A 91,965-nucleotide genomic window follows, 5' to 3' on the forward strand; every position below is an offset into this window, starting at 1 on the left:
AATGGGACGCCGCCGCCTCGCCTGACACCTGGTTCGACGCAAAAGACGAGGAGAGGCAGTGGAACCGCTTCATCCGCCGCCTGCTGCAGCAACTGGAGGCGGCAGTCAACCGTCCCCGGCCGTCGTGAGACGAGGTCTCGGGCCACATCCGCCCGGGACTCTCCGTCGAAACGGCTATGGGGTTCCCCGGCGACTGTGCTCAGGCCGCCACCGGCATCAAAGGTGAGGCCTGGGGGCGCTACCACTGTTTGCGCAGCGCCTTGATCACGCTCGTGTGCGTGGGGCCCAGGCCGCGCAGTTGCTTCATGGTGCGCCGCAGGTTGTAGGAGTCGGGTTTGACCAGCGGCCGGGTTCGTACGGCGACCAGGTGCGGGTTGAGAAGGTAGTTGGTGGTCAGGACGGTTGCCCCGTGTGCCAGGAGGAATTCAAGTACGCGCAGTTGCTTGTCGCTGTTGCGAGACAACCGGCTGAGTGCTGACAGCGGGACCACCGTGACGTTGCCGTCCTTGACCTGCTGCATCATCGCCAGCAGTGCCTGGTCGAAGCGCGGGTCGATGGCCGAGGCGATGACGCTTTGCCCAGCGGGCAGATTTTTAACACGGGTGGCCTGTTCGGCATGGGTCTTCTCGTGGCTGCCCGGCAGGCTCGGTACAGGCGCCTGGGGCATGGTGTAGGTGCGCTCGGTGTCGTCGGATGCCATCAGGTCGGACAAGGCGGTAAGGCATGCCCAGGCCCGGGGATACTTCGCGTCGACTCCGCCCAGCGTGTTGTTGCTGACCGGCGTGCCGGTTTCTTCAAGCAGTTGAGCGAGCGGTCCGGTGGCGGCCTGGGTGATGGCTGTGATGTCGGGATCACTCAGTGGTCCGCCCAGGGCGTGGAACTCCTCCAGGCGGCTGTTGCGCACTGCTACGACCACGGCAGCCCACAACCAGGCAGGGGCCGACAGCGGCCGATGCTGCGAGACCTCTTCGATGAACGGTGTCACCACTACGTCGAAGTAGTCGACAGGCAGTGCATTCAGCATCCGCGCGCGGCGGATCACATCTACGGTGACGCTGTGGACGTCACCGTCACTCAGTCCTGCACCGGTCAGCAGCTCGGGCAGGGCGCCGCGGCAGAACTCCCGTACGAACACGCTGTTGTTGATGTTTCTGTCGGCTGTCGCTGTCATGCCGACAGCACCCCCTTGTGTTCCATTTTCTCCCCGCGGGCACTCTAGCGGGAGATGATCCGGCGGCACGGGCCAGCGAGAAAAAGCCGGATGCTGCCCCTTCACCAGTCGGGCACCGTGCCGCGCCGGGACTCCCAATCCAATGGCCGCATTGGCCGGTTGCCGTGCTTGTTTCGTCTGGGAGCGGCGGGACGTGGGGGGGCAGCTCACGGTGAGCGCGAGGCCGCGGTGGCGGTTGCCTGGCGCCAGGTGGGTGTGCGTGGGGCGCAGACGGCCCTCGCGGCTGCCAGTGAGGAAAATGTCAGGCGTAGGGACGGGTGGAGTGCTTAGCGTTTGCTCATGACGACGACAACTGCGCGGCGGGAACTGCGGGATGCGCTGGAGCAGGTGGTGCGGCGGTTCCGCAGCATGACGGCGCAGGAGATCAGAGTGTTGTCGCAGCAGTTGGCGGGCGGCACGCGAACACGGCGTTCCAATCCTCTCCTCGACTCGCTGGCGCGTGGTCGGGTGCTGAAGCACCTGGTTGAAGCCGAGTTGCCTGATGCTGCGGCATCAGCGGCCGTGGCGGGCGGCTACGAGGGCAGGACCCCGTGGAGGTCGCGGCTGTCGAATGCGGCGGCGGGCGACAAAAATCTGGCCCTGCAGATCGCGCACGCCTGCCTGAAAATCCTGGCGAGCAGTGAGCAGTTCAGTATCCCCGACGCTGTGGAGCGGGCGGTCGGCTACATGTGCGGTCCGCAGCTTGCAGACTGGGAGTACGTCTGTGTCAACGTCACCCTCGAGGGCGCTCCGTGCGTCGACATCGGTGGGTGGCAGCTCGCCGCGTTCGACTACGCCGGCGATCCGCTGCTGCCGCTGACGGGGGCGCCCGGGGTAGCGGGTGATCTGCTGGCACCGCGTGCTCTGCACGAGATGCACGGCTTCGGTCTGCTGCGCCGCCCGCTCACCGACGACCCGGTCCCGGTGGACGACGACCGCCCACGGGTGCTCGTGTGGCCTGTGCTCGCGCTCAACCTCGCTCTGGCGGTGCCGGTCGTGGCCGGTCCGCGCTACCTAGTGGAACCAGGTCGCCATGTCCTTGACCCGCATCTGGGCTGGCCTCTTCCATCAGAGGTGTCCCGCTGGGGCTACACCCTTGCCCCGCGGCGGCAGTGGCCCTCCTATCTGATCGACCGCCGGCAGGAAACGGACGTCGCCGCGTTCTGCCGCGCATTTCTGGCCGCCGTGGCAGGGCTCGACACCCGGCGCCGGGATCAACTCGCGCGAGCGGCCGACCACTTCCTTTTCGTCAACTGCCACGTCCTGGGCGACTCCCTTGGTGGCGCTGCGGCGTCGCCCCTGCATCTGAGCGAAGGCGCCTTGAAGCTCACCATGGCGCTGGAGAGCCTGCTGGGCGGCGGGGACGGCGGTCACGCTGACCTGAGCCGCAAGATGCAGCAGCGTGCCGCGGTGCTCGTCGGGGCGGACGACGATGACCGGTTGCAGGTCCGCGATACGGTGCGGGTGGGCTACGCGGCCCGTTCGGCCTATGCGCATGGAGGCAAGGACAAGGCGTCGGATCTGCAGGCTTTGCGGGCTGTGGTGTGTCGGGTGCTTGTCCAGTGGGTCGCCCAGGCGGCGCACTGCAGTCGCCTGCTGGGGCGTCACGGCGGTCGGGACGGGCTGGTCAACCTCCTCGACGACGCTCTGCTCTCCCATGGCCTGCGCCAGGAGCACATCGTCGGCCCGCGCGAGGCATTCCATGCCGCCGGCGGCACTGCGCCGCTGCCGCCCGTCGCGGCCTGGGCACCGGACCGGTTCCAGCTGGCCGGCCCCAGCCTTTCCTCCGTCGACCTGGTCTGAGGCCGCGGGAGGCGCGTGGCCCTCCGCCGCCCCGAGCGGGACGGGAAGCGGGTCAGCAGCCTGCGCGGTGGCGGATCCGCATCGGCAGCGGCCGGGGGTGAGTGGGGCGCGGCGTGCGGCTGGCAGCACCACCCGGTAGTCCACGGGGGGGAGAACGTCCAGCGGCTGACGATAGTGGCAAGCGCCAGCGTCACCTCCGTCATGCCGAAGGTGTCGCCGATGCACATATGCACGCCGCCGCCGAACGGCACGTACGCGCCGCCGGGCAGCTCGGCGGCCCGCTCCGGCAGCCAGCGGTCCGGGTCGAAGGTGTCCGCGCGCGAATATGCTGTCCTGCCGGTGCAGCACGTACGGGCTGTAGGCGACGCCGGTTCCCGCGGGGAGCCGCTACGGGCCGAGGTCCGCCTCACGAGTGGTTACCCGGGTGAAGATCCACCCGGCGGGTACAGCCGCAGCGATTCCGTCCGTACCCTCTTGGCCTCCGGCAGCCGGGTCACGTCCTCCCACACGGCCGGCCGCCCAGCACCTCGTCCACCTCCGCGCGTAGCCGCGCGGCGGCTTGCGGGTGTCGGCTCCTCGCCCATGATCTCGCCTATGTACCACTGGGCCGAGGTCGGGAAGCACTGGATGAACCAGCTAAGCATCTTCGCCAGGGGCACCGACAGGATGAGGTCCAGGGCCTTGAGCTGGCCGCCCCGGTGCTCCCTGACGCGCACCGAGGTGGCGAAGTCCTCCAGGACAGCGTGGCGGATGGTCGGCCCGAGGGCGTCGGTCGGGATGATCCGGTCCAGGCTGTCGGCGACCTCGAAGGCCAGTTGGTCGGCGACCTCTCACACGGTCGGCTCGTTGCGGTGGCGCAGCACCCCCCGCGTCTCCGCAGTCGGGACCGAGGCTCCTCCCTCAGCCCACGAGCAGTCCTCGACTCTGGCAGAGTGGGCCACGTGCCCGACTATGACCTGACACGCCTTGGAACTCGCGCCTTTGAGCAGCTCGTGGTTGCTCTGGCTCGTCGGGACATCGGACCGGGGGTGCAGGTTTTCGGCGACGGACGCGACGGCGGCCGTGAGGCCACATTCGAAGGCACGATCAACTGGTCCAGCACCTCGGCCGGAGGCACGGACCGCTTGGACTGCTGGTCGGGATATACCGTCCTGCAGGCCAAGTTCCATGTGAAACCCGGGCCCACCCCACACGACAACGCTCTGTGGTTGCAGGGGCAGATCAAGAACGAGATCGACGGTTGGATCAGGGCTGCGGAAGCGAGCACCCGGACTCGCCTTCCTGAGTATTTGATCTTTGTCACCAACGTCGATCTGTCTGCTGTTGCCAAGGTTGGCGGGATTGACAAAGTGAACCGGGCCGTGAGGACACGGCTGACTGAGATGGAGACCATCCGTAGTGGTCTGCGGGTCAAAGACTTTGCGATCTGGCATGGGGACCAGATCCGCTCGATGCTGGATGCCAATCAGGAAGTTCGCTACGCCTTTCCCGCTCTCCTGACAGCCGGTGACGTTCTGGCGAAACTGGCCCCCGACTGGGTCAGCTTGGGGAGCTTCGATGTACAGGACCCGTTGCGCGAGCAGCTCCTTCATGCGATCAAGGACGATCGCTGGATCCGGCTGAGTCAGTCAGGCGGTCCGGGTGAGGCGAAGCTCTGGCTCGACGACATCGCGATTGACCTGCCCGCCACTCTCGGAAGTCCTGAGGGTGACCTGACCGTCCGAGCCGTGCAGCATGTGCTGGAGCTTGGGGACATGGTGTTGCGTCAGCGCCAGCCAGACCGCGTCAAGCGATCCAACGTTGTGCTCGTTGGCGGCCCGGGACAGGGCAAGTCCACACTCAGCCAACTCATCGCGCAGGCCTACCGGGTGGCACTACTCACGGGCGCCTGTCCGGGGCCTTCAGTCCGGGAAGTGATCGACGGCACCCGCTCGGCTCTCGCCCGGCTCGGGCTGCCGGTGCCCAGCAACCGTCGCTGGCCGACACGTATCGACCTCGCCAAGTATGCCGAGGAGCTGGCCAGCGGCGCCGATGTTTCCTTGCTGCGGTGGATCTCTACACGGCTGTCGGAACGTACTGATCGGGATATCTCTCCCAGCGTGCTCCGTGGGTGGCTCCGAGCATGGCCGTGGGCTCTGATCCTCGATGGCCTTGATGAAGTTCCCTCGGTTGACGCTCGCCGTCTCGTCTACAACAAGATTGACGACCTGCTCACCAGCGCGGAGGACCTCGACGCCGATCTCCTCATCGTGGTCACCACCCGCCCCACCGGCTACGACGAACGCTTTCCCGCAGACCGCTTCGAGCACCTGCAGCTGCAGCGACTCCCTGGGGGTGAGGCGGCAGCCTTCGCTCAGCAGATCACCAACAAGCGCTTCACCGACGATGACGAGATGCGGCTCAAGGTGGCCGCACGCATGCAAGACGCTGCTCACGACCCGGTGACCATCCGCCTGATGGAGACCCCGCTACAGGTGACGATCATGTCGTTCATCGTGGAGAAATTCCCCACGCTGCCCCCTGACCGGTTCACTCTGTTCGACATGTACTACCGGACGATGTTCGATCGGGAAGTCGCCAAAGACATCCCCATCGCGCGGTTCCTGTCCCAGCACCGCACCCAAATCGACCGTCTCCACGAGCGCGTTGGGCTCATCCTCCAAGCCGCCTCCGAAACCGCGGACGGCGCCGAAGCAACGATCAGCCCTCGTGATCTCCACGACGTTGCCCTGCAGCGCCTGTTGGACCGTGGATTCACACCTGCCGATGCTGAAACCCATGCCGGAGCCCTAGTCGAAGCAGCCACCCACCGGCTCGTCCTCCTTGGTCCCCGGGACAACGGAGTCGGCTTCGACATCCGCACCCTCCAAGAGCTGATGGCCGCGCGCGCCGTAGCCGAAGGCGATGACGCTGTCGTGATGTCCCGGCTACGGCTGATCGCCCACCACCCCCACTGGCGCAACACTTGGCTGCTTGCCGCCGGCGAGCTCCTCCTGCGTTCCGAACGCTTCGAAAAGAGGATCCTCGACCTACTCAAACAACTGGACTCCGATCCGCACCGGCTGAATGCCCGTTACCCGGCCGCGCCAGCGCTCGCCGCGGATATCCTCGACGACAACCTCGCCGCCAAACGGCCCCGCTTCGAACGAGGTCTCATCGAACGGCTGCTCAGCGTCCTGGACCGCCCACCGGTCGTTGACCTACATCGCCTCGCCACAACACTCCTGCGCATCGCAAGCACAGGTACCTACCGTCGGCTCGTCTACGAGCGCATCAGCTCTGCTGCGTCAGCCGGAGCCGCACGCCGAGCCGCTTCCGCCCTTGTGCTGGAAGAGATGGCCATGGAGGTTCCCCCTCACGACGCACGGCTCACCAGCATGCTCAATGCCTACCGCGCGCTGGCGATGCCTGAGACTGAGGTGCAGGCAGTTGGCGCCTGGCAGGCTATGTCAACACGCATCATTCCCCTTGAGGGCACCGATGGTACGGAGCTCCATTTCCGTGTGTTGGGCGATGTCGTTCTCTTCTACGATCCGGACGCGAAGACCGTCTCGTTGCCTGCCTATCTCGAGGAACTCGTGGAACCTGTCGGCCTCAGTGGCGAGGATCTAGAAGTCCTGCGAAGCGGCCTCGCGACGCTGTCGACCTCCCGCTTCTGTCTCTCCGGCCCTCCGCCCGGAACTGCCATTCCTGTCGTCCTACTCAGCGGACCGGCGGAACCTCTTGTGCAGGCCCTTCAGAACGAGGATGTAGCAGCATCACTCGACCTTGCCCTTGGCGCCTTGCCATCCACGAAGTGGACTATCGAAGCCATGCTCGGTGCCACCTTCAAACCCAGCCAGAACCGGCAACCTGTCGGACCTGCACTGCTGCTCGCCGTCGCCGAAGACCACACCGCAGACAACTACTACGCGGACTGATCGGCCTGCTGGTGATGGAGGCGGTGCGGGGCCAAGTGGCGGCGGCAGAGACGGAGCTCGGGCTGAGCTGTGCGCCCGTCTCCAGCAGTCCCAGGACCGCTACGACCAGGCCGTCACGGAGGGCGGGGCGGCCTGACTCACTGAGGTCTGCGCGGCCACACGGCCGCTGGGGGCGGATCTGCGTCCTGCCCCCACGGCTGCGGGACCTTGATGGAGGAACGGCAATGGGGCCGCAACAACGAGGGCCAGCCGATCGCGTGGGTGGGCAGCGCACCCGACTTCTGGTAAGCGGCGGAGGGGCCCCGGGCACATGGGCGGCCCGGACACCCGCGGCAAGGCCTCGGTATGTCTGGCTGCTTCAGGTGGCGCCGGGGTTTCCATCAACGGCATCTGCTCGCCTTGCTACTCGGACGCCAGAGTGTGCAGGCTGATGATCTCGCCGCAGATGATGTAAGTATTCAGCGCGCAGAGATTAGCGATCCCGACCGCGACCTCCGCGTGAACTGCCTTGTTCGTCATCTTGTCGATGGCGCTGAACCGCTCGTACAGGCCGGCAACGATGGCGGTGATGAGCACCTTCTCGGAGTCGCTGCTGACCGTCTGCTTGATGAACACGGACAAGCGATTGCGGTGTTTCGAGTCGTCGAGGATCATCCCGTCCGCAGAAGGCTCGTCACGGGCTGGGAACACGTGGTCAACGACAGCTTTCAGGATGCGGCGGCACGTAGTGATCGCCTGGGACAGTTCTTCAGTGACATCGCGCTCGGGTGCGCTGTCGGCTGCCTCCTGGAGGCGCCGGTAGACGGCGCTGAACTGCTGGAGCAGATCCGGCACACCTTCGGCAAGGAGCGCGTCAACCTTGACACGGTAGCCGCCGAAGATGGACTCGTTGATGGTGCCGTAGTCGAGACGACGTTCCCAGGAGCACAGGAGGGCGAACGTCAGGTGCCGGGTCCGGGCAAGGATCTGCTCCCTCCGCACTCGCGTGGCCAGATCCTTCTCGTAGTCGACCTTCTCGCCATTCTCCTTGATCCATTCAAGTTCCTTATCCCAGAACTCCAGCTGAGCAAGCGAGCTACCGTCGATGTTGTCGCTGCCCTCGATCTTGCGGTCATTCATCCACGCGCTGAGGGCTTGCTCTGCGGGCCCCGTCATCGATCCCCAGGTCGATGGGTCCTCCATGAGCATGCGGGAGATTTCACCGTTCGTCTCGCGGTCCCCACCCATGGTTTTGAGGTCGAGCGAAAGCCGGATCGCGTATTTGGTGTCGCCCACCAGGTTCGCGATGCGCACAGCACGACGGACTGACACTTCCAGGTGCGTGTCGTCGAACTCGTCGAGTGCCTTCCGAACGAGACGCAAAATGTGATCGTTTGTTGCCATAGCGGAAGCCTAGACATCCCGATGCTGCGAACCCACCGCATTACGGCAGGATCCGCCCGGGGCCAACGGCCGTACTCCCAGGGCCTGAGCGGCGGTGCTGGTGGCGGCAAACACCATGGCATCCTCGCGCCGAAGTGACGGCAGGCGCCGATGAGACGCGACCGGGCATCCTGCGATCCACGCTGCGCGATTGCGCCTCCTGCGCTTACATTTGCGGCGTCGTTGACTCTGCGCAGGGTGTGCTCAGGCGTGGACCCCTGCGCGGCATCCGACATGAGCTTGGCCGGTGTCACGATCTTCCCAGGTGTGATCACAGCGTTGATCTATGTCACCACGCTGGGAGTGCGACATCAACGTTGCCGCGGTCGCCGCCCTATGCGGCAGCGTCTTTGGCGATGGTCTCCAACTCGCTGATGTCTTCGTCGGAGATCGATTCACGCAGGCGGCTGACCAGTCTCCACTGGTTGGTCAGGTTGGCGTGGCGTCCGGCGACCATCGAGACTCCGATGCCGAGCCGCGCGGCGAGGATGATCATTTCGCGGTGGGTGGTCGCGCGGGCAATCGCGTCGCTGATGTCACCGGGGAAGAGCATCTCGATCGCGAAGTCGTTGGCTTCGGTTTCGGTCTTGTCGGCGGCATCTCCTCCGTCCAGGTCGAGGAAGCTGGTGCGGCGGGGGTGTCGCACGATGTGTCCGATCTCGTGCAAGAGGTTGAACCAGAAGGTGTCATGGCGCCGGTGGCGCTCCGTGATGCCGATGGCCGGCCGATCACCGTTGGTCCACCACGTGGCCGCGCACACGCGTGTGCCTGGGACCTCGCGTACGAACGTGAGGGCGACGCCGGCCTCGGCGAGGGCGGCGCGCGCTGCGACAAATCCGTTGGGCACGGTCATGGTGGTCATGGTCGGGATCGATTTGGCGACGGCGCGCAGTTTTCTGGCGTTGAACGGTTCGACGGAGACGTCGCGTGCGGACCGCTCGACCAGGCGCAGCCATAGTGCGGTGTTGGGCTCGCTGACGGTGAATGCCTGGCTGCGGCGGAAGGACACCGACGGCCGCAGCCAGGTCTGGGTGAAGGCGTCGGGTGTGGCGACCTGGAAGAGCTTGAGGATCTTCTCGGCGCGGGCGATGCCGGTGTCTGCGGCGTCGATGATCCCGTGGAGTCGCAGGGTGGCGGTGTCGAACTGGCTGGCCCAGGTGCCGTATTCGCCGAGGGTTGCTTCGGCGCGGCGTCGGCTTTCGAATGCCTGGTACTGCGTGTCGAGGTCGATCCAGAAGGAGGCCGGAATGTCGAGGGCGCGTTCGAGGAGGATGGAGACGTCGGGACTGATCCCGATGGTCTGCTTGACGATCTGGTTGATGTGTTTGGCCGACAGTCCCGTGCGCTGTGCGAGCTCGACTTGCCGCATCCCGCGTTGGTCGAGGACGCCGCCGAGGATCTCGCCGGGGTGGACTCCCCAGTGGGGCTGGAACTCCTTCGCGGGGGCGCTCATGACTGCACCTGCAGGCCTGAGCGCCCTCCGGCGCGGACATCGTGCACCTCAAGACGGGTGATCTCAGCGAGGTGGGAGTGGGGGGCCTCCACCTTGCTGCCGTCGGTGCGGCAGCCCGTGGCGGTGAGTGCGGCCCGCCGGTGGCTCAGTTCGATGCTGGACATCGCTGTCGGTGCGGCCATGGCGATCAGTCCGATGGCGAGGGCGTCGGCCAGCGTGGGCATCGCCGATTTGAGCAGTTGCAGCAGCACCATGACCTCTCGGGCGGTGTCCGGCCAGGCCTTGAGGAGCAAGGTCTGCGAGGTGAGCAGCTCGCTGAGGTCAGCGTCCGGGATCGTCAGAAACACCGTATCAACATATCTCGTCGCCGGTGTGCCCTCCAAGATGCCCACACCCCACTTTGCCTCAAAAATCTTCACCGTGTTCGCGACTTCTTGGGGGTATGATCTCCTCAAGATGCAGCCCTGATCTTGCTTGGGGACGCCATTTTCTGGAGAGAGGGGCAGGTCATGAGGGTTCACACCTACAGGGACAGCCAGGGCGGGACGGAGACCCGGGAGGTCGAGCCGCAGATCCGGCTCTCCGACGTGGTGAGCGTCGAGGCCGGCGAGAAGGCTTACCGCGTCGGCGATGAGGCGGAGCTCGACGTGGAACTGACGGTGGCCGAGCTGTTCGGTGAGCAGTCCGGCCACGTCGTCGTCCACAAGTGCCACCGGATCGAGGTTACTGTCGCCTACGCAGGCGCGGAGAAGGTCGTGCAGGCGCACCCGGCCACCCGGGTGCGGCAGGTGCGCAAGGAGGCGATCGAGGCCTTCGGGGTCCCCTCCGCAGACGCGGCCGACCTGGTGCTGCGACTGCCGTCGACCACCACGGACCTGCGGCTGGCCGACCCGGTAGGCGCGGTCGTCCCGGCCGGCTCGTGCGCGGTGGCCCTCGACCTGGTCCACGCCGGCAGGTCGCAGGGATGAACAGCGCTGCGGAGCCGGGCGTCGACCCGTGCAAGGCGCGACTGCTGCGTGACCTTCAGGATGTGGCAGTTGATGCCGGGGTCGACGCCGGGCTCTGGCGTATCGTCAGCGTCGCCTGGCCGACGATGACTGTCGCCTTCGCTGTCGGTGGGGGCAGGGAGTGCGGGATGCGTCTCGACCTCCAGGACTATCCGGCCGTCGCGCCCGCCGGCCAGCCGTGGGATCTGGTGGCCGATGCGCCCCTGCCGGTCGAGGGGTGGCCCGTCACCGGTCGCAGCCCCGAGGTCTTCCGCCCGGACTGGTCTCCCGGCAACGGGAACGCTCCCTACCTGCCATGCGACCGGGTCGGCCTGGCGACACACGGCCAATGGGCCACCGAATCGCCGGAGCGGGCCTGGGACCCGAGCAAAACCATTGTGTTCTATCTCGAGGAGATGCACCGCATGCTGTCCGAAGCCCGCATGCCGTCAGGCGGCACCTCGTGACGGACGCGCGTCTGGTCTTCGACGCCTCCTTGTTCCGGGGCATGATCCGCGAGCTGGCACGGCGCGGCGCGGGCCGGCGTGAGTCGGGGGCATTCTTGCTGACCGATCGCGACCACCCTGCGGACTGCCTCCCCCAGCCGGTGACCGCCATCGCCTACTACGACGACCTCGACCCGGGCTGCCTCACCGGCGCGATCACCTTCCGCGCCGACGGGTACACCGCGCTGGCCGCGCGCTGCCGCCGCGACCGCCTGCGCGTCGTCGGCGACATCCACACCCACCCCTTTGACCGGGTGGCCCAGAGCCACACCGACGCCGCCAACCCGATGGTCGCCCTGGACGGACACGTGGCGCTCATCGCCCCCCGTTACGCCAGCGGCGTCACCGACGCCGGGGCGCTGGGCGTGCATGTGCGGGAGAACGGGGGTTGGTCCTCCTCCTTCGGGCCGCAGTCCGCGGCCCTCGTCCGTATCCGCAAGCACCGCCGCCCCCGGCTTCAGTGGGCGCGGCTGCTCGCACGCCATCTGGCCGCAGGCTGGAAGCGCCTTCGGAGGAACGCATGAACGTCCCCAGCAAAGACATGGTCCACCGCACCGCCCTGCTGGGCGTGCACGACGGGACACATCCGACTCTCGAAGCCGCGCTCGACGCCCACGCCGCTACCGGCATCGTGATCGTCGCCGAGCCTCACCCTGGCTGGCATCCCGCGTACCAGGCCGCACTGTGCACTGCGATCGCCACGGCCGTGCGGGCCTTCGGCAACACCAAGGTGGTGGCGGATAGCGACGGCGCGATGACGGCCGGCCCGCACCGAGGGCGCACCGTCGCCGACGTCGTGGCCGACGAAGGCGGCACCCTGGCGACGGGCCTGCAAGACGTTCCATCGCACTGGCCGGTGGTACTCCTGGGCACACCGGCCCCCGCGCTCTCGCAGAACCTGTCCACACGTGCGGTCGTGCTGCGCGTGGACTGGAACAGGTGGACTGCCTCTGTGCGCCCGGCCACGGGACCGGCAGCCAACACGAACGCTGCGGGCGAGGACGTGAGCGACACCGAGAACGTGCTGGCCGCGATCTGCGCGGCCGCCCTCAGCGTCCACGAGGCGTTCGGCGCCGTACAGGCCCGCCCCGGCAGCGACGTCGGTCATCGGTCCATCAGCCTCAACCTGTGGTCCCCGGCCGGAGAGGGTGATGACGGGCCGCCCCTCACCCACACGCCAGCCTCATGGTGGCTGATCGGACTCGGTCATCTCGGGCAGGCCAACGCCTGGGCCCTGTCCTGGCTGCCCTACCCCGATCCCGGTCGGGTCTCCATCGTGCTCCAGGACGTGGACAAGGCCGTCGACGCCAACCACAGCACCGGCATGCTGACCCCCCGCCGGCCCGCCCAGGTCCGCAAGACCCGCATGGTCGCCGCCAGGCTCGATGCACTCGGCTTCGAGACCCGCATCGTCGAGCAGCGTCTCCACCACAACACCCGCGTCCCCCCGGACCACACCCACGTCGCTCTCCTCGGCGTTGATAATCTGCCGACCCGCCGCATGATCAGCGCCGTCGGCTGGGGCCTGGCCATCGATGCCGGACTGGGTGCGGGCCCGGCCGATTTCAACGCCATCCAGCTTCGCCGCTTTCCTGCGGCACGTCCGAGCGATCAGGTGGCCGCCTGGGCGGAGCCGCCGGCCAGCAGCGTCGTGCTGCCGCGCAACCGCGCCTTCGATGACCTGTCCCGCCGTGACGCGTGCGGCGCGGTCCAACTCGCCGGGACCGCAGTCGGCGCCGCCTTCGTCGGCGTGATCGCCGCCTGCCTCGCAATATCCGAGGCGACGCGCCAGTTGCTCGGCGGCAGGAGCCTGGACGTCCTGAGCCTGCACCTGGGCACGGCCGACCTCGACGTGGCGCTGGCCAGCCGCGAGTCCTGCCCCACAGCAGTCCAGCTCACCACCAGCTGAAGCTGTAAAAGGCGTCCTTACACCGGTACCCCTCCCATCGATCAACGCTGCGACCCTCGACATGCACCCTGCTGCTGGAGCACTTCCTGCGGTTCGTACCTGACCGCTTCGAGGCGCAGGCCGATCTGTACGGCGAGCGCACCGCCTATCTGGGGCCTGCCAAACCCACCGACGACGGCTCGCCCGGGGTGTGGCCTGAGAAGGCTGCGCAGGACGACCGCGCCCCCGTCGCCACCCCGTCCTACACAAGCGCCCGCTACGAGACCACCACCGGCAACCTCAACCCGCACCCCGCACTGCGGGCCCCTACCTCTGACCGAGAAGTCTCACTCCGGGGTGGCAATTCCGCTCCTTTCAGGCTCAGTTGGCGCTAGTGTCAGGATGGCCGGGCGGCAGCCCGGTGGCAGTGGACGCCCCTCGGGGCGTTAGCGGTGAGGGCCCATGGTGGACCGTCCGGTGGCGGCCACACATTTGCCTCGCTCCTCCTGCGGAGAGCAACCGTCAGGCCTGCGCAACCCGAAGCGAAGGAACACCCCGTGCTCGGCCCCGGCCTGCAGCCGGAGACACCACCCTGAGTCGCTGCACCGGCGCGATCTCGGTTCGTCACCTGTAGGTGGCCGGACTGAGCGCGCCCGTTCTGTCCGGCCTTGTTGAAAGGACGGGGCGGATGGACGAGGTCACGATCGGTGTGCTGGCACTGTTCGGTTTTCTCAGCATCGCTCTCACTCATGGCGCGAAGCTGGCACGCGACATCGAGGAGTTCATCGAAGCGTGGCGCGGGCCGGCCCGCAGTCTTCGGCGGTGGCGTCGGCGGCAGCACCGCCGACGGTGATGCTGCCGGCGCTCATGCTGCTGCCTGCCTAGACTGGCCGGGTTGCGCGGTTACCAGAACACGGTGCTGTCGGGGCACGCCCGCCCGCGGGTAGCTGCGGCCCGCTGGCACGCCGCTGGAGGGTCTGCTGTCACCGGGCAATCGTCTGCGGAGGCGGGAGTGCCTCGGGGATCAAGGGCCGCTGGGCCCCAACTGTGAGGCTTTCCCGGATCCCGGCCCCTTTTAGCCCCTGACGGCACGCGCCGACTGTCAGCCTCGGCGGTCGGCGCTGGTGGGCTGCGCCCGGCCGGCAGGTCGGATACAGCTGCTGTGGCAGTTCAGGGCAGCACAGCCTGAGCGGTGTGATGGGGTCGAGGTGTATGTTTCGCCCCCAGTTCCAGAACCAGGTGGGACTGGCGGCCGGGCGCCCTGGCAATGTGCCCGCAGGTCACGCACCACACCAGCGGCCCCACCTGGACGGCGACATCGGAGAAGGTGGTGATACCTGCGCCGCAGCCTTGGCACGGCACACCACACTGCGCCCCGCGGTCGGCAGGCATGGCGGAGGACGGCACCAGCCTGGCAAGGGCAGGTGTCAGCAGCAGTTCGGGGGTCTTCGGACCGCTGGCTGAGACACGAGCTTGCCCCTCGGTCGACTCTGGGCTGCGTCCGTCCTGCCGCACGGATCCCGCGGCGGTGTGCCGACGGGCGGCTTCAGCACGCTCCCAGGCATGTGCCCAAGCCTGCAGTGTGACGTTGCCGGTGACACCGCAGGCGCGGGCGAAGGCAAGGACGAAACCCCGGCTTGGTCTGGTCTTACGGGTCAGGACCCGGCAGATGGTGGTGCGCGCCAGATGCCCGTTTCCGCCCGCCTGTTGCTCAAGGGTGCGGTAGGGGCGGCTTCCGTCGCGGCGGTACACCTCCAGGAGATGCGCATGGAGGTCGGCGTAGGTGCTGACGTAGTCCAGGTGGATGAGCTGGGTGGCATCACCAAGCGGGCTGCGCTCTTCGTAACGGGCCTGCTTCCACAGTCGTTCAGCTTCGACCAGGCTGGCGCCGCAGGCCTGCGCGAAGGTTCGCACGACCGACAGGGCAGGGATGCCGTGTCCGGATGCGGCTCGGCTGAGGGTTGCTTTGCTCACGGAGGTGCGCTGCGACATCTGGGCCAGACTCAGCCCTGACTGTGCCCGCTGCAGACGAAGCCAGGAGGCCAGGACGTGCAGAGAGGCCCGGCAGGATGCGACCGGAGCCTCAGGCCGCGCCACAGCATTGTCCCCCTCCAACCGGCCGACGCGACCGGCCAGAGCCGGCAGGCGGACACGGCTGCGAACGCAGCCGCAGCGCCACCTCGGCCAGCACGGCGGACGCGGCTGCGGCCTGGGGTACCAGACCGGGGAACACGATGATCAAGATGACGATGACCGTGAGCGCAGGCCACCAGGACCACGACGGCACGAGTAACAGCAGGGCGGCACTGCGTTGATGCATAGGCATGAGCATTCCCTTCGGAACATCCAACGGACTCTGCAGCCATAACCGTTGGCTATCGGCGGGTGCGTACACCTGATGCTGTCAGCCGCGTTCCTCCGCGCCAACCATCCCACTCCCCCATGTCTCATGGCCGTCCTGCGGACCTGAAGTTGCCCATGCAACCCCGGATGCGCATCTGCTCCTGCCCACTGCCCGGTGACCAACCAGCCAGCAAGGGGGTAGTTGCGCGCACGTCCCAATGCGCCGAACCGGACGCCACTTCAAGAGCCTTGAAGCGGCCTGCTGTCGGCCCTCGACGGGGGTACCGTCAACGAACTCGCATCTGGAGGGGCTGACGCGTCTGGCCGGCGCGACTCGGGGACAAACCGACTGCCTGGACGCCATAGACGTGCGATCGGTCGCAACTGCCGCAGCCACCCTCAAACTTACAGCGCCAGCAGGATGGTCGCGCATGGCCAGCCACCACTACTTCTGGGTCCTCGCCAGGTACGGAGACGCCACACCCCCGCTGCGGGTGCACATTGACGAACGCCCGCTTGCTCCTCACCATCGCCCCCCTGGGAGCGGCTCCCTACCCTCCCCAATCAAGATCAACTTCTCGCTACCCCAAGGACCCCTCTGCCAAGAAATTATCCGTGAAGTTGCGACATTCTTGATAGAGATGCAGCAGTGCAGGTCACAGGCTTGCCATCGAGAGCCTCCGGAACCCTTGCATCTCATCAGAGCAGGTCAGACGTCCAGACAGCTCAACCTAGGCTTCTATAGGCGCAGTTGAGATGTTGCAGGTCACGGCGATGAACGTGTCTCAACTGTACGAATAATCGACACCGCTTATTTGGAGGACCCGACGGCCGACAAGTTCTTGTGCCAGATGGTCCGACCGGTCCTGCCGCTGTGGCTCCATCGGCGCGCCAGGCCGGCATCGGCCGGTTCCTACGTATCGAGGGGCGGACTCCCACGAGTTCCGAGACCTCGGACTACTGTGATGTGGATCACGGGAGGATTCGGGGGATGCGTTGTCGGATCGGGTCCGTGCCGGGACCGAGAGGAGAAGGATTTCCCCCGACAAGGAGACGCCCCATGGCCACCGAAGACCCGACGCCTACGCCCAGTTACACCATGGTCGAGGATGACGACTCTGTCCACACCGACCTGGCGGAGCGGATCAGCCAGTTCAACTGGGACTCGCATACCGGCGCGGCGGTCACAGCCTTGTTCCCGGCCCACTGGAGCGAGAACACCGGCGAAACCGTGACCCTCCGGGAGGACGGAAGCATCGCCCTCGACATGGACGGCACGTTCGACCTTCCGGAGCCGTTCGACCGTGTCGCCCCTCCCACGCTGATCACCACCAGGACCGGTATGGCGGTACTCAGGCCCGACCACCCGGCCAACCAGACCATCGAGTCCGGCTTCCGGGCTCTGAACATCCCGGTCCCCGAGGTGATCCAGGCGCTGAGCGCCCGCGAGGCCGCGCTCGCCGGCGACGGACCCACGGTTCACTCCTTCACATCGGAGGTGCTGAAGAGGTGGAGCGGATGGAATGAGCCGGTCTCCACCGCCCTGCTCGGCAACTGGGCGGACCCTCTCTACGACCAAGGTCACCTGACCCCTGAGGCCTTGGACAAGCTGAGGTCAGAGGCCAGTGTCATCCACCGGCAACTCACCCCGGTCTGGCGCCGCAAGGTCAACCAGTCGCGGCTGCTGCTGCTCGACACCCCGCTCGGCGACGGGCTGACCCTGTACGACCTGGTCTGCGGACAGGCCGCTGTCGACCCCGGGCTCGAGGCCGGCTTCGAGGACTCGCGCCTGATCGAGATTCTGGAGGCCCTCTCCCCGACGGAGCGGGCGGTGACTCTCGCTCTCGGCGCCCGTGGGGTCACCACCTGGGCTGAAGCGGCCATGGCCGCTGGTGCTGCGGATCCGGAGAGGCAGGGTGAGAAGGTTCGCCGGAAGGTGAAGCGGCTTGCTGGGCTCATCACCGGCAGCTCCTCCGCGGCCGAAGAGATTACGGGGAGCGGCCGATGAGCGCCCCCGACCCTGTCGCAGCCCGCCCGGCCCGCCGGGAGGTGGTGTTGCGGATCGTCCTGCCGAGCATTCCGGCCTGCACCGCGGTACTCGGCACGGGCAGCGTCGGCGCGGCCCTGGTCCACGGCGCCATCCCGGCAGCATCCCCGCTCGTGTGGCCGCTCGTGGTCCTCGCCCTCGGCGCAATGGCCTATGACGTCGGGCTCCGTGCCCTGGGCCGCCGCGACGGCTGACCACTCTGCCGCACGGCAACGAGGTCCCTCCCGGGCCAAGATGCGTGCGCCCCCGCCCCGCCCCGCGCCCGACGCACCCTGCACCTGGCGCTCGCGACGCTGGGGCACGTTGTGCTCAGCCGACTCCTGCTTGTGCTGAGTCTTCGTGCCCGCCGCCGAGGCGGCGGGCACCTCGACTTCGGCGAGGCGCGCCCACGCTGCCTTTCCCGGGCGGGCGCTCTGGCTAGGGACCCGGGGGGGCGCTGGGGGCCTCCCGGCTGCGGGCGCTGGCCGGGACCTGGCTTGACGGGTGGTTTTTGGGACAGCTCATGGGCCGGAGTCGGGCCGTCCCCCTGTGAAGCGAGGGCACCCCCACCGGGCCGAGTCGGTCGTGGGAGAGACTGGACCCGCCCGGCGGTGCGCCCTGTGTCCGGCCGATGCTGCCGCCGCCGGGCACCGCCAGCAGCCTGCCGGACCGGCTCATCGGCGCACGAACGGCCGAGCCGCGCGTCCTCGTCCGGTGTATCGCCGTCCCAGCGGGAGGGGATGCTGTCCTTCTCGAGCCACGCGGGAGGGGGCTGATGGGGTACACCGCCGTGCATGCGCGCTGGGGCCGGTTGGATGCGTCGCTGGACGATCTTGGGTGTGGTCGGTCCTGGGCGGACGTCCACCGCGTGAGAGGGCTGGAGCTTGCGTGTCCGGAGTGCCGGGGAAGGGTGTTCGCGCGCGTCTCCCCGCACCGCGCCAGGCACTTCTACCACCAGGTGCGGCCGCGCGACTGCGCGCTGGCGAACGAGTCGGCCGAGCATCACTTGCTGAAGCTGGAGCTGGCCACCGCCGCCCGGGCGGCGGGCTTCAGAGCTGAGCTCGAGGTCGGCAACGAGGCCCGGACCTGGCGTGCCGACGTGCTGGTCTTCGAAGAGCAGGACCGGCCGTTCATGGCGCTGGAGGCGCAGTTGTCGCCCATGACGCCGCAGGACGCGCGGATGCGGACGGACCGCTACGCGGCGGACGGTGTGGCGGTGTGCTGGATCTCGATGGAGAAGCGGCCGTGGGAGCGCGGCGTGCCCTCCCTGCGGGTAGCGCCCCCCAGGAACCGCGGGGACGCATGGACGGTGCGCTACGGCATGGCGCGCTACACCTGGGCAACGCCACACACGGTGAAGACGAAAGCGGCGTGGACGCACATCAGCTGCTCCCTGGACGAGGCGATCCGGTGGATTCTCCAGGGCCGGGTCCATGCCCATACCGGCCCGGACGGCTCGGTGTGGTGGACCGCCCGCTCCTACGTCCAACTGGCCGTCGTCCGGGCCCGGTTGGAGGCCGACGCCGAAGCCGTCCTCCAGGCGGCGGCCGCCGAGCAACGCCGCCAGGCCGCGGACATGCGGGCCGCTTCCGCGGAACGGCGCAGACTGGCCGCCGAGGACCGCCGGCTGGCCGCTGAGGAACAGGCGCGGGAACAGCGGGCGGAGCAGGAGCGGCTGACGGCCTTCTTCGAGCACGCAGGCATGGACGCCGCGCTGTGGCCCGCGTTCATGCACATGGTCCGCTCCACCTCCGGCAAGGCCGTCGAGTGCGGCGCCCAGAGCCCCGCCCACGGCAACGGGCTGCTCCTGTACAGCCGGCCGCGCAAGGACAGCGCGTTCCAATTGGCCGGTGTGGTGTGCCCTGACCCGTCGGCGCTCGCCCGGTGGCCTCCGGACCTGACCATCCTGGTGCCCGGCCGAGCGTGGCTCTCGCGGATCGAGGAGGCCGCACGGAGCCCGCTGAAAGTCGCGGTCTTGAATCCGGTCACCAAGCGCTGCGCGTACGAGCGCGTAGGCCCCGGGCTGCGACGCTGACTTGACACCTTTCGTCGATTTCAAGGAGCGGCGGACCGAGAAGATGCACGGGTGGCATACCGGGAGCGAGGAAAGCGTTGCTCATCTGGTCACACTAGCGGCAGCGTCTGCTGCTACGGGGTGATGCTGGTCCCAGGTACGGAGTGGATTTGCCAGCGTGCCCAGTCGCGCCGGGTGTGCGCGGCCATTTCGGCGGTTGTCAGGGCGGTGGCCTTCGCGGCGGCGAGACGCTGATGCCACGGGTCGGTACGGGGGCCGGTGAGGAGGGCTTCCAGCAGTGGGCCGGCGAGGACGTGGTGGTCGAAGCGGGCAGGGCCGGAGCAGGCGAGCAGCGCCAGTGGCGGCAGGTGGGCAGGGCGCAGCGCGGCCAGTGCACGTCGCACGGTGAGGGCGGCGCCCCAGCAGGTGTCCAGGATGAGGGCCTTGGCGGTCAGCGGGCTGTTCAGGGACGCGAGGTCAGTGTCGAGGAGGCCCTCGGGGTCGGGTCCGGGGTAGGAGTGCGTGCAGATGTAGAAGACGTCCGCGTCGGCGCCGAGCGCGCGGTCCGCAGCACCGGGAGGCACGATCAGGACCGGCTGGGTCGGAGACGGCAGGGGGGTCACGCGGCGCAGGTAGGTCAGGCGGGCGGCGACGCGACGCGCGTCCGCCTGGCAACGCGGGGAGTGGGCGGGCGCGGCCACCAGGACCCGCAGGTTGCGCACGATGCGGATGCGCAGGCGGTCGGAGCGTCGTGGGCGTGGCACTGCGGTGGCCTGGGGCATCGTCAGGTGTTTTCGCGTAGCCGGGCCATGCAGGCGGGGCAGATGTCGAAGTCGTTCGTCTTCGGATCAATCAGGGAACCACAGCCTTTTTTGCACCAGATAAGGGTGTCGAAGACAGCAGCGCAGCCCAGGCACAGGTAGAACGACCAGTCGCGTTCAACATCGATGATGGTCGGGGTGTCACACCTGGGACACCAGTGGACGAGTGCTTCCTCGTTGTCTCGGGGGTCCAGTGCTGCCCGGCGCACCATATCGGCGTAAATGTAGTCAGCGGTGGCTGATTCGGCGTCGCTCCACGTGCGGTAGCAGAACCGGCAAGCAACAGGGGTTCCGGCGACCAGCGCTGGCATACCGCAGTCCGGACAGTCGACCGTTACGTCCGTGTATGGAGCCAATACATCTTTGATCCCGTTCATCCGAGTATGAATCAGCTCGGTGATCGTGCCTAGTCGATGCCGGATGTCATCCATGGCCGTCTCCACCTGAGCCTGTTCAGCCGCGCCCAGGTGTGGCAGGAGGTGTTCGTGCAGGAAGGCGAGCAGGAAGTCCAGCACGGCGGCGGCCTGAGCCTTCACCGCGGGTGCTGACTGCGTCAGCCCGTAGTGCTGCAGGGCATTGCGAGTCTGACCCAGCTTCGCGACGGCGGCAAGGTGCTCGCTGTCCAGGTCCAGTCCCAGCACCTCCCGCAGCCGCTTGAGGGTCTCATCGATGCCGCAGCTGACGAAGTTTCCGCTGGCGAACCGCTCGCTCACCGGAGTCTTCCTGCTCTTGCGAAGCTCGGCGGACAGGTCCTGGAGGACCAGCGTCCAGTGCGCTTGCCGGAGGCGGGCCTTGAGCAGGACCTCGGTGCCGGCCTGGAGGTGCAGCACGGCGTACTTCAGGTCGCGCGGCGTCGCATGGTCGGACAGGTGCTCCACCACGCTGGCGAGGTAGTCCAGTCCGTTGAGGACGGGCGGGAAGTCGACCTGCGGCTCCGAACCGGATGCAGGCGGCCCGGGGCGCTGCCCGGGCATCTCAACGCCGGGCGAGGAGAGCTGATTGCCCGTCACGGCTCGGTCCGTGTTCTGCGGGATCTCCCCCGTCATCCTGCTCCCCCTGCTTGCGGACTGTCCTAACGAAGCTGTTGCGTAAGCCGGTTACCGCACCCGTCTGGTGCCGCGGGCGGCTTCTGATTCGGATTAGGAGAGCCTATTGGGAAGCAGGACCGTTCGGTGACGTGCCTAGGCACAGTTTGCTGGCCTTCTTCCTCTCCTCTCTGGGGCGGGTCAGTCACGGGCGGGAAAGAACCTCGCGGGGCGGCCATGGAAGCGGCACCGGTACAGACCCGTGCGCCGCATCATAAGCCGGTCCTTGCCAGGGAGGGTGACGCCCTTGGGTAACCGAGCATGCCGGTCGGGCGCCTGTGTCACAGTGAGCGACGAGAGCGGATAGGCGACAAGGGGGGGGGCGGGCTGTCGTGCGGCGTGACCGAGGGCTTCCGGTGCTGCGGGAGAAGGAACTGTTGGCGGCCGGGGTGGACGTCGGGCCGCTGCGGCGGATCACCGTGGTCCTGGGGCGTGCGGGCGGCGGGAAGTGGCACGTTCCTGCCAAGGCGGCGGGGTGGCGGAGCGATTGCCGCTACGCGCAGCACCTGACGGGCAGCCCGCTCGCTCTGCTGGACGTCTGTGAGCAGGTGTGCCGCCATTGTGCCCCTGTGGTGCGGGTGGAGCCGGGCGAGGAGGCGCTGTGGCGGGCAGCGGCCGACGCTGTGGCGGCTGGCGGGCGGGTGCGCAGGCTGGAGGAGCAGGAGGCGGGCCCGCGGTCCTGGGAGGGTTATGCGCGGGTGCTGTGGGAAGCGGCACGGCACCGCGATGCGGAGGTTCGCCGCGGGCTCGGGCCGTGGACGGCTGATCCCTCGGTCGGCGCGGGCGCGCGGCAGATGCTTAAGGCGTGGTCGGGAGTGCTGGAACGGTCGGAGGCTGTGCTGGCCAACTGGCGGGCGTCGGCGCCTGCGGCGCGCGAGGTGACGTCGGTCAGCGGGGCGTGCGATGCAGTGGCCGCCGACGGGAACGTGCAGCGCACGGGCGAGGAGTTGGCGGCCGCGGTGCTGCAGTCCCGGTGGGCGCAGCCGTTCGACGTGTGGGCGGCCGTCCGGCGGGCGTGGAGCGGCGTCCGGGACCAGGGCGGCGAGGCGACTGCGGCACGTGCGGCGGCGATGCGGGCGGTGGAAGCCGCCTGGGGCGGGGTGCGGGTGCGTGATGTGACGGCGCTGCCGGAGCCGGCCCTCGTGGCGGGTGCAGGGTTTGCTTCTCCCGCGCAGTGGGCGGATGCGGAGTTCCAGCACCGGTGGCAGCAGTACGTGTTGGACTGCTGCGACCGGCTGGAGGAGGCGCTGGGGGCGGCCACGGGTGACGGCGGCGACGGGCGGCAGCTGGTGCGGGTGAGCGGCTGGCCGCTGACCCGCAAGCAGGATGCGGAACTGGCCTACCTGGCCCAGTACGAGCAGCACGGCCCCACCGTCCCCTTCGGTGGCCGCCGGAACGGCTACGGAATCGAACCCGACCACGCTGTCGTGCTCGCCGTCCCCCGCTTCGCCGCCCGGCACGCCGCCGGCCACACCCGCGACGACCGGCAGCGGGTCATCCTCGGACCGGAGCTTGTCGCGGGCACCGCCGAACCGGACGAGCAAGACGTGCTGGCGCTGCTGCGCGGCGCCTACCCCTACCTGCCGGCGGACGCCGAAGGCGACGGGCCCGGCGCCATGCCCACGGCCATGGTGACGACGGCCCGGGCGGTGCGGCGCGCTGCCCAGCTCGGGCGGCGGGCTACCTACAGCGGGCCCGACTCGATGGAGGTCTACAACGACCTGGTCGTCGGCAAGTACAGCTGGGTCCCCGACGACGAGCACCCCGGCCCCGCAGCCGCCGAGATGGAGCACCTGCCCGTCCACTGGCTCAACGACTGGATGCTGTGTCTGGACGTCGAGTGCGGAACGCGTGACGAGACCGTGCTGCACCGGCTGTACGGCACGGTGACCTCCTACGAGCCCGGCACCGGCCGAGTGGGGTTCTCCCCCACGGGCGGCCACCCGGCCATCTCCGTGCCCGTCAACCGAATCGTCGCGCTCACCGGCGACCGGCAGCGGCGCAGCGACGGACAGGTGCCCGCCCACGAGCCGTACGAAGAGTAGAAGGCCGTCCGCCTCAGCCGCGAGGGAGGCCCGTGGGCGCCGATGCAGGCAACAGGCCGGGTTCTTCACCGAACTCCTCGCCCGGCAGCAGAAGCCGACGCGGCGCTTCACCCGGCCCGCAGGTGCGGCGGTGCCGCCTGGCCGGAGCGGTTCGGCCAGGCATCGGTGCGTGGCGTAGCGCCGGCGGGGGTGCCCGTCCGCTGCTCTCCCAGAGGGGGAGGGGCAACGGCTGCATGCCTACAGGGCGCTGGGAGGCTGCTTCGGTTCGAAGACGCTTCGTGGGGTGCTCGGCTGGGGGGCGGACGTCTGGCGCAGGACCTGGGCCAGGTCGCGGTGTATCCGGTCGGCTTCCCCGCGGACCTGGACGGGGATGTCGCCGCGTTCGGCGACGAGGCGGTCGTAGACGGGGGTCTGCTGGAACACGGTGGGGCGGTTTCCCTTTCAGCGGGCGGTACGCCGGACCGGCGCAGCATACGGGCCCCGGACACGCCCCGCTGGCAGCGGGGCGTTCAGGCCAGGACGGCGGGGACGGCGGCCTCGGTTGTCCAGTCGCCGTCGAAGAGGGCGGCAACCAGACGGACATGGGTCTCGGGGAGCTGGCCGGCGCGGTGCTTGGTGCGGGCTTTGGCGAGCCAGGCGCCGATCTTGACGGTGTCGCCGTCGACGCGGATCGTCTCGCGGGCTGTGGGGGCGCGGCCTTCGCGGTGGAGGAAGAGTTCCAGGAGCTGGACGGTCTGTTCGAAGGTGCGGCGGGTGCGGCGGGCCGGGGCGAGGGTGTTGGTGTCGGGGGTGAGGCCGAGAGCGGTCATCAGGTTCCGCTGGCCGGGGTGGAGAGCGGCCCAGATGGTCAGTTGGCGGTGGAGCCAGGAGCCGATCTTCACCCCGGCCAGGTGGCTGTCGCGGGTGAGGGCGGCCGGGTCGGCACCGGAGGCGAGGTGGGCGCGCAGCAGGTGGTATTTGCGGTGCCAGTCCGCGCCGTGGGGAAGGCGCCAGTCGGAGGCGAGGGCGGTCAGGGCGTCGGCGCGGGCCTGGTCGAGGGTGTTCTTGGTGGCGAGGTGGCGTTGTTCGGCGAGCCAGGCGCCGACGGGGGTGGTGGCGGGGGCGGCGAGGTGGCCGTGGGTGCGCAGGTAGTCGGCTGCGGCGGCGAGGCGGGCGCGCCAGGCGGCGTCGTGCTTGTCCCAGATCATGCCGAGGGCGTCGAGTTCGGCGATCCAGTCGGCTTCGAGGCGGCCGGCGGTGCGGGCGTCGCGCATGGTGGTGATGAAGGTGCCCAGCCGGTAGCCGGTGGGGTCGATGTGGTCGGCGGGGACGTCGAGGTGGCCGTACTGGTCGCGGTAGGAGCGGGCGGCGGCGAGACCGAGGCGGCGGGAGCGGGAGACGGCCGCGTCGCGGGGATCGAAGGAGACCAGGTCCATCGCCTGGGCAATGCGTTCGGGGTGGACGGTGAAGTCGAAGTGCCAGCGACGGGCGATGACGTCGCTGGTCTCCTTTGGGAGGCGGTTGGCCTTGTCCGGGAGGCGTTCGAGGATGCGGTGGTCGTGGCCGGCCAGTGCGCAGGCGATCGCCCAGACGGGTTCGTAGGCGGTGCCGAGGATGTTCTCGCCGTCGGCGCCGGGCGGGACGTAGACGGGGACGATCAGGCTGGCAGTCTTGCCGGAGACGTCCAGGCGCAGGGCGCGGCCCAGGGCCTGGACGCAGCGGATGACGCTACGGGTGGGGTCCGCGAAGACGATCGCGTCCACGCTGGGGATGTCGACGCCTTCGGCGATCAGGCGGGAGTTGGCCAGGATCGCGCAGTCGGCGGCGGCAAAGGCTGTGAAGGTGTCGGCGCGCTGGGCTGGGGTGTGCTCGCCGTGGGCGAAGAACAGCTCGGGGGTGATGTCCGGGACGAGGTCGGGGTCGGTGCGGGCCAGCAGGCGCAAGGTGTGGGGGAGTTCGCGGGCGAAGCGGCGGGCGTCGGAGACGAGGTTGAAGTAGACCAGGACCTTGCTCAGACGGTGTTCGGTCATGGCGCGCAGGACGGACAGGTGTAGGGCGGTGGTGCGCAGCGCACCGTCGTCCCCCTGTTCGCCGGAACCGGCGGCGGTGTTCGCGCTCGTGCCTGGGGCGGGCATGTTCAGGCGGCGGCGCAGGTCGGTGTCGGTCAGGGTGGGCACCACGATGCGGTAGTCCGCGGCCCGGCCGTCCTGGACCGCCTGGGCGAGGGGGTATTCGAAGACCTTCTTGCCGTAGACGGCCTCGTTGTCCATTGAGTTGGCGAACGCATCCACGTCCGCGTCCGGTTCGGCGGTAGGGCGGCGGCGCGGGCGGGTGGTGTCGGCGGACTCCGCCAGCTCCGGGGCGAGGAAGGTGCGGGGGGTGGCGGTCATGTAGAGGCGGCGGTCCGCGCGGATGCGCTGTGCGTCGTTGGCGATGGCCCACTTCTTGTCGGCCCGTCCGGCGATTCGGTGTGCCTCGTCCATGATCGCGAGGTCGAACGGCGGGACCGCGTACCCGGTGCGCTGGGTCTGTTCGATCTTGTCCAAGGAATCGTAGGTGCAGATCACCGTCAACGCACTGATCTGGTCCTCCCCCTCCCCCACCACCGACATCAGCCCGCCCAGCGCGTGGGGGTCGGTGGTCGACATGACGCGGGCCGCGACCAGGTCGTCCCGGCCTGCTGCATCCAGGGAGGAGACGATCACCATGTGCTCACCGTGGCCGTCCCGCCGCCACGCCAGCGCGGTCTGCGCGGCCAGGTCCAGGGTGGGGACGACGAACAGCACCAGCCGCGCGCCGAGTCCGTCCGCTGTGCGGATCGACACCAGCGTCTTGCCGGTGCCCGTCGCCGACACGAACAGCCCCCGCGTCCCCGCGCGCCGCAGATGCCGCACCAGCCGCTCCACTGCCTCGGCCTGGTCAGGGAAGAGCCGCGCGCGCCCGGGGCGCGGTAGTTCCACCACCGTCATGACAGCTCCTTGCCGAGTCAGTGACTCCAGTAGTCGCGGCGGGGCAGTTCGGCCCACACGTCGGGCGGCCCGGTCACCGCGCGCCGGTCGGCAAGGTGCAGGCCTGCGAAGGCGCAGGCGTAGGCGACGGCGTTGTGCTGGTAGAGGTAGGAGGCCTGCACCTGTGCGGAGGTGTCGTCCTCGTCCGGTCCTCCGCCGGGGTGCAGGTCTGAGCCCTCGATGATTCCGTTGCGGGCGATGCTGCCCTGGTTGCCGCTCTTGGGATTGGCGTAGAGGCCGTAGCAGAGGGTGCCGGCGGACAGCCGGGTCAGCACGCCCGGCATGTGAGGCGCGTATCCCCAGGGCTGGGTGACGACGCAGCCGCCCGGCACGGACGTCACGCCGATGATCTGCAGGCTCGCGTCCATGTCGTAGGCGTAGGGGTCCTCCAGTAGCTCGTCGATGAGTTCGCCGTCCACCGGCGTCGCCTGAAGACGGCGCACTGCCTCAGCCGCGTCGATACCGGCCACGCAGGCCAGGCCCGTGCCGTCGTAGTAGAAGTCGCCCAGGGCCGTGGTGAGCCGATGGGCCTCCTGCGCTGCGGCACGCTCGGTGTCGCTCAGGGACACCCCTTCCGGTACCGGGAACAGCTCCGGGGTCGGTCCGGCCAGGCTCAGCCGCCCCGGTGACCAGCCACCGAGCAACAGCCGCCAGGGATCGGCCCCGGCAGCGGCGAGTGCTCGTGCGTTGGCCGGCTTCCTGGACAGGACGGCTTCCCACAGTGCCGTCACCCCGTTCTCCAGCGCGTCCACATCCGCAACCCGGCGGGCCAGTTCCGCAACAGCTTCCGGGGAGCCGAACACCGCTGCCCGATGCAGGGGCCGACTCCTGTTCCAGCTCTCCGGATCAGCTCCATCGTCCAGGCGCCGACGGATGTCGTCGGCATCGGTCCAGTCCCAGCCCATGCCGGCCCAGCCGTCACTTGCTGCTGTCACCGCTCCCCCTTGCTACGTCGTCACGCTCACCCGGGAAAGGGCAACGGCACGAGCGCACGCCCGCTCCCCGCCGCTTGGTGCACAACCCAGGTCAGGTGACCGGACTTTAGCACCCCGAACACTACCCGTACGCGCAAAGTACGTGGTTTGTACGCTGTTTGTACGCGGTAAGAGCGTTTCAGGGTAGGGTCAGGGACGGAGGTGTGTCATGTCCGAGTTGTTCGACGCGGTCGACGCGCTGGTCGCGTCCCGCTCCCCGCTGCCGCCGCCGGCCGAGCGCAGGCGGCTGCGCCAGGCGCACGCACTCACCCTGGACGAGGTGGCCGCTGCCCTGGGCGTGCGGCGGGCGACCGTCGGCGGCTGGGAGTCGGGCAGGACCGAGCCCCGGCCTCCGGAGCGGGAGGCGTACGCGCGCCTGCTGAAGCAGCTCGCCAAGCTCTACCCCGCCCCCGAGAGCACCGGCACCCCGCAGGAGGACACGGACACCGCGGCGGCTCAGACCGTCACCCCCGCAGCACGGCCTGAGCCCACGGGCCGGGCGCCGGAAGCCGCTGCCGCTCCTGTGGCCGAGGAGTCCCCGGCCACGGCCAGGGCGGCGGTCGGCGCACGGGGGGCCGCAGTGTCGCTGCCGCGTGCAGAGCGGGCCGCGGGTTCGCGCCGCCCGGCTGCGAAGAAGGCCGCACCGGCGAACGCTCCCGCCCCCGGCGGGGTGTACGCGCACGGTCCGCTGCTCGTCCTCGACGCCGACTCCGAGCGGAATGTGACCGGCTACGGCGTCGGCGGTCTGATCCTGGACGTGCCCGCCAAGTCGCTGCCCGCGCTGGTGGAGTGGACGCTCACCGAGGCGCAGCTCGGGTCGGAGAGGCTGCACGGTTCGGGCAAGGACGGCGACCCGCTGCTGGTGCTCACCGAGACGGCGTGTGAGCGCTACGGCCTGCCCGCCACCTTGTCCGAGGCCGAGCGGCTTGCCGGGCGGCTCCCGGAGGGACACAAGGTCATCAAGCAGCTTGAGCGCGCCGACTGGCAGCTCACCAAGCGCGGGCTGGGACCGTGGGCGCGGATCTACCGCCCCGTCCAGGGCGGCCGCAGGCAGTGCGTACAGCTGTGCATCCCCTCCTGGCGCGCCCTGGACGACCGCTCCTGGGGCCATGCCGCTCAGCTGCCGCCGCCAGAACTGGCCCGGGTGCTGGGGGTGTACGCGGCCCGGGTGATGACGCCGGTGGGCTCCACCGCCGTCACGGGGCTGCAGCTGATGAGCGCGCTCAACCCGCCGACCCGCGCGAGCGAGCCGGACGCCGACGGCAGGCGCCACCGCGAGCACCGGCCCGGTTCGCTGGGAACCGAGCCGCTTGACCCGGCGCCGTGCGAGGCGACCGACGGACATCCCGTCCTGGCCCATCTGCCCCGCTTCCACGTGCGCGGACCAGGCGAGAGGCTGTTCGAGGAGGCCTACGACTGGGCGCGGGATCTGACCGATGCCGAGTGCATGAAGCGCTGCCTGGTCGGCCTGGATGTGAACCTCGCCTTCGGCGCGGCCGCCAACGGCGCCGTCGTCGGCCTGGCCACGCCGCCCGTCCACGTCACCGGTCCGGTCTTCGATGCGGCGGTGCCCGGTTCCTGGCTGGTCGATCTCTCCCACGTCGACTTGTCCCGGGTGAAGGTCGGCAAGCAGTGGCGTGACCTCGACGGCGCGCTGCTGCCCAGCCCGTTCACGCCGAGCGGCGAACGCCCGACCGGTCCGGCCTGGTACGCCACGCCGACGGTCGCCTACGCCGTCGAACTCGGCTACGACGTCACGCCGCTCGAGGCGTGGGTGCGCCGCGAGAGCGGCCGGTTCCTGGACGGCTGGTACAAGCGGCTGCGCGACGCCTACGTCACCACCATGGCGGACCTCGGCGTCGCGGAGAAGCTCTCCGCGCACCAGTTCCTGGAGGCGATGGACGGCTACAAGAGCCGTGATCCGGAGCTGGGAATCGTGGTGGACGCGGTCAAGATGACCGTCAAGGGCGGCATCGGCAAGCTTCAGGAGAAGGCGCGCGGCGGCGGCTGGAAGCCGGGACAGGCCTGGCCCGCCCTGGCCCGGCCGACGTGGCGGCCAGACATCCGCGCCACCGTCATCTCCCGGGCCCGGATCAACATGCACCGCAAGATGCTGAATCTGGCAGCGGCCACCGGACAGTATCCGGTCGCGGTCCTCTCGGACTGCGCCGTGTACGCCGCCGACGGCCCCAGCCCCCTGGACGTCCTGCCCTACGACGCCGACGGCAAGACCGTGCCGGGCAGCTTCCGGCTGGGTGTGTCGCCCGGGATGGTCAAGCACGAGGGCACCCAGAGCGTGCTGTGGGGCGCGGACGTGCTCGAGCAGCTCGGCGCCGACGGCAAGGTCGCCAACCTCGCCCGCTACATCAAGACAGGCGAGGCCACCGCCAAGGACACCGGAGAATAAGGAGCGTTACGGCGATGGTCACGGTCGGGGAGGAACTCGACAAGGCGGTGCAGGGCGCATTCACACGCCCGATCCCGAAGTCCGCCGGGGCGCAGATGCGATACCTGGTCCAGCAGCACCAGCGCAGTACCCTGCGCGTAGCCGAGCTGCTCGGCATCAGCCAGCGCACCGTCGAACGCTACGTGAAGAACCAGATCAAAAAGCCCCGGCCGGAGCTCGCTGAGCGCCTCGAACGCGAAGTGCGCACGCGCTGGCAGCCGCAGATCAGGGCCAAGGCGAAGGCGGCGGCGGCCACCACGAGCGGCATCATGATCGATGTGCAGGCAAGGTTCGGCTACACCGCCGCCGTCGGCAGCACCGACCAGGCCCGCGTGCGTCACCTCACCCTCGCCCTGCCGCCCCGTCACGCCGCCCGCCTCCTGCAAGCCCAGGAAGCAGGCGTCGACGAGGACGACCTCCGCGAACTCGCTGCCGAGGCGTTGGGTGAGGTGTACTTCCGCGACGGCGGCCGCCGTGCCCACGGCCTCGAAGTGGAACTCAAGGACATCGTCGACCTGCAGTTCGAGCTGTAGGCGGTCAGCGCGCTGGAGCCGGAAGCAGGACAGGGCGTCGGGGAGAGCTGTGAGAGCAGGAGCGTTACGGACCGTGCCGCTGGCCGGGGAGCTGACCTCGTCGCTGATCAGCCGGGCCGCGGACCGCTATGGCCTGCCAGCTGCCGGTGTGCTGCGGCTGTGGACGTGCCGCAACTCCCCCGCCCGGTTGGACAGCGGCGGTATGCGGGCCGATGCGGAGATCGTGCTCAACGAAGCCGGGCGGGCCGTGCTCGCCGAACTGTGCAGAGTCGAACCGGCGGTGCTGGCGCGCGCTCTGCCCGCTTTCACCGTGGATGATCCCAAGATCAGCACCGGCCGGGAGGCCGCCCTCCCGCAGGCCCGGTGGCGGGCGGCGAGCGCGGTGGCGGAAGAAGCGGCGTTCGCCTGCCGGTCGTGCACCGCGCGGCGCACCGGGCGGGCACAGCGGGCGGTGCGGTATCTGCCGCGCTGGCAGCGGGTGTGCGTCCGGCACGGGCGGTGGCTGCTGGACGCGGACGCCGACCAGCCGCTGGAACACCTCGACCTGCGCGGCGTCCCGGAGGTGGCTGCGGCACAGCGGCAGTGGGCGGGGGTGGCGCGGCGTGCGGTGCGGGCCGGGGTGGCGGCGGAGCAGGCGTTCACGGTGGCGCACGCGGTCGTGGCCCGCTGGTGGGATGAGGCTCTGCACTGGGAGCAGGAGGAGATCTGGCCGCACAGGCTCCACCGGGTGGCGGGCGGCAACGCGGGACCGCGACTTGGGTGGTGGCGGATCGCGGGCCGGGATCCGGTCATCTTCCCGGAGGTGGTGGCCGTGGCCGACGCGCTGCTGGACCCGGCCATGACCGAGCTGGTGTGGAGGGACAGCGGCGCCGGGCGGCCGCGGCCGCTGCCCGCCGACGGGGCGTTCTGCCGCCGGCTGGGTGAGCGGGTGGGACGGGGCTGGCTGGGCCCGCTGTCGGCGGTGGACTACGGCGGGCCGCTGCTCACCTGGATGGGCGCTGTCATCCGCCAGCGGCGCGGCGAAGGCGGGCCGCCCGGGTGGAGGGACGATCCATGGCGGCTGAAGCGGGAACAGCAGCCCGCCACGATGGCCGGCCAGCTGCGCGTCATGGCGGCCGAACAGCAGGCAGGCGGCTCGCGCACCCGGTGGCGAGCCACAGTGAGCGCCGAACACCGTTTCCAGATCGAGCAGATGATCGGCGAAGCCCAGGAGCAGCTGGTGCAGCTGCGGGGCGTACACAGCGGCACCACCGCCGAGGTGGCCCGCACACTGCTGGAGCACCTCAGCCGCAGTGCCGCCCTGATCGACCAGGCCTTGGTGGACACCGCCGCCGCAGCCGTCGCCGCGGGAGTGGCGGCGGAGGAGGTGTCGGCGTGGTCCCGCTTGCCCGTCCAGGAGCTGGCGGAGCTCGTGTCAGAGGGCCCGGACCAGGACTGACTCACGCAGCGGCCGGTGTGCCGTCTCTCAGCCGCTGCACGCCGCAGCCCGGTCGCAGGGCGGATCCGGCCGGGTTCCCCCTGGGGGTGCGCGGTGCCCGCTTCGCGAAAAGCGAAGGCGTGCGGCCACTACGCTGAGGCGGGGCCGCGGGTAGGCGGCGGCCTGGGGACCGGCGCCGAGGGAGCACGTTGAGCACTCAAACGGGTCCGGCGGCAGCGGGGGCGGACCTTGCCCAGCTGGCGCTCGACTTCCACCACACCCACCAGTTGCTGGACCCTGCCGCGCAGGGAGTGCAGGAGTGGCAGGTGCGCATCACCGCGGCCGGCACACCAGTGGGAAGCCTGACGGCCGTCAGGGGTCTGTACTGGAAGTCCGACAATCTGCGCGAGCGGATGGCCGACGAGCAGTCCTTCCCCGCCCTGGTGGCCGCCCAGCTCCTGGACGAGGACGGCCGGTTCACCTACGAGTTCGAGGAGTTCATCGAGTCGGCCTCCAGCGTTCTCGTCGTCGACCGGCTGCACGTGGAGGAAGCCTTCGCCGACCCTGTGGTCGTCGCGGGCGTGGTGGCCTCTGTCATCGACCGGCTGACGGACAACTACTTCGCCGTGGTCCTGCCCACCAAGAACGCCTGCACGGACGCGGGTTCCGCCCTGCTCGCCGAGGCCGGCACGCTGCTGAGCGCCCAGGAGTTCTCCGACGAACTGCAGATCATCGACAACGCCCTGGCCGCCCCCGAAGAGGCCGCGCAGCGCGTGCGCAGCCGTCTGCGCTCCCTCGCCCGCCACGGCCAGCCGGCGGCGTGGAACGAAGACGACGATGAGAACGACGGCTGGTACGAGGACGGCGAGGAGGACGAGCTCACCGCGCGGACGGCTGCGGTGCTGCGGGTGGCGCTCGAGGAGCTGTCCGAGCAGATCTGGCAGGACGTCGCCGCCGTAGGGGACGCGCCTGTTGGGCGCGGCCAGGGCCGCGTCCTTGGCTCGCTGCCGCCGATCACCTTTCATCAGGACCAGCAGTGGCGGCGGCAGATGGCCCGATGCTTCGATGACCTGGCCGCCGACCTCGCCAAGACGCACGCCGTGCGCCCGCTGTGCACCGGCGAGGAGATGGCCCTGCACCTGGGTATCGACCGGGCCAAGTCGCTGACGCGGAACCGGCCGCGCCTGGTGGCGGAAACAGTGGAGGGTCTGGGTGAGGAGCGCCGCGACTTCGACTGGGACTGGTGCTCGGATGTCCTGTTCGAGGACCACGACGTGCTGATGCTGTTCGACGCCTCCCTGGACGGGATCGAGGACAGCGGCAACGAGATCAACCAGGCCCTCGGACTTGCCAATCTGGGCGCTGCGGACTGGTTCGTGCCCTTCCGCCCCAGTCAGGCCCGCGACCCCGACCGCGGCTTCCGACACTCCTGACCCCGACCGCCGCCAGGCCCCGGGCTGCAAGGGGTCAGCATGAAAGCCGCAGACTGAGTCTTTCCTTGGCGGGCCGACTCTTAAGCCAGAGGCGGGCCCGAGACGGCTACGCTCAGGCTGCTGATGCGGCCGGGCGGGGGAAGTGGGGGGCAGTGGCCAAACGCGATGTGTGGGTACGCGTCGGGGACGATCTGGTGCGCGGTGACACCGTCGTGGGCGTCACCGTGAGCGATCCGCACTACCACCACGAGACGTTCAAGATCATGCTGAAGGTCACGGGGCACCGCGACCACCTGTGGCTCGACTCCGGTGTCCTCGACGACGACCAGGGGGCGGGGCGCGAGCAGGTCAACGCGTTCGCAGACGCCTTCGTCGACACGCTCGCGCGCGGTGCGGCGATGCCGTCCGGCGCCCTGATCAAGTTCGGTTCCGGCGAAGACGACTCGGGATGGGTGCTGTCCTCTCTCGGATAGCGGCGAAGCCGATCCGGCGTCTGCCCATCTGGCGGCCCGGGCGGGAAAGTGCAGAGATGCGCACTGACACCGGCGCGCCCCAGGCGGCATCCTGGCCCCCGCACAGGACAACCGGTGTTTGTGGCAAGGCAGTTGGAGTTACCGGCCGGTTCGGCTGCGCGCCGTGGCCGGTATGACGTTGTGTGGAGCACGTGATCATCGACAGCAGCCAAGACGGCTTACCTGCCGTCGCGGCAGGGCCTGCCGGGTGCCGCAACCGGGTGCGGTGGAGGCAGAGTTCACGGGGCCGGACGGCACTCTCGTGCAACGCCGCTGGGTCGAGGCCGCGGTGGCTGTTCGGTTCGAGCAGCTCCAGCCGGTGGCGGCGTTCCCGGTGGTGCCCGGGCGGCGATGGGGGCCGGGCTGGTGGTGGTCGGCCACCACCGGCGGGCACGTACCGCACGGGTCGCAGGCGATGTGCATGCAGCTGATGGTTTTGGACCGTGATCCGCAGGTGGTGGGGTTGTCGGCGCGGCCGGTGCGGCTGATCTGGCGGGACCCCGGCAGCGGGCGGGGCCTGACGTGGGTGCCGCAGGTGTTCGCCCGCTACGCCGACGGGCGTGCTCTGCTGGCTGACTGCCCCGCGAGCACGGAGCCTGCCGGGGATCGTGCCGCGCGCGCGGCCGCGGTGCTGGGGGCGGCGTGTGCGGCGGTGGGGTTCACCTACCGGCGGCTGCTGGCGCCGGATGCGGTGGTGGCGGCGAACGTGCGGTGGCTGGCCGGCTACCGCCATCCCCGCTACCGCGACGCTGGCGGGCTCGAGCAGGCGGTGCTGGAGGCGTTCGCCGCCCCGCGGGCTTTGATGGCCGGGGCCGCGGCGGCGGGCGAGGTCCTGAGTGCGCTGCCGGCGCTCTATCACGCGCTGTGGAGCGGGCGGCTGACCGCGGACCTGACCCGGCCGCTGGGCGAGCACACCCTCGTCTGCCCCGGCCCGTCCAATCCGGCTGCGGACGGCAGCGAGCGGGAGCAGCAGGCACGTTGAGCAGGCACGAATCAACCGCCCCTGGCGGGCGGGGTGTTGGGGTGGGGGCGCGGGTCGAGTTCGAGGGCCGCACCTGGCAGGTGAGCGGTCTCGTCGACGGGCGGGTGTATCTGGCCGCCGATGACGGGGCCACGGGGTGTGTGCTGGCCGCCGCTCTGGTGACCGCCTCCGGCTTCAGGGTCGTCGGGCGGGCCGAGCCACGGTTTCCGGCGGCCGAGGAGTGGGCGGCGCTGCCGGCGGCGGCCCGCGAGCGGGCTCTGGCGTGGCAGCGGCACATCCGCGAGATCGAGACCGGGCTGCCCGGCGGGCCCGGCAGTACCGGGGTGCCCAGGCAGGGGTACGACCCGCAGCGGTTCACGCTCGCCGAGCGCGAGCACGCCAAAGCGGCAGAGTTGGCCGCGCTGGGCTGGACGAGGGTCAGCAGGGCGACCGTGCAGCGGATGCGGCTGGCCTACCGCCGCCAGGGGCTGCTCGCTCTGGTGGACCGGCGGTCCCTGCGCCGCCGGTCGGGCACGGGGCGCGCCGACGAGCGGGTGGTGGCCGCCGTTTTGGAGGCGTTGCGCCTGTGTCGTGGCCGTAAGGCGACCACGGTGAGGCAGATCATCGAGCTGGCGGAACAGATCGTGGCGGACCGGCACGGTCCGGGGCGGGTGAAGCTGCCCGCGAGGGCGTCGCTGTACCGGCTGGTAAAGGCCCTGTCGGATCCGGCCGAGCCGCCGGGCAGCCCGGCGCGGACCGCCACCGGCCGGGACCGGGTGGGCGGTGCGCCGCCTGCGTTGCGGCCTGCGGAGCGGGTCCATGTCGCCACCGCTGCCCTGGGTGTGCCGGTGGTGGGCGAGGACGGCCGTGCGGTGGCGGTGTCGGTGACCGCGGCGGTGGACGGGGCCACGGGCTGCGTGCTGGCCGCCGTGGTGCACAGCCGGCAGGCGGTACCGGTGCAGTTGCCGGTGCTGCTGGCCGAGATGGCCGTGCCCCGCGTCGTGCGGCCCGGCTGGCGGGAGATGCTGCGCACAGCGCACGAGTCGCTTCCGGGGCGGCTGATGAGTGTGGAGGCGCGCCTGGAGGCGGCGGCGGTGCGGCCGGTGGCCGTCCCCGAGACGCTGGTCTTCGACCCGGCGACAGCCGCCGCCGGGTCCTGGTTGCTCAGCGTGTGCGAAAGCCTCGGTGTCAGCCTGGAAGCCGTCTCGGCGCGGCAGGAGGGCCGGGCGGTTGCGGAAACCGTCCGGGTGCTCGCCGGGCTGTTCACCCGGCATGCCGCCGCAGTGGCCGCCGCCGCCCGGCCGGCCGGGCCCGGCGATGACGGCTCGGGGCAGCCGCCGCAGAGCGTGCTGAGCATGCTGCACCTGCAGGATGTGCTGGATGAGTGGATCACCGCCGTGTGGCATACCCGCCCCCAGGAGGCGTTGCGGCACCCGCTGATGCCCCGGGCGGTGCTGAGCCCGCAGGAGATGTGGCAGGTGTTGCTGGGTGCCGCCGGAGTGGTGCCGCTGCCGCTGGGGGCCCGGCACTTCGCCGAGCTGCTGCCCGCGGGGCGGCATGCGGTCACCGAGGCGGGCATCCGGCTGGGGCGGCGCCGCTACGACGCCACCTGTCTGGATGAGCACCGTGGGCGGTCCTGCCCCACCACGGACGACGGCCGGTGGGAGGTGCACCACCACCCCTACGACGTGCGGCAGGTGCACATCCGGCTGCCCGACGGAGAGCTGCACCCGCTGGCCTGGACGGACAGCGCCCACAGCCTGCGGCCCTTCGACGCCACCGTGCACCAGCGCACCGCGCAGACGGTCACCGCCCGCACCCGCCGGCCCGCAAACCAGCCGACGTCACCGGGCGAGGGCTCCGGCACAGCCGAGCAGCGCGCAGAGACCGAAGCGGCCACGCAGGCCTGGTCCTTGACGGAGGGCCCGGGCGTGGCGGAGGGGTCCGTGCAGGGACGCCGGGCGAGCGAAAAGGGGCCGGGCTGGTCGGTGTGGGACGCGCAGGCGGAGGCCGGGCAGTGGTGAGCGCGCCCGCCCGCCCGGGCCGCCCCGTGGCCGCCGCCGACGGCAGCAGGCACGTGAAGCTGGGCGCGTATGTGACTTTCCAGAGCCGGCCCTGGCAGGTGGTCGCCCTGATGGGGGCGTCGGTGACGCTGGTCGACGAGCAGGGGCAGACCGCGTCGATGCTGGCCTCGTTCCTCTTCGCCGACCCCACGTTCACCGTGGCGGGCTCCCCGGCCGCCGCCGTGCCGCCGTGGGGGCTGCTGGAGACGGTGCCCGAGCGGGAGCGAGAGCGGGCCCTGGCCTGGCAGCGGCACATCCGCGAGATCGAGACCGGCCTGCCCGACGGCCCGGCAAGCAGCGGGATGCCGCGGCCCGAGTACGACCCGATGAAGCGGTCGATGGCCGAGCGGGAGCAGGCCAAGGCGGAAGAACTCGCCCGGCTGGGCTGGCCGCAGGTCAGCCGGGCCACCGTGCGCCGCATGCGCGCCCGCTACCACGCCCAGGGCCTCATGGGGCTGATCCCCCGGCGCAGGCCGGCCCGTGCGACGGGGCGGACCGATGAGCGGGTGGTGGCCGCCGTGCTGGAGGCGCTGCGCCGCCAGCGCGGCCGTTCCAAGGGCACGCTGAAGGGGCTGCGACAGCTGACCGGGCAGATCCTGGCCGACACCCACGGGCCGGGCGCCGTAGCGCTGCCTGCGCCGTCGACGTTCAACCGGCTGGTGCGGGTACTGGCCGACCCGCTGGAGCATCCCGGCCGCCCCGCCCGCACCGCCACCACCGTCCCGGTGCGGCCGTTCACGCCGACGGTGGCGCTGCGGCCGGGCGAACTGGTGCAGGTCGACACCACCCTCCTGGATGTGATGGCCGTGGGCGAGGACGGCCGTCCGGTACGCCCGGAGCTGACCATCGCCCTGGACGTGGCGACACGGTCGGTGGTGGCGGCCGTGCTGCGCGAGGAGAGCACCCAGGCCGTCGACGCGGCCCTGCTGCTGGCGGAGATGGCCGTGCCCCACCCAGCGCGGCCCGGCTGGCCCGGCCAGCTGCGCCTGGCCCACGCCGCCGTCCCCTACGACCGGCTGCTCGCCCTTGATGCGCGCCTGGAGCAGGCAGCGGCGCGGCCGGTGGTGGTGCCCGAGACGATCGTCATCGACCGCGGGCGGGTGTTCGTCTCCGCCGCGTTCCTGGCCGCCTGCGAGACCCTGGGGGTGAGCGTGCAGCCCGCCCCGCCGCGCTCGCCGGCCGCCAAGGGCGCCGTCGAGCGGACGTTCGGAAGTATCAACACCCTTTTCGCGCAGCACGTCGCCGGTTACACCGGCTCCCACATTCTCGAGCGCGGCCACGCCGTGGAGGACGAAGCGCACTTCACCGTGGCTCAGCTGCAGGAGCTGCTGGATGAGTGGGTCACCGCGTGCTGGCAGCACCGCCCCCACGACGGGCTGCGCCACCCGGTCCTGCCGAAGAAGGCACTGGCCCCCAACGAGATGTGGACCGCGCTGCTGGGCAGCTGCGGGTACGTGCCGCTGCCGCTGACCGGCGCCGACTACCTGGAACTGCTGCCCGTGCGCTTCCATCCCGTCACCGGCCGCGGCATCCGCATCAACTACCGCACCTACGACCACGCCGTCCTCAACGAGCACCGCGGCCGCTCCTGCCCCACCCATCCCGGGGGCAAGTGGGAAGTCCACCTCAACCCGCACGACGTGCGGCAGGTCTACATCCGCCTGCCCGACGGGCACCTGCACGAGATCCCCTGGATCCACCGCGACCACGTCCACGCCCCGATGAGCGAGACCGCCTGGCGCCACATCCGCACCGCCCTTCACCGGCGCGCAGACCGCGAGCGGCACGAGGCCGACCTGGCCGAAGCAGCCGACCAGGTCCTGCGCCGGGCCCGCCCCCAGCCTGGCCCCGGCGCACCCGCCGCAGCAGCGGCGGGCCACGCGGCAGCGACAACCACGGCAGGCCCGCAGACGGCAGACGGCGACACGCAGCCCGAGGACAGTCTCGACGCCATCGAAGCCCACATGCCTGACACTGACGGCCACCCCGACGACGGTGAGGAACTCTCCCCGCCGGTGGGCCGCTACACGCTGTATGACGCCTTCGAGGAGGCCGAACGCTGGTGACCAGCCCCCACACCCCACCCGCCGCCGAGGACGCCTCCCCCGGGACGGTCACCACGTTCGACGCGTTCGCCCGGTTCGCCCACACCGCCCCGCCCGCTCCCCCGCAGCCGGGCCAGCCGGGCCAGCCGGCACGCTCGCTCGAGGAACGCCTGGCCTACCACTCGCAGTTCGTCACCGTGCGCACCCCGGCCATCGAGAGCCTCTCGCGCAGCGTGCGCACGCTGATGATCCTCGGCCGCAGCCAGAGCGTCACCGCCCGACCGTCCCTGATCGTCACCGGGCCGGCCACCACCGGCAAGACCACCGCCCTGCTCGAGGTCGGCCGGACCTGCCACCTGGCCCACACCCGCCGCGCCGCCCCGGACGACACCAGCGTGCCCGTGGCGTATGTCCTGGTTCCGCCCGGCGCCACCGCCAAAACCCTGGCCTGCGAGTTCGCCCGCTACCTCGGCATCCCCGTCACCACCCGCATGACCACCGCGCAGATCACGACCGCCGTCTGCCACACCTACACCGTGGCCGGAGTGAAACTGGTGCTGATCGACGAGATCCACCGGCTCAACCCCCGCAGCTCCAGCGGAGCGGAGGCCGCCGACTGGCTCAAGGACCTCACCGAGCGCGTCGGCGCCACGTTCGTGTACGCGGGGATCGACGTCACCGCCAGCACGGTGTTCAGCGGGGTCCGCGGCGCGCAGCTGGCCGGACGCGCCTCACTCATCGACTGCGGGGCCCTGCCCGCCCGTGCCGGCGAGCGGGAACCGTTCCGTGAGCTCATCGCCGCCATGGAAGCGGCCCTCGACCTCCATTCCCACCGCACCGGCAGCCTGCCCAGGCTCGCCCCCTACCTGCATGAACGGACCGCCGGCCGCATCGGCAGCCTGGCCCGCCTCATCCGCCAGGCCGCCATCGAAGCCATCCTCGACGGCCAGGAACGCATCACCAAAACGCTGCTGGACTCCATCGCGCTGGACCACCTCGCCGAGGAGCACTACCGGCCCCGAACCCCGGCAAGCCGCCGTACCCGACCCAGCAGCCGGTGACCGCGCACGCATGGAGCAGCCCTGTGGTGCGGGCACGCACGATGTGGCCGTCCCAGCCCGGCGCCCTGCGGATCAGGCCCCTGCCCCGCGAGTCAGCAGCCTCCTACCTCACCCGCCTCGCCGCCACCTACCAACTGACCGCCGCCCAGCTCCTTGACGGCCTGCACATCGCCACCACCGGCACCTTCGCGGCCCCGCCCGCCACCGACATCCACCTCAGCGCCGAAGCCGCTCACCGCCTGTCCGCCTTCACCCGCATCCCGCCCGCACACCTCGCCCGCGCGCTGGCCCGTCAGCTCCCGCCCGCCTCCATCGGCACGGCCCACGCCGCCATCGCCCGCTGGCAGCCCGTCCCGCCCGCCGTGCAGCCGCTACCGGCGTGCACCGCCTGCACCATCCGCCGCAGCCCGCACCAAGCCGCCCCCGCGTGGATCCACCCAGCGCCCAGCTCACCCCGCATCATGATCTGCACCCGCCACCAGCAGGCTTCCAGCGACTCCCGGCAGCCCGCCCCGCTCGACATCCGCCCTGTCCCCGAGCTCACCCGGCCCCGCCCCACAGCCCGCCGCGCGACGACGGCCTCCCTGAGCTGGGCATCGACGATCACGACACGCTGGTATGACCACCAACAGCACCTGCACCAGCGGTGGCTCACACGCCTTGACCGCCTCACCAACGCCAACCCCCACATCCCTCCAGGCCCGGCCTCCCCAGCTCTGACCTGCCGGAGCCTGGTCATCCACCCCGAGACCCTCATCCTCGCCGCTGCCCTTGACCGCCTGCCCTCGCACCCCCTGACACGCGCGCAGCAGACCGCATTCCTCCACCGCCTGGCCGACCGCCTCCGGCTGCCCCGCCTCGCACCCGCCGACCACGACCTGCTCTGGCAACGCCTGCACGCCCGCTGAACAACCCGCTCCCACCAGCCAGGAACAGCCGCCAACTCCCCCTGCCTACAGGCGCGCCAACCACACTGCGCAAAAACCGGCATGCCACTCAGCTCACTGCGCAGAGCAACACGGCCAGCTCAACCCACGTATCGCCCATCACCAACGCCTCGGCCCGGGCGTAAGCCTCCCGTGGAATACAGACGTACCACTCAGTACAGCTGAGCAACAGCAGGTCACAACCAAGATCAATTAGCCTGCACGACAGGTACGCCACAGCATCCACCCCAGATAGAACCGACAACACCACCACTGTCAGACCCATACGGAACAATCCCGCCATGGGAGATTCCCTCGCGACACAGTTCCTGAGCGCGGACCTCGAAACGGCCTGCCCCGCCTGCGACTACCTGATGTGGGTCCGCTACTCAGAGATCGTGGCCCAGACCGCCGTGACCTGCCCCTGCTGCTACACCCACATCTGGCTGGTCGACGAGACCGGCAGCGCGCAGAACGCGGGCGACGCCGTCCAGCAGCAGATCGCACAAGCTCTGAAAGGCCTCTTCCGGTGAAGTACCAGCAGCGCCTCCAGGTCGCCGTACGCGAACGCCTGCGCAAACTCATGACCGCGCCCTACTCCAGCGCCAGCCACGAAGTCCGCCTCGCCGTCACCTGGATCAACAGCCAACCAGCCCTCAAAGGCCTCCTCGAAGAGGCGTCCCGGGCAGAGCCAGGTGTAGACCGGGAGCGATTCCGCACCGGACTGACCCGCAGCGGCCGGTTCGTCTGGCCCAGCCGAACCGAACAAGGGCGAGCCGCTCTCATCTGGGAGCTGATGCAGGACATCGCTTCCAAGGAAGCGAGCAACCCCGACGTCGGGCTGCGGACCGCGATCGGTTACAGCATGCAAAAACGCCATCAGGACAGTTGGCGAGAGTTCGCCGAGGACATCCTGCAGCCCCTGTTCGACTTCCTCAGCGAACGCGTCGGCGCCGAAAGCAGCATCCTGCACACCCTCGAGCGCTACCGCACCCGCATCGAGTGGTTCGACCGCGAAGAGCTCTACACCCGCTTCGACGCCGACCGCACCAACGGCGAAGAGGTCTACAACCTCGACCTGCAGCGCTTCCTCTTCCTCGAAGGCGACCACATCACCCACGCCAAGCCCCGCTCAGCTTCTGGCGAAGCCGACCTCATCGGCGACCTCGACGGCCGCGACCCCCTCGTCTGCGACGGCAAGATCTTCGACGGCAAGAGCCGGAGCAAGAGCTACCTCGCCAAAGGCGTGCACCAAGTCATCAAGTACGCCCATGACTATGGGCAGCACACCGCCTACCTCGTCATCTACAACATCACCGACAAGCTCCTCGAACTCCCCACTGACGGCACCCCCGGAGCTTGGCCCCCCTACACCGAAATCTCCGGCGTCCGCGTCTACTTCATCCACGTCCGCGTCCTGCCACCCACCACCACCGCCAGCAAAGCCGGCAAAGCCACCCGCGTCACCCTCACCAAGGAGAGCCTCACCAACCCGGACGCCGCCTGACGTCCGACTCAGCAGGTACAGAATCCATGCCTCAGCCATTTCGACGGGGAGCATTGTGAACAGCCGGGACCGCATCCCGTACTTCCGCTGGCAGCGCCACTTGCCGCGCCTCATACAGGACCGGAGCGCAGGCCTGATGATGGCCGCGGCGGCGGTCATCGCCCTCTCGTTCAGCGTCATCGGCGGTCTCGCTGAGCTGTCCAGCCCATCATCAGACCCGTGCCAGCGGGCCCGCGACATCGCCGATGACGCCCGCCCCGCCGACGGAAGGGTCGACTCCGGCATCGAGCGCGAGCAAGCCATCGAACCAGCAGGCGACTGGCTCGACGCCGCGACCGAATGCCGACAGCGCGGCGGTGACCCGGGCCCCGGGTTTTAGCCCGACACCACAAACGATCACCTGACGCCGCACCACACGACACCTCAAGTAGCCGCCCAGAGAAACTGCACTGCGCTCGATCAACCTGTGTACAAGCAGGTCAGACAGTCGCTGTCCTCCGCCCAACCCCACACTCCGAGCACCCCAGCCACCACAAGACCACCCAGAAAAAATGAGAAACCGCAGTGCACACGCACAACAACAGCGCAGAAAGACCGGGCGACGACAGGTCGGCGAAGACGACGGCGTCGACGGCCGGCAGGTCGACCCCTTCGCCGAGGATCTTGGCGTTGGCCAGCACGCCGCGGCGTGCGGTGGCGAAGCTGGAGAGGATGTCGGCGCGCTGGTGGGGGCTGTGGGTGCCGTCGATGGATGCAATGCTCAGGTGGTCGGCCCAGTCGGGGCGCTGGTCGTCGGGCAGGGAGCGCAGGGTGTGGCGGAGCTGGCGGGCGAAGTCGGCTGCGTCGGCGATCTGCTGGAAGTACACGAACACGTGCTTCAGGTCCTGCTCTTGCATGGCCTTGAGGATGGCCAGGTGCAGGGCTGTGGTGCGGCGCGCGGTGGGCCCGGCTTCCGGATCGGTGAGCGCGGTGCGCAGTTGGGTGTCGGTGACAGTGGGTACGACGAGTTGGTAGTCGGCCAGGACGCCGTCGTCGATGGCGTCGGCGTGGGAGTAGGTGTGCAGGCGAGGGCCGAAGATCTTCGGCTGGTCCATGGTGGCCAGCAGCGTGGGGTCGTCCCAGTGCGGGGCGGTCGCGGTCGTGCGTTTGGGGGTCGGGCCGGTGGTGGGCGGCTCGGCCAGGCGCGGTGCCTCCCACACGTAGGGGGTTGCGGTGAGGTAGAGACGGCGGTCGGCCGGGATACGGCTGTTGTCGTGCAGCGCGGTCCAGTTCTTGGTCCAGGTGCCGGCTGTTGCGTGGGCCTCGTCGACGACCAGGAGGTCGAAGACGGGTGCGGGGAAGACGGCGGAGTGCTGGGCTTCCTCGATTTTGGACAGGGAGTCGAAGGTGAGGAACACCGTCGCTCGGGGGTGGCGGGCCAGCCAGTAGGCCAGGTACTCCCCCGCGTTGGTGGAATCGGCCTGGGCTGCGGCCAGTACCGGATGAGAGGCGGCGCGCAGCGACGAGACGGTGATCATCGGCTCGCGGCGTAGGTCGGCGCGGGCGGCGGCCGCCCACTGGGCGACCAGGTCCAGGCTCGGCACTGCCACCGCCAGATGCCGCACTCCCAGTTCTTCGGCGGCACGCAGCGCGAGGAGGGTCTTGCCGGTGCCGCAGGCCGAGACGACGTGGCCGCGGGTGTGCGGGCGGCGCAGGTGCCGGACCGTGCTGGCGATGCCCTCCTGCTGGTCGGTACGCAGGGCCAGGCGGGCGGGGTGCTGGGCGTTTGCGGGGCTGGAGGGCGTCACCTGGGGGGGTCCTCGGCGTACGGCGCAGGCAGGGCAGGTAGCCATTCTGGCCCGAGGGAGTGATTCCATGCGGGTGATTCCCGCGCTTGCGGATGGATCCAGGCAGCTTCACCGGATACTGCAGCGCCGCCAGGGTCAGAAACCGCGTCAGCGTTTCTGGCCCGCCTTTGTTTCCCCTGCTGTTATCCGGCAGTGCATGAACTCCGTACAATTTGGGCCCGAACGATGCCCATGGTTTCCCGTGACCGCATACAGCCTGAAGGAGTGTGCCCGTGCCCGGCCAACGATCCATCACGGAAGCCGAGAAGCTGGCAGCGGCCAAGCTCGGCGGTAGTCGCATCCGGCATGACCAGATGGCCGTCGTCGCCAACATCTATCGCGCCGCCTCGGCGGTGCGGCAGCACCTGGAGAACTCCGTGCTGCGCGGAGTCGACCTGACCTGGACCGCCTTCGTGGTGCTCTGGGTCATCTGGATCTGGGGCGAGTCCGAGACGCGGCACGTGGCCGAAGAAGCCGGGATTTCCAAGGGCACGCTCACGGGGGTTGCCCGGACGTTGGAAGGACGAGGGCTTGTGCGGCGAGCGGACCATCCCACCGACGGCAGGCTGGTGCTGCTGAGCCTGACCGACGAAGGGCAGGAGTTGATGCAGCGCGTCTTTCCGGCGTTCAACGAGGAGGAATCCTTCGTCACCGGGCGGCTCAGCGACGCGGACTGCCGGACCGTCGCCGACGGACTGCGCCGGGTGGTGCTGCAGGTGGAGGAGAACGGCGAGAAGCGCCGTCAGGATCTGTTGGGCGGTGCCGCCCCCGCGCCACGCCGCAGCGGCCGTCGTAAGGCCTGAGCCGCGACAGTCCCGGACGGGGAGCCCGGATCGCTACAGGTCGAATTCCTCGCCTGCGAAGGTTCCTGGTATCTGGGCTGGAACCGGCGACACCTCGGTCCAGATGGTCTTGCCCGTTGGCGTGTACCGGGTTCCCCACCGCTGCGTGAGCTGCGCGACCAGGAACAGACCTCGGCCGCCCTCGTCCTCCATCGCGGCCCGCCGCAGGTGGGGCGAGGTGTGGCCGCCGTCGGAGACCTCGACGATGAGGCCACGTTCCCGGATGAGCCGTAGACACACCGGAGCGCCGCCGTAGCGGATCGCGTTGGTGACCAGTTCGCTGACGACGAGCTCGACGACGAACGACGCGGCTTCGTCGACTCCCCACGCGGCCAGCTGGTTGCAGGCCAGCGATCGCGCTCGTGCGACTTCTCCTGGGTCGGAGGCCACGTCCCACGTCGCCACCAGATTCTCGGCCAGGGCGTGGACTCGGAGCAGCAGCAGTGCGGCGTCGTCCTCGGGGGGCTGGGGCAGGAGGGTGGTGATGACCTTGTCGCATGTCTTGTCCAGTTGGCCGTCCTCGGGCCCGGCGAGTGCGGTGCAAAGAGAGCTGACTCCCGCGTAGATGTCCGTGTGACGGTTTTCGACGAGTCCGTCGGTGTAGAGGGCGAGCACGGCGCCTTCCGGCAGCTCGATGTCGGCGCATTCGAAGGGCAGGCCGCCCAGGCCGAGGGGCGGTCCGGCGGGAAGGTCCACGAGCTCGGCGTGTCCGTCGGGGGTGAGGAGCACGGGCGGCAGGTGGCCCGCGCGCGCCATGACGCAGTGCCGGGAGACGGGATCGTAGATCGCGTACAGGCAGGTGACGCCCAGTGCCTGGTCCTCGGCCTCGGCGGGCCCGGGAGGCGGGGCGCCGGTGCGTGCCACGAGGTCGTCGAGACGGGCGAGCAGTTCGTCCGGCGCGAGGTCGAGTGCCGCGAGCGCCGCGACGGTGGTGCGCACCCGGCCCATGGTGGCGGCCGCGCTCGTACCGTGTCCGGCGACGTCCCCCACCACCAGCCCGACGCGTGCCCCGGACAGGGGGATGACGTCGTACCAGTCCCCTCCGACGCCGGCGGGCCCGGCCGCGGGCAGATAGCGGTGAGCGACCTCCACACCCGGCTGCTGAGGCAGAGTGCGCGGGAGCAGATCACGCTGGAGCGTGAGCGCGGTCGCATGTTCTCGGGTGTAGCGGCGGGCGTTGTCCAGGCAGACCGCGGTGCGGGAGACGAGCTCTTCCGCGAGCTGTATCTCCTCGTGCTCGAAGGGGTCGGCATGTCGGGAGCGTGCGAAGACCACCGCGCCCAGGGTGGCGCCACGGGCTTTGAGGGGAAGGGCGAGCGCATGGGCGGCCGCGTCGGTGGCCGGCGCGTTCTCGGCCAGGCACCGCAGGCGGACGGTGTCCAGTGCGTCGTACGCGGTGTCCTCGGCCGCGGCGTGATCGGTGCGGTGAGCCACCTGGCACAGGGTGGGGCGGGTGGCGAAGTGTTGTGGTTCCTGCCCGCCCAGGACGGCTTCGACGATGTCCACGGTGACGGCGCCGGCGAACTCGGGAACCACGAGTTCCGCCAGATCCTGGGCCGTGCGCCGGATGTCCAGGGTCCTTCCGATACTGCCGCTCGCCCGGCTGAGCAAGGCGAGACGCCGGCGCGCCACATAGCGGTCGGTGATGTCGAGGCCGGCCTCACAGACTCCGATCGGTCGGCCGTGCTCGTCCCGAAGTCGGAAGTAGGAACACGACCAGACACGTTCGTGATGGGGGTCGAGGTAAGTGGAGCTGCGGTAGCGGACGTCGATCGCGGGTGCGCCGGTGCGGGCCACGCGCTGGACGATCTCTTCGATGCTCGTGGCTGTCCCGTCGTCCTCCCCCAGCACCTCGCCCTGCGGCAGGATGTCCTTCAGGAACCTGTCGGCAGCGCCCTCCAGCGGGATTCCGAACTGTTTTTCGATCGCGGTGTTGATCCAGCGCACGCGGGCGTCCGTGTCGTAGACCGCCAACTGGACGGGCGCTTCCCGGTCGAGTCCGTCAAGCATGGCCCGGCCGACGGCCTCCCGGTACGCCAGCTCGGCGTCCATGGCCGTCAGCAGCCACCCGGTCGCGCCCGCCCCCAGGGCGAGCGGGGTGAGAGACAAGGAGACGGACACCGGGCGGCCGTCACCACCGCGGACCGGTCGAGGGCCGAGCGACCATGCCTCACCACCGTCACCAGCGGCTGAGGAGACGCCGACACCCGTCTCGGCATCGGCCAGAACGGCGTCGGCGGACCGGCCGAGGACCTCTTCGGACGCCAGGCCGAACAGCACCTCGGCTTCCCCACTCCACCCGGTGAACCGCAGGTGCTGGTCCAGCACCGCGGTCGCGCCCAGGGGCGTCGGTATGGCCGGGGAAGACCTGCCGTGCGGCCGGACCGGCTGGTCACGCCCTTGGAAAATGCTCGTCATCGCCGCTCCCGAAGTGGGTGCCGGAGAGATTCGGCCCATTCAATGTACCGCCGGTCGCCCTCGGTGACGCCTGCGCGCGATGGGCCGCGAGAAGCCGGCGCAAGGCCTCGACACCCTCCTCGGTGCGCTCCGGTGCGCCGGACGTGACCTGGTGGAAGACCAGGCCGTCCAGACACGTCGGCTTCCGCAGGCCCCCTCGCGCGACGACCTTGACGGCCGCGGCCATCAAAGCTTCCCGTCCCTGACCGTATCCGGGCCGGTTGTCCCAGCCGCCGGCCCCCTCCTCGACCACCGTCTCGGTCATGCACCCACACTCCTGAGGCGGCGGAGCCGGTACAGACACCCCGGTGCGCCGTCTGCGGGTCCGGACCGACCTGCGCTGGGTCGCTCGCGTCGTTCGGTGTGGCCCGACTGGACTCCCCACCTCGCGCGTGCCACCGGCCCCAGAAAGCGCCTCCTTCACCCGAAGAACGATGCGTGGGGTCGTCACGAACCGCCCGAGTGGCCAAAAGCGGCACGCTCCGCGCCGATGGTGGTGTCCTCGCCGTGTCCGGTGTGTACGACCGTGTCGTCGGGGAGGGGGAACAGCTTGGTCCGTACAGAGTCCTCGAGCGTGGGTCGGTCGCTGTAGGACCGGCCGGTCGCGCCGGGGCCGCCCTTGAAGAGAGTGTCTCCGGTGAAGACGCAGCCGAGCTCCGGGGCGTGGAGGCAGACGGCTCCCGGAGCGTGGCCGGGGGTGTGGAGGACGGTCAGGGCCACTCCGCCCACCTCGACCGTCGCGCCGTCGGCGAGGTCGAGGTCCCAGAGATGATCGGTGTGCGTGAGCTCCCACAGCGGCTGGTCGTCGGGGTGCAGCATGATCGGCGCACCCGACCCTCCGTTCACTCGCTCCCGTAGCGCGGGCGCGACGCGGACGTGGTCGTCGTGGGCATGGGTGCACACGATCGCCTTGACCGTCCGGTCGCCCACCACGGAGAGGATGGCCTCGACGGAGTGCGGGGCGTCGATGACCACGCACTCGGTGTCATCGCCGACGACCCAGACGTTGTTCTCGACGTCGTAGGTCTTCCCGTCGAGGCTGAACTTCCCCCTGCTGACGGCATGGTCCACTCGCACCCGGCCCGTCGACGGCCGGGCCATCAGAGGACCACCACCGAGCGCAGCACGTCGCCGTGGTGCATCCGCTCGAAGGCGGCCTCCACGTCGGCGATCCCGATCTCCTCGGTCACGAACGCGTCGAGGTCAAGCCGGCCCTGTTGGTAGAGGTCGACCAGCATGGGGAAGTCCCGGCTTGGCAGGCAATCGCCGTACCAGCTCGACTTCAGTGCGCCGCCCCGGCCGAACACGTCGATGAGGGGCAGGTCGGGCAGCTTCATGTCCGGGGTGGGCACTCCGACCAGGACGAGGGTGCCGGCGAGGTCGCGGGCGTAGAACGCCTGCTTCCAGGTCTCCGGACGGCCGACGGCCTCGATCACCACGTCGGCGCCCTCCGCGCCCTCGTAGGTCTCCGCGCAGATCCGTTTGACTTCCGCCGCCACATCCACCGCCGTGGAGTCGACCGCGTGCGTGGCTCCCATGCGCTTGGCGGTCTCCAGCTTCTTCCCGTCGATGTCCACGGCGATGATCGGGCCGGCACCCGCCAGCGCCGAGGCCGCGACCGCTGCCATCCCGACGCCGCCACAGCCGATCACAGCGACCGACTTCCCGCGGGTGACGGCACCGGTGTTGATCGCCGCGCCGATGCCGGCCATCACCCCGCAGCCCAGCAGACCGACGGCGGCCGGCCGGGCCTCGGGGTCCACCTTGGTGCACTGGCCGGCGGCGACCAGCGTCTTCTCCGCGAACGCCCCGATGCCCAGCGCGGGCGACAGCTCCGTGCCGTCCTCCAGTGACATCTTCTGGGTCGCGTTGTGAGTGCTGAAGCAGTAGTGCGGGTCGCCCCGCCTGCACGCACGACACTCACCGCACACCGACCGCCAGTTGAGCACCACGAAGTCACCTGGCGCGACGCCGGTGACGCCGGGTCCGATTTCCTCCACAATCCCCGAGGCCTCATGGCCCAGCAGGAACGGAAAGCCGTCGTTGATGCCTCCCTCCCGGTAGTGCAGGTCGGTGTGGCACACCCCGCACGCCAGGATCTTCACCACCGCCTCACCGGGGCCCGGGGTCGGCACGTTGATCGTCACCACCTCCACCGGCTTCCCCTTCGTGCGGGCGACGACGGCCTTGACCTGCTGCGCCATGCTGCGTACTCCTCTACGGTCTCGTTTGGGCCAGGTGACAAGTCAGTGGAGTGTGGATTCACCAACCGTACGAAGTCAAGACGATGGAGACGGAAATTGTACGGTCCGTTCGAGTTTCACGTTCGGTCAGGTGTGCGGACGATGCGGCGACGCACCTGTCGGTCAGCGACGGCCGACCTGCGTCGCCTGCTGGACGGCTCGTCGCGCGGTATCGATCAACGGCCCAGACACATCACGAAGGTCGCGGTCGGTGGCCTGGGTGCATTCGTCGACGCGGTCCATCCAGTCCGCACTCCCGCGCGAGACAGATCAGTTGATCGACTGCCGGCCTATGCGTGCGTACACCGCAGGACGAACCGATCGGTACACCAGTGCCAGGACGATTCCTGCGAGGAAGACGCCCCAGATGACGAACTGAAGCGTGATGGCAGTGCCGCGGTCGCCGCCCGTCAGGAGCACGAAGTTGCTCAGCGAGAGGTAGAGGGCCACACCCAGGCCCAGGCACGCCAGGGCCGGAGCGACAAGCGTGTGCCAGTACGTCGAGTCGTTGATCTCGCTACGTGCCTTGCGGAAGAAGACCAGGACGGCAACGCCGGTCAGGAACATCAGCACCAGAAGGGGGAAGCCGCCCGCTCCCGCCAGCCATGCGTAGGAGGAGGCCGGGTCACTGCGGGAGAACAGCAGCACGCCGGCACCGAGGATGGCGCTGAGGACCAGTGAGCTGACGTACGGCGACCCGTGGCGTGGGTGCACTCGCCCGAGCACGGCCGGCAGGGCCCCGTCGGCACCCAGCAGGTATCCGTACCGCGCGATGATGTTCTGGCACGAGACCACTGCGGCGAAGGCGGAGGTCACCACCAGCATGGACACCGCGTCCCGGGCCCACGTGCCGACAAAACCCTTCATGGCGTCCGTGAACATGCCCGGTGCGTTGCTGCCGGCGATGCCCGGGGCCGCCGTGGGGCCGTAGGCGATGACCAGCAGCCACGTCGTGAGGGTGTAGAAGACGCCGATGAGCGCGACCGCAAGGTACGTGGCCCGGGGTATCGTGCGCCGCGGGTCTCTCGTCTCCTCCCGGAAAATGGCGGTGGCCTCGAAACCGATGAACGTGATCACGGCAAACAGCACCGCGACTCCCACCGCTCCTCCGTTGAGGGAACTCCAGGCGAACGGGGTGAGCGTACGGCCTTCAGGACCGCCCTCCCCCGCCACGGCCACATCGAATACCAGGACGATCGCGAGTTCGAGCAGCATCACTGCGGACAGCATCCTCGCCGACAGGTCGATCCTGAAATACCCGAAGACACCGACGATCGCCACCAGGGCAAGCGAGTACAGCCACCACGGCACCTCGGGGCCGTGGAAGGTACTGACCACCAGGTCTTGGGCGACGATCCCGAAGAAGAACGTGACACCGAGCCCGATCATCAGGTACCCCAGGATGGCGAGGAAGCTCGCGGCGAGCCCCACCACCTTGCTCAGACCGGCGCTGATGTAGGCGTAGAAGGCGCCGGGGTTGGGCAGGAAGCGGCTCATGGTGGTGTAGCCGACGGAGAAGAGCAGCAGCACCGCGGTCGCGGCGGCAAAGGCCAGAGGGGCCCCCGCCCCCGCGAACCCGATGACCAGCGGCAGCACGCCCACCACACTCGCCAGCGGAGCGGCGAACGCCAGGACGGTGAAGGCGAGTTCGATCACGCCCATCCGGCCGCGGAGGCGGTTCTCGGTGCCGTCGCTCTCCCCGGAAACCCGCGCTGTGTCGGCGGCCCTCGGTTGAGTTCTCTTGCTCATGTTGGGTCCTGTCTCGCGAATCTGAAAGCTGAAGGGTTGTCGGTCAGGGGAATGGCTCGGCGGACTCAGATGGCGAGAGCGTGTACCGTGCACCCTTCGAAGACCGTGCGGACGGCTTTCGTGTCCCCGATGCCGTCGGCCAGCACCTCGTAGAGGTTGCGGCGATCGAAGACCATGAAGTCGGCGTACTTGCCCGGTTCCAGGGAGCCCGGCCCCTCGGCGCGTTCGACCGCTCGGACTCCCTCATTCGTCGGCGCGCGCAGGGCGTACACCAGGTCGACGGAGAGTTCACGTCCAGTCGGATCCGATGGTCATTACGGGCGTCGGCCTTGTGCGGTGAGGCGAACCGGTAGCCGTCGCCCAGTACGGCTCGTACTCCATAATCTGCCAGATCGCCGGCGCCAGATCGGCGGCGATGACGTTGAGCTCACGGAATCGCTCCACGTCCGCTCCGTCGATGTAGGTGCGGAGCGCGACCTCACGCGCCGGGCCGTCCGGGCCGTTGACCCGTGAAGCCTCGGCGAACACGTCCAGGGCCATCTGGATGGTTCTCTGTCCTGCGCGGCCCTGCAGCCTCGGACCGGAGCAGAGCGGGCCGCGGTTCGTCGCCCAGCGCGAGGATCTCGTCCTGTACCGCGCTTCCGCCTTCGACCAGGCCGGCGTTGGTGGTGGAGCGGCATCGGAACGTCGGCGGTACGTGTCAGGCGACAGGCCTTTTGTCGAACTGCCCGAGGTAGTTCTCAGCGAGCTCGCAGGTCCGCCGGGGGAACTCGGCCAGCCACTCCCGTGTCACCTCGATGCCAGAGTTGTTGCCGAGGAAGGCGAGAGTCAGCAGCCGCCTCAGCATCAGGAACGTCGGGATCTCCCTCTCGTCCTCGTCGGACAGGGGGCGGACCTCACGGTACGCCTGCACCCACGAGGCGATCATCTCATCGGACTGCGGGTGGTCCTCGTAGAACGTCAGGGCCGTGGCCAGGTCGTAGAGCCACCAGCCGAAGCCGGCATCGTCGAAGTCGATGAGATGGCAGACATCGCCGTCGACGAGGAGGTTGGAGCTGCGCAGATCAGCATGGACTAGTCCAAAGCGGCTTCGATCGGTTCCGAATCGGTTGAGGCGGTCGGTCACGACCTGTTCGAGACGCTCCAGCATCTGTCGTTGCCCCCTGTCGTCGACGCCCGCCTGCCAACGCCCCCAGCGGGGTTGCTTCCCGAAGGCGGCCTCGGTGTCCCAGCGGCCACGGCGGAACCAGGCGGGCCGTTTCCAGTCGACGGCATGCTGGTGCAGCTGAGCGGAGATATGCCCCAAGCGAGGCATTATCGCGGCGAGTTCACCGTCCTGCGGTTCCTTGCCGGTGACGTGTTCGAAGACGACGAGGCTGGCCATGGTTCCGGTGACGGGATCGGCGACACGGATCGCCGACTCCCCCGAGTCGCTGACGAGTGCGCTCACCACCGGCACGTCCGACTCCTTCTTCAGCGCCGCAAGCCAGGCGAGCTCAGAACACACCTCCTCGTGGGCACGCTGACCGGGCGGGCTGATGCGAACCACGACCGGCGGACGGTCGGCGGGACGGGCGCGCAACGCGACGTTCTCCGACAGCGGTAGCAGCTCGATCGGAACATCGGCGTCGATCCCGAACCGCGGTAGGGCCTCGGCGGCGATACGCAGCCCTGCAGCAATGCGGCAGTTTTCAGACGTCTCTTCCTGGCCGCTCTTGGCCATGATGGATCCTCCTGGCGGGTCTGGCACGAAGTACGCAGGATCGATGGCGGCACCCTCCCGGCGTCAACCGATGGCTGACAGCGGCCCCCGGGCCGTACCGGTGGCGAGAACAGTAGGGTGGCGGAAAGACGGGGACAATACCGAGGGCCCAATTACTTTACGAAGCGTTCAAAATTTATGGCACCGAAACCTGGCGCACCCCGTGGCGGGACCCTGGCCGGCCACCCCCGAACCCGGACCGGCTGGCCAAGTATTTACGTTGACCACTAGTTCAAAGTCTGGACGGGTCGTACAGTAATCGCCGTCAAGGTGGCGCCTCGACCGTCCGCCGCCGGTGCCGCTTCGAGACCCTCTCCCCTCTCATCAGCCACAGGTGACACAGCAGTCCTCTGTTTTCGAACACATGCGCCTAGGAGGCCTCTCATGCATGAACGAAACGATTACGACGTGATCGTCGCCGGACTCGGCCCCTGGGGAGCCGCCAGTAGCTGGCATCTCGCCAGGAGAGGACTGAAGGTGCTGGGCCTCGACCGCCACACTCCTCCGCACGGCTACGGGAGCCACGGTGGAGCGACACGGCTGGCCCGCCAGTCCAACAGCACCGGAACCGAGTACCTCCCCCTCACCCACCGCACTTTCGCCCTTTGGCGCGAACTCTCCGCCGAGGCCGGCCACGACCTGCTCGTCGAATCCGGCACCGTCTTCATCGGCAAGCCTGGCTCCGGCTGGTTCGACAGGACCCTCAAGAGCCTGGAAACTTCCGCGATCAAGCACGAGATCCTCGACGGCCCCACTACGCGATCCCGGTTCCCGGCCTTCGAGGTGGACGCCGACGAAACCGCAGTGTTCGAACCGCACGGCACCGTGGCGCTGGTCGTCGAAGGCATCGAGGCCCTACACGCTCAGGCCCGTCGCCACGGCGCCGAGCTGCGCTTCGAAACACCGGTCGAGGCATACAGCGAGGATGCCGACGGCGTGGAGGTCCGCACCCCGTCGGGCACCTACCGCGCAGACCGGCTCGTAGTGGCCGTGGGCGCCTGGTCCGGACAACTGCTCGGCCTGGACCTGCCCGTGGCCGTGGAACGCCAAGTCCTCTTCAACTTCGCCGCCCCAGAGGGCTCCCGGCCGGAAACCGCGGTCTACTTCTCGGCCCCGCCCGGTGACGACGCCGCCCCGTTCTACGGCTGCCCGGAACCAGACGGCAGCTTCAAGGTCAGCCTCCCATCGCGCGGGAACGAGATCGCCCCGGACCAGCTGAGCGACCACCAGCCCACGGAGAGCGAACTCGCCGTGGTCCGCGAGTACGTACGCAAGCGCATACCGGGAATCGACGGTGACCCCATCCATTCCACCGTCTGCATGTGGAGCGAAGTCGCTGACGGGCACTGGGTCATCGGCGCTCACCCGAAGCACCGACGGATCATCTTCGGCGCGGGCTGCATGGGGCGCGGTTTCCGGTACGCGCCCGTCGTGGGCGAAGCCCTCGCGGACCTGGCGACCGGCATCGAGAGGTCCGACATGGCGATGTTCGCTCCCGAACGGTTCCGAGCGCTCGTGTGAGGGTCCCCGGGCCGCCCCGAGTGACGCCCGCGACTCCCCCGGCAGGGCGTCGCCGCTGTGACCCTTCGGGCAGGGGAACGCCCCGCCTGTGATCGAGGCGGTTCGCCCGACCTTCACGCGGTGCGGAGCGGTACGGCTATCGTCAGGGAAACGAAAATCGGCCGAACAACCGAGCACAAAAGGATGTCTCTCGTGGCGGGCAAGACGACACCGCAGGAACGCCCCCGTCTGACGCTCCGCGAGCGGAACCGGCTGCGTACGCGCCGCGAACTCCTGGACGCGGCCTTGGAGGTCTTCGCGGAGTCCGGCTACGGGTTGGCGTCGGTGGAGAACATCGCGTCACGCGCCGGAGTGTCCAAGGCGACCCTGTACACCTACTTTCCCGAAGGGCGCGAGCAGCTTTTCCGTGAGCTGTACGAGGAGATCAACGACGAGATCATCGAGGCGGCCTCGGCGATCTATACCGCGGAGGGTGACTTCGCCTCCCGGGTGGTCGCTCTCACCGAAGTCGTGCTGGAGATCGGGCTCAGGCCACTGATCGGCCGCTTCTACTCAATCGACGACCCCGGGCTCGACCAGGCACTCGATCCGGTACGGGGGCACGCCTCCCGGGTGTGTGTCGATCTCATCTCCGCGGACCTTGCCGCTGCACAGGAGGCCGGCACCGCGAAGACGCAGGCCCCGGCGCGGGCGATAGCCGATCTCCTGGTGGGTGCCATGCGATCAGGCCTCTCCGAGGTAGGACGTTCCAGAGCCATGCCCACGGAGATCCTGCCCGCGATGCAAGCCCTGGTCAGCGGCTTGTAGGGCCTCAGACTCAGGTACCGCCCGTCAGTCAGGCGATGGTCCGTCGGTGTGACCGACCGACTTCACAGCCCGCCCTCAGCCGCCGGCGCTGTGAACAGCCGCAGGCCCCGATACCTCCTTCGTCGACGGCGGACTCCTCCCCGAAGCGGTGCAAGGTTTCCGCCGTCAGGCCGGGCTGGGACAGAATCGCTTTCCCAGTGAAACCGGGCATCGAGCCTCGGTGGCACCTGCTGCTTGATGCTTTCCTGGAGAGCACTGGTGAACCAGATGAACCGGGAGACGTCGGCGCCCGCGCCCAGCTCGGCGAAGGGCGGCAGGCCGTCGGGGTGAATGAACACCACGCGGGCCATACGGAAGCGGCCCGCGGTCAGACCTCAGCGTTTCGACGAGCCCGGCCACGGACACACCGTCTGGTCATTCAGACTTTCCGGCCGAGACAACTGCGCCCCGGTGGACGAGCATGTCGCTGTCCGCCGGGGCGCGGGCGTTACCGGTTCACAGAATCACGGTGACGACCTTCTCTTCCGTGTTCGCCAGGATGCCGCTCCAGCCGAGTTCGCGGCCGATGCCACTGGCCTTCATCCCGCCCCACGGAAGCGCGGGGTCGATCGCCGCCCAGCCGTTGATCCACACGGAACCGGCGCGGACGCGTCGCGCGAGGGTGTGCGCGAGGCTGACGTCCTTGGTCCAGATCGTGGCGGCGAGGCCGTATTCCGTCTCGTTGGCTATCCGGATCGCCTCGTCGACGTCGTCGAAGGGCATCACCGCGCCGACCGGGCCGAAGATCTCCTCGCGCGCGATCGTCGCGTCCTCGGCGACGTCCGCGAAGATGGTCGGCTCGACGAAGAAGCCGTCCCTTTGGGGACGGCCCCCGCCGGCCACGAGCCGCGCCCCCTCGGCCTTCCCCTTCTCGATATAGGCCAGGACCCGCTCACGGTGATCGCTGCTGATCAGGGCACCCATCGTGGTCTCCGGCGCCAGCGGGTCACCGAGGACCTGGCTCTTCGCGGCGTCGGCCAGCGCCTTCACCACACGGTCGTAGAGCGACCGGTGGACGAGGATGCGGGTGCCGGCGGCGCACACCTCACCCTGGTTGAAGAACAACCCCAGGGCGATGCCCTGGACCGCCGCGTCGACGTCCGCGTCCTCAAGCACGATCTGGGGGCTCTTGCCGCCCAGTTCGAGGGTGACCCGCTTGAAGGTGTCCGCGGCGACCTTCTGGATCTCCCTGCCCACCTCCGGGGAACCGGTGAAGCTGACCTTGTCGACCTCCGGATGCCGGACCAGCGCGGCGCCGGCCACGCTGCCGAGTCCGGGCACGACGTTCACGACCCCGGGCGGGAAGCCGGCCTCCTCGATCAGCTTGGCCAGATGCAGGACCGACAACGGCGCGTCCTCCGCCGGCTTGACGACGACCGTGTTGCCCGCGGCGAGGGCCGGAGCCAGCTTCCAGCCCGTGATCATCAGCGGTGTGTTCCACGGGATGATCGCCGCGATGACACCGACGGGCTCGCGCACCGTGTACGAGTGCGTCGGACGGCCCTGGTAGCCGGCCGTCGGCACCGTGACGCCCTGGACCTTGTCCGCCCAGCCCGCGAAGTGGCGGAAGGTGGCGATGGCGTTCGGTATGTCGAGAACCGCGGGCTGAACGGCGGGCTTGCCGATGTCGAGGGCCTCCAGCCGGGCCAGCTTGTCGGCGTCGCGCTCGATCAGGTCGGCGAGCCGGAGCAGGAGCCGCTGCCGCTCGGCGCCCGAGAGCGCACCCCACGAGCCGTTCAGAGCGCGGCGGGCCGCACGAACCGCGTCGTCCACGTCGGATTCGTCGGCCGCGGCAACCCGCGTGAGGAGCGTGCCGTTGGCTGGGCTCAGGTTGTCGAAGGTGCTCGACGCCGACCGCCACCTGCCATCGATGAACAGTTCGGTCTGGAAGGCGATGTCTGCGGGGATGGTGGTGCGTGCCATGTCCACTCCGTTCTCGGTGATCTGTCTGGCGGGCGGAGTCGCACCACGGCGTGCTTCGGCGGTCTCCAGGTCATCGAGGCTGGCGGCGAGCCGGTCGACCAGCAGATCGAGGTGGTCCTGACCGAAGATCATCGGCGGTCGGATCTTGAGGACGTTCTCGTGCGGCCCGATCTTGCTGATCAGCACGCCCTTGCGCCGCATGTCCTCGACGATCCACTTGGCGGGCCTGGGGTCGGGTCGACTGTCGTCATCGACGAATTCGAGGCCGAAGAAGAGTCCCTGCCCGCGGACGGTCTTCACGCGGGGGTGCCGGCCTGCGAGCTTCTCCAGCAGTTCACGGGCGTACCGGCCGATGCGCAAGGCATTCTCCTGCAGCTCCCGGTCTGCCGTCTCGTGGAGCACCGCCAGGCCCACGGTCGCCGAAACGGGGTTGCCGGCGAAGGTGTTGAAGTAGAGGTTCGCCGCGCCGAACTCGTCCAGAAGTTCCGCGGTAGTCACCACCGCGCCGAGGGGATGCCCGTTCCCCATGGGCTTGCCGAGGGTCACCAGGTCCGGCGCGAAGTCGTACAGCTCGTGCCCCCAGAAGCGGGTGCCGGGCCGTCCCAGACCGGCCTGCACCTCGTCGGCGATGACCAGCCCTCCGGCCTCCGCGACCATCGCCACCACCGACTCGACATAACCGGCCGGGGTGCGCAGCAGCCCCTCCGTCGAGAACAGCGGGTCGAAGAGAATCGCGGACACCCCCGCGCCCGTCGCCCGCAGAGAGGAGATGGCGGCCGCGGCTTCCTTCAGCGCCTCGGCCAGCACGATGTCCTCGGGCCGGGGATCGCCGTCGAGGTCGGGGATGCGCAGGGCGCGGACGTGAGCGCCCAGCTCCTCCCTGACGGGCAGTCCGGTGGTGACAGCGGCGAGACTGGACGTGTTGCCGTGGTAGCTGAAGTCCGTTACCAGGACGCCCGTGTTCCCGGTGTGCTGGCGGGCGATCCGCAGGGCCAACTCGTTCGCCTCGGACCCGCTGTTGGTGAAGAACACCTTGTCCAGCGGTCGGGTGAAGGTGGCCAGTAGCGTCTCGGCGTACTCCACGACCGGCTCGGTCAGATAGCGCGTGTGGATGTTGAGACGGGCCGCCTGGGAAGCGAGAGCCTCGACGACCCTGGGATTGCAGTGCCCTACTTGCGGAACGTTGTTGTAGGCGTCCAGGTATTCGGTCCCGTCCGCCCCCCGGAGCCACACGCCTTCTCCGGACACGAGGTGGAGCGGCTCGTCGTAGAAGGTCGGTGAGTGGGGCCCCAGCGTGGCCCTCCGGCGAGCCATCAGAGCCCGCGATGCCCATGTGCTGGCGGTCGTCATGAAGTCTCCAGTCGGCCTGGCCCCTCCTGCCTAAGGGGTGACCAGAACGATAGGTTGAATGGCCGTTTAAGGTCAATACTGATCGACCAATTTCCATACTGACCGTTCAATTTTTTCGGCGCTCCCTATCACGGAGGCGATCTCGGGGCACTGAGGCCGGCGTTACGGACGTACGGGCCCACAGAGCAGCAGTCGACCGGGACGTCGGGGTGCCGGGCGGGTCCGATCAGTTCGGCGCCGGGCCTGAGAGGCTCGCGGCCGGCCTCCATCACCTGTCGATCGGTCGGCCAGACCGTCGAAAAGTACGGCCGACAGGGCATCTGACAGCACAGCCACAGGCAGCCCGCCCTCCGGTCGCTACCACTCGACCAGGCAGTTGACGGTACCGAACAGCAGTCGACTCACCAGGTGCGGTTCGATGTCGTCACGTACGCCCATTACCTTCTTCGTAGAGCCCGGTTCCTGGGCCCCGCGCTCGACGCCGCTGTTGCCGCGGACGCGCGGCAGCAACGTCACGTATGGCAGCTCGGCGGCGAGTACTTCGACGCCGTGTCGCGCGACGTGCCGCAGACGGGCGATCGCGGTCGTGTCCTCCACGGATCCTCGTCCAGTACGGCAATGAGGGAGTCCATCGCACGGCCGACCGCGAGGCCGAGGCGTTCCTCCTTGCCCGCCACGTGGTGGTAGATGCTCGACTTGCCCAGGCCGAGGCGGCGTGCCAGCTCTTCCATGCTGGTGCCGTCGTGACCGCGCTCGTTGAAGACGACGACCGCGACTTCCAACAGGGGGTCGCGGTCGTAAGAAGGCCGCTCCCGGGGCCGAACGGGCTGTTCTGCGGGCCTGTTGTTCACGCGGTCCTTGTTGCAAGGAATCGGATCATGCTTCGCGCTCGTCCTTCACCCGGCGGAGTTTTCCGAGCGAGCGTTCCAGTGACTCCGGTTCCACGACGGCCACCTCGACGCTGATGCCGACGCCGTCCTTGACGCCCTTGGCGATGGCCCGGCCGGCGCTCTCGCGCTGCTCCGGTCCGGCGTCCGGGCGCGCCTCGACCCGGACGGTCATGTGGTCCATCCTGCCTCGTTTGGTGAGGTGGATCTGGAAGTGCGGGGCGACGCCGGCCGTTTGCAGGACGACCTCCTCGATCTGGGTCGGGAAGACGTTCACCCCGCGCAGGATGATCATGTCGTCGCAGCGGCCAGTGATCTTGTTGATGCGGCGGAAGGCGGTACGTGCCGTGCCAGGCAGCAGGCGGGTCAGGTCCCGGGTGCGGTAGCGGATGACGGGCAGCGCTTCTTTGGTGAGCGAGGTGAAGACGAGTTCGCCGTCCTCACCGTCGGGGAGGACCTCGTCGGTGAGGAGGTCGACGACCTCGGGGAGGAAGTGGTCCTCCCACACATGCAGGCCGTCCTTGGTCTCCACGCACTCCTGGGCGACACCAGGACCCATCACCTCGGAGAGGCCATAGATGTCGACGGCGTGAATGTCCATGCGCTCCTCGATCTCGCGGCGCATCTCCTCCGTCCAGGGCTCGGCGCCGAAGATGCCCACCTTGAGGGAAGTGGTACGAGGGTCGACGCCCTGCCGCTCGAACTCGTCGAGCAGGGTGAGCATGTAGGTCGGCGTGATCATGATGATCTCTGGCTCGAAGTCCTGGATGATCTGCACCTGGCGGGCGGTCATGCCGCCGGAGGCGGGGATCACGGTGCAGCCGGCGCGTTCGGCGCCGTAGTGGGCGCCGAGACCGCCGGTGAACAGGCCGTACCCGTAGCTGATGTGCACCTTGTGACCGGGTCGGCCACCGGCGGCGCGGATCGAGCGGGCGATGAGATCCGCCCAGTTCGACAGGTCGTTCTCCGTGTAGCCGACGACCGTGGGCCGGCCGGTGGTACCGCTGGAGGCGTGGATGCGCCGCACCTCGGACATGGGAACGGCGAACATGCCGAAGGGGTACGTCTCGCGCAGGTCGGCCTTGGTGGTGAACGGGAACCTGGCCAGGTCCTCAAGGGTCCGGCAGTCGTCGGGGGCTACTCCGGCCGCGTCGAACTTCTTGCGGTACAACTCGACATTCTCATAGGCATGCCGCAACGTCTGCCGCAGACGGCGCAGCTGGAGATCGCGCACTTCCTGGCGCGACATCCGCTCGGCGTCGTCCAGCAGATCCGCCGGAAGCGGCTCGCCGCGCCGGGTCGGGGTGTCCACCCGTACTGTCGGTTCGGTGGTCATGGGTGCTCCTTGAAATCCGTGTTCCGGGTGCTGCGACTGCGTCCGCGGAACTCCGCGATCGCCGCGTCGCCATGTCTCACACTCACGTCATAGATGCCGCTGCGTCCGAAGCGGGTGACTTCTCGGGCGGTGGCCACCAGGACGTCGCCCTTCCGCACCGGGGCGACGAAAGTGATCTCCGCGCCGGAGGCAACGGTGACGGGGCCGTGACTGTTGCAGGCACAGGCGAAGGCGGTGTCGGCGAAGAGGAACAGACACCCGCCATGGGCGATCCCGTGGCCGTTAACCATGGACGCCGTCACCGTCATGCGCAACACGGCGGTCCCTTCGCCCTGCTCCAGCAGCTCGATGCCGAGGAGTCGCGAAGCCTGGTCGGCTGCGAACATGCGCGCTGCCGGCCCCGCCGTGGATGGCACTGCTTCCGTCACGGTTTACACCACCTTGTTAACCGACCGAACATTCGGTTAGCGTGCGGCCCGCCAAGTAATTCAAGCTGCGCCACACCCTGTCAAGAGGTGAGCCACATGCACGACACAGCCTCGGTGACGACGGACTTCTTCGCGCGCCACCGCACCCTGCTGGAACAGGCGGTGAAGGCGACCGAGAGTCGGGAGCACTGGACGCCGTACCCCGAATCGCCCAGCAAGACGGCGTACGGCGAAGACGCGCCCAAGCTGGGCGAGGCGGTCTTTCGGGAGCAGATCGGCAGGCCCTTCGACCTGCCCGGACATCCGGGAGAGGGGCGTGTGGCCCCCGGGGAGCAGTCCCCGTACGGCTTTCCGCTGGGGATCAGTTACCCGCGGCTCTCCCCGGAGGCCGCCGTGGCCGCCGCCAAGGGAGCCACGGCCGCCTGGCGCGAAGCCGGTCCGGACACGCGTGCCGCTGTCGCGGCTGAGGTCCTGTCCCGGCTCAATGCGGCAAGCTTCGAAATCGCGCACGCCGTGCAGCACACCACCGGTCAGGCGTTCGTGATGGCGTTCCAGGCCGGCGGCCCGCACGCCCAGGACCGGGGGCTCGAAGCGGTCGCCCACGCCTGGGCCGAGCAGAAGAAACACCCGGGCACGGCCCGCTGGAGCAAGCCACAGCGCAAGGGCGTCCCGCTGGTGATGGACAAGAAATTCACGCCGGTCGGTCGTGGCGTCTCACTGGTCATCGCCTGCAACACCTTCCCCACCTGGAACAGCTATCCGGGCCTGTTCGCCTCGCTCGTCACGGGCAACCCGGTCCTGGTCAAGCCGCACCCCGGTGCCGTGCTGCCGCTGGCGATCACGGTCCGCGTGATCCGCGAGGTGATGGCTGAAGCGGGCTTCGATCCCGATCTCGCGCTCCTGGTGGCCGAAGAGCCCGGCGGCCGGGCCGCAGCCGGACTCGCCCTCGACCCGGACGTACGGATCATCGACTTCACGGGCTCCAGCGAGTTCGGCGACTGGCTGGAGGCCAACGCACGCCAGGCCACCGTGTACACGGAGAAGGCCGGCCTCAACACCGTCGTCCTGGACTCCACCGACGACTACCACGGCCTGCTGGGCAACCTCGCCTTCTCGCTCTCCCTGTACAGCGGACAGATGTGCACCACCCCGCAGAACCTGCTGATCCCGCGCGACGGCATCATCACCGACCAGGGGCCGCGGACGGCCGACGAGTTCGCCGACGACCTGGCGGCCGCCCTGGACCGGCTGCACGCCGATGCGGCCCGGGCCGCCGGCACCCTGGGCGCGATCGTGAACGACGGCGTGCGCGACCGGCTGGCGGAGGCCGCCGGGGTCGGCCGTACGGTGCGTGCGTCGACAGCCGTACAGCACCCGGAGTACGCCGAGGCGGACGTCCGCACGCCGCTCATAGCGCGGCTGGACGCGGAGGCCGACCGTGAGGTCTTCACCCGGGAGTGGTTCGGCCCGGTCTCCTTCGTCGTCGGCACCGACTCCACCCGGCACAGCCTGGACCTGCTTCGCGAGACGGTGCGGGTGCACGGCGCGCTGATCGCCGCCGTCTACTCCACCGATGAAAAGGTGCTGGCCGCGGCCGAGAAAGCCGCGATGGACGCCGGCGTGCACCTGTCCGCGAACCTCACCGGCCAGGTCTTCGTCAACCAGTCCGCCGCCTTCAGCGACTTCCATGGAAGCGCGGCCAACCCGGCGGCCAGCGCCACTCTGTCCGACGCCGCCTTCGTCACCGGCCGTTTCGCCGTCCTGCAGTCCCGTCGACCCGTCACCGCCGAGGAGAGCGCCTAGTGTCCGAGGACATCTACCTGATCGACGGGGCTCGTACCCCGCAGGGCCGCTACGGCGGCGCTCTGGCCTCCGTACGCCCTGACGACCTGGCGGCCCTCGTCATCGGCGAGGCCGTGCGCCGCTCCGGCATCCCGCCCGAGGCCGTGGACGAGGTGATCCTCGGCGCCGCCAACCAGGCCGGCGAGGACAACCGGGACGTGGCCCGCATGGCGGTCCTGCTGGCCGGCCTGCCGCACACCGTGCCCGGTTACACCGTCAACCGGCTGTGCGCCTCGGGCCTGACGGCGGTCGCCTCCGCCGCCCAGGCAATCCGGGCCAAAGAGGCCGACCTGGTCGTGGCGGGCGGCGCGGAGTCGATGACCCGTGCCCCATGGGTGATGGAGAAGCCCGGCACGCCCTGGGCCAAGCCGGGAGAGGTGCAGGACACCTCGCTGGGCTGGCGCTTCACCAACCCCCGCTTCGAGGCTGCCGACCGCGTGGTGCCCGCCGGTGCCGGACCCGAGACGGTGAAGCTCACCCTGACCATGGGCGAGACCGCCGAAGAGGTCGCGGCCCTGGACCGCATCACCCGCGCCGACTCCGACGCCTTCGCCCTGCGCAGCCACCAGCGGGCCCTGGCCGCCCAGGAGGCGGGCCGCTTCGACCGCGAGATTGTGCCCGTCCCCGTGAAGGGGGGCGAGGTAACCCGCGACGAAGGCCCCCGTCCCTCCACCACGCTGGAGAAGCTCGGCGCCCTGCGGACCATCTTCCGCGAGGACGGCATCGTCACCGCCGGCTCCTCCTCACCGCTCTCCGACGGCGCCGCCGCGCTCGTCGTGGCGAGCGCGGCGGCCGTCCGGCGCTACGGCCTCACCCCGCGGGCCCGGATCGTCACCTCCGCCTCGGCCGGCGTCCAGCCCAACATCATGGGCCTCGGCCCGGTCCCCGCCACCGACAAGGCTCTGGCCCGGGCCGGCTGGCAGGTGGCGGACCTGGACGCCATCGAGTTGAACGAGGCGTTCGCCGCGCAGGCCCTGGCCGTGACGCGCCGCCTGAAGCTGGACGAGGACAGGGTCAACGCCGACGGTGGCGCCATCGCCCTGGGGCACCCGCTGGGGTGCTCCGGCGCCCGTATCCTGCTCACCCTGCTGGGCCGCCTGGAGCGCGAGCACGCCACGCGCGGACTCGCCACCCTGTGCGTCGGCGTGGGACAGGGCGTCGCGATGCTGGTGGAGCGGGTATGACCGACACCGCCTACGAGACGCTCCTGGTCGAGGAGCGCGACGACCGGGTGATCGTCACTCTGCACCGTCCCGAGGCCCGCAACGCCATCAGCGGCCGGATGATCGCCGAACTCCACGAGGTCTGCGCCCTGTTGGAGCATGAACCGAGGCTGCTGCTGCTCACCGGTCACGGACAGGTGTTCGCCGGCGGCGCCGACATCGCCGAACTGCTGCGACGAGGCCGCGACGAGGCCCTCCAGGGCATCAACAGCCGCCTGTTCGAGCGGGTGCGCCGACTGCCCATGCCCACCCTCGCCGCCGTCGACGGCTGGGCCCTGGGGGGCGGCGCGGAGCTGGCGTACGCCTGCGACCTGCGCATCGCCGGACCCGACGCCGTCTTCGGCAATCCCGAGCCGGGCCTGGGCATCCTCGCCGCAGCCGGTGCCTGCTGGCGGCTGCCCGAGCTGGTCGGCGAGTCGGTCGCCAAGCAGGTCCTGCTCGCGGGACGCGACCTCGACGCGGCCGCCGCCCTGGCGGTCGGCCTGGTCATCGACGTCGTACCGGCGGACGAACTGCTGAGCGCGGCCCACACGCTGCTCGACCGCATGGCACGCTCCTCGGCCACCGCGCTGCGCCTGACCAAGCTCGTCGTCGACTCCCCCGGCGCCCACCCGGTCGCCGACGACCTGGCCCAGGCCGTGCTGTTCGAGGGCCAGGACAAGAAGGACCGCATGACCCGCTTCCTGGAGAAGAGGAACCGCGCATGACCACAGCAACCGCACCCGCCGTCGTCGGCGTGATCGGCGGCGGCCGCATGGGCGCCGGCATCGCCCAGTCCTATGCGACCGCCGGTTCGGCCGTGACCATCGCCGAGAGCAGCGCCGAAGCCGCCGCCGCCGCGCTGGACCGTGTGGCGACCGGGCTGAAGCGGGCCGCCGAACGCGACCGCCTCGCCGAACCCGCCGAACGCGTCCTCGCCCGGGTCGGCACGGCCGGCTCGGTGGATGCCCTGCCCACCGACGCCGATCTGGTCGTGGAGGCCGTCCCGGAGGACCCCGCGCTCAAGGCCCGGGTCCTCACTGCCGCCGAACGGGCGGTGAGCGCGACAACCCTCCTGGCCAGCAACACCAGCTCGCTGTCGGTCACCGAACTGGCCGCCGCGCTCACCCGGCCGGGCCGCTTCCTGGGCATGCACTTCTTCAACCCGGTGCCGGCCTCGGAGCTGGTCGAGATCGTGGTGGCGCCTGACACCGACGCGGCCACCGTGGAAACCGCCCTGGACTGGACACACTGCCTGGGCAAGAAGGACGTCGTCGTCAAGGACTCGCCCGGCTTCGCCAGCAGCCGTCTCGGCGTCGCCCTGGGACTTGAGGCCATCCGCATGGTCGAGGAGGGCGTGGCCTCACCCGAGGCGATCGACGACGCCATGCGGCTCGGCTACAAGCACCCCTTGGGCCCCCTCCGCCTGACCGACCTGGTCGGCCTGGACGTGCGCCTGGCCATCGCGGAGCACCTGCACGCCACCCTCGGTGAGCGCTTCGCTCCGCCGCGACTGCTCCGCCAGAAGGTCGCCCGCGGCGAACTCGGCCGCAAGACGGGACAGGGGTTCCACTCATGGCGGTGACCGGGACGGCCGAGCACGTTGCCGCCGACGGCGCGGCCACCGTCGGCTACACACTGCGGGACGGCGTCGCCGTCGTCGAACTGCGCCGGCCGTCGGCGGGCAACGCCCTCGACGCGGCCCTGCGCCAGGGGCTGCTGGCCGCCGTACGGCAGGTGCGTGCCGACGGCGAACAGGTGCGCGCGGTGCTGCTGGCCGCCCAGGGCCGGCACTTCTGCGTCGGGCAGGACCTCAAGGAGCACGCCGACGCCCTGGAGACCCGCCCCGAATCGGCCTTCGACATCGTGCGGGCGGAGTACAACCCTCTGATCACGGAGATACGCGCGCTGCCCCAGCCGGTGGTCGTGGCCATCGAGGGCGCCTGTGTCGGCGCCGGTCTCGGGCTGGCCCTCTGCGCGGACCTGCGGGTGGCCGCCCGGGGTGCCCGCTTCGCCACCGCCTTCACCGGCATCGGTCTGGCGGCCGACAGCGGGCTGAGCGCCACACTGGCGCAAGCGGTCGGACCGTCGCGGGCAGCCGCTCTGCTGCTCCTCGGCGACCGCTTCGACGCCGGGGCGGCCGAGCGGTGGGGCCTGGTCCACCACGTCGTGCCGGACGGCACCGCAGCCGACCGGGGGCTCGACCTCGCCCGGCGGCAAGCCGTCGGTCCCACCGCCGCGTACACCGAGGTCAAAGCACTCCTGCGAACCACGGCAGACGGCGACCTGGCCGCGGTTCTGGAGGCGGAGGCCGCCGCACAGGAACGACTCGGCGCGACGGCGGACCACCGCGACGCCGTCCGTGCCTTCCTCGACGGCCGGACACCCGCTTTCACGGGGAACTGACCACGCTCCGGCACTTGCCCGAGCACAGGAACTTCGTCATATCATCCACCGAACGAACGGTCGGTAGGGAGAGAGTGATGCAGATGTCGACACAACAGGCCGCCTCATCAGAGGCAGTGGGCGCGCCGCCGGAGCTCCAGGAGTACTTCGAGGCGACCATCGCGCGGGATCAGCGGGTGGAGCCGCGCGACTGGATGCCCGAGGGCTACCGCAAGACGCTGATCCGGCAGGTGGCGCAGCACGCGCACTCCGAGATCATCGGGATGCAGCCGGAGGGCGAGTGGATCACCCGGGCGCCGTCGCTGCGCCGCAAGGCGATCCTGTTCGCCAAGGTCCAGGACGAGGCCGGCCACGGCCTGTACCTGTACTCGGCCGCCGAGACCCTCGGCGCGGACCGCGCCGACCTCACGGAGCGGCTGATCGAAGGCCGCCAGAAGTACTCCTCGATCTTCAACTACCCCACCCCGACCTTCGCCGACGTCGGTGTCATCGGCTGGTTCGTGGACGGCGCGGCCATCTGCAACCAGGTGCCGCTGTGCCGCAGTTCGTACGGCCCCTATGCCCGCGCGATGGTGCGGATCTGCAAAGAGGAGTCCTTCCACCAGCGGCAGGGCTACGAACTGCTGATGACCATGATGCGCGGCACCGACGCCCAGCGAGAGATGGTCCAGGACGCGGTGAACCGCTGGTGGTGGCCGTCCCTCATGATGTTCGGCCCGCCGGACGACAACTCGCCCAACTCGGCGGCCTCCATGGCGTGGAAGATCAAGCGGCACAGCAACGACGAACTGCGCCAGCGCTTCGTCGACATGACCGTCCCGCAGGCCGAGAAGCTCGGCGTCGCCCTCCCCGACCCGGAACTGCGCTGGAACGCCGACCGCGGCCGCCACGACTTCGCCACCCCCGACTGGGACGAACTGATGCGCGTCATCAAGGGCGACGGACCCTGCAACGCCGAGCGGGTCGAGCGGCGCCGGGCCGCCCATGAGGAAGGCACCTGGGTACGGGAGGCGGCCGCGGCGCACGCGGCGAAGCAGACGGCACGCGCGCGTGAAGGAGCGGCGGCATGAGCGACACGCAGCAGGGGGCGAAGGCCGGCTGGCCGCTGTACGAGGTGTTCGTCCGCGGGAAGCGAGGACTGAACCACGTGCACGTGGGTTCGTTGCACGCCGCCGACGACCGGATGGCCCTGACCCACGCCCGTGACCTGTACACCCGCCGCAACGAGGGTGTGTCCATCTGGGTGGTGCGCTCCCAGCACATCGCGGCCTCCACCCGGGACGAGAAGGACCCCTTCTTCGAGCCCAGCGCCGACAAGGTGTACCGACACCCCACCTTCTACGACATCCCCGACGACGTCCCCCACATCTAGGAGCAGGCATGAGCGACGACCACGTCTACCTGACCCTCGCCGAGGGACACGAGGACGACACCCGCTGGGCCTACGGCACGGGCTTCGAGGATCCGCTGTACGGCGTGGACACCGCTGTGCCCGACGGCGTCGACCGGGAGGGACTCGCCGCGCTCTGCCTGGCACTCGGCGACGACGCCCTGGTCTCGGCCCAGCGCCTGGCCGAGTGGACCACCCGCGCGCCGGAACTGGAGGAGGAGGTGGCCCTCGCCAACATCGGCCTCGACCTGCTCGGCCAGGCCCGCCTGCTGTACGCCCGTTGCGGCCAGGTCGACGGCACCGGACGGAGCGAGGATGTCTACGCCTACTTCCGTGCCCCGGACGACTTCCGCAATGTGGTACTGGCCGAACTGCCCAACGGGGACTTCGCGTTCACCATCGCCCGCCTGTTGATCCTCGCCAGCTGGCGGCTGGCCCACTTCGAGCGGCTCACCGCCTCGCCCGACCCGGTACTCGCCGCCATCGCCGCCAAAGGCGTCAAGGAACTCACGTACCACCGGCAGTACGCGGCCGAGTGGGTCGTCCGGCTCGGCGACGGCACCGAGGAGTCCCGCCGGCGGATGCGGGCCGGGCTCGACGGGCTCGTCCCGTACCTCGGCGAGGTGTTCGACGCCCACGACGCGAAGGCGGACGTCCTTGCCGTCCTGCGGCAGGTCACCGAGGCGGCGGACCTGCCCCTGCCCGAGGTGCCGTCTTCTCAAGGCGGCTCGGGCCGCGGCGGCGCCCACTCCGAACACCTGGCTCCGCTCCTCGCGGAACTGCAGAGCGTGGCCCGTGCCCACCCGGGGGCGACATGGTGAGCGTACTCACGGACGCCCGCCGTGCCCGGCACATCGCCGAGCGGGTCCCGGACCCCGAACTGCCCATGCTCACCCTCGCCGACCTCGGCGTGCTGCGGGAGGTGACGGTCGAGCCGGACGGCACGGTCGTCGCTGTCCTCACCCCGACCTACTCCGGCTGCCCGGCGATGGCCGAGATGCGCGCCGGGGTGGCAGCACGCCTGTCCGCCGCCGGTTACGAGCGGGTCGAGGTGCGCACGGTCCTCGACCCGCCGTGGACCACCGACTGGATCACCGCCGAGGGCCGCCGCAAACTCGCCGAGCACGGCATCGCACCGCCCGGACCGGCGCCCCGGCAGCCGTCCGGCCCCGTGCCGCTTGTCCTGTCCGCGAACCGGCACGTCGTGGCGTGCCCCCGCTGCGGCGCGAGCGACACCGAGGAGACCTCCCGTTTCGGTGCCACCTCCTGCAAGGCGCTGTGGCGCTGCCGCGCCTGCCGCGAACCGTTCGAGTACGTCAAGGAGATCTGATGGAGGACCTGTTGGCCCCCGGTACCGCCGCTCCCGTCCAGGTGCGGCGCGCGCGTCGCCGCCCGTCCTTCCACACACTGCGGGTTGCCGCAGTGGAGCGCTTGTGCGAGGACGCCGCCGCTGTGAGCTTCGACATTCCCGAGGAACTGGAGGGGGAGTTCGCCTTCGCTCCCGGGCAGTCGCTGACACTGCGCCGCGAGGTGGACGCAAGGGACGAGCGGCGCTCGTACTCGATCTGTTCGCCGGTCGGTTCCCGGCCCCGGATCGGGGTGCGGGTGGTGCCGGGAGGGCTGTTCTCGTCGTGGCTGGTACACGAGGTCCGGGCCGGTGACACCATCGAGGTGATGGCCCCGACCGGCGCGTTCACCCCCGACCTGACCGAGTCCGGACACCATGTGCTCATCGCGGCCGGCTCGGGCATCACACCGATGCTGTCCATCGCCGAGTCCGTCCTGGCCTGCGACGACCGATCTCGGGTGACCCTCTTCTACGGCAACCGACGTACCGGCTCGGTGATGTTCGCCGACGAGCTGGCCGACCTCAAGGACCTCTACCCGGCCCGGTTCCAGCTTGCCCACGTCCTCTCCCGCGAACCCCGCGAGGCCGAGCTGCTGACCGGACGCATCGACGCCGACCGGATGGCCGCGCTCATCGACGGGTTGGTCGACGTCTGCGACGCCGACCACTGGTGGCTGTGCGGCCCTCACGGCATGGTCCGCGACGCCCAGAAGGTCCTGGCCGAACTGAGAGTGCCCGACGACCGGATCCACCAGGAGCTCTTCTTCGCCGGAGAGGAACCGGCGGCCCCCGTCAGACGGACCGAGGACCAGGCCGACGGACCGGTCAGCCAGGTCACCGTCGTCCTCGACGGCCGCTCCACCACCTCCGCCCTCTCCCGCGAGGCCACGCTCCTCGACTCCGCCTCCCGGATCCGCTCCGACCTGCCCTTTGCCTGCAAAGGCGGCGTCTGCGGTACCTGCCGTGCCCAGGTCACCGACGGCGAGGCCGACATGCGCCGCAATTACGCGCTGGAGCCCGCCGAGGTCGACGGCGGATATGTGCTGACCTGCCAGACCTTCCCCGTCTCCGACAGCCTGACCGTCGACTTCGACAGCTGAGGGGCAGAGGGTGAACCCCGGCCGGAAGCCCGGCTGGACCGTCCGCCGATGCGATGAACGCGCTTGACACCGCCGCGCAGGAACGGATCAAGGAACTCACCGAGGAGGCCGCACGCCAGACCGACGCGCCGTGGTGCGGTAGGGCGGCGGGAAGGTGTTCGCGGCGGCGCGGGCATCAAAGAGATGCAGGCCATGGACTGCGCGGCGATGGTGTACAGCAGGTGCTGGTCCGGCACCGCGGTCGCGCCCAGGGGCGCCTGGATGGCCGAGGCAGCCTGCCGGGCAGCCGGACCGGCTGGTCATGTCCTTTGAAAGGGCTCGTCATCGCCGCTCCCGAAGTGGGTGCAGGAGAGATTCGGTTCATTCGATGTGCCGCCGGTCGCCCTCGGCGACACCTGCGCGCGATGGGCCGCCAGGAGCCGGCGCAAGGCCTCGACACCCTCCTCGGTACGCTCCGGTGCACCGGACGTGACCTGGTGGAAGACCAGGCCGTCCAGGGCCGCGAAGACGATCTCCGTCATCTCCTGCGACACGTCGAAGCAGGCCAATGCCTCGCAGACGGCATCGTGGTAGGCGTCGTAGAGCAGGTCGACGTGGCGGCGCAGTTCCGGCCGCCGACCGGATTCGAGCTTCAGCTCGTACTGGAACGCCTGCAGATCCGGATCGGCGGCGATGAACGCGGCCAGCGTCGCAGCGAAGTCTTCCAGGCGGCCACTGGCGGGCACCAGAGACGATGTCTCGATGCTGCGCCGCACAGCCCAGCCCAAAGCCTCTTCGAGCAGCGTGTCACGTGATCCGAAGTGGTGGACCACGAGGCCGTGGGTCACCCCGGCCTCGGCAGCCACGGCCCTGTACGTCAGCTTCCGCAGTCCCCCTCGCGCGACGACTTTGACGGCCGCGGCCATCAAGGCTTCCCGTCCTTGACCGTATCCGGGCCGATTGTCCTGGCCACCGGTCCCCTCATCGACCAGCGTCGCGGTCATGTACCCCCCTTTCCTCTCACCCTGCGCACCCTGACAAGCGAAATCTATCCTATTGACAAGTTATCCGAATGGATAGATTCTCGGCGGTGCCTCACTTCCTCCGCCTCACTGGAGTTCCCATGGCCCTGTCCGAAGGACTGCGCAGCACCCCGTTTTCCCCCCGGTACGACGACCGCGTCGAGGAGTGGATCGACGTCTACGGCCATGCCGTGCCCCTGTTCATCACGGACCCGGCCGAGGAGTACGAGGCATTCCGCACCGCCGCCGGCGCGCTGGACTACTCGATGCTCTACAAGTGGCACGTCGAGGGCGAGGACGCGCTCGCCACCGTCGACGCCGTCTTCTCACGGAGCGTCCGCGGGCTCGGCGAGGGCCGCATCGCCTACGGCGTGGTCGTCGACGCGGACGGCTTCATGATCGACGACGTGACCGTGGCCGTCCGCGCGCCCGGCCACGTGGTCGTCACCGGCGGCAACCCCGCCACCCAGCAGTCGCTGACCGCGCACGCCCCCGACGGCACCACGGTCACCGAGCGGCGCGACGAGTCCGCCGTGCTGACCCTGCAGGGACCGCGCAGCCGCGAGGTCCTCCAGCGGCTCACGCACGTCGACGTCTCCAACTCCGCCTTCCCGTACTACACGTTCGTCCGGGACGTCCTGGTCGCCGGCATCGGTGCGCAGGTCAGCCGGATCGGGTTCACCGCCGAACTCGGCTACGAGATCCAGGTGCCGCGCGAGCGTGCGCTGGACCTGTGGGACGCGGTCCTCGACGCGGGGGCCGACCTCGGGGCGAAGGCCGCCGGCGCGCTCGCCCTCCTGACGTGCCGCACCGAGGCCGGAATGATCATGGGTGAGCTGGAGTACGACCACACCGTCACCCCTTTCGAATGCCGGATGGGCTGGGCGATCGACTTCGACAAAGGCCCCTTCCAGGGCCGCGACGCGCTGCTCGCCAAGAAGGGCACCGCACAGGGGCGTGTGGTCAGCGTCGTCCTGGATACCGCGCCCGAGGCGGCCGAGGGCGCGCGGCTGGAGCTGGACGGGCGGGACGTCGGCTACGTGACAATGGCCGTGCCCTCGCCCGTACTCGACGGCTCCACCCTGGGGCTCGCCCGTGTGCACCGCGAAGCGGCGAAGTCGGGGACCGCGCTGACCGCGGTCGCCACCGACGGTTCCACGGCCGACGCCACTGTCCGGCCCACGCCCGTGTACGACCCCGAGCGCACCCGCGTACGGGCCTGAGCCGGAAGGCACCGCAGCCATGCAGCGCTACATCCTGACCGTCACCTGCCCCGACCAGCCCGGCATCGTCCATGCCCTGTCCGGTGGCATCACCGAGGCCAAGGGCAACATTCTGGAGAGCGCCCAGTTCTCCGATCCCGGTACCGGCACTTTCACCATCCGGGTGCTCCTGGAGACCCCCGAGCCCGACGTCGAGAGCCTAAGGGACGAGCTCTCCCTGCGCCTGGCGCGCTTCGACCCCGTGCTGTCCCTGCGGCCGGAGCAGCAGCGGCGCCGGGTGCTGCTGATGGTGTCGAAGTTCGACCACTGCCTGGTCGACCTCCTCTACCGCTGGCGTCTGGGCGAACTGCCCGTCGACATCCCGCTCATCGTCTCCAACCACCCCGACCTGGCGCCCGTCGCGCAGAGCTACGGCATCCCCTTCGTCCACCTCCCGGTCACCCGCGACACCAAGCCGGAGGCGGAGGCCGAGCTGGTGCGGCTGGTCGCCGAACACCACATCGACTTCGTGGTGCTCGCCCGCTACATGCAGGTGCTCTCCGACGACCTGTGCCGCAAGCTGTCGGGGCGGGTCATCAACATCCACCACTCGTTCCTGCCGGGCTTCAAGGGCGCAAAGCCGTACCACCAGGCCCACGACCGGGGCGTCAAACTCATCGGTGCCACCGCCCACTTCGTGACCGCCGACCTGGACGAGGGCCCGATCATCGAGCAGGACGTCGTGCGCGTCGGACACCGGCACACCGCGCCGGAGCTCGTCGCCATCGGCCGGGACGTCGAACGGGTCGTCCTGGCGCGGGCGGTGCGCCTGCACGCCGAGGACCGGGTCGTGCTGACCGGCTCCCGCACCGTCGTGTTCTCCTGACGCGAGAGGTTCGTACGACCATGACCACCGCGACGCTGCTCGACGGCAAGGCCGCGGCAGCCGAGATCAAGGCCGAACTCGCCGTCCGCGCCCAGGCGTTGAAGACAGGGGGCGTCACCCCGGGCCTGGGGACCATCCTGGTCGGCGACGACCCGGCCAGCCATTCCTACGTCGGCGGCAAGCACCGCGACTGCGCCCAGGTCGGCATCGCGTCGATCCGGGTGGAGCTGCCCGCCACCGCCTCCCAGGCCGACGTCGAGGCCGCCGTGCTCCGGCTCAACGCGGACCCGGCCTGCACCGGCTTCATCGTCCAGCTGCCGCTGCCGGCCCACATCGACACCCACGCCGTACTGGAGCTCGTCGATCCCGCCAAGGACGCCGACGGGCTGCACCCGGCGAACCTCGGGCGCCTCGTGCTCGGCATTCCCGGGCCGCTGCCCTGCACGCCCCGCGGCATCATCGACCTGCTGCGCCGCAACCAGGTGGCCATCACCGGCCGACAGTTCTGCGTGATCGGCTGCGGCATCACGGTGGGCCGCCCGCTGGGCCTGATGCTGACCCGCAGCACCGAGCACGCCACAGTGACCCTGTGCCACGAGGCCACCCAGGACACCGCCGCCCACGCCCGGGTCGCCGACGTGGTCGTGGCCGCGGCAGGCGTGGCCCACCTCGTCGGGCCCGACTGGATCAAGCCGGGCGCCACGGTCCTGTCCGTGGGCATCACCCGGACCGTGGAGGGCATCCTCGGGGACGTCCACCCGGACGTCGACCAGGTCGCCGGCTCCCTGGCCCCGCCGGTGGGCGGGGTGGGGCCGATGACCCGGGCCATGCTGCTGACCAACATCGTCGAGGCCGCCGAGCGCGGCCGGCCCTGACGGGGAAGCTGCGGTGCCGAGCCTGTTCGGGCTCGGCCCCGCAAGCCGTGTGCGGGCCAGCGCCGGAAGGCCCCGGCAGCGTCGCCGCCGGGGCCTGGCAGGCAGGACGCGCGCATGCTCGCCGTCTGCCCCAGTCCGCAGGGCCCGGCGCGCCGTACGCACCATCACAGGCGGCCGGCGTAGAAGGTGTAGCGCTCCAGCGGTTCTCCCTCGTGGCCCCATGGCCAGGGCGTCACCAGGCCGTCGATCGCGGTGAACACCGGGCGGGCGTCACCCGTGCGGGCCGGCGCGCACCAGGCAGTAGGCAAGCAGCCCGAGGTCGGCGACGGCGGCGGCCCGGCGCAGGCGTCCGGGGCTCAGCCAGGAGGCCAGCGCCTGATCCACCCATCGCGCGACGTGCGGTTGTACCCAGTAGCGGCTCGCCCCCAGCGCCCGGACTCCTCCGCGGTCCAGGTCGCCGTGGTACTGCCGTACGGCGGCCGCGGGCGGCAGGCATGCCGCCGGAGCGTCCGGCGGCATGACGGCGATGACGTCGTCGAGGAAGTCCCGCAACGCGCTCTGGCTCCCCTGCTCCTCCGGGGAGAGGTAGCCCAGGATCTGCAGATGCGCCTGACGGTGCCAGGGATCACGCGCGCGGATCTCCTCCCAGACCGGTGCGAGCTGGGCACGGGGCCGCCCCAGCGACCGCAGCGCCGCCAGCGCACCCACCCAGGGCGTCGGATCGCCCGGACGCGCCTCGGCGGCGAGGCGGCACAGCGCCAGGGCAGCCCAGGGGTCCGTGGCCCGTTCGGCCCACCCGGCCAGAACCAGCGCGTCCGCATCGCGCGGCCGGCGCTTGTGCCACCCGCGGGCCAGCGCGGGAGCAGCCTGCGCAAGCACGGAGATCCGGTGGCAGCGGCGGTCTCAGTCGGGCCCGGTGTCCTGCAGGAGCTGCTCGATCCGGGCGAGGTCCTGTGGGCCCGGGCCCCGCAAAGAGGCGACACCTCTGAGCACCCGGCCAAGGGCGGCATCGTCGAGTTCCGGGGCCAGCCGGGGCTTTGGCCGCCTGGTGCTGCCGAAGAGTGTCATCGCGGTGTCAGCGTCTGTCGTGGGCGGCTCGGACCAAGGCGTCGAACAGTCCCTGCTGGGCGGGGTCCTCGTGCGCGGTGTCCTCCGGGTGCCACTGGACGGCGGTGAACCATCCGTGGACACCGGGGAGTTCGAGCCCCTCCACGGTGCCGTCGGCCGCGCGTGCGGTGACCGCGAGTCCCACGCCGGCGCGGTGGACGCGCTGGTGGTGATAGCAGGACGCCTCGACCTTCTGTGCCCCGGTGGCCTGCTCCAGCAGGGTGCCGGGCTGGATCGCCACGGGGTGGACGACATGCCGGTGCTCGCGTTCCGGGCCGCCCATGTCCTGCTCCAGGGTGCCGCCGAGGGCGACGTTGACGACCTGGAGTCCTCGGCACACCGCCAGCAGCGGCAGGCCCGAGTCGATGGCCTGGCGGGCGACCTCGATGTCGAAATCGTCCTGGAGGTCGTCGACGTCGTAGACGCTGGCATGGGTGTCGGCTGCGCCGTAGCGGTGCGGGGCGAGGTCTCCGCCGCCGGGGAGCAGGACGCCGTCGAAGCGAGCGAGACGCCCAGCCACGTCTTCGGAGGCGGGGTGGATGCTCGCCGGTTCGCCGCCCGCCCGCCACACCGCCTCGATCAGCGCGCGGGCGCCCACCTCGGCGGCGTAGCGCAGCGCGGAGGTCGTCGCGGAGAAGCGGGCGGGGATCGCGATCAGGGGTCGGGTCACAGCTGGATCCAGGTGGTCTTCAGTTCGGTGTACTTCTCGATGGCGTGGGCGGACTTGTCGCGGCCGTTGCCGGACTGCTTCATGCCGCCGAAGGGGACGGTGAGGTCGCCCTCCTCATAGCAGTTGACCCAGACAGTTCCCGCCCTGAGCGCGCGGGAGACCCGGTGGGCGGTGGACAGGTCGGAGGTCCACAGGCCCGCGGCGAGGCCGTACTCGGTGTCATTGGCGAGTTCAACAGCCTCGTCGAGGTCGTCGAAGGTGAGGACGGACAGGACGGGGCCGAAGATCTCCTCGCGGGCCAGTTGCATGCCGGGGCGCACGTGGTCGAAGACGGTGGGGCGCAGGAAACTGCCTCCGGTCTCGGCCAGGGTGCGGCCGCCTCCGACACGCAGGCGGGCACCTTCCTCGAGGCCGGTCTCGATGTGGCCGAGGACCCGTTCGAGGTGGCTCTCACCGGCCATCGCGCCCATCTCGGTCGCCGGGTCGAGCGGGTCCCCGACGACCAGTTCCCGGGCCCGCGCCACGATCGCGTCGGTCACCTGTTCGGCGATGGAGGAGTGCACCAGGAGCCGGGAGGGGGCGGTGCACATCTCGCCCTGGTTGAAGAAAATGCCCCAGGCGGCGGTGGCGGCGGCCTTCTCCAGGTCGGGCGCGTCCGGGAAGATGATGTTGGGGGACTTGCCGCCGAGTTCGAGCCAGACCCGCTTGAGGTTGGAGTCGGCCGCGTAGTGCAGGAAGTGACGGCCCACGGCACTCGAGCCGGTGAAGGCCAGGACGTCGACGTCGGGGTGGAGACCGAGAGCGCGCCCGGCGACGGGGCCCTTGCCGCCCACCACGTTGAGCACACCCGGTGGCAGGCCGGCCTCGGTGGCGAGCCGGCCGAGCAGCAGGGCGGAGAGCGGGGAGTTCTCCGACGGCTTCAGGACGACGCTGCAGCCCGCCGCGAGTGCCGGGGCCACCTTCCAACCGGCCAGCGTCAGGGGGAAGTTCCACGGCACCACCGCACCCACGACACCGGCCGGTTCCCGGGTGACCAGCGCCAGGGCATCGGGGGCGGTATGGGGCGACTCGCCGGTGAGTTTGTCGGCCAGTTGCCCGTACCAGCGGAACGTGCTGATGACGGCGCGCAGCTCGATCTCGTACGCGTCCGTGATCGGCTTGCCCATCTCCAGGCTGACGGTCAACGCCAGTTCCTCGCGGTGCTCTTCGAGCAGGTCGGCGATGCGCAGCAGGATCCGGCCGCGGTCGGCCGGTGCGAGGCGGGGCCAGGGGCCGCAGTCGAAGGCCCGGCGCGCGGCGGCCACGGCCGCGTCCACCTCCTGCGTGCCACCGTCGGCGATCTGGGTCAGCACCTGGCCGTCGCGGGGGGATACGGCGGCGAAGATCGCCCCTCCCCCGCCCTCGTCGGCACCGTCGATGTGATGCGCCCCGGCCAGGTCCAGTGCCTTGGCCCGGCGCAACCATTCCTCGTGGGTGATGTCCATCATGCGGAACCTCCGGATACTTTATTTGATCCCAAACGATATGGTGTGGGCTCGGCAGTCACAAGAGTTCACGGTCGATCCGACGGATCCGTGAACCCGGGGAGGGAGCCCACCGTGCGCGCACTCGTCATCCAGCACGACCACGTGACCGATCCCGGTCCGGTCGGGGCCCGGCTCGTACAGCGCGGATACGACCTGAGCGTCGTGACCGTCGTACCCGGACACCGCCACCACGCGCCGGACGTCGCCTTCGACTTCCCGGCGGCCGACGGCTGGGACCTGATCGTGTCCCTCGGCGCGCCCTGGTCGGTCTACGACGAGTCGGCCGTGGGTTCCTGGATCGGCGGAGAGCTGGCGCTGTTGCGCAAGGCCCACCACCTCGGTGTCCCGGTGCTCGGGGTCTGTTTCGGCGCGCAGGCGCTGGCCACCGCCCTCGGGGGTTCGGTCGCGGCCTCGCCGCGCCCGGAGATCGGCTGGGTCCGGGTCGACACCGACGATCCCGAACTGATCGGCCCGGGTCCGTGGTTCCAGTGGCACTACGACCGCTGCCTCCTGCCGCCCGGAGCCGAGGAGGTGGCCCGCAACTTTGTGTGCACCCAGGCGTTCCGGCTCGGGCGGAGCCTGGGGGTGCAGTTCCATCCGGAGATCACGCCCACCACGGTGCGCCGGTACATGGAGCTCGGCGGCGCCGAGCAGTGTCTGCAGCACGGCGTGGATCCCGGGGAGTTGTTCACCCGGACAACGGAGCTGGCGGCGACGGCCCGCGCGAATGCCCGCCACCTGGTCGACGGGTTCCTCGACCGGGTGGCGGGCACGGTCGGCTGACCGTCTCCTGCGGGCAGCACCAGCGCGGCGACCTCGTCGACCAGCCTCTTCTGGTGCGGTGCGAGGTCGTGTCCCGTCCTCCCGCCGACCACCGCGAACAGCGCGCCGTCCAGCACCTTCACCCCGGCCGGGGTCTCGATGACGGCGTGCCCGCAGACAGAAGAGGCTGCAGCCGCCCTCCTGCACCATCGCCGATCGACTGGAGCCCGGCGGCCGGTTCGGCGGGCGGCAGCGCGCCGCTGCCGCTGCCGGCCCCGCCGAACAGCTCGTTCCACACGTATCCCGTGCTCAATGCATCCTCCGGGGGCGGGTGGGAGCCGGACGTGGCCGGTCCGGTCCCCGGAGAGCGGGAACGGGACCGGTCACATCGCGAGAAGCAGCCTCCTCAGACCTGGTCCGTCGCCCGGTCACGCGTCACGCGGGCGGTGACGACGCCGAGGACCAGGACCGCCGGGACGGTGAGTTCGAGCCAGGTCGCCGTGGTCGAGTCGCCGCCGATGAGGGTCGTGAAGTTGGCCAGGATCAGCCAGATCGCACCGGCGATGCCGAGCGCGCCCAGGATGGGGGCGATCAGAGTGTTCCAGGGGCGGGAATCCAGCCGCTCGCGCCGGAAGAACACCACCACCGACACGGACGTCAGCAAGTACAGGAGCATGATCCCCAGCACGGCCACCCCGCTGAACCACGAGAAGAGGGTCAGCACCGGGTCCTTGCCCAGCAGTGCGAAGGGCATGACGAGCAGCAGGGAGATCACGGTCTGCACGCTGCCCGCCACCCACGGGGAGTGACGCCGGTTGATCGCGGTCAGCCCATGGGGCAGCAGGCCGTCGCGGCCGAGGGAGAAGAGGTAGCGGTTGGCGGAGTTATGGAAGGCCAGGATGCCGGCGAAGAGGGAGGTCGCCAGCAGGATCGGCAGGACGTCGCCCGCCCAGGCGCCGAACTGTGCGGTGATCGGTGCGAAGACCCATGCCGTGGCGTCACCACTCTCCAGCGCCTTGCCGGCCTCGGCGGTGGCGCGGGAAGCGCCGTGCGCGGAGACCAGCATCCATGAGGTGAAGGCGAAGAAGCCGGTGATCACGGCGACGGAGAGGTACGTGGCCCGGGGCACAGTCCTTCGGGGCTCGCGCGCCTCCTCGCCGTAGATGGCGGTGGCCTCGAAGCCGAACATCGACGCGACGGCGAACATCAGGGCCACACCGGGAGCACCCTGGAGCGCGGCCTGAGGCGAGAAGCTGTCGGCGAAACCCAGCCCCTCGGGGCCGCCGCCCTTGAAAAGGGTGACCAGGGCGAAGACGAGCAGGATGCTGAACTCTGCCAGGACGAACACCGCCAGCACCTTGGCCCCCATCTCAATGCCGGCCGCGCCAAGGACCTGGACGATCACCATGGTGACCAGGGCCCAGACCCACCACGGGGCATTCAGACCGGTGTACGGCTCCACCAGGGCGCTGACGATCGATCCGTACAGCCCGTACATGGCTGCCTGGACCGCACAGTAGGCGAAGAGCGCGACACCGGCGCTGCCGGAGCCGGTCGGACGGCCTAGCCCCCTGCCGATGTATGTGTAGAAGGCGCCGGCGTCCACGACATGGCGTCCCATGGCGACGAAGCCCACGGAGAACAGCAGGATCACGATGCCGGCCCCGGCATAGGTGGCAGGCGTACCCGCGCCGTTGCCGATGGCGACGGCGATGGGCACAGCCCCGGCGATACCGGTCAGGGGGGCCTGTGCGGAGAGGACGAAGAAGAGGATGCCGAGGACACCCAGGGAGTCGGGCTTGAGTCGGCCAGCGATGGGTTCGTCCTGCACGGTCTGGTTTCTCTGGACCGTTTGACTGTCCACGGGGATCACCTGCCAGGGGAGCGGAGCGAAGGAGTTTATTTTGGAGCCAAACGAGTTGCCTCATGGTGAGGCGGAACTATCCACACGACAAGGGGGTGGGCGATGTTTTTCCGCTGCCGCTCCCGCCCGGGGGACATCCCCAGGGAACTGGCGTCGCGGTAGCGGCGCCAGGACAGCAGCGATGTCCGGCTACTCGTGGACGGTGATGGCCTGCAGCGGGCAGACGTCCGCGGCTTCCTGCACCTCGTCGGCGTTCGCCGCGTCCAGCTCCGCCGTGTACAGCTCGGTGGCCTCGTTCCGCAGGGACAGGCGTCCCTGCTCGTCCAGGGCGAAGAGGTCGGGGGCGGCGTAGACGCACTGGCCGTGGTCCTGGCACTTCTTGAGGTCGACTTCGACGCGCATGATGACTCCTGGGTGTGGTGCTGTGCTGTGTGCTGAGAGGGGAACGGCCGGCGTTCTGTCAGCTCAGCCGGATCGGCAGGTGGGCGATGCTGCGCAGGAACTCGGTGTGGGTGAAGGTGGGCTCACCGGCGAGTTCGATCGCGCTGAAGCGGTTGACCAGCGCGGTGAAGACGACGTCGGCCTGCGCGCGGGCGAGCACCTGTCCCGCACAGCCGTGCTGGCCGGAGCCGAAGGCCAGGTGCTGGCTCGCGGCGGCCGGACGGTTGTGGTCGAAACGGCCCGGGTCGCGGAAGGCTTCCGGGTCGCGGTTGGCGGAGCCGAGGAGCAGGACGAGGACCTCGCCGGCGGGCACGGTCGTGTCACCGATGACCGTTTCCTGGGTGGTGAGGCGCGAGGCCATCTGCTCGGGGGTCTCGATGCGCAGCACCTCGTTGATGAAGCCGGGCCGGATGTCGGGCTGGTCGCGGTAGATCCCGATGTACTCGGGGTGTTCGGCCATGTGCCGGACGCCTTGCACGATGAGGTGCTTGATGTCCAGGTGACCGACGGCGAAGAAGAGCAGGATCGAGAAGACGACCTCGTTCTCGCTCATGTTCCCCGCGTCCTGCTCGGCGAGGAAGTGGTCGATCAGTCCACTGCCGGGGTGGGCGCGCTTGTGGGCGATCAGGGCGCGGATGTGCTGCTCGAACCACTCGAAGGCTTCACCGGTGACCCGCCAGTCGCCCTCGTCGGACCCGGGCCCGAGACTGACGCCGATGTCATAGGTGGCCTTCTGGATCTCCAGCATTTTCGTGGGCTCGACACCGAAGATGTGACAGATGGTTTCGAAGGTGGAGCGCAGGGCGAGGTCGTCCACCGCGTCGAGCGTGCCGCCTGCCTCGACCGCCTTGTCGAGTGCGGCATCCACGGACGTCTGCATCACCTTGGACCACTCCTCGACCGCCTTGGGCGTGAACCAGCGGTTGGTGATGCGGCGCAGCCGGGTGTGGTCGGGGGCGTCCTGGCCGAGCACCGTGTCGTGCAGCGGATCGGCCACGCCGAAATCGAGCTTGCGCACACTGAGGGTGGGGTTGCGGATCAGCTTCGCGACGTCCTCGTAGCGGGACACCACGTACACGCCGAACGGATGCCGGTAGACGGGCGCCTCCGCACGGAGCCGGGCGTAGTACGGAGCGGGGTTCGCCCGGTAGCCGGGGTCGCGGAACGGAAGCAGCTCGGCTGCGGGAGCCTCGATGGTCATGGGGATCTCCTAGGGATGCATGGCGGCCGCGGACGGTCCCTGCCATGCAGGCGAGAATTATCCATCTGGAAAGCTGCGTCAATGCTTCCGGCGGCCGTAACCAACTCTTTACTCGTACGGAATCAAACGAGATCATGGCGCCGAACAGCGAAAGGCTCCGGACGCGGAACGTCCGGAGCCTTGGAACAAGCAGGTCAGAAGGGTTGTCAGCCGCCTTCGGCGGTATGGTCGCCGGCAGCGTCACCGCTTGCGTCGAGGAGCCGCAGCAAGGAGCGCAGCTCTTCCAGTGCGGCATCCGTGACCTCGGGCTCACCGAGGACGAGCTGGTGCAGTACGAGGCCGTCGAGCGCTGCGAAGACCAGCCGGGTCAGTGCCTTGTCCGCGCCGGCGGGCAGCATGCGGGTCAGTTCGCGCTGGGTGGCGTCGAAGTACTCGTCGTACAACGCGCGGATCTGGGGCAGCAGCTCCGGGCGGCGGCGCGATTCCAGCAGCAGCTCGTACTGGAACGCCTGGATGTCCGGGTCCGCCGTGACCATCTGCGACAGCCCCGCCGAGAAGTCCGCGACCTTGCCGGTGCCCGGTTCGAGCGCACTGGTGCTCAGCGAGGTGCGGATGGTGTGGGCGAGGGTCTCCTCGATCAGGGCATCGCGCGAACCGAAGTGGTGCACCACGAGGCCGTGGGTGACCCCGGCCTCCTCCGCAACGGCCCGGTAGGTGAGCCGGCGCAGGCCGCCCCGCGCCACCACACGCACGGCGGCGTTCAGCAGGGCTTCCCGCCCCTCGCCGTACTGCAGGCGCTTGCGTGAGGTCCGGCTCTTGGGGGCGTCGGTGGACTCGGTCATGGGGGCGACCCTACCTGGGCAGGCGGCCGCACCGGACGCCTCGGTCGGCAGGCCCGGTGCGGCGCCGTCTCATGGGCGTTTGTCAGCGCCTGGGCGGGCGGATGCCGCGGAACTCCCAGTCGCCGCCGAGCGCAGTGGACAGGACCTCCTCGGACTCGGTGGGCTGGGCGCCGACGTCGGTACGGATGGGGGTCGGGCCGGTGACGATGTGGTTCGTCAGCCGGCCGAGCCCCTCCACCTCCACCTCGACGACGTCGCCGGGCTGGACGGGCCGGGAGTTGGCCGGAGTACCGGAGAGCAGGACGTCACCGGGGTAGAGGGTGATGGTGCGGGCGATGTCGGCGACGAGGTAGTGCATGTCCCACTGCATCTCGTCGGTCGAACCGTCCTGCACCACCTCGCCGTTGACGTAGGTGCGCAGGCTCTTGCCGTGGAAGTCCCAGTCGGTGACCAGGCCAGGGCCGAGGGGGCAGAGGGTGTCGGAGCCCTTGACCCGGAGCATGGAACCGGCGTCGGTGTCACGGAAGTCGTGCAGGCCGTAGTCGTTGGCGACGGTGTAGCCGGCGATGTACTCGCCCGCCTCGGCCGGGGAGATGTTCCGCGCGGTCTTCCCTATGACGATGGCGACCTCGCCCTCGTAGTTGAGCCACTTGCAGCCCTCGGGGCGGACGATGGCGCCCTTGTGGGAGTTGAGCGAGGAGGTCGGCTTGTGGAAGTACGTGGGAGTGTCGGGCAGCTCGATTCCGAACTCGTCGACGCGGCTGCGGTGGTTGAGGTGGACGGCGATCACCTTCGACGGCACGACCGGCGGCAGGTGCTGCGCGTCCTCGGTCTTGACGCGTCGGCCGTCCCCGGCGACGAGCTCATCGCCTTCGACGGTGACCTGGACGGCGGCGCCGTCGAGGAGGATACGGCGGTACTCGGGCATGTTCCGGGCTCCTATATACGACTGTGAGGGGTGCGCGGGGCGGGGGTCGCGGACAGGCCGGTGCCGGTCCAGCCGTCGGCCGGGCGGTCGAACCACAGGTGGACCTGACCGGTGCCGATGGAGTTCTCGTACTCGCCGTACTGGCGGGCCTTGGCGACGCACGCCTGTTCACCGAGGGCGCCGGCCATCATCAGGTAGTGGAAGAACTTCGCCTCGGGCTTGTACTTCCAGAACTCCGGCATGGTGTCGAGGACCTTGTCGTGGCGGCCCTCCTTGAACCAGGCGATCCGCTCGTAGTCGGCCTCGCGCGCTTCCGGCGTGAAGATGTGCACCGGGTCGCTGGATTCGTGGTCGCGCAGCTCGCGCAGCGGCCAGAAGGTGTGCGACAGCGCACCGGAGGCAATGAGCAGGACCCGGCGGCCCGGGGTGGCGGCGATGCCGTCGGCCAGCGCCCGGCCGAGGCGCAGGTGGTCCTCCATGTCGCCGGTCTGGCAGACCCCGATGGTCACCCACCGCTTGTCCGGCAGCCCCTCCCCGAGGAACTTCCACAGGTTGATGGTGGCGTAGTAGATCGGCAGGTACTCGTCCTCGATCGCGGTGATCCAGGTGCCGTGCTTGTCCGCGAACTTCTCGATGTTGTGGGCGAGTTCGGGGTCGCCCGGGAAGTCGTACGGCATCCGGCACATGCCGCGCGGCAGCTCCTCGGAGGTGAACAGCCCGGCCCTGCGCGCTTGGGCGGTGACGACGAACTCGACCGTCGTGGCCCAGTGGGAGTCCAGGACGACGACCGTGTCGTAGTCGTCGCGCTCGAAGACGTCCTCGCGGAGCTGATGCAGGCCGGTGACGAGGGTGATCTCCTTGCCCCCGTTGAGCTCCAGCCGGGTCTCCTGCGGAAGCACGATGGTGGGAACGTGAGCGAGCAGGCCCGCCCCGACGATCTCACCCATGGTTCCTCCAACCGTGCGGCGCGGTCACGGTGTTCTTCACGTCGCAATAGAAGTCGAAGCTCCAGGTGCCGCCCTCGCGTCCGACGCCGGAGTGGCGGGAGCCGCCGAAGGGCGCCTGGAGGTCGCGTACGAAGAAGCAGTTGGTCCAGACCGTGCCGGCGACCAGCTGGGCGGTGACGCGTTCGGCGCGCTCCGGGTCACCCGTGGCGAGCGTGGCGGCCAGCCCGAAGCGGGTGTCATTGGCGAGGCGAACGGCCTCGTCCTCGTCTGTGAAGGTCTGCAGGGTCAGGACCGGTCCGAAGACCTCCTCCTGCACGATCTCCGAGCCCTGGTCGACATCGGTGAGGAGGGTCGGCGCGTAGTACTGACCGTCCCCCCGGTGGCCGCCGATGACCGCGCGGGCCCCGGCCGCGATCGCCCGCTGCACAAACCCGTCGATCTTCTCCAGCTGGCGCGGGTGGATGTTCGGGCCGATGTCGGTGGCCTCGTCCCGCGGGTCGCCCTGGGTGAGCCGCCCGGCCTTCTCGACGAAGCGGCGGGTGAACTCCTCGGCGACCGACTCCTCGACCAGGAAGCGCGTCGCGGCCAGGCACACCTGCCCGGCGTTGTCGTACTGCTCCACCGCCAGGTCGACCGCGAGGTCCAGGTCGGCGTCGGCGAACACCAACAGAGGTGACTTGCCGCCGAGTTCGAGGCTCAGCGGGGTCAGGTTCGCGGCAGCCGAGGCCGAGATCCGCTTCGCCGTCGGCACCGAACCGGTGAAGCTGATCCGCCGTACGTCGGGGTGCGAGGTCAGGGCGTCGCCGATCTCCGAGCCGTACCCCTGCACGACGTTCAGCACCCCGGCGGGCAGCCCGGCCTCGGCGGCGATGTCGGCCAGCAGGGACGCGGTCAGCGGGGTCCACTCGGCGGGCTTGAGGACGACCGTGTTGCCGGCCGCGAGAGCGGGGGCGACCTTCCACGTGGCCAGCATCAGCGGGGCGTTCCACGGGGTGATCAGCACGGAGGGGCCCGCCGGGTCCCAGCTGACGTGGTTGGTGTGCCCGCGCGTCTCGAAGTCCTCGTGCTCCAGCCTCAGCAGCCAGTCCGCGAAGAAGCGGAAGTTGTGCGCCACGCGGGGCATCACGCCCCGGCGGTGGGAGCGGAGCAGGGCGCCGTTGTCGGTGGTCTCGACGATGGCGAGCTCTTCCAGCCGCTTCTCGACGCCGTCGGCGACGGCGTGCAGGATGCGGGCGCGCTCCGCGCGGGGGGTGGCGGCCCAGGCGGGGAAGGCGGCCTTCGCCGCGGCCACCGCGGCCGCCGCCTCCATCGGGGTCCCCCGGGAGATCTCCCCCAGGACGCTGCCGTCGATCGGCGAGACATCGGGAAACGTTTCGGTGGAGGCGACGCGCTCGCCGCCGATCCAGTGCCGGGTGTCGATGGCGACCCCGGCCACCGTGAGGGTGTGCTCGGTCATGTCCGGTCTCCAAGTCCTGTGGTGCGTAAGGGGGTTACTCGGCGCCGGACGTGCCGGACTCCAGCAGCCGGCCACCGTCCCAGACGACGCCGACCTGCCGGTAGTAGGCGGCGATCGGCTCGCGGATCTCCAGGCGTGCCAGTTCCTCGGTGGGCGCCTCGAACAGCTCCAGCTCCGCGTCGCCGCGCCACGGCTGCCCGCCCTCGAAGGAGGCGGCGCCGGACTCGATCAGCTCGTCGAGCGCCAGGCCCTTGCCCTTTTCGATGGAGGGCAGCCAGCGGTGGTGGGCCATGGGGTGGGCGTTGACGAAGCCGTTGGTCTCGGACGGCTCGCGCAGGGTGACCACGGCCTGGGCCAGGCGCCGGTCGGCGGCGGCGAGGGTGGCGCCGAAGCGGGCGCCGGCCTCGATGCGCGGGGCGGGACCGTAGGGGTGCGGGCGGGTCTGGTGGATCGAGCCGAGCTTCTTCGGGTAGCCCTGGTGCAGCCCGCGCGCGATGGCGAAGTCCTTGTCGACCCAGATGTACACGCAGCGCGAGTAGGTCTGCCCCCGGTACTTGCAGCGCACGACCGCGAACGCCTCCTTGTACTGGGCCAGTACCGGGTCCAGCAGTTCCTGGCCAGCACCCGAGCAGGACTGCCAGTCGGCCCAGATCAAAGCGACCGCTCCCGGGTCCTCGTCGGCCAGCTCCAGCGGCTCGGGCAGCAGTTCACGCACGCGTGCCGGATCGGTGCGGTACTCGACGGTCAGCAGATCGCCGGAGTAGCGCCACGGCGGGGACGGGATCAGCGAGGAGGCACCGCTCGCCGTCTTGGGGTGGAAGTAACCACGGACAGTGGACATGAAGGGGTTCCTTACGCGGTGAGGGCGGGCTGCTTGAGCAACTGGGCGCGATAGCGGGCGGCGCCCATCGCGGCGGCCTGGCCGCCGAGCGCGACGACGCCGACCAGTTGACCGGCCGTGTGGTAGCCGACGAGGACATCGCTCTCCGGGTCGCCGTCCAGGATCCGTACGTCGTCCTTGCCAAGGACGGGCGCGCCGAAGGACTGCAGCCGGAACTCGTGCTGGTCACTCCAGAAGGTCGGCAGCGGCGCGAAGGGGTCCGGTTCCGCGCCCGTGCCGGTGAGATGGGCGACGAGGGCCTTCGCGGCGTGCTTGGCGGTGTCGGTCGGGATGGACCAGTGCTCGACCCGGCGGGGCACCCCGTCGTAGCGGGCGTTGGGGAAGCGGGCGACGTCGCCGACCGCGACCACCTCCGGCCGTCCCCCGACCCGCAGGTGCTCGCAGGTGAGGACGCCGTCACCGAGGTCGAGGCCGTTGCCCTCCAGCCACTCGACGTTGGCCACGGAGCCGACCGACTCCACGACCACATCGGCGGGCAGCACAGTGCCGTCGCTCAGCACGACCCCGCTGACCCGGTCCTCGCCCTCGAAGCCGGACACTCCGGTGCCCAGCGCGAAGCTCACCCCGCGCTCCTCGTGCCGCTTCAGCAGCGCGCGACCCAGCAGTTCGCCGAGCGGGCCGACCATGGGCAGAGGGAGCGGATCGACGACAGTCACCTCGCGGACGCCGAGGCCCACGGCGGTGGCGGCGACCTCGCAGCCGATGAAGCCGGCGCCGACCACGACCACGCGGGCATCAGGGCGGGTCAGCTCGTCGCGCAGGCCCTGGGCGTCGGCGAGCGTGCGGACGGTGTGACGGCCGACAAGTGGGCCGGGGCAGCGCAGGCGCCGGGGCCGCATGCCGGTGGCGACGACCAGTCCGTCGTACGAGATCGCCGAGCCGTCGTCGAGTTCGACGACGCGCCGGTCGAGGTCGGCGGCGACGACCCTCGTGCCGAGCCGCCACTCCACGTCGGCGGCGGCTGCCTTCGGCGTGAAGGCGAGCGACTCGAAGGGGGCCTTGCCGGCCAGCACCTCCTTGGACAGCGGGGGCCGGTTGTAGGGCATGTGGGGCTCGTCACCGATGACCGTGATCGTCCCGGTCCAGCCCGCCGCGCGCAGTTGCTCGGCGGCACGCAGGCCGCCCATCGAGCCGCCTGCGACGACGACACGTCCGGTCGTGGGTGCGGTCATGGCGGTCATCCCTCGATCCGGATGGCCTGCAGCGGACACACGTCGGCGGCCTCTTCGACCTCGTCGCGCAGCGCGTCGTCGGGGTCGGCCACGTACACCAGGTGTCCGTCGTCGTTCATCGAGAAGACGTCGGGGGCGGCGAAGACGCACTGGCCGTGGTCCTGGCACTTGTTCATGTCGACGACGACCTTCATGGCGGTCCTCCTGCGGGGTGAGGGCGTCGGAGCAAAGAAAAGGAGAGAAGGAGAGGGGCCCGGCCCGGGTGCGTCCGGCCCCTCGGCCAAAAGGGGGCGAAATCCAGCGGATGCCGCACCCCTCACTCGTTTGGCTTCAAACAAGATAGGAAGCCATCCGGCCCTGGTCAATACCTGTCCAGATGGATAACTTTTATCCACCAGCCCCTTGCGGGGACGCAACCCCCCTCCATATCGTTCGGGATCAAATGACTAGCCCGGGGCGCGCTTCTCCCCCGCCCCGGCCTCCCTCCGCACCCCCTCCCCCAGTGCCCCCGGCACAGGGAGTCCCTTCCTTTTCGCCAAGGAGACACCGGTGAGCGCATCCGACACCCCAGACATCCGCCGGCACATGGAGCGGCTCGCAGCCGCGGGCGTCGACGTGGTCCGCGTGGTCTACCCCGACCTCATCGGCACCGACCGCGCCCGCGAGGTGCTGCTGGACCATCTGCCGTCGGCCTGCGAGCACGGACTGGCCTTCTGCCGCGCCGTCTACCACACCACCCCGCAGGGCGACGTGGTCCCGGTCGCGGGCGGTCTGGACGCCGGTCTGCCGGACGTGACCGTACGCCCCGACCTGTCCACCCTGGCCGTCCTGCCCTGGGAGCCGGGTGTCGCCGCCTGCCTGGGCGAGGTCACCGACCCGGCGACCGGTGCCCCGGCGCCCGAGTCCTCCCGCGACCTGCTGCGCACCGTCCTGGCCCGCTGTGCCGAGCAGGGGCTGCGCCCCGTGGTCGGTCCCGAGCTGGAGTACTTCCTGCTGGAGGCCGCCCCCGGCTCGCCCACGGGCTGGCGCCGCTCACCGGAGGCAGCCGGCGCCGTCTACACCGCGGGCCTGCGCGCCGACCCCGACAACCACCTGCTGCGCACCCTGCGCGCGCTGCGCGACCTGGGGCTGGGTGTCGTCACCGGCAACCACGAGTTCGACGGCGGCCAGTACGAGATCAACCTGACCCACTCCGCCGCCCTCGACGCCGCCGACCGCGCCTTCCGCTTCAAGGCCGCCGTCAAGGAACTGGCCCGCAAGGAGGGCAACGTCGCCACCTTCATGGCCAAGCCCTTCGGCGACGCGGGCGGCTCCGGCTTCCACCTCCACCTGTCCTGCAACGACGCCGATGGCCACAACGTCTTCGACGACCCGGCGGGCTCCTACGGCCTGTCCGCCACGGCCCGGCACGCCATCGCGGGCATTCTCGCCCACGCGCCCGCGCTCGCGGCCCTGGCCAACCCGACCGTGAACTCCTACAAGCGCTTCGGCCCGGACACCCTCGCGCCCTGGCTGATCGACTGGGGGCTCGACAATCGCAGCGCCATGGTCCGCATCCCGCCGGAGCGTGGTGGCGGGGCGCGGCTGGAGCTGCGCCTCGGCGACGCGAGCGCCAACCCGTACCTGCTGATCGCCGGCACGATCGCCGCCGCGCTGCTCGGCGTCCAGGCCGGCGAGGAACCGCCCGCCCCGCTTCAGGGCTACGGCTACGACACCTCCCGTGCCGCCCTGCTGCCCCAGTGTCTGTCGGCCGCGCTCGACGCGCTGGAGGCGGACACCGCCCTGACCGATCTGCTCGGCAAGGACTTCACCACGTCCTTCCTCACCTACAAGCGGGACGAGCTCGAACGCTTCGGGCGGCACGTCACCGACTGGGAGTTCACCGAGTACGCCTACCACCTGTAAGCCCGCCCCGAAACCCTCGCCCGAAGGAACCACCCCATGACCAGCCCCACCGTTCCCGCCGTCCCCACCACCCGGGCCGAGCTGCGCGCAGCCCTCGACGAGCCACTGCCGCTCGACCGGGTCGACCTCGCCGACCTCGACAACTTCGCCGACGGCATCACCCCGTGGCGCATGTTCCACACCCTGCGCCACCAGGACCCGGTCCACTGGCAGCCCGAAGAGGCCCCCAACTCCGGCTTCTGGGCGGTCACCCGCCACGCCGACATCGCCACCGTCGACCGCGACCCGGAGACCTTCACCTCCACAAGGTTCGTCAACCTCGAAGAACTCGACGACGACCAGATCAAGAAGCGCGCCTCCATCCTGGAGATGGACGGCGTCCGCCACCGCGCCCTGCGCAACGTGATCCAGCGGCAGTTCGGCGCGAGCGTCATCAACAGCTACAGCGACTTCCTGCGCGGCCTGACCGCCAAGACGCTGGATGCGGCCCTCGCCAAGGGCACCTTCGACTTCGTCGCCGACGTCTCCGCCGACTTCCCCATCAACGTCCTGGCCCGGCTCCTCGACGTCCCGCCGCAGGACAACCAGCAGCTCATCGACTGGGGCAACCGCATCATCGGCAACACCGACCCCGACTACGCGGACGTCCTACTGCACAGCACGGAGAGCGAGAAATACCGCGACCTGCCATTCCGCTCCCCCGCGTCAATCGAAGTCTTCGAGTACGGCAGGGAGCTGGCGCGGCAGCGGCGCGGCGGCGACGGTACGGACCTGGTGTCGAAGCTGGTCAACACCACGCCGCGCGACGGCGTCCCGCTCTCGGCCGAGGACTTCGACAACTACTTCCTGCTCCTGGTGGTGGCGGGCAACGAGACGACCCGCCACACCATCTCCCACTCCATGCTGGCCCTCCTCCAGCACCCCGAGCAGCTGGCGAGGCTGAAGGACGACCCGTCGCTGATCCCCACGGCGGTCGAGGAGTTCCTGCGCTGGGCCTCCCCCGTCTACCACTTCCGCCGCACCGCCACCCGCGACGTCGAGCTCGGCGGCAAGAAGGTCAAGGAAGGCGACAAGGTCGTCATGTGGTACGCCTCCGGCAACCGCGACGAGGAGGTCTTCGGCAACCCCTACGACTTCGACGTCACCCGGCAGAACAACGACCACGTCACCTTCGGCAAGGGCAGCCCCCACCTGTGCCTGGGCAACCTGCTCGCCCGCACCGAGATCCGCATCATGTTCGAGGAGCTCATCCCGCGCATCGCCGACATCAAGCTCGCCGGCGACGTCCCCCGCGTCCGCTCCAACTTCGTCAACGGCATCAAGCACCTGCCGGTCGAGGTCACCCTCGCCTGACCGCCGGCCGCAGCCGTCCAGACGGCTGCGGCCGCCCCCCACCCCAGCCCACCAACACCCCCCCCATGAGGATCGCCCCCC

At 69.9% G+C, this 91,965-nt stretch carries 80 protein-coding genes and 2 pseudogenes (1 of these 82 only partly in view); 44 read left to right on the forward strand and 38 right to left on the reverse strand.

Annotated elements, in window-relative coordinates; genetic code table 11:
- Positions 1 to 128: the end of a hypothetical protein gene (locus tag ACIBTS_RS24560; RefSeq protein WP_399322143.1), read on the forward strand. It extends 2,113 nt beyond the left edge of the window; the window shows 128 of its 2,241 coding nt (coding positions 2,114–2,241); its start codon lies beyond the left edge, outside the window; the stop codon is at positions 126 to 128.
- A gap of 110 nt (positions 129 to 238) precedes the next feature.
- Here the strand turns inward: ACIBTS_RS24560 and ACIBTS_RS24565 are convergent, their stop codons facing one another.
- Positions 239 to 1,171 carry a recombinase family protein gene (locus tag ACIBTS_RS24565; protein WP_399322144.1) on the reverse strand — a complete coding sequence of 311 codons (933 nt, stop codon included), beginning with the start codon at positions 1,169 to 1,171 and terminating at the stop codon, positions 239 to 241.
- A 339-nt stretch (positions 1,172 to 1,510) separates the two neighbouring features.
- On the opposite strand from ACIBTS_RS24565, the gene ACIBTS_RS24570 reads away from it, so the two are divergent.
- Positions 1,511 to 3,013 carry a hypothetical protein gene (locus ACIBTS_RS24570; RefSeq protein ID WP_399322146.1) on the forward strand — a complete coding sequence of 501 codons (1,503 nt, stop codon included), beginning with the start codon at positions 1,511 to 1,513 and terminating at the stop codon, positions 3,011 to 3,013.
- Positions 3,014 to 3,168: 155 nt separating this feature from the next.
- Here the strand turns inward: ACIBTS_RS24570 and ACIBTS_RS24575 are convergent.
- Positions 3,169 to 3,423 (reverse strand): annotated as a pseudogene (locus ACIBTS_RS24575) (cytochrome P450); the annotation flags it as partial.
- A gap of 531 nt (positions 3,424 to 3,954) precedes the next feature.
- Between ACIBTS_RS24575 and ACIBTS_RS24580 the strand changes: the two are divergent.
- Entirely contained in the window at positions 3,955 to 6,933 is a 2,979-nt protein-coding gene (locus ACIBTS_RS24580) for an NACHT domain-containing protein (RefSeq protein ID WP_399322148.1), read from the forward strand.
- A gap of 402 nt (positions 6,934 to 7,335) precedes the next feature.
- On the opposite strand, the gene ACIBTS_RS24585 is transcribed toward ACIBTS_RS24580, so the two are convergent.
- The 3 genes from ACIBTS_RS24585 to ACIBTS_RS24595 all read right to left on the reverse strand — a co-directional run bounded on the left by ACIBTS_RS24585 (position 7,336) and on the right by ACIBTS_RS24595 (position 10,155).
- Complete coding sequence (locus tag ACIBTS_RS24585) at positions 7,336 to 8,316, reverse strand: hypothetical protein (protein ID WP_399322150.1); 981 nt, start codon at positions 8,314 to 8,316, stop codon at positions 7,336 to 7,338.
- Positions 8,317 to 8,689: 373 nt separating this feature from the next.
- The gene (locus tag ACIBTS_RS24590) at positions 8,690 to 9,808 is read right to left on the reverse strand and encodes an ImmA/IrrE family metallo-endopeptidase (RefSeq protein WP_399322152.1); all 1,119 of its coding nucleotides are present in this window, start codon (positions 9,806 to 9,808) and stop codon (positions 8,690 to 8,692) included.
- Entirely contained in the window at positions 9,805 to 10,155 is a 351-nt protein-coding gene (locus ACIBTS_RS24595) for a hypothetical protein (protein ID WP_399322153.1), read from the reverse strand. The genes ACIBTS_RS24590 and ACIBTS_RS24595 overlap by 4 nt, the downstream gene beginning before the upstream one ends.
- A 162-nt stretch (positions 10,156 to 10,317) precedes the next feature.
- On the opposite strand from ACIBTS_RS24595, the gene ACIBTS_RS24600 reads away from it, so the two are divergent.
- From ACIBTS_RS24600 to ACIBTS_RS24620, 5 genes are all read left to right on the forward strand, one after another.
- Positions 10,318 to 10,776: a hypothetical protein gene (locus tag ACIBTS_RS24600; protein WP_399322154.1), complete on the forward strand. Its 459-nt coding sequence runs from the start codon at positions 10,318 to 10,320 to the stop codon at positions 10,774 to 10,776.
- On the forward strand, positions 10,773 to 11,261 hold the full coding sequence (locus ACIBTS_RS24605) for a hypothetical protein (RefSeq protein WP_399322155.1): 489 nt from the start codon (positions 10,773 to 10,775) through the stop codon (positions 11,259 to 11,261). Before ACIBTS_RS24600 ends, ACIBTS_RS24605 begins: the two co-directional genes overlap by 4 nt.
- On the forward strand, positions 11,258 to 11,824 hold the full coding sequence (locus tag ACIBTS_RS24610; RefSeq protein WP_399322156.1) for a hypothetical protein: 567 nt from the start codon (positions 11,258 to 11,260) through the stop codon (positions 11,822 to 11,824). The genes ACIBTS_RS24605 and ACIBTS_RS24610 overlap by 4 nt, the downstream gene beginning before the upstream one ends.
- Positions 11,821 to 13,209 (forward strand): hypothetical protein, encoded by a 1,389-nt coding sequence (locus tag ACIBTS_RS24615; RefSeq protein ID WP_399322157.1) that lies wholly within the window; start codon positions 11,821 to 11,823, stop codon positions 13,207 to 13,209. Before ACIBTS_RS24610 ends, ACIBTS_RS24615 begins: the two co-directional genes overlap by 4 nt.
- A 667-nt stretch (positions 13,210 to 13,876) precedes the next feature.
- Positions 13,877 to 14,041: a hypothetical protein gene (locus ACIBTS_RS24620; protein ID WP_399322158.1), complete on the forward strand. Its 165-nt coding sequence runs from the start codon at positions 13,877 to 13,879 to the stop codon at positions 14,039 to 14,041.
- Between the two features lie 317 nt (positions 14,042 to 14,358).
- Here ACIBTS_RS24620 and ACIBTS_RS24625 read toward each other — a convergent pair whose 3' ends face one another.
- Entirely contained in the window at positions 14,359 to 15,285 is a 927-nt protein-coding gene (locus ACIBTS_RS24625) for a helix-turn-helix domain-containing protein (RefSeq protein WP_399322159.1), read from the reverse strand.
- A 1,306-nt stretch (positions 15,286 to 16,591) separates the two neighbouring features.
- Between ACIBTS_RS24625 and ACIBTS_RS24630 the strand changes: the two genes are divergently transcribed.
- The 3 genes from ACIBTS_RS24630 to ACIBTS_RS24640 all read left to right on the forward strand — a co-directional run bounded on the left by ACIBTS_RS24630 (position 16,592) and on the right by ACIBTS_RS24640 (position 19,592).
- Entirely contained in the window at positions 16,592 to 17,539 is a 948-nt protein-coding gene (locus ACIBTS_RS24630) for a hypothetical protein (protein WP_399322160.1), read from the forward strand.
- A complete protein-coding gene (locus tag ACIBTS_RS24635; RefSeq protein WP_399322161.1) occupies positions 17,536 to 17,772 on the forward strand; it encodes a hypothetical protein in 237 nt (78 codons plus the stop codon). Before ACIBTS_RS24630 ends, ACIBTS_RS24635 begins: the two co-directional genes overlap by 4 nt.
- A gap of 560 nt (positions 17,773 to 18,332) precedes the next feature.
- Positions 18,333 to 19,592, forward strand: coding sequence for a competence protein CoiA (locus ACIBTS_RS24640; protein WP_399322163.1), 1,260 nt, complete (start codon positions 18,333 to 18,335; stop codon positions 19,590 to 19,592).
- A gap of 113 nt (positions 19,593 to 19,705) precedes the next feature.
- Here the strand turns inward: ACIBTS_RS24640 and ACIBTS_RS24645 are convergent, their stop codons facing one another.
- Both ACIBTS_RS24645 and ACIBTS_RS24650 read right to left on the reverse strand, forming a co-directional pair.
- On the reverse strand, positions 19,706 to 20,353 hold the full coding sequence (locus tag ACIBTS_RS24645; RefSeq protein ID WP_399322164.1) for a hypothetical protein: 648 nt from the start codon (positions 20,351 to 20,353) through the stop codon (positions 19,706 to 19,708).
- A 2-nt stretch (positions 20,354 to 20,355) separates the two neighbouring features.
- Entirely contained in the window at positions 20,356 to 21,438 is a 1,083-nt protein-coding gene (locus ACIBTS_RS24650; protein WP_399322166.1) for a hypothetical protein, read from the reverse strand.
- Positions 21,439 to 21,809: 371 nt separating this feature from the next.
- Here ACIBTS_RS24650 and ACIBTS_RS24655 point away from each other — a divergent pair, with 371 nt between their 5' ends.
- Positions 21,810 to 23,522 (forward strand): hypothetical protein, encoded by a 1,713-nt coding sequence (locus tag ACIBTS_RS24655; RefSeq protein WP_399322167.1) that lies wholly within the window; start codon positions 21,810 to 21,812, stop codon positions 23,520 to 23,522.
- A 237-nt stretch (positions 23,523 to 23,759) separates the two neighbouring features.
- Here ACIBTS_RS24655 and ACIBTS_RS24660 read toward each other — a convergent pair whose 3' ends face one another.
- The 3 genes from ACIBTS_RS24660 to ACIBTS_RS24670 all read right to left on the reverse strand — a co-directional run bounded on the left by ACIBTS_RS24660 (position 23,760) and on the right by ACIBTS_RS24670 (position 27,444).
- Complete coding sequence (locus tag ACIBTS_RS24660; RefSeq protein ID WP_399322169.1) at positions 23,760 to 23,945, reverse strand: hypothetical protein; 186 nt, start codon at positions 23,943 to 23,945, stop codon at positions 23,760 to 23,762.
- Between the two features lie 86 nt (positions 23,946 to 24,031).
- A complete protein-coding gene (locus tag ACIBTS_RS24665; protein WP_399322171.1) occupies positions 24,032 to 26,470 on the reverse strand; it encodes a Helicase associated domain protein in 2,439 nt (812 codons plus the stop codon).
- Positions 26,471 to 26,487: 17 nt separating this feature from the next.
- Positions 26,488 to 27,444, reverse strand: a complete 957-nt coding sequence (locus ACIBTS_RS24670) for an ankyrin repeat domain-containing protein (protein ID WP_399322174.1) — start codon at positions 27,442 to 27,444, stop codon at positions 26,488 to 26,490.
- Positions 27,445 to 27,652: 208 nt separating this feature from the next.
- Between ACIBTS_RS24670 and tap the strand changes: the two genes are divergently transcribed.
- The 13 genes from tap (at position 27,653) to ACIBTS_RS24735 (ending at position 42,766) form a co-directional block, all read left to right on the forward strand.
- Positions 27,653 to 29,890: a telomere-associated protein Tap gene (gene tap / locus ACIBTS_RS24675; RefSeq protein WP_399322175.1), complete on the forward strand. Its 2,238-nt coding sequence runs from the start codon at positions 27,653 to 27,655 to the stop codon at positions 29,888 to 29,890.
- Between the two features lie 14 nt (positions 29,891 to 29,904).
- Entirely contained in the window at positions 29,905 to 30,462 is a 558-nt protein-coding gene (gene tpg, locus ACIBTS_RS24680) for a telomere-protecting terminal protein Tpg (RefSeq protein WP_399322177.1), read from the forward strand.
- A gap of 73 nt (positions 30,463 to 30,535) precedes the next feature.
- Positions 30,536 to 31,900, forward strand: a complete 1,365-nt coding sequence (locus tag ACIBTS_RS24685; protein ID WP_399322179.1) for a DNA-binding protein — start codon at positions 30,536 to 30,538, stop codon at positions 31,898 to 31,900.
- A 188-nt stretch (positions 31,901 to 32,088) separates the two neighbouring features.
- The gene (locus tag ACIBTS_RS24690) at positions 32,089 to 33,312 is read left to right on the forward strand and encodes a hypothetical protein (protein ID WP_399322181.1); all 1,224 of its coding nucleotides are present in this window, start codon (positions 32,089 to 32,091) and stop codon (positions 33,310 to 33,312) included.
- A gap of 152 nt (positions 33,313 to 33,464) precedes the next feature.
- Positions 33,465 to 33,785, forward strand: coding sequence for a hypothetical protein (locus ACIBTS_RS24695; RefSeq protein ID WP_399322182.1), 321 nt, complete (start codon positions 33,465 to 33,467; stop codon positions 33,783 to 33,785).
- A gap of 247 nt (positions 33,786 to 34,032) precedes the next feature.
- Complete coding sequence (locus ACIBTS_RS24700; protein WP_399322184.1) at positions 34,033 to 34,806, forward strand: TnsA-like heteromeric transposase endonuclease subunit; 774 nt, start codon at positions 34,033 to 34,035, stop codon at positions 34,804 to 34,806.
- A gap of 41 nt (positions 34,807 to 34,847) precedes the next feature.
- Positions 34,848 to 36,809, forward strand: coding sequence for a transposase (locus ACIBTS_RS24705; protein WP_399322186.1), 1,962 nt, complete (start codon positions 34,848 to 34,850; stop codon positions 36,807 to 36,809).
- A complete protein-coding gene (locus tag ACIBTS_RS24710) occupies positions 36,803 to 38,914 on the forward strand; it encodes a helix-turn-helix domain-containing protein (protein WP_399322188.1) in 2,112 nt (703 codons plus the stop codon). The genes ACIBTS_RS24705 and ACIBTS_RS24710 overlap by 7 nt, the downstream gene beginning before the upstream one ends.
- A complete protein-coding gene (locus ACIBTS_RS24715; protein WP_399322190.1) occupies positions 38,911 to 39,954 on the forward strand; it encodes a TniB family NTP-binding protein in 1,044 nt (347 codons plus the stop codon). The genes ACIBTS_RS24710 and ACIBTS_RS24715 overlap by 4 nt, the downstream gene beginning before the upstream one ends.
- Positions 39,951 to 40,862 carry a TniQ family protein gene (locus tag ACIBTS_RS24720; protein WP_399322192.1) on the forward strand — a complete coding sequence of 304 codons (912 nt, stop codon included), beginning with the start codon at positions 39,951 to 39,953 and terminating at the stop codon, positions 40,860 to 40,862. The genes ACIBTS_RS24715 and ACIBTS_RS24720 overlap by 4 nt, the downstream gene beginning before the upstream one ends.
- 320 nt (positions 40,863 to 41,182) lie before the next feature.
- A complete protein-coding gene (locus ACIBTS_RS24725) occupies positions 41,183 to 41,413 on the forward strand; it encodes a hypothetical protein (RefSeq protein ID WP_399322193.1) in 231 nt (76 codons plus the stop codon).
- A complete protein-coding gene (locus tag ACIBTS_RS24730) occupies positions 41,410 to 42,387 on the forward strand; it encodes a hypothetical protein (RefSeq protein WP_399322194.1) in 978 nt (325 codons plus the stop codon). The genes ACIBTS_RS24725 and ACIBTS_RS24730 overlap by 4 nt, the downstream gene beginning before the upstream one ends.
- Positions 42,388 to 42,442: 55 nt before the next feature.
- Complete coding sequence (locus ACIBTS_RS24735) at positions 42,443 to 42,766, forward strand: hypothetical protein (RefSeq protein WP_142270619.1); 324 nt, start codon at positions 42,443 to 42,445, stop codon at positions 42,764 to 42,766.
- Positions 42,767 to 42,866: 100 nt separating this feature from the next.
- On the opposite strand, the gene ACIBTS_RS24740 is transcribed toward ACIBTS_RS24735, so the two are convergent.
- Positions 42,867 to 44,174, reverse strand: a complete 1,308-nt coding sequence (locus ACIBTS_RS24740; protein WP_399322196.1) for a DEAD/DEAH box helicase family protein — start codon at positions 44,172 to 44,174, stop codon at positions 42,867 to 42,869.
- 272 nt (positions 44,175 to 44,446) lie between these two features.
- Here ACIBTS_RS24740 and ACIBTS_RS24745 point away from each other — a divergent pair, with 272 nt between their 5' ends.
- Entirely contained in the window at positions 44,447 to 45,016 is a 570-nt protein-coding gene (locus ACIBTS_RS24745) for a MarR family winged helix-turn-helix transcriptional regulator (protein ID WP_399322197.1), read from the forward strand.
- Between the two features lie 33 nt (positions 45,017 to 45,049).
- Here the strand turns inward: ACIBTS_RS24745 and ACIBTS_RS24750 are convergent, their stop codons facing one another.
- The 8 genes from ACIBTS_RS24750 to ACIBTS_RS24785 form a co-directional block, all read right to left on the reverse strand.
- A complete protein-coding gene (locus ACIBTS_RS24750) occupies positions 45,050 to 47,473 on the reverse strand; it encodes a SpoIIE family protein phosphatase (RefSeq protein WP_399322199.1) in 2,424 nt (807 codons plus the stop codon).
- Positions 47,448 to 47,777: a hypothetical protein gene (locus ACIBTS_RS24755; protein ID WP_399322200.1), complete on the reverse strand. Its 330-nt coding sequence runs from the start codon at positions 47,775 to 47,777 to the stop codon at positions 47,448 to 47,450. The genes ACIBTS_RS24750 and ACIBTS_RS24755 overlap by 26 nt, the downstream gene beginning before the upstream one ends.
- A gap of 182 nt (positions 47,778 to 47,959) precedes the next feature.
- A complete protein-coding gene (locus tag ACIBTS_RS24760) occupies positions 47,960 to 48,613 on the reverse strand; it encodes an MBL fold metallo-hydrolase (RefSeq protein WP_399322202.1) in 654 nt (217 codons plus the stop codon).
- Positions 48,613 to 49,716 carry an S-(hydroxymethyl)mycothiol dehydrogenase gene (locus ACIBTS_RS24765; protein ID WP_399322204.1) on the reverse strand — a complete coding sequence of 368 codons (1,104 nt, stop codon included), beginning with the start codon at positions 49,714 to 49,716 and terminating at the stop codon, positions 48,613 to 48,615. Before ACIBTS_RS24765 ends, ACIBTS_RS24760 begins: the two co-directional genes overlap by 1 nt.
- Positions 49,717 to 50,025: 309 nt before the next feature.
- Positions 50,026 to 51,504, reverse strand: a complete 1,479-nt coding sequence (locus tag ACIBTS_RS24770) for an APC family permease (protein WP_399322206.1) — start codon at positions 51,502 to 51,504, stop codon at positions 50,026 to 50,028.
- Between the two features lie 65 nt (positions 51,505 to 51,569).
- Positions 51,570 to 51,776, reverse strand: coding sequence for a hypothetical protein (locus ACIBTS_RS24775; protein WP_399322207.1), 207 nt, complete (start codon positions 51,774 to 51,776; stop codon positions 51,570 to 51,572).
- Between the two features lie 16 nt (positions 51,777 to 51,792).
- Positions 51,793 to 52,044, reverse strand: a complete 252-nt coding sequence (locus ACIBTS_RS24780; protein ID WP_399322209.1) for a hypothetical protein — start codon at positions 52,042 to 52,044, stop codon at positions 51,793 to 51,795.
- A gap of 160 nt (positions 52,045 to 52,204) precedes the next feature.
- A complete protein-coding gene (locus ACIBTS_RS24785) occupies positions 52,205 to 53,227 on the reverse strand; it encodes a phosphotransferase enzyme family protein (RefSeq protein WP_399322211.1) in 1,023 nt (340 codons plus the stop codon).
- 423 nt (positions 53,228 to 53,650) lie between these two features.
- Here ACIBTS_RS24785 and solA point away from each other — a divergent pair, with 423 nt between their 5' ends.
- Together solA and ACIBTS_RS24795 are read left to right on the forward strand one after the other, a co-directional pair.
- Positions 53,651 to 54,787, forward strand: coding sequence for an N-methyl-L-tryptophan oxidase (solA, locus tag ACIBTS_RS24790; protein ID WP_399322212.1), 1,137 nt, complete (start codon positions 53,651 to 53,653; stop codon positions 54,785 to 54,787).
- Positions 54,788 to 54,979: 192 nt separating this feature from the next.
- Positions 54,980 to 55,594, forward strand: coding sequence for a TetR/AcrR family transcriptional regulator (locus ACIBTS_RS24795; protein ID WP_399322214.1), 615 nt, complete (start codon positions 54,980 to 54,982; stop codon positions 55,592 to 55,594).
- Positions 55,595 to 56,089: 495 nt separating this feature from the next.
- Here ACIBTS_RS24795 and styD read toward each other — a convergent pair whose 3' ends face one another.
- The 4 genes and pseudogenes from styD to paaI form a co-directional block, all read right to left on the reverse strand.
- Entirely contained in the window at positions 56,090 to 58,906 is a 2,817-nt protein-coding gene (gene styD / locus ACIBTS_RS24800; protein ID WP_399322216.1) for a phenylacetaldehyde dehydrogenase StyD, read from the reverse strand.
- Positions 58,907 to 59,185: 279 nt separating this feature from the next.
- Positions 59,186 to 59,757, reverse strand: a pseudogene (locus ACIBTS_RS24805) (TetR/AcrR family transcriptional regulator); the annotation flags it as partial.
- A gap of 25 nt (positions 59,758 to 59,782) precedes the next feature.
- Entirely contained in the window at positions 59,783 to 61,129 is a 1,347-nt protein-coding gene (gene paaK / locus ACIBTS_RS24810; RefSeq protein WP_399322217.1) for a phenylacetate--CoA ligase PaaK, read from the reverse strand.
- Positions 61,126 to 61,557: a hydroxyphenylacetyl-CoA thioesterase PaaI gene (gene paaI, locus ACIBTS_RS24815; RefSeq protein ID WP_399322219.1), complete on the reverse strand. Its 432-nt coding sequence runs from the start codon at positions 61,555 to 61,557 to the stop codon at positions 61,126 to 61,128. Before paaI ends, paaK begins: the two co-directional genes overlap by 4 nt.
- A 96-nt stretch (positions 61,558 to 61,653) precedes the next feature.
- On the opposite strand from paaI, the gene paaN reads away from it, so the two are divergent.
- The 10 genes from paaN to paaE all read left to right on the forward strand — a co-directional run bounded on the left by paaN (position 61,654) and on the right by paaE (position 70,845).
- On the forward strand, positions 61,654 to 63,360 hold the full coding sequence (gene paaN, locus ACIBTS_RS24820) for a phenylacetic acid degradation protein PaaN (RefSeq protein ID WP_399322221.1): 1,707 nt from the start codon (positions 61,654 to 61,656) through the stop codon (positions 63,358 to 63,360).
- On the forward strand, positions 63,360 to 64,583 hold the full coding sequence (locus ACIBTS_RS24825) for a thiolase family protein (protein ID WP_399322223.1): 1,224 nt from the start codon (positions 63,360 to 63,362) through the stop codon (positions 64,581 to 64,583). Before paaN ends, ACIBTS_RS24825 begins: the two co-directional genes overlap by 1 nt.
- Positions 64,580 to 65,329 carry an enoyl-CoA hydratase/isomerase family protein gene (locus ACIBTS_RS24830; RefSeq protein ID WP_399322224.1) on the forward strand — a complete coding sequence of 250 codons (750 nt, stop codon included), beginning with the start codon at positions 64,580 to 64,582 and terminating at the stop codon, positions 65,327 to 65,329. The genes ACIBTS_RS24825 and ACIBTS_RS24830 overlap by 4 nt, the downstream gene beginning before the upstream one ends.
- Positions 65,326 to 66,186 (forward strand): 3-hydroxyacyl-CoA dehydrogenase family protein, encoded by an 861-nt coding sequence (locus ACIBTS_RS24835; RefSeq protein ID WP_399322226.1) that lies wholly within the window; start codon positions 65,326 to 65,328, stop codon positions 66,184 to 66,186. Before ACIBTS_RS24830 ends, ACIBTS_RS24835 begins: the two co-directional genes overlap by 4 nt.
- On the forward strand, positions 66,177 to 67,007 hold the full coding sequence (locus ACIBTS_RS24840) for an enoyl-CoA hydratase/isomerase family protein (protein WP_399322228.1): 831 nt from the start codon (positions 66,177 to 66,179) through the stop codon (positions 67,005 to 67,007). The genes ACIBTS_RS24835 and ACIBTS_RS24840 overlap by 10 nt, the downstream gene beginning before the upstream one ends.
- A gap of 83 nt (positions 67,008 to 67,090) precedes the next feature.
- On the forward strand, positions 67,091 to 68,077 hold the full coding sequence (gene paaA, locus ACIBTS_RS24845) for a 1,2-phenylacetyl-CoA epoxidase subunit PaaA (protein ID WP_399322230.1): 987 nt from the start codon (positions 67,091 to 67,093) through the stop codon (positions 68,075 to 68,077).
- Entirely contained in the window at positions 68,074 to 68,379 is a 306-nt protein-coding gene (gene paaB, locus ACIBTS_RS24850; RefSeq protein WP_399322231.1) for a 1,2-phenylacetyl-CoA epoxidase subunit PaaB, read from the forward strand. Before paaA ends, paaB begins: the two co-directional genes overlap by 4 nt.
- 8 nt (positions 68,380 to 68,387) lie before the next feature.
- Positions 68,388 to 69,218: a 1,2-phenylacetyl-CoA epoxidase subunit PaaC gene (gene paaC, locus ACIBTS_RS24855; RefSeq protein ID WP_399322233.1), complete on the forward strand. Its 831-nt coding sequence runs from the start codon at positions 68,388 to 68,390 to the stop codon at positions 69,216 to 69,218.
- Entirely contained in the window at positions 69,212 to 69,727 is a 516-nt protein-coding gene (gene paaD / locus ACIBTS_RS24860) for a 1,2-phenylacetyl-CoA epoxidase subunit PaaD (protein ID WP_399322235.1), read from the forward strand. The genes paaC and paaD overlap by 7 nt, the downstream gene beginning before the upstream one ends.
- On the forward strand, positions 69,727 to 70,845 hold the full coding sequence (gene paaE, locus ACIBTS_RS24865) for a 1,2-phenylacetyl-CoA epoxidase subunit PaaE (protein ID WP_399322237.1): 1,119 nt from the start codon (positions 69,727 to 69,729) through the stop codon (positions 70,843 to 70,845). Before paaD ends, paaE begins: the two co-directional genes overlap by 1 nt.
- Positions 70,846 to 71,144: 299 nt before the next feature.
- Here the strand turns inward: paaE and ACIBTS_RS24870 are convergent, their stop codons facing one another.
- On the reverse strand, positions 71,145 to 71,828 hold the full coding sequence (locus tag ACIBTS_RS24870) for a TetR/AcrR family transcriptional regulator (RefSeq protein ID WP_399322239.1): 684 nt from the start codon (positions 71,826 to 71,828) through the stop codon (positions 71,145 to 71,147).
- Between the two features lie 119 nt (positions 71,829 to 71,947).
- Between ACIBTS_RS24870 and ACIBTS_RS24875 the strand changes: the two genes are divergently transcribed.
- From ACIBTS_RS24875 to ACIBTS_RS24885, 3 genes are read left to right on the forward strand one after another with little or no spacing between them, the layout of a single operon-like run.
- The gene (locus tag ACIBTS_RS24875) at positions 71,948 to 73,069 is read left to right on the forward strand and encodes an aminomethyltransferase family protein (protein ID WP_399322241.1); all 1,122 of its coding nucleotides are present in this window, start codon (positions 71,948 to 71,950) and stop codon (positions 73,067 to 73,069) included.
- A 19-nt stretch (positions 73,070 to 73,088) separates the two neighbouring features.
- A complete protein-coding gene (purU, locus tag ACIBTS_RS24880) occupies positions 73,089 to 73,934 on the forward strand; it encodes a formyltetrahydrofolate deformylase (RefSeq protein WP_399322242.1) in 846 nt (281 codons plus the stop codon).
- A gap of 20 nt (positions 73,935 to 73,954) precedes the next feature.
- Positions 73,955 to 74,809 carry a bifunctional methylenetetrahydrofolate dehydrogenase/methenyltetrahydrofolate cyclohydrolase gene (locus tag ACIBTS_RS24885; protein WP_399322244.1) on the forward strand — a complete coding sequence of 285 codons (855 nt, stop codon included), beginning with the start codon at positions 73,955 to 73,957 and terminating at the stop codon, positions 74,807 to 74,809.
- Between the two features lie 270 nt (positions 74,810 to 75,079).
- Here the strand turns inward: ACIBTS_RS24885 and ACIBTS_RS24890 are convergent, their stop codons facing one another.
- The 3 genes from ACIBTS_RS24890 to ACIBTS_RS24900 all read right to left on the reverse strand — a co-directional run bounded on the left by ACIBTS_RS24890 (position 75,080) and on the right by ACIBTS_RS24900 (position 78,073).
- The gene (locus tag ACIBTS_RS24890; protein WP_399322245.1) at positions 75,080 to 75,688 is read right to left on the reverse strand and encodes a hypothetical protein; all 609 of its coding nucleotides are present in this window, start codon (positions 75,686 to 75,688) and stop codon (positions 75,080 to 75,082) included.
- Between the two features lie 196 nt (positions 75,689 to 75,884).
- A complete protein-coding gene (locus tag ACIBTS_RS24895; RefSeq protein WP_399322246.1) occupies positions 75,885 to 76,586 on the reverse strand; it encodes a gamma-glutamyl-gamma-aminobutyrate hydrolase family protein in 702 nt (233 codons plus the stop codon).
- Positions 76,583 to 78,073, reverse strand: coding sequence for an aldehyde dehydrogenase (locus ACIBTS_RS24900; RefSeq protein ID WP_399322248.1), 1,491 nt, complete (start codon positions 78,071 to 78,073; stop codon positions 76,583 to 76,585). Before ACIBTS_RS24900 ends, ACIBTS_RS24895 begins: the two co-directional genes overlap by 4 nt.
- 111 nt (positions 78,074 to 78,184) lie before the next feature.
- Between ACIBTS_RS24900 and ACIBTS_RS24905 the strand changes: the two genes are divergently transcribed.
- Entirely contained in the window at positions 78,185 to 78,895 is a 711-nt protein-coding gene (locus ACIBTS_RS24905; protein ID WP_399322250.1) for a type 1 glutamine amidotransferase, read from the forward strand.
- Positions 78,896 to 79,280: 385 nt separating this feature from the next.
- Here the strand turns inward: ACIBTS_RS24905 and ACIBTS_RS24910 are convergent, their stop codons facing one another.
- The 10 genes from ACIBTS_RS24910 to ACIBTS_RS24955 all read right to left on the reverse strand — a co-directional run bounded on the left by ACIBTS_RS24910 (position 79,281) and on the right by ACIBTS_RS24955 (position 88,820).
- The gene (locus tag ACIBTS_RS24910) at positions 79,281 to 80,738 is read right to left on the reverse strand and encodes an APC family permease (RefSeq protein ID WP_399322251.1); all 1,458 of its coding nucleotides are present in this window, start codon (positions 80,736 to 80,738) and stop codon (positions 79,281 to 79,283) included.
- A gap of 189 nt (positions 80,739 to 80,927) precedes the next feature.
- A complete protein-coding gene (locus ACIBTS_RS24915) occupies positions 80,928 to 81,140 on the reverse strand; it encodes a ferredoxin (RefSeq protein WP_399322253.1) in 213 nt (70 codons plus the stop codon).
- 58 nt (positions 81,141 to 81,198) lie between these two features.
- On the reverse strand, positions 81,199 to 82,380 hold the full coding sequence (locus tag ACIBTS_RS24920; RefSeq protein WP_399322255.1) for a cytochrome P450: 1,182 nt from the start codon (positions 82,378 to 82,380) through the stop codon (positions 81,199 to 81,201).
- A gap of 206 nt (positions 82,381 to 82,586) precedes the next feature.
- Positions 82,587 to 83,222, reverse strand: a complete 636-nt coding sequence (locus ACIBTS_RS24925) for a TetR/AcrR family transcriptional regulator (RefSeq protein ID WP_399322257.1) — start codon at positions 83,220 to 83,222, stop codon at positions 82,587 to 82,589.
- Positions 83,223 to 83,304: 82 nt separating this feature from the next.
- Positions 83,305 to 84,150, reverse strand: coding sequence for a fumarylacetoacetate hydrolase family protein (locus ACIBTS_RS24930; protein ID WP_399322258.1), 846 nt, complete (start codon positions 84,148 to 84,150; stop codon positions 83,305 to 83,307).
- Positions 84,151 to 84,161: 11 nt separating this feature from the next.
- Positions 84,162 to 85,097, reverse strand: a complete 936-nt coding sequence (locus ACIBTS_RS24935; RefSeq protein ID WP_399322260.1) for a 3,4-dihydroxyphenylacetate 2,3-dioxygenase — start codon at positions 85,095 to 85,097, stop codon at positions 84,162 to 84,164.
- On the reverse strand, positions 85,090 to 86,553 hold the full coding sequence (locus ACIBTS_RS24940; protein ID WP_399322261.1) for an aldehyde dehydrogenase: 1,464 nt from the start codon (positions 86,551 to 86,553) through the stop codon (positions 85,090 to 85,092). The genes ACIBTS_RS24935 and ACIBTS_RS24940 overlap by 8 nt, the downstream gene beginning before the upstream one ends.
- 34 nt (positions 86,554 to 86,587) lie before the next feature.
- Positions 86,588 to 87,394 carry an acetoacetate decarboxylase family protein gene (locus ACIBTS_RS24945; RefSeq protein ID WP_399322263.1) on the reverse strand — a complete coding sequence of 269 codons (807 nt, stop codon included), beginning with the start codon at positions 87,392 to 87,394 and terminating at the stop codon, positions 86,588 to 86,590.
- An 11-nt stretch (positions 87,395 to 87,405) separates the two neighbouring features.
- Positions 87,406 to 88,626: an NAD(P)/FAD-dependent oxidoreductase gene (locus tag ACIBTS_RS24950; protein WP_399322265.1), complete on the reverse strand. Its 1,221-nt coding sequence runs from the start codon at positions 88,624 to 88,626 to the stop codon at positions 87,406 to 87,408.
- A gap of 5 nt (positions 88,627 to 88,631) precedes the next feature.
- Entirely contained in the window at positions 88,632 to 88,820 is a 189-nt protein-coding gene (locus ACIBTS_RS24955) for a ferredoxin (protein WP_399322266.1), read from the reverse strand.
- A 355-nt stretch (positions 88,821 to 89,175) separates the two neighbouring features.
- On the opposite strand from ACIBTS_RS24955, the gene ACIBTS_RS24960 reads away from it, so the two are divergent.
- Both ACIBTS_RS24960 and ACIBTS_RS24965 read left to right on the forward strand, forming a co-directional pair.
- The gene (locus tag ACIBTS_RS24960; protein ID WP_399322267.1) at positions 89,176 to 90,531 is read left to right on the forward strand and encodes a glutamine synthetase family protein; all 1,356 of its coding nucleotides are present in this window, start codon (positions 89,176 to 89,178) and stop codon (positions 90,529 to 90,531) included.
- Positions 90,532 to 90,567: 36 nt separating this feature from the next.
- Positions 90,568 to 91,884 carry a cytochrome P450 gene (locus ACIBTS_RS24965; protein WP_399322269.1) on the forward strand — a complete coding sequence of 439 codons (1,317 nt, stop codon included), beginning with the start codon at positions 90,568 to 90,570 and terminating at the stop codon, positions 91,882 to 91,884.
- Positions 91,885 to 91,965 lie beyond the last annotated feature (81 nt).

This window comes from Streptomyces sp. NPDC050121 (assembly GCF_044460385.1).
Classification (GTDB): domain Bacteria; phylum Actinomycetota; class Actinomycetes; order Streptomycetales; family Streptomycetaceae; genus Streptomyces; species Streptomyces soliscabiei.

Excerpts from the sequence above, each read along its gene's own strand:
- ACIBTS_RS24785 (WP_399322211.1), bottom strand. The coding sequence starts at position 53,227 with ATGGCCAAGAGCGGCCAGGAAGAGACGTCTGAAAACTGCCGCATTGCT.
- ACIBTS_RS24600 (WP_399322154.1), top strand. The coding sequence starts at position 10,318 with ATGAGGGTTCACACCTACAGGGACAGCCAGGGCGGGACGGAGACCCGG.
- ACIBTS_RS24570 (WP_399322146.1), top strand. The coding sequence starts at position 1,511 with ATGACGACGACAACTGCGCGGCGGGAACTGCGGGATGCGCTGGAGCAG.
- tap (WP_399322175.1), top strand. The coding sequence starts at position 27,653 with ATGTCCGAGTTGTTCGACGCGGTCGACGCGCTGGTCGCGTCCCGCTCC.
- ACIBTS_RS24870 (WP_399322239.1), bottom strand. The coding sequence starts at position 71,828 with ATGACCGCGACGCTGGTCGATGAGGGGACCGGTGGCCAGGACAATCGG.
- ACIBTS_RS24565 (WP_399322144.1), bottom strand. The coding sequence starts at position 1,171 with ATGACAGCGACAGCCGACAGAAACATCAACAACAGCGTGTTCGTACGG.
- ACIBTS_RS24935 (WP_399322260.1), bottom strand. The coding sequence starts at position 85,097 with ATGGGTGAGATCGTCGGGGCGGGCCTGCTCGCTCACGTTCCCACCATC.
- ACIBTS_RS24725 (WP_399322193.1), top strand. The coding sequence starts at position 41,183 with ATGGGAGATTCCCTCGCGACACAGTTCCTGAGCGCGGACCTCGAAACG.
- ACIBTS_RS24940 (WP_399322261.1), bottom strand. The coding sequence starts at position 86,553 with ATGACCGAGCACACCCTCACGGTGGCCGGGGTCGCCATCGACACCCGG.
- ACIBTS_RS24770 (WP_399322206.1), bottom strand. The coding sequence starts at position 51,504 with ATGAGCAAGAGAACTCAACCGAGGGCCGCCGACACAGCGCGGGTTTCC.
- ACIBTS_RS24830 (WP_399322224.1), top strand. The coding sequence starts at position 64,580 with ATGACCGACACCGCCTACGAGACGCTCCTGGTCGAGGAGCGCGACGAC.
- tpg (WP_399322177.1), top strand. The coding sequence starts at position 29,905 with ATGGTCACGGTCGGGGAGGAACTCGACAAGGCGGTGCAGGGCGCATTC.
- ACIBTS_RS24665 (WP_399322171.1), bottom strand. The coding sequence starts at position 26,470 with ATGACGGTGGTGGAACTACCGCGCCCCGGGCGCGCGCGGCTCTTCCCT.
- ACIBTS_RS24920 (WP_399322255.1), bottom strand. The coding sequence starts at position 82,380 with ATGACCATCGAGGCTCCCGCAGCCGAGCTGCTTCCGTTCCGCGACCCC.
- ACIBTS_RS24840 (WP_399322228.1), top strand. The coding sequence starts at position 66,177 with ATGGCGGTGACCGGGACGGCCGAGCACGTTGCCGCCGACGGCGCGGCC.
- ACIBTS_RS24885 (WP_399322244.1), top strand. The coding sequence starts at position 73,955 with ATGACCACCGCGACGCTGCTCGACGGCAAGGCCGCGGCAGCCGAGATC.
- ACIBTS_RS24900 (WP_399322248.1), bottom strand. The coding sequence starts at position 78,073 with ATGATGGACATCACCCACGAGGAATGGTTGCGCCGGGCCAAGGCACTG.
- ACIBTS_RS24620 (WP_399322158.1), top strand. The coding sequence starts at position 13,877 with ATGGACGAGGTCACGATCGGTGTGCTGGCACTGTTCGGTTTTCTCAGC.
- ACIBTS_RS24590 (WP_399322152.1), bottom strand. The coding sequence starts at position 9,808 with ATGAGCGCCCCCGCGAAGGAGTTCCAGCCCCACTGGGGAGTCCACCCC.
- ACIBTS_RS24750 (WP_399322199.1), bottom strand. The coding sequence starts at position 47,473 with ATGACGAGCATTTTCCAAGGGCGTGACCAGCCGGTCCGGCCGCACGGC.
- paaD (WP_399322235.1), top strand. The coding sequence starts at position 69,212 with ATGGTGAGCGTACTCACGGACGCCCGCCGTGCCCGGCACATCGCCGAG.
- ACIBTS_RS24760 (WP_399322202.1), bottom strand. The coding sequence starts at position 48,613 with ATGGCCCGGCCGTCGACGGGCCGGGTGCGAGTGGACCATGCCGTCAGC.
- paaB (WP_399322231.1), top strand. The coding sequence starts at position 68,074 with ATGAGCGACACGCAGCAGGGGGCGAAGGCCGGCTGGCCGCTGTACGAG.
- paaK (WP_399322217.1), bottom strand. The coding sequence starts at position 61,129 with ATGACCACCGAACCGACAGTACGGGTGGACACCCCGACCCGGCGCGGC.
- ACIBTS_RS24930 (WP_399322258.1), bottom strand. The coding sequence starts at position 84,150 with ATGCCCGAGTACCGCCGTATCCTCCTCGACGGCGCCGCCGTCCAGGTC.
- ACIBTS_RS24630 (WP_399322160.1), top strand. The coding sequence starts at position 16,592 with ATGGCCACCGAAGACCCGACGCCTACGCCCAGTTACACCATGGTCGAG.
- ACIBTS_RS24615 (WP_399322157.1), top strand. The coding sequence starts at position 11,821 with ATGAACGTCCCCAGCAAAGACATGGTCCACCGCACCGCCCTGCTGGGC.
- ACIBTS_RS24780 (WP_399322209.1), bottom strand. The coding sequence starts at position 52,044 with ATGGCCCTGGACGTGTTCGCCGAGGCTTCACGGGTCAACGGCCCGGAC.
- ACIBTS_RS24875 (WP_399322241.1), top strand. The coding sequence starts at position 71,948 with ATGGCCCTGTCCGAAGGACTGCGCAGCACCCCGTTTTCCCCCCGGTAC.
- ACIBTS_RS24765 (WP_399322204.1), bottom strand. The coding sequence starts at position 49,716 with ATGGCGCAGCAGGTCAAGGCCGTCGTCGCCCGCACGAAGGGGAAGCCG.
- ACIBTS_RS24945 (WP_399322263.1), bottom strand. The coding sequence starts at position 87,394 with ATGTCCACTGTCCGTGGTTACTTCCACCCCAAGACGGCGAGCGGTGCC.
- ACIBTS_RS24640 (WP_399322163.1), top strand. The coding sequence starts at position 18,333 with ATGGGGTACACCGCCGTGCATGCGCGCTGGGGCCGGTTGGATGCGTCG.
- paaC (WP_399322233.1), top strand. The coding sequence starts at position 68,388 with ATGAGCGACGACCACGTCTACCTGACCCTCGCCGAGGGACACGAGGAC.
- ACIBTS_RS24835 (WP_399322226.1), top strand. The coding sequence starts at position 65,326 with ATGACCACAGCAACCGCACCCGCCGTCGTCGGCGTGATCGGCGGCGGC.
- ACIBTS_RS24645 (WP_399322164.1), bottom strand. The coding sequence starts at position 20,353 with ATGCCCCAGGCCACCGCAGTGCCACGCCCACGACGCTCCGACCGCCTG.
- solA (WP_399322212.1), top strand. The coding sequence starts at position 53,651 with ATGCATGAACGAAACGATTACGACGTGATCGTCGCCGGACTCGGCCCC.
- ACIBTS_RS24965 (WP_399322269.1), top strand. The coding sequence starts at position 90,568 with ATGACCAGCCCCACCGTTCCCGCCGTCCCCACCACCCGGGCCGAGCTG.
- ACIBTS_RS24915 (WP_399322253.1), bottom strand. The coding sequence starts at position 81,140 with ATGCGCGTCGAAGTCGACCTCAAGAAGTGCCAGGACCACGGCCAGTGC.
- ACIBTS_RS24605 (WP_399322155.1), top strand. The coding sequence starts at position 10,773 with ATGAACAGCGCTGCGGAGCCGGGCGTCGACCCGTGCAAGGCGCGACTG.
- ACIBTS_RS24950 (WP_399322265.1), bottom strand. The coding sequence starts at position 88,626 with ATGACCGCACCCACGACCGGACGTGTCGTCGTCGCAGGCGGCTCGATG.
- paaN (WP_399322221.1), top strand. The coding sequence starts at position 61,654 with ATGCACGACACAGCCTCGGTGACGACGGACTTCTTCGCGCGCCACCGC.
- ACIBTS_RS24755 (WP_399322200.1), bottom strand. The coding sequence starts at position 47,777 with ATGACCGAGACGGTGGTCGAGGAGGGGGCCGGCGGCTGGGACAACCGG.
- paaE (WP_399322237.1), top strand. The coding sequence starts at position 69,727 with ATGGAGGACCTGTTGGCCCCCGGTACCGCCGCTCCCGTCCAGGTGCGG.
- ACIBTS_RS24585 (WP_399322150.1), bottom strand. The coding sequence starts at position 8,316 with ATGGCAACAAACGATCACATTTTGCGTCTCGTTCGGAAGGCACTCGAC.
- purU (WP_399322242.1), top strand. The coding sequence starts at position 73,089 with ATGCAGCGCTACATCCTGACCGTCACCTGCCCCGACCAGCCCGGCATC.
- ACIBTS_RS24635 (WP_399322161.1), top strand. The coding sequence starts at position 17,536 with ATGAGCGCCCCCGACCCTGTCGCAGCCCGCCCGGCCCGCCGGGAGGTG.
- ACIBTS_RS24955 (WP_399322266.1), bottom strand. The coding sequence starts at position 88,820 with ATGAAGGTCGTCGTCGACATGAACAAGTGCCAGGACCACGGCCAGTGC.
- ACIBTS_RS24925 (WP_399322257.1), bottom strand. The coding sequence starts at position 83,222 with ATGACCGAGTCCACCGACGCCCCCAAGAGCCGGACCTCACGCAAGCGC.
- styD (WP_399322216.1), bottom strand. The coding sequence starts at position 58,906 with ATGACGACCGCCAGCACATGGGCATCGCGGGCTCTGATGGCTCGCCGG.
- paaA (WP_399322230.1), top strand. The coding sequence starts at position 67,091 with ATGTCGACACAACAGGCCGCCTCATCAGAGGCAGTGGGCGCGCCGCCG.
- ACIBTS_RS24650 (WP_399322166.1), bottom strand. The coding sequence starts at position 21,438 with ATGACGGGGGAGATCCCGCAGAACACGGACCGAGCCGTGACGGGCAAT.